The sequence below is a fragment of the Afifella sp. IM 167 genome (assembly GCF_020144925.1).
Classification (GTDB): domain Bacteria; phylum Pseudomonadota; class Alphaproteobacteria; order Rhizobiales; family Afifellaceae; genus Afifella.
Genome location: NZ_NSLC01000001.1, coordinates 388,807 through 501,669 on the forward strand (window position 1 = coordinate 388,807; position 112,863 = coordinate 501,669).

At 66.9% G+C, this 112,863-nt stretch carries 103 protein-coding genes and 2 pseudogenes (2 of these 105 cut by a window edge); 52 read left to right on the plus strand and 53 right to left on the minus strand.

The features are described from left to right. The 8 genes from phnC to phnG form a co-directional block, all read right to left on the minus strand. A protein-coding gene (phnC, locus tag CLD20_RS01930; protein ID WP_224404901.1) for a phosphonate ABC transporter ATP-binding protein crosses the window boundary here: on the minus strand, positions 1-400 show its 5' end (the start). Its footprint begins 446 nt before the window's first position; 400 of the gene's 846 nt are visible here — the first part of the coding sequence; its start codon is at positions 398-400; the stop codon falls past the left edge of the window. Positions 401-529: 129 nt separating this feature from the next. Continuing rightward, entirely contained in the window at positions 530-1,156 is a 627-nt protein-coding gene (locus CLD20_RS01935) for a DapH/DapD/GlmU-related protein (protein ID WP_224404902.1), read from the minus strand. Further along, entirely contained in the window at positions 1,153-1,860 is a 708-nt protein-coding gene (phnL, locus tag CLD20_RS01940) for a phosphonate C-P lyase system protein PhnL (RefSeq protein WP_224404903.1), read from the minus strand. Before phnL ends, CLD20_RS01935 begins: the two co-directional genes overlap by 4 nt. Positions 1,861-1,863: 3 nt before the next feature. Further along, positions 1,864-2,658, minus strand: a complete 795-nt coding sequence (gene phnK, locus CLD20_RS01945) for a phosphonate C-P lyase system protein PhnK (RefSeq protein ID WP_224404904.1) — start codon at positions 2,656-2,658, stop codon at positions 1,864-1,866. Further along, positions 2,655-3,563, minus strand: coding sequence for an alpha-D-ribose 1-methylphosphonate 5-phosphate C-P-lyase PhnJ (locus tag CLD20_RS01950; RefSeq protein WP_224404905.1), 909 nt, complete (start codon positions 3,561-3,563; stop codon positions 2,655-2,657). Before CLD20_RS01950 ends, phnK begins: the two co-directional genes overlap by 4 nt. Positions 3,564-3,792: 229 nt before the next feature. Further along, positions 3,793-4,890: a carbon-phosphorus lyase complex subunit PhnI gene (locus CLD20_RS01955; RefSeq protein WP_224404906.1), complete on the minus strand. Its 1,098-nt coding sequence runs from the start codon at positions 4,888-4,890 to the stop codon at positions 3,793-3,795. After that, a complete protein-coding gene (gene phnH, locus CLD20_RS01960) occupies positions 4,890-5,495 on the minus strand; it encodes a phosphonate C-P lyase system protein PhnH (protein ID WP_224404907.1) in 606 nt (201 codons plus the stop codon). Before phnH ends, CLD20_RS01955 begins: the two co-directional genes overlap by 1 nt. Then, the gene (phnG, locus tag CLD20_RS01965) at positions 5,492-5,995 is read right to left on the minus strand and encodes a phosphonate C-P lyase system protein PhnG (RefSeq protein ID WP_224404908.1); all 504 of its coding nucleotides are present in this window, start codon (positions 5,993-5,995) and stop codon (positions 5,492-5,494) included. The genes phnH and phnG overlap by 4 nt, the downstream gene beginning before the upstream one ends. Before the next feature lie 86 nt (positions 5,996-6,081). Here phnG and phnF point away from each other — a divergent pair, with 86 nt between their 5' ends. From phnF to galE, 6 genes are all read left to right on the plus strand, one after another. Beyond that, complete coding sequence (gene phnF / locus CLD20_RS01970; protein WP_224404909.1) at positions 6,082-6,873, plus strand: phosphonate metabolism transcriptional regulator PhnF; 792 nt, start codon at positions 6,082-6,084, stop codon at positions 6,871-6,873. 150 nt (positions 6,874-7,023) lie between these two features. Continuing rightward, positions 7,024-8,358 carry a sn-glycerol-3-phosphate ABC transporter substrate-binding protein UgpB gene (gene ugpB / locus CLD20_RS01975; RefSeq protein WP_224404910.1) on the plus strand — a complete coding sequence of 445 codons (1,335 nt, stop codon included), beginning with the start codon at positions 7,024-7,026 and terminating at the stop codon, positions 8,356-8,358. Between the two features lie 63 nt (positions 8,359-8,421). After that, entirely contained in the window at positions 8,422-9,306 is an 885-nt protein-coding gene (ugpA, locus tag CLD20_RS01980; protein ID WP_224404911.1) for a sn-glycerol-3-phosphate ABC transporter permease UgpA, read from the plus strand. A gap of 2 nt (positions 9,307-9,308) precedes the next feature. Next, positions 9,309-10,157, plus strand: coding sequence for a sn-glycerol-3-phosphate ABC transporter permease UgpE (ugpE, locus tag CLD20_RS01985; protein WP_224404912.1), 849 nt, complete (start codon positions 9,309-9,311; stop codon positions 10,155-10,157). A gap of 1 nt (position 10,158) precedes the next feature. After that, positions 10,159-11,238 carry a sn-glycerol-3-phosphate import ATP-binding protein UgpC gene (locus CLD20_RS01990; RefSeq protein ID WP_224404913.1) on the plus strand — a complete coding sequence of 360 codons (1,080 nt, stop codon included), beginning with the start codon at positions 10,159-10,161 and terminating at the stop codon, positions 11,236-11,238. A gap of 93 nt (positions 11,239-11,331) precedes the next feature. Beyond that, positions 11,332-12,369: a UDP-glucose 4-epimerase GalE gene (galE, locus tag CLD20_RS01995; protein ID WP_224404914.1), complete on the plus strand. Its 1,038-nt coding sequence runs from the start codon at positions 11,332-11,334 to the stop codon at positions 12,367-12,369. 22 nt (positions 12,370-12,391) lie between these two features. Here galE and CLD20_RS02000 read toward each other — a convergent pair whose 3' ends face one another. From CLD20_RS02000 to CLD20_RS02010, 3 genes are all read right to left on the minus strand, one after another. Next, on the minus strand, positions 12,392-13,294 hold the full coding sequence (locus CLD20_RS02000; RefSeq protein ID WP_224404915.1) for a CehA/McbA family metallohydrolase: 903 nt from the start codon (positions 13,292-13,294) through the stop codon (positions 12,392-12,394). Positions 13,295-13,393: 99 nt separating this feature from the next. After that, on the minus strand, positions 13,394-13,741 hold the full coding sequence (locus tag CLD20_RS02005) for a helix-turn-helix domain-containing protein (RefSeq protein ID WP_224404916.1): 348 nt from the start codon (positions 13,739-13,741) through the stop codon (positions 13,394-13,396). 165 nt (positions 13,742-13,906) lie between these two features. Continuing rightward, positions 13,907-14,794 (minus strand): LysR family transcriptional regulator, encoded by an 888-nt coding sequence (locus tag CLD20_RS02010; RefSeq protein ID WP_224404917.1) that lies wholly within the window; start codon positions 14,792-14,794, stop codon positions 13,907-13,909. A 101-nt stretch (positions 14,795-14,895) separates the two neighbouring features. On the opposite strand from CLD20_RS02010, the gene CLD20_RS02015 reads away from it, so the two are divergent. The 4 genes from CLD20_RS02015 to CLD20_RS02030 are packed head-to-tail and all read left to right on the plus strand — an operon-like array spanning position 14,896 to position 19,696. After that, positions 14,896-15,084 (plus strand): hypothetical protein, encoded by a 189-nt coding sequence (locus tag CLD20_RS02015; RefSeq protein ID WP_224404918.1) that lies wholly within the window; start codon positions 14,896-14,898, stop codon positions 15,082-15,084. 3 nt (positions 15,085-15,087) lie between these two features. Next, the gene (locus CLD20_RS02020; RefSeq protein WP_224404919.1) at positions 15,088-18,012 is read left to right on the plus strand and encodes a molybdopterin oxidoreductase family protein; all 2,925 of its coding nucleotides are present in this window, start codon (positions 15,088-15,090) and stop codon (positions 18,010-18,012) included. After that, positions 18,009-18,752 (plus strand): 4Fe-4S dicluster domain-containing protein, encoded by a 744-nt coding sequence (locus tag CLD20_RS02025; protein WP_224404920.1) that lies wholly within the window; start codon positions 18,009-18,011, stop codon positions 18,750-18,752. The genes CLD20_RS02020 and CLD20_RS02025 overlap by 4 nt, the downstream gene beginning before the upstream one ends. Positions 18,753-18,763: 11 nt before the next feature. Then, entirely contained in the window at positions 18,764-19,696 is a 933-nt protein-coding gene (locus tag CLD20_RS02030; protein WP_224404921.1) for a DmsC/YnfH family molybdoenzyme membrane anchor subunit, read from the plus strand. A 36-nt stretch (positions 19,697-19,732) separates the two neighbouring features. Here CLD20_RS02030 and CLD20_RS02035 read toward each other — a convergent pair whose 3' ends face one another. The 4 genes from CLD20_RS02035 to CLD20_RS02050 all read right to left on the minus strand — a co-directional run bounded on the left by CLD20_RS02035 (position 19,733) and on the right by CLD20_RS02050 (position 24,024). Next, complete coding sequence (locus tag CLD20_RS02035) at positions 19,733-20,851, minus strand: ABC transporter ATP-binding protein (RefSeq protein ID WP_224404922.1); 1,119 nt, start codon at positions 20,849-20,851, stop codon at positions 19,733-19,735. Positions 20,852-20,853: 2 nt separating this feature from the next. Next, the gene (locus CLD20_RS02040; RefSeq protein ID WP_224404923.1) at positions 20,854-21,738 is read right to left on the minus strand and encodes a carbohydrate ABC transporter permease; all 885 of its coding nucleotides are present in this window, start codon (positions 21,736-21,738) and stop codon (positions 20,854-20,856) included. Continuing rightward, on the minus strand, positions 21,735-22,640 hold the full coding sequence (locus tag CLD20_RS02045) for a carbohydrate ABC transporter permease (RefSeq protein WP_224405050.1): 906 nt from the start codon (positions 22,638-22,640) through the stop codon (positions 21,735-21,737). Before CLD20_RS02045 ends, CLD20_RS02040 begins: the two co-directional genes overlap by 4 nt. A gap of 121 nt (positions 22,641-22,761) precedes the next feature. Continuing rightward, entirely contained in the window at positions 22,762-24,024 is a 1,263-nt protein-coding gene (locus CLD20_RS02050; protein WP_224404924.1) for an ABC transporter substrate-binding protein, read from the minus strand. 212 nt (positions 24,025-24,236) lie between these two features. On the opposite strand from CLD20_RS02050, the gene CLD20_RS02055 reads away from it, so the two are divergent. Both CLD20_RS02055 and CLD20_RS02060 read left to right on the plus strand, forming a co-directional pair. After that, the gene (locus tag CLD20_RS02055; RefSeq protein WP_224404925.1) at positions 24,237-25,304 is read left to right on the plus strand and encodes a LacI family transcriptional regulator; all 1,068 of its coding nucleotides are present in this window, start codon (positions 24,237-24,239) and stop codon (positions 25,302-25,304) included. Positions 25,305-25,366: 62 nt separating this feature from the next. Further along, positions 25,367-26,077 carry a D-lyxose/D-mannose family sugar isomerase gene (locus CLD20_RS02060; protein ID WP_224404926.1) on the plus strand — a complete coding sequence of 237 codons (711 nt, stop codon included), beginning with the start codon at positions 25,367-25,369 and terminating at the stop codon, positions 26,075-26,077. Positions 26,078-26,092: 15 nt separating this feature from the next. Here CLD20_RS02060 and mgrA read toward each other — a convergent pair whose 3' ends face one another. Further along, a complete protein-coding gene (gene mgrA, locus CLD20_RS02065; RefSeq protein ID WP_224404927.1) occupies positions 26,093-27,127 on the minus strand; it encodes an L-glyceraldehyde 3-phosphate reductase in 1,035 nt (344 codons plus the stop codon). A 170-nt stretch (positions 27,128-27,297) separates the two neighbouring features. Here mgrA and CLD20_RS02070 point away from each other — a divergent pair, with 170 nt between their 5' ends. The 4 genes from CLD20_RS02070 (at position 27,298) to CLD20_RS02085 (ending at position 31,862) form a co-directional block, all read left to right on the plus strand. Then, positions 27,298-28,341, plus strand: coding sequence for a TRAP transporter substrate-binding protein (locus CLD20_RS02070; protein ID WP_224404928.1), 1,044 nt, complete (start codon positions 27,298-27,300; stop codon positions 28,339-28,341). Positions 28,342-28,369: 28 nt separating this feature from the next. Beyond that, positions 28,370-28,903 carry a TRAP transporter small permease gene (locus tag CLD20_RS02075; RefSeq protein ID WP_224404929.1) on the plus strand — a complete coding sequence of 178 codons (534 nt, stop codon included), beginning with the start codon at positions 28,370-28,372 and terminating at the stop codon, positions 28,901-28,903. After that, complete coding sequence (locus tag CLD20_RS02080) at positions 28,903-30,210, plus strand: TRAP transporter large permease (protein ID WP_224404930.1); 1,308 nt, start codon at positions 28,903-28,905, stop codon at positions 30,208-30,210. The genes CLD20_RS02075 and CLD20_RS02080 overlap by 1 nt, the downstream gene beginning before the upstream one ends. Positions 30,211-30,293: 83 nt before the next feature. Then, positions 30,294-31,862, plus strand: coding sequence for a bifunctional aminoglycoside phosphotransferase/ATP-binding protein (locus CLD20_RS02085; RefSeq protein WP_224404931.1), 1,569 nt, complete (start codon positions 30,294-30,296; stop codon positions 31,860-31,862). A 50-nt stretch (positions 31,863-31,912) separates the two neighbouring features. Here the strand turns inward: CLD20_RS02085 and CLD20_RS02090 are convergent, their stop codons facing one another. Further along, positions 31,913-32,920 carry a zinc-dependent alcohol dehydrogenase family protein gene (locus CLD20_RS02090; RefSeq protein WP_224405051.1) on the minus strand — a complete coding sequence of 336 codons (1,008 nt, stop codon included), beginning with the start codon at positions 32,918-32,920 and terminating at the stop codon, positions 31,913-31,915. Positions 32,921-33,126: 206 nt separating this feature from the next. Here CLD20_RS02090 and CLD20_RS02095 point away from each other — a divergent pair, with 206 nt between their 5' ends. Next, a complete protein-coding gene (locus tag CLD20_RS02095; RefSeq protein ID WP_224404932.1) occupies positions 33,127-35,865 on the plus strand; it encodes a bifunctional acetate--CoA ligase family protein/GNAT family N-acetyltransferase in 2,739 nt (912 codons plus the stop codon). 74 nt (positions 35,866-35,939) lie between these two features. Here the strand turns inward: CLD20_RS02095 and bchJ are convergent, their stop codons facing one another. The 3 genes from bchJ to CLD20_RS02110 form a co-directional block, all read right to left on the minus strand. After that, the gene (bchJ, locus tag CLD20_RS02100; protein ID WP_224404933.1) at positions 35,940-36,608 is read right to left on the minus strand and encodes a bacteriochlorophyll 4-vinyl reductase; all 669 of its coding nucleotides are present in this window, start codon (positions 36,606-36,608) and stop codon (positions 35,940-35,942) included. A 25-nt stretch (positions 36,609-36,633) separates the two neighbouring features. After that, the gene (gene bchE / locus CLD20_RS02105; RefSeq protein ID WP_224404934.1) at positions 36,634-38,313 is read right to left on the minus strand and encodes a magnesium-protoporphyrin IX monomethyl ester anaerobic oxidative cyclase; all 1,680 of its coding nucleotides are present in this window, start codon (positions 38,311-38,313) and stop codon (positions 36,634-36,636) included. A 224-nt stretch (positions 38,314-38,537) separates the two neighbouring features. After that, positions 38,538-39,254: a fumarylacetoacetate hydrolase family protein gene (locus CLD20_RS02110; RefSeq protein WP_224404935.1), complete on the minus strand. Its 717-nt coding sequence runs from the start codon at positions 39,252-39,254 to the stop codon at positions 38,538-38,540. A 177-nt stretch (positions 39,255-39,431) separates the two neighbouring features. Between CLD20_RS02110 and CLD20_RS02115 the strand changes: the two genes are divergently transcribed. The 4 genes from CLD20_RS02115 to CLD20_RS02130 are packed head-to-tail and all read left to right on the plus strand — an operon-like array spanning position 39,432 to position 44,828. Then, on the plus strand, positions 39,432-41,033 hold the full coding sequence (locus CLD20_RS02115) for a peptide ABC transporter substrate-binding protein (RefSeq protein ID WP_370636756.1): 1,602 nt from the start codon (positions 39,432-39,434) through the stop codon (positions 41,031-41,033). 57 nt (positions 41,034-41,090) lie between these two features. Beyond that, positions 41,091-42,014, plus strand: a complete 924-nt coding sequence (oppB, locus tag CLD20_RS02120; protein WP_224404936.1) for an oligopeptide ABC transporter permease OppB — start codon at positions 41,091-41,093, stop codon at positions 42,012-42,014. 8 nt (positions 42,015-42,022) lie between these two features. Next, entirely contained in the window at positions 42,023-43,156 is a 1,134-nt protein-coding gene (locus CLD20_RS02125) for an ABC transporter permease (protein WP_224404937.1), read from the plus strand. Between the two features lies 1 nt (position 43,157). Beyond that, the gene (locus tag CLD20_RS02130) at positions 43,158-44,828 is read left to right on the plus strand and encodes an ABC transporter ATP-binding protein (protein WP_224404938.1); all 1,671 of its coding nucleotides are present in this window, start codon (positions 43,158-43,160) and stop codon (positions 44,826-44,828) included. A 6-nt stretch (positions 44,829-44,834) separates the two neighbouring features. Here the strand turns inward: CLD20_RS02130 and CLD20_RS02135 are convergent, their stop codons facing one another. Further along, positions 44,835-45,506 carry a class II aldolase/adducin family protein gene (locus tag CLD20_RS02135; protein WP_224404939.1) on the minus strand — a complete coding sequence of 224 codons (672 nt, stop codon included), beginning with the start codon at positions 45,504-45,506 and terminating at the stop codon, positions 44,835-44,837. 254 nt (positions 45,507-45,760) lie between these two features. Between CLD20_RS02135 and mtnA the strand changes: the two genes are divergently transcribed. The 3 genes from mtnA (at position 45,761) to CLD20_RS02150 (ending at position 47,989) form a co-directional block, all read left to right on the plus strand. Next, complete coding sequence (gene mtnA, locus CLD20_RS02140; RefSeq protein WP_224404940.1) at positions 45,761-46,867, plus strand: S-methyl-5-thioribose-1-phosphate isomerase; 1,107 nt, start codon at positions 45,761-45,763, stop codon at positions 46,865-46,867. Between the two features lie 83 nt (positions 46,868-46,950). Continuing rightward, the gene (locus CLD20_RS02145; RefSeq protein ID WP_224404941.1) at positions 46,951-47,406 is read left to right on the plus strand and encodes a hypothetical protein; all 456 of its coding nucleotides are present in this window, start codon (positions 46,951-46,953) and stop codon (positions 47,404-47,406) included. Between the two features lies 1 nt (position 47,407). Then, complete coding sequence (locus tag CLD20_RS02150) at positions 47,408-47,989, plus strand: type II toxin-antitoxin system VapC family toxin (RefSeq protein ID WP_224404942.1); 582 nt, start codon at positions 47,408-47,410, stop codon at positions 47,987-47,989. Positions 47,990-48,056: 67 nt separating this feature from the next. On the opposite strand, the gene mtnK is transcribed toward CLD20_RS02150, so the two are convergent. The 12 genes and pseudogenes from mtnK to ccoN form a co-directional block, all read right to left on the minus strand. Then, positions 48,057-49,352, minus strand: a complete 1,296-nt coding sequence (gene mtnK / locus CLD20_RS02155) for an S-methyl-5-thioribose kinase (protein ID WP_224404943.1) — start codon at positions 49,350-49,352, stop codon at positions 48,057-48,059. Positions 49,353-49,458: 106 nt separating this feature from the next. After that, positions 49,459-50,202 carry an LssY C-terminal domain-containing protein gene (locus CLD20_RS02160; RefSeq protein WP_224404944.1) on the minus strand — a complete coding sequence of 248 codons (744 nt, stop codon included), beginning with the start codon at positions 50,200-50,202 and terminating at the stop codon, positions 49,459-49,461. Between the two features lie 136 nt (positions 50,203-50,338). Then, positions 50,339-51,028: a glutathione S-transferase N-terminal domain-containing protein gene (locus CLD20_RS02165; protein WP_224404945.1), complete on the minus strand. Its 690-nt coding sequence runs from the start codon at positions 51,026-51,028 to the stop codon at positions 50,339-50,341. Positions 51,029-51,113: 85 nt separating this feature from the next. Continuing rightward, on the minus strand, positions 51,114-51,542 hold the full coding sequence (locus tag CLD20_RS02170) for a hypothetical protein (protein WP_224404946.1): 429 nt from the start codon (positions 51,540-51,542) through the stop codon (positions 51,114-51,116). Between the two features lie 64 nt (positions 51,543-51,606). Next, positions 51,607-51,753 (minus strand): annotated as a pseudogene (ccoS, locus tag CLD20_RS02175) (cbb3-type cytochrome oxidase assembly protein CcoS); the annotation flags it as partial. Continuing rightward, positions 51,750-54,041: a heavy metal translocating P-type ATPase gene (locus tag CLD20_RS02180; protein WP_224404947.1), complete on the minus strand. Its 2,292-nt coding sequence runs from the start codon at positions 54,039-54,041 to the stop codon at positions 51,750-51,752. The pseudogene ccoS and the gene CLD20_RS02180, both read right to left, overlap by 4 nt. Continuing rightward, complete coding sequence (locus CLD20_RS02185) at positions 54,041-54,547, minus strand: FixH family protein (protein ID WP_224404948.1); 507 nt, start codon at positions 54,545-54,547, stop codon at positions 54,041-54,043. Before CLD20_RS02185 ends, CLD20_RS02180 begins: the two co-directional genes overlap by 1 nt. Further along, complete coding sequence (ccoG, locus tag CLD20_RS02190) at positions 54,544-56,073, minus strand: cytochrome c oxidase accessory protein CcoG (protein ID WP_224404949.1); 1,530 nt, start codon at positions 56,071-56,073, stop codon at positions 54,544-54,546. Before ccoG ends, CLD20_RS02185 begins: the two co-directional genes overlap by 4 nt. 325 nt (positions 56,074-56,398) lie before the next feature. Beyond that, on the minus strand, positions 56,399-57,340 hold the full coding sequence (gene ccoP, locus CLD20_RS02195; RefSeq protein WP_224404950.1) for a cytochrome-c oxidase, cbb3-type subunit III: 942 nt from the start codon (positions 57,338-57,340) through the stop codon (positions 56,399-56,401). Between the two features lie 59 nt (positions 57,341-57,399). Next, a pseudogene (locus CLD20_RS02200) lies at positions 57,400-57,549 on the minus strand (cbb3-type cytochrome c oxidase subunit 3); the annotation flags it as partial. 4 nt (positions 57,550-57,553) lie between these two features. After that, positions 57,554-58,282, minus strand: coding sequence for a cytochrome-c oxidase, cbb3-type subunit II (gene ccoO / locus CLD20_RS02205; RefSeq protein ID WP_255599455.1), 729 nt, complete (start codon positions 58,280-58,282; stop codon positions 57,554-57,556). A 40-nt stretch (positions 58,283-58,322) separates the two neighbouring features. Continuing rightward, positions 58,323-59,930: a cytochrome-c oxidase, cbb3-type subunit I gene (ccoN, locus tag CLD20_RS02210; RefSeq protein ID WP_224404952.1), complete on the minus strand. Its 1,608-nt coding sequence runs from the start codon at positions 59,928-59,930 to the stop codon at positions 58,323-58,325. A 174-nt stretch (positions 59,931-60,104) separates the two neighbouring features. Between ccoN and CLD20_RS02215 the strand changes: the two genes are divergently transcribed. Next, entirely contained in the window at positions 60,105-60,761 is a 657-nt protein-coding gene (locus CLD20_RS02215; RefSeq protein ID WP_224404953.1) for a hemerythrin domain-containing protein, read from the plus strand. A gap of 112 nt (positions 60,762-60,873) precedes the next feature. On the opposite strand, the gene CLD20_RS02220 is transcribed toward CLD20_RS02215, so the two are convergent. After that, positions 60,874-61,617, minus strand: a complete 744-nt coding sequence (locus tag CLD20_RS02220; RefSeq protein WP_224404954.1) for a Crp/Fnr family transcriptional regulator — start codon at positions 61,615-61,617, stop codon at positions 60,874-60,876. Positions 61,618-61,762: 145 nt separating this feature from the next. Here CLD20_RS02220 and CLD20_RS02225 point away from each other — a divergent pair, with 145 nt between their 5' ends. Next, on the plus strand, positions 61,763-62,602 hold the full coding sequence (locus CLD20_RS02225) for a universal stress protein (RefSeq protein WP_224404955.1): 840 nt from the start codon (positions 61,763-61,765) through the stop codon (positions 62,600-62,602). A 106-nt stretch (positions 62,603-62,708) separates the two neighbouring features. Here the strand turns inward: CLD20_RS02225 and CLD20_RS02230 are convergent, their stop codons facing one another. The 4 genes from CLD20_RS02230 to CLD20_RS02245 all read right to left on the minus strand — a co-directional run bounded on the left by CLD20_RS02230 (position 62,709) and on the right by CLD20_RS02245 (position 70,284). After that, positions 62,709-65,345: a heavy metal translocating P-type ATPase gene (locus CLD20_RS02230; protein WP_224404956.1), complete on the minus strand. Its 2,637-nt coding sequence runs from the start codon at positions 65,343-65,345 to the stop codon at positions 62,709-62,711. A 178-nt stretch (positions 65,346-65,523) separates the two neighbouring features. Next, positions 65,524-66,681: an osmoprotectant NAGGN system M42 family peptidase gene (locus tag CLD20_RS02235; RefSeq protein WP_224404957.1), complete on the minus strand. Its 1,158-nt coding sequence runs from the start codon at positions 66,679-66,681 to the stop codon at positions 65,524-65,526. Positions 66,682-66,700: 19 nt separating this feature from the next. Next, positions 66,701-68,500, minus strand: a complete 1,800-nt coding sequence (gene ngg, locus CLD20_RS02240; RefSeq protein WP_224404958.1) for an N-acetylglutaminylglutamine synthetase — start codon at positions 68,498-68,500, stop codon at positions 66,701-66,703. An 8-nt stretch (positions 68,501-68,508) separates the two neighbouring features. Beyond that, positions 68,509-70,284 (minus strand): N-acetylglutaminylglutamine amidotransferase, encoded by a 1,776-nt coding sequence (locus CLD20_RS02245; protein WP_224404959.1) that lies wholly within the window; start codon positions 70,282-70,284, stop codon positions 68,509-68,511. Between the two features lie 212 nt (positions 70,285-70,496). Between CLD20_RS02245 and CLD20_RS02250 the strand changes: the two genes are divergently transcribed. Both CLD20_RS02250 and CLD20_RS02255 read left to right on the plus strand, forming a co-directional pair. Beyond that, positions 70,497-71,669: a mandelate racemase/muconate lactonizing enzyme family protein gene (locus tag CLD20_RS02250; RefSeq protein WP_224404960.1), complete on the plus strand. Its 1,173-nt coding sequence runs from the start codon at positions 70,497-70,499 to the stop codon at positions 71,667-71,669. A gap of 118 nt (positions 71,670-71,787) precedes the next feature. Then, entirely contained in the window at positions 71,788-72,927 is a 1,140-nt protein-coding gene (locus tag CLD20_RS02255) for a PQQ-dependent sugar dehydrogenase (protein ID WP_224404961.1), read from the plus strand. A 16-nt stretch (positions 72,928-72,943) separates the two neighbouring features. Here the strand turns inward: CLD20_RS02255 and CLD20_RS02260 are convergent, their stop codons facing one another. Both CLD20_RS02260 and CLD20_RS02265 read right to left on the minus strand, forming a co-directional pair. Then, positions 72,944-73,273, minus strand: a complete 330-nt coding sequence (locus CLD20_RS02260; RefSeq protein WP_224404962.1) for a response regulator — start codon at positions 73,271-73,273, stop codon at positions 72,944-72,946. A gap of 193 nt (positions 73,274-73,466) precedes the next feature. Further along, on the minus strand, positions 73,467-75,695 hold the full coding sequence (locus tag CLD20_RS02265; RefSeq protein WP_224404963.1) for an HWE histidine kinase domain-containing protein: 2,229 nt from the start codon (positions 75,693-75,695) through the stop codon (positions 73,467-73,469). A 252-nt stretch (positions 75,696-75,947) separates the two neighbouring features. Here CLD20_RS02265 and CLD20_RS02270 point away from each other — a divergent pair, with 252 nt between their 5' ends. The 3 genes from CLD20_RS02270 to CLD20_RS02280 all read left to right on the plus strand — a co-directional run bounded on the left by CLD20_RS02270 (position 75,948) and on the right by CLD20_RS02280 (position 77,890). Beyond that, positions 75,948-76,700, plus strand: a complete 753-nt coding sequence (locus CLD20_RS02270) for a Crp/Fnr family transcriptional regulator (protein ID WP_224404964.1) — start codon at positions 75,948-75,950, stop codon at positions 76,698-76,700. A 9-nt stretch (positions 76,701-76,709) separates the two neighbouring features. Next, positions 76,710-77,273, plus strand: coding sequence for a MarR family winged helix-turn-helix transcriptional regulator (locus CLD20_RS02275; protein ID WP_224404965.1), 564 nt, complete (start codon positions 76,710-76,712; stop codon positions 77,271-77,273). A gap of 143 nt (positions 77,274-77,416) precedes the next feature. After that, entirely contained in the window at positions 77,417-77,890 is a 474-nt protein-coding gene (locus CLD20_RS02280; protein ID WP_224404966.1) for an Rrf2 family transcriptional regulator, read from the plus strand. A gap of 60 nt (positions 77,891-77,950) precedes the next feature. Here CLD20_RS02280 and CLD20_RS02285 read toward each other — a convergent pair whose 3' ends face one another. From CLD20_RS02285 to CLD20_RS02295, 3 genes are all read right to left on the minus strand, one after another. Next, positions 77,951-81,034, minus strand: a complete 3,084-nt coding sequence (locus CLD20_RS02285) for an efflux RND transporter permease subunit (protein ID WP_224404967.1) — start codon at positions 81,032-81,034, stop codon at positions 77,951-77,953. Continuing rightward, positions 81,031-82,134, minus strand: a complete 1,104-nt coding sequence (locus CLD20_RS02290; RefSeq protein ID WP_224404968.1) for an efflux RND transporter periplasmic adaptor subunit — start codon at positions 82,132-82,134, stop codon at positions 81,031-81,033. Before CLD20_RS02290 ends, CLD20_RS02285 begins: the two co-directional genes overlap by 4 nt. A gap of 122 nt (positions 82,135-82,256) precedes the next feature. Further along, positions 82,257-84,779 (minus strand): PAS domain S-box protein, encoded by a 2,523-nt coding sequence (locus CLD20_RS02295; protein WP_370636760.1) that lies wholly within the window; start codon positions 84,777-84,779, stop codon positions 82,257-82,259. 199 nt (positions 84,780-84,978) lie between these two features. On the opposite strand from CLD20_RS02295, the gene CLD20_RS02300 reads away from it, so the two are divergent. Next, positions 84,979-85,251: a DUF1289 domain-containing protein gene (locus CLD20_RS02300; RefSeq protein WP_224404970.1), complete on the plus strand. Its 273-nt coding sequence runs from the start codon at positions 84,979-84,981 to the stop codon at positions 85,249-85,251. A 131-nt stretch (positions 85,252-85,382) separates the two neighbouring features. Here CLD20_RS02300 and CLD20_RS02305 read toward each other — a convergent pair whose 3' ends face one another. The 3 genes from CLD20_RS02305 to CLD20_RS02315 all read right to left on the minus strand — a co-directional run bounded on the left by CLD20_RS02305 (position 85,383) and on the right by CLD20_RS02315 (position 87,224). Further along, positions 85,383-85,862 carry a Dps family protein gene (locus tag CLD20_RS02305; RefSeq protein WP_224404971.1) on the minus strand — a complete coding sequence of 160 codons (480 nt, stop codon included), beginning with the start codon at positions 85,860-85,862 and terminating at the stop codon, positions 85,383-85,385. Positions 85,863-85,919: 57 nt separating this feature from the next. Next, a complete protein-coding gene (locus CLD20_RS02310) occupies positions 85,920-86,477 on the minus strand; it encodes a hypothetical protein (RefSeq protein WP_224404972.1) in 558 nt (185 codons plus the stop codon). 186 nt (positions 86,478-86,663) lie between these two features. Beyond that, a complete protein-coding gene (locus tag CLD20_RS02315; protein WP_224404973.1) occupies positions 86,664-87,224 on the minus strand; it encodes a PilZ domain-containing protein in 561 nt (186 codons plus the stop codon). Positions 87,225-87,424: 200 nt separating this feature from the next. Between CLD20_RS02315 and CLD20_RS02320 the strand changes: the two genes are divergently transcribed. Then, positions 87,425-88,372 (plus strand): hypothetical protein, encoded by a 948-nt coding sequence (locus tag CLD20_RS02320; RefSeq protein WP_224404974.1) that lies wholly within the window; start codon positions 87,425-87,427, stop codon positions 88,370-88,372. 3 nt (positions 88,373-88,375) lie between these two features. After that, complete coding sequence (locus CLD20_RS02325; protein WP_224404975.1) at positions 88,376-90,406, plus strand: CocE/NonD family hydrolase; 2,031 nt, start codon at positions 88,376-88,378, stop codon at positions 90,404-90,406. Positions 90,407-90,410: 4 nt separating this feature from the next. Here CLD20_RS02325 and CLD20_RS02330 read toward each other — a convergent pair whose 3' ends face one another. Next, complete coding sequence (locus tag CLD20_RS02330) at positions 90,411-91,424, minus strand: hypothetical protein (RefSeq protein WP_224404976.1); 1,014 nt, start codon at positions 91,422-91,424, stop codon at positions 90,411-90,413. A gap of 120 nt (positions 91,425-91,544) precedes the next feature. Between CLD20_RS02330 and CLD20_RS02335 the strand changes: the two genes are divergently transcribed. Next, on the plus strand, positions 91,545-92,498 hold the full coding sequence (locus CLD20_RS02335) for a 2-hydroxyacid dehydrogenase (RefSeq protein WP_224404977.1): 954 nt from the start codon (positions 91,545-91,547) through the stop codon (positions 92,496-92,498). A 22-nt stretch (positions 92,499-92,520) separates the two neighbouring features. Here CLD20_RS02335 and CLD20_RS02340 read toward each other — a convergent pair whose 3' ends face one another. The 3 genes from CLD20_RS02340 to mnmA all read right to left on the minus strand — a co-directional run bounded on the left by CLD20_RS02340 (position 92,521) and on the right by mnmA (position 94,596). Continuing rightward, positions 92,521-92,952, minus strand: a complete 432-nt coding sequence (locus CLD20_RS02340) for a phage holin family protein (protein ID WP_224404978.1) — start codon at positions 92,950-92,952, stop codon at positions 92,521-92,523. Positions 92,953-92,959: 7 nt separating this feature from the next. Further along, complete coding sequence (locus tag CLD20_RS02345) at positions 92,960-93,328, minus strand: DUF883 C-terminal domain-containing protein (RefSeq protein ID WP_224404979.1); 369 nt, start codon at positions 93,326-93,328, stop codon at positions 92,960-92,962. A gap of 122 nt (positions 93,329-93,450) precedes the next feature. Further along, complete coding sequence (mnmA, locus tag CLD20_RS02350; RefSeq protein WP_224404980.1) at positions 93,451-94,596, minus strand: tRNA 2-thiouridine(34) synthase MnmA; 1,146 nt, start codon at positions 94,594-94,596, stop codon at positions 93,451-93,453. Positions 94,597-94,755: 159 nt separating this feature from the next. Between mnmA and CLD20_RS02355 the strand changes: the two genes are divergently transcribed. The 3 genes from CLD20_RS02355 (at position 94,756) to CLD20_RS02365 (ending at position 97,065) form a co-directional block, all read left to right on the plus strand. Beyond that, positions 94,756-95,031: a DUF1153 domain-containing protein gene (locus CLD20_RS02355; protein ID WP_224404981.1), complete on the plus strand. Its 276-nt coding sequence runs from the start codon at positions 94,756-94,758 to the stop codon at positions 95,029-95,031. A 120-nt stretch (positions 95,032-95,151) separates the two neighbouring features. Further along, on the plus strand, positions 95,152-96,078 hold the full coding sequence (locus tag CLD20_RS02360) for an aminotransferase class IV (RefSeq protein ID WP_224404982.1): 927 nt from the start codon (positions 95,152-95,154) through the stop codon (positions 96,076-96,078). Positions 96,079-96,297: 219 nt separating this feature from the next. Further along, positions 96,298-97,065 carry a sulfotransferase gene (locus CLD20_RS02365; protein WP_224404983.1) on the plus strand — a complete coding sequence of 256 codons (768 nt, stop codon included), beginning with the start codon at positions 96,298-96,300 and terminating at the stop codon, positions 97,063-97,065. 12 nt (positions 97,066-97,077) lie between these two features. On the opposite strand, the gene CLD20_RS02370 is transcribed toward CLD20_RS02365, so the two are convergent. Continuing rightward, positions 97,078-97,455: a flagellar export protein FliJ gene (locus CLD20_RS02370; RefSeq protein ID WP_224404984.1), complete on the minus strand. Its 378-nt coding sequence runs from the start codon at positions 97,453-97,455 to the stop codon at positions 97,078-97,080. A 397-nt stretch (positions 97,456-97,852) separates the two neighbouring features. Here CLD20_RS02370 and ctrA point away from each other — a divergent pair, with 397 nt between their 5' ends. Next, entirely contained in the window at positions 97,853-98,554 is a 702-nt protein-coding gene (ctrA, locus tag CLD20_RS02375; protein WP_224404985.1) for a response regulator transcription factor CtrA, read from the plus strand. A gap of 82 nt (positions 98,555-98,636) precedes the next feature. Here ctrA and chpT read toward each other — a convergent pair whose 3' ends face one another. Beyond that, complete coding sequence (gene chpT, locus CLD20_RS02380) at positions 98,637-99,281, minus strand: histidine phosphotransferase ChpT (protein WP_224404986.1); 645 nt, start codon at positions 99,279-99,281, stop codon at positions 98,637-98,639. Between the two features lie 211 nt (positions 99,282-99,492). Here chpT and CLD20_RS02385 point away from each other — a divergent pair, with 211 nt between their 5' ends. From CLD20_RS02385 to CLD20_RS02435, 11 genes are all read left to right on the plus strand, one after another. Then, positions 99,493-100,104 carry a DUF1134 domain-containing protein gene (locus CLD20_RS02385; RefSeq protein ID WP_224404987.1) on the plus strand — a complete coding sequence of 204 codons (612 nt, stop codon included), beginning with the start codon at positions 99,493-99,495 and terminating at the stop codon, positions 100,102-100,104. Between the two features lie 155 nt (positions 100,105-100,259). After that, the gene (locus CLD20_RS02390) at positions 100,260-101,240 is read left to right on the plus strand and encodes a hypothetical protein (protein ID WP_224404988.1); all 981 of its coding nucleotides are present in this window, start codon (positions 100,260-100,262) and stop codon (positions 101,238-101,240) included. Positions 101,241-101,380: 140 nt separating this feature from the next. Continuing rightward, the gene (locus tag CLD20_RS02395; RefSeq protein ID WP_224404989.1) at positions 101,381-102,496 is read left to right on the plus strand and encodes a 5-methyltetrahydropteroyltriglutamate--homocysteine S-methyltransferase; all 1,116 of its coding nucleotides are present in this window, start codon (positions 101,381-101,383) and stop codon (positions 102,494-102,496) included. A gap of 204 nt (positions 102,497-102,700) precedes the next feature. Beyond that, on the plus strand, positions 102,701-103,879 hold the full coding sequence (locus tag CLD20_RS02400; RefSeq protein ID WP_224404990.1) for an ABC transporter substrate-binding protein: 1,179 nt from the start codon (positions 102,701-102,703) through the stop codon (positions 103,877-103,879). A 50-nt stretch (positions 103,880-103,929) separates the two neighbouring features. Then, entirely contained in the window at positions 103,930-104,790 is an 861-nt protein-coding gene (locus tag CLD20_RS02405) for a branched-chain amino acid ABC transporter permease (protein ID WP_224404991.1), read from the plus strand. Next, complete coding sequence (locus tag CLD20_RS02410) at positions 104,787-105,836, plus strand: branched-chain amino acid ABC transporter permease (protein WP_224404992.1); 1,050 nt, start codon at positions 104,787-104,789, stop codon at positions 105,834-105,836. Before CLD20_RS02405 ends, CLD20_RS02410 begins: the two co-directional genes overlap by 4 nt. Continuing rightward, entirely contained in the window at positions 105,833-106,585 is a 753-nt protein-coding gene (locus CLD20_RS02415; protein ID WP_224404993.1) for an ABC transporter ATP-binding protein, read from the plus strand. The genes CLD20_RS02410 and CLD20_RS02415 overlap by 4 nt, the downstream gene beginning before the upstream one ends. Further along, positions 106,578-107,336, plus strand: coding sequence for an ABC transporter ATP-binding protein (locus CLD20_RS02420; protein ID WP_224404994.1), 759 nt, complete (start codon positions 106,578-106,580; stop codon positions 107,334-107,336). Before CLD20_RS02415 ends, CLD20_RS02420 begins: the two co-directional genes overlap by 8 nt. Positions 107,337-107,356: 20 nt before the next feature. After that, positions 107,357-108,064 carry a protocatechuate 3,4-dioxygenase subunit beta gene (gene pcaH, locus CLD20_RS02425; RefSeq protein WP_224404995.1) on the plus strand — a complete coding sequence of 236 codons (708 nt, stop codon included), beginning with the start codon at positions 107,357-107,359 and terminating at the stop codon, positions 108,062-108,064. Positions 108,065-108,074: 10 nt separating this feature from the next. Then, on the plus strand, positions 108,075-108,680 hold the full coding sequence (gene pcaG / locus CLD20_RS02430; RefSeq protein WP_224404996.1) for a protocatechuate 3,4-dioxygenase subunit alpha: 606 nt from the start codon (positions 108,075-108,077) through the stop codon (positions 108,678-108,680). Between the two features lie 141 nt (positions 108,681-108,821). Further along, positions 108,822-110,072, plus strand: a complete 1,251-nt coding sequence (locus tag CLD20_RS02435) for an NAD(P)/FAD-dependent oxidoreductase (protein WP_224404997.1) — start codon at positions 108,822-108,824, stop codon at positions 110,070-110,072. A 28-nt stretch (positions 110,073-110,100) separates the two neighbouring features. Here the strand turns inward: CLD20_RS02435 and CLD20_RS02440 are convergent, their stop codons facing one another. Then, a complete protein-coding gene (locus CLD20_RS02440; RefSeq protein ID WP_224404998.1) occupies positions 110,101-111,729 on the minus strand; it encodes a thiamine pyrophosphate-dependent enzyme in 1,629 nt (542 codons plus the stop codon). 189 nt (positions 111,730-111,918) lie between these two features. On the opposite strand from CLD20_RS02440, the gene CLD20_RS02445 reads away from it, so the two are divergent. Together CLD20_RS02445 and CLD20_RS02450 are read left to right on the plus strand one after the other, a co-directional pair. Then, positions 111,919-112,683, plus strand: coding sequence for an SDR family NAD(P)-dependent oxidoreductase (locus CLD20_RS02445; protein WP_224404999.1), 765 nt, complete (start codon positions 111,919-111,921; stop codon positions 112,681-112,683). Positions 112,684-112,703: 20 nt separating this feature from the next. After that, positions 112,704-112,863, plus strand: partial view of a dihydroxy-acid dehydratase gene (locus CLD20_RS02450; protein ID WP_370636768.1) — the start only. It continues 1,592 nt past the right edge of the window; only the first 160 of its 1,752 coding nucleotides appear in the window; it begins with the start codon at positions 112,704-112,706; the stop codon falls past the right edge of the window.

Genomic DNA, 112,863 nt, shown 5'->3' on the forward strand with positions numbered 1-112,863 from the left:
CGGCCATCGCCTTGTCCCGCTCGGCGCGCGGAAACAGCGAGAGCGTGCCCCGCCAGCCCGGCACATGACCGAGACAGCCGACGAGGACGTTGGTCAGCACCGACAGGCGCCCGACGAGATTGAACTGCTGGAAGATGACGCCGACGCTCTTGCGGATGTCGCGCGCGCCGGCGGCGAGCCTGCCGTTCTCCTGCGCCGGCCGGCCGAAGACCGTAATGCGGCAACCCTCGCCGGAGCCGCGCTCAAGCCCGGCGATATGGCGGATGAGGGTGGATTTGCCGGAGCCGGAAGCGCCGATCAGCGCCACCATCTCCCCGACCCCGATATCGAGGCTGACGCCCGAGAGAGCAGCCTTCTTGCCGTAGCGCTTCGACAGCTTTTCGACGGCGACTGCTGGCATCCGGCCTCACCTGCCCCGCATCCGGGCTTTCTGGTTGGCCGTTCCCTAACAGCGGGGTTTGTCGCTTCGATCTCGCTTTGGTGACACTTGCGATTCGCCCGCGTGACGGGCGCATGTCGCCGCAAATATCTATACGGGCGGCGCTTTCTCGTATCTGTCGAGAAATTCCGTAACGGAAAGCGCGCGGAAATCGGCAAGAGCCGCCGCAAGGGCCGCGTGCGGCCAGTCCCACCAGGCGAGCGCCGCGAGCCGGGCGGCGGTTTCCGGGTCAAAACGGCGCTTGATCACCCGCGCGGGAACGCCCGCCGCGACCTCGTAGGCGCCGACCGCGCGCGAGACGACGGCCCCCGCCGCGATCACCGCGCCGGTGCCGACGGTGACCCCCGGCAGGATGATGGCGCCATGCCCGATCCACACATCGTGGCCGATGGTGACGGCATTCTCCGCCCGCCAGGAAAACAGCGCCTCGTCCGCCTCCGCGCCTTCGAAATAATCGTCCGAGCGATAGGTGAAATGGTGCTGGCTCGCCCGCCAGACCGGATGGTTGGAGGCGTTGATGCGCACGTTCTGGGCGATGGAGCAGAACTTGCCGATGCTGGAGAGGGCGACGTTGCCGTCCTCGGTGATGTAGGAATAGTCGCCGAGGCTGGAGCGCAGGAACTGCGTGCGCTCGCCGATGGCGGTGTAGCGGCCGAGCTCGCTCTCCTCCACCCGCGCGCTCGGCGCGACGTGGGGCGCGACGCCGAGCTTCGTCATGCGGCGGCCTTTGGCGAAAAGGCCGTCACGTCGACCTCGCGCTCGGCGACGCGCCCGCGCGTCGGCGCATCGTGAAAAATGCCGAGAAAGCTCGTCCCCGCCGCCTTTCCCTCCGCGATCAGGGAGATGACGACGTCGCGGTTGGCTGCGTCCAGCGAGGCGGTCGGCTCGTCCAGCAGCAGGAGCGGATGGCCGGCGATGAAGCCCCGGGCGATGTTCACCCGCTGCTGCTCACCGCCGGAAAAGGTGGCGGGCGGCAGGTGCCAGAGCCGTTCCGGCAGGTTGAGGCGATGAAGGAGCGCATCGGCCTTGTCGAGCGCCTCCTCGCGCCCGGCCCCGCGTTCCACGAGCGGCTCGGCGACGAGGTCGCGGGCGGCGACACGCGGCACAACACGCAGGAACTGGCTGACATAGCCGAGGTCGCTGCGCCGGATGGAAAGCACCATGCGCGGATCGGCGATGGCGATGTCGACCGGGCCGCCTTCCTTGCGGGCGATCACGATGGAGCCGGCATCGGCGGCATAATTGCCGTAGACCATCTTCAGGATCGAGCTCTTGCCCGCGCCGGAGGGCCCGCCGAGGGCGACGCATTCGCCGGGATAGACCTCAAAGGAGGCCTCGGACAGGACCGGGATATGGATCCCGCCCCTCAGATGCATCGTGAAGCTTTTGGAAAGTCCGGAAACGGCGAGGCGCGGCTGCATCACTCACACCTGCAGGATGGAGGAGACGAGAAGCTGGGTGTAGGGCCGCTGCGGATCGTCGAGGACCCGGTCGGTCAGCCCCTCCTCCACGACACGCCCTTCCTTCATCACCATGATGCGGTGGGAGAGGAGGCGCGCCACGGCAAGGTCGTGGGTGACAACGAGAGCGGCCATGCGCAATTCGGCGACGAGGGCGCGAATGAGGTCGAGAAGCCGCGCCTGGACGGAGACGTCGAGCCCACCGGTCGGCTCGTCCATGAAGACGAGGCGCGGCGCCGTGACGAGGTTGCGGGCGATCTGCAGGCGCTGGCGCATGCCGCCCGAAAAGGCCCGCGGGCTGTCGTCGATGCGGTCGGTCGGCACCTCGACGCGGCTGAGCCAGTCATGCGCCGAGCCGCGGATCTCGCCGTAATTGCGCTCGCCGATCGCCATCAGCCGCTCGCCGACATTGGCGCCCGCCGAGACGTTCATCCTCAGCCCGTCGGCCGGATTCTGGTGCACGAAGCCCCAGTCGGTGCGCATCAGGAAACGCCGCTCCGCCTCGCCGAGCGCCGCAAGGTCGCGCATCTCGCCATCGCGCATGCGGTAGCGCACGGCGCCCGAGGAGAGCTTCATGCGCGCCGCCAGGCAATTGAGAAGCGTCGTCTTGCCGGAGCCGGATTCCCCGACGACGGCCAGGACCTCGCCGGGATAAAGGTCGAAGGAGACGTCGCGGCAGCCGAGCCGCTCGCCGTAAAAGCGGGTGAGACGCTCGACCGAAAGGAGCGGCGCTTCGCCGGGATCGATAGGAGCGCTCATTCGGCCGCCTCCGCGCCGGGCGCGCCCATCGCCCCGGCAAGATGGCCGCGATGGCCCGCCTCGCGCCGCCCTTCGCAATGGTCGGTGTCGGAGCACACGAACATCCGCCCGCCATGGTCGTCGAGGATCACCTCGTCGAGATAGACGCCCGACGCGCCGCACAGGCCGCAGGGCTCGGAAAATTCCTGCACCCGGAACGGATGGTCCTCGAAGTCGAGGCTTTCCACCCGCGTATAGGGCGGCAGGGCGTAGATACGCTTCTCGCGTCCCGCCCCGAAGAGCTGCAGCGCCGGCGAGTTGGTCAGTTTCGGATTGTCGAATTTCGGGATCGGCGAGGGGTCCATCACGTAACGGCCCTCCACCTTCACCGGATAGGCGTAGGTGGTGGCAATATGGCCGTGGCGGGCGATGTCCTCGTAGAGCTTCACATGCATGAGGCCGTATTCCTCCAGCGCATGCATGAGCCGCGTTTCCGTCTCGCGCGGCTCCAGGAAGCGCAGCGGCTCGGGGATCGGCACCTGGTAGACGAGGATCTGGTTCTCGCTGAGCGGCATCTCCGGCACGCGGTGGCGCGTCTGGATGAGGCTCGCCTCCTTCGTATGCGTCGTCGTCTTCACCCCGGCGACCTTGGCAAAGAAGGAGCGGATGGAAACGGCGTTGGTTGTGTCGTCGGCCCCCTGGTCGATGACCTTCAGAACATCGTCCGGCCCGATGAGAGAGGCCGTCACCTGCACCCCGCCCGTGCCCCAGCCATAGGGCATCGGCATTTCGCGGCTGGCGAAGGGCACCTGGTAGCCGGGGATCGCCACGGCCTTCAGGATGGCGCGGCGGATCATCCGCTTCGTCTGCTCGTCCAGATAGGCGAAGTTGTAGGGGGTCTCGGGCTTCTCTTGCGCCGTGCTCATCGCCAGGCCTCCGAGATCTCGCGACGAGCGAGCCCCGTGCGCCCACCTCCCCCTTGTGGGGAGGTCGACGCTGCGGCCTTAGCCGCAAGCGTCGGGTGGGGGTCTGAAGGCATCCATTTTTCCGCAAGGGCTCCAAACCACTCTACGGGCCCCCACCCCTGTCCCCTCCCCACAAGGGGGAGGGGGACGCAGCGAGCGGCCGCTCGAGAGCGGATATCGGGCAGCGCGCTCATTCCGCCGCCTCCCGCTCTTGCCCGCCCTCGCGGTCCTCGAACTCGGCCCTGAGGCGCCGGATCAGCTCCAGCTCGGCCTGGAAGTCGACGTAATGCGGCAGCTTCAGATGCTCCACGAAACCCGTCGCCTGCACGTTGTCGCAATGCGAGATGACGAATTCGCCGTCCTGCGCCGGGGCCGTCTCGTCCTCGCCGAGCTCGCGCGCCCGAAGCGCCCGGTCGCACAGCGCCATCGCCATCGCCTTGCGTTCCGCATGGCCGAAGACGAGGCCATAGCCGCGGGTGAATTGCGGCGGGGCGGCGGCCGAGCCCCTGAACTGGTTGACCATCTGGCACTCGGTCACCTTGAGGCGGCCGAGCGGCACGGAAAAATCCATCCCCGGCACCTCGATTTCAACCTCGACCTCGCCCATGCGGATCTCGGCGGCGAAGGGATGCGAGCGGGCAAAGCCGCGCTGGGTGGAATAGCCGAGGGCGAGCAGAAATCCCTCGTCGCCCCGGGCAAGCGCCTGCAGGCGAACCTCGCGCGGCGCCGGAAAGGAGAGCGGCTCGCGCGTCAGGTCGCCCGGCTCGCCGTCGCTTTCCGGGTCCGGCTCGATGAGGCCGGCCTCGCCGAGAAGGTCGGTGACGCGCGCCATGGCGCCTTCGCCGGGATCTTCTGCGGTGGCGGCCGGCTCCGGCTCCGCCTCGCCTTCAAGGTCCGGATCGAGAAGCCGGTGCGTGTAGTCGAAGGTCGGCCCGAGCACCTGGCCGCCCGGCAGGTCCTTGAACGTCGCCGAGATGCGCCGCTCCACCGCCATCTTGCCGGTATCGACGGGAAGGCTCGCCCCGAAGCGCGGCAGCGTCGTGCGGTAGGCGCGCACCAGGAAGATCGCTTCGACGAGGTCGCCCCGCGCCTGCTTGATGGCGAGCGCGGCGAGCCGCCGGTCGTAGAGCGAGCCCTCGCCCATCACCCGGTCGACGGCGAGCGAAAGCTGCTGAAGAATCTGGTCGACGGTGAGCGCCGGCACCGCGGGGTCGCCCCGGCGGCGTTCGGCCAGCAGCCGGTGCGCATTGGCGATGGCGGCCTCGCCGCCCTTGACGGCCACATACATCAGGCCGCCCCGTTCAGGATGCGGGTCGAGCGCGGCAGGCCGGCGATGGCGTGCCGGCTGGCGAAGACGATGTCGACGCCGCGCGGGAAGATGCGCCGGTTCTCCTCAAGCTGGCCGATCAGCCGCGCCGGCAGCGGATCGGGCGCCAGCGCGGAGGTCTCGGCGATGCCGGGGCCCTGCAGCGTCAGCGTCCGGCTTCCCTCGAACCCCGTCACCTGCAGGACGAGGGTGGTGGAGCGGTCCGGATATTCTTCCGTGCCGAGCCAGAAATCGGCGAGCGGCGGCATCTTTTCGGGGTCCGAGATGACGGCGAAGGTGGCGCGCCCCGCCAGCGAGACGATCGGCGCGCCGATGTGAAAGCCGATCCAGTCGCGCACCGCCTCGCTCTCCGCCAGCGGCCTGTCGAGGAAGATCGGTGTGTCGGCGTCGGCGAGGCATGCGATGACGGCCGCCGCCGCCGGATTGAGGGGTGTCGGCGGCCGGACCAGACCGGGGAGATTTTCGATCTCGCCCGGCCGCGACAGGGCACGGAGAAGCGCCCGGAAAACGGCCTGCGCGCCGAAAACCGGGTCGAAGAAGCCACCGCTGAGGGCGTCCGCCTTCATGTGTCCTCCCCGCGCACCATGGTGAAGAAGTTGACCTTCGTGGCCGCCGTCTCAGTGCGTTTCCTGGCCTCGCCCGCATCGAGGCGCGCGCGGATTTTTTCGACGATCCGCTCCACCGCCGGCCTGTACGGCCGGCTCTGCCAGAGCGCGTCGAGCGTGGCGACGAGAACGGCGCGCCGGCGGTCGCGCCCGAGGACATGGCCCTGCCCGACCTCGCCGGTGGGAAGGCGCAGCGCCGCGCGCGTCACCGTCACCTCGCCGAGATTGAAGGGCGCTCCGGAACCGCCGATCCGCCCGCGTGCCATGACGAGGCCGAATTCGGGCGCCCGCAGCGTTTCCATCTCGGGGCGGTCGGCGATCGATTCGAGCCCCGTGGCAAGCTCGTCGGCCTCGGCGCGCGCCAGGACGCGGAGCGCCGCCTGCCTGGCCTCCGCCTGCCTAGCCTCGGTTGCCTCCTGCCCGAATGCCCCCTGCCCGAATGTCTGCGTCGTCTGGTCCACCTGTGCCTGTCCGCCCGGTCGCTTTCCGTCTCATTTGTATAGTGATATAGACAAGTACACAATAACCCCTGGATGTTGACGCCACGATGACAGGCACGCGCCTTTCCCCCGGTCTTTCTCCCGCCTCTTCCGAAAAGCGGGTGAGCCGCCGCGGCGGGATTTCGCTTTGGCGCCAGATCGCCGACGTCCTGCGCGCCGAGGTGATCGGGGGAACCTGGAGCGCCGACATGCCGCTTCCCTCCGAAGCGGCGCTGGCGCAACGTTTCGGCGTCAACCGCCACACGCTCCGCCGCGCCCTCGCCGTGCTCGCCGATGAAGGGCTGGTGCGCTCCGACCAGGGACGCGGCACCTTCGTCACCGCCGAGCGGCTCTCCTATCCGATCGGCCGGCGCACCCGCTTTTCCGAGATCGTCTCGCGCCAGACCCGCGCCCCGGGTGGCCAGCTCGTCGCCAGCCGCATCGAGCCCGCGCCGGCCTGGATTGCCGAGCATCTTTCCCTCGCCGGCAAGGCGTCTCTCGTGCGGCTGGAGACGCTTTCGGTCGCCGACGGCGTGCCGATCTCCACCTCCGTCAGCTGGTTCTCGGCCGAGCGCTTTCCCGCCCTCGTCGCCGCCTATGCGGAGACGGGCTCCATCACCGCCGCCCTCGCCCGCCACGGCGTCTCCGACTATTTCCGCCGCTGGACCAAGGTGCGCGCGCGCCCGGCCGAGCCAGCGGAGATGGAGCGGCTCCTGTTGCCGCGCGGCGCGAGCGTGCTCGCCGCCGACGCCCTCAACGAGGACGGCGAGGGCGTGCCCGTGCACTTTTCGGAGACCACCTTCGCCGCCGACCGGATCGAGCTCTTCATCGAGCCGGAGAAGCCGGCCGCGAAACGGTAGCCGGCTTGCCTTCTCCCGCTTTGGCCGCGGCCGAAAGGGGCGTCACCGAAGCTTCACCCACCCGTCACCGATCCGTTGGATACCGCCTCTAGCAGACGCCGGAGGGGGGGCGCCGAAGGAGCGTCCCGAAGGCAGAAGGATGAGGTGCTCATGTCCACAATCGTCAATTGGATCGGCGGAGCGGCGACGATGGCGGCCGCCACGCTTCTTTCCTCGGCGGCCTTCGCCGCGACCGAGATCCAGTGGTGGCACGCCATGGGCGGCGAACTCGGCGCAAAGCTTGAGGAGATCGTCGCCGGCTACAACGCCTCGCAGGACGAATACAAGGTGGTGCCGGTCTACAAGGGCACCTATCCGGAGACCATGACCGCCGCCATCACCGCCTTCCGCGCGGGCGAGCAGCCGGCCATCGTCCAGGTCTTCGAGGTCGGCACCGGCACGATGATGGCCGCCAGGGGCGCCGTCTATCCGGTCTACCAGCTGATGAAGGATGCGGGCGCCGATTTCGACCAGAAGGCCTTCCTGCCGGCCGTCGTCGGCTACTACACCGACACTGACGGCAACATGCTGTCGATGCCGTTCAATTCGTCGACCCCCATCCTCTATTACAACAAGGACGTCTTCGAAAAAGCCGGCCTCGATCCGGAGAAGGCGCCGGAGACCTGGAGCGACGTGGAGGAATTCTCCAAGAAGATCATCGATTCCGGCGCGGCCAAATGCGGCTTCACCACCGGCTGGATCTCCTGGGTGCAGCTTGAAAACCTCTCCGCCTGGCACAACCAGTCGATCGGCACGCTGGAGAACGGCTTCGGCGGCCTCGACACCGAGCTCACCTTCGACGGCCCGGTGCAGGAGCGCCACTGGGAGAACCTGAAGAAGTGGCAGGATTCCGGCGTCTTCGAATATGGCGGCCCGGTCGGCGGCAACGACGCGGCGCCGAAGTTCTATTCGCAGGAATGCGCCATCTACATGAACTCCTCCGCCTCGCGCGCCGGCGTCATGGCCAACGCCAAGGGCTTCGAGGTCGGCTTCGGCATGCTGCCCTACTACGCCGACGTCGACGGCGCGCCGCAGAACTCCATCATCGGCGGCGCCACGCTCTGGGTGCTCAAGGGCCGTGAGGAGGCCGAGTACAAGGGCGTGGCCGAGTTCTTCTCCTACCTCTCCTCGCCCGAGGTGCAGGCCGACTGGCACCAGTTCTCCGGCTACCTGCCGATCACCGAGGCTGCCTACGAGCTCGGCAAGGAGCAGGGCTATTACGCCAAGAACCCGGGCACCGATGTCGGCATCAAGCAGATCACGCTCAACCCGCCGACGGCGAACTCCAAGGGCCTGCGCTTCGGCAATTACGTGCAGATCCGCAACATCATCGACGAGGAGTTCCAGGCGCTTCTTTCCGGCCAGAAGACGGCAAGGGAGGCTCTCCAGTCCCTCGACCAGCGCGGCAACGAGCTGATCCGCGAGTTCCAGGCCGCCAACAGCTAGGCGCCATCACGAACCGAGCCGAGCCCGCGCCCCCGCGCGGGCTCCTTTCGCCCGGCCCCGCCGATGCAGACCAAGCGCGCCATCTTCGCAAGCCGCGTGCTGCCCTACTGGCTGCTCGCCCCGCAGCTGGCGGTGACGCTGGTCTTCTTCCTCTGGCCGGCGGCGCAGGCGGTGCGCCAGTCCTTTTTGCGCGAGGACGCCTTCGGGCTGAAGACGAGCTTCGTCTGGCTGGAGAACTACACCCGCCTCTTCCACGACCCGAACTATCTCAATTCGCTGAAGGTGACGGTCGTCTTCGCCGCCTCCGTCACGCTCCTGTCGGTGGCGCTCGGGCTTCTCTTCGCCCTCGCCGTCGACCGGATGATCGCCAGCAGCCGGCTCTACACGACGCTTCTTGTCTGGCCCTACGCCGTCGCCCCGGCGGTGGCGGGCGTCCTGTGGTGGTTCATGTTCAACCCGACCCTGGGCGTCATTCCCTACGTGCTGGAGGGCCTCGGCTACGACTGGAACCACCTTTTGTCGCCGACCGATGCGATGATCCTCGTCGTCGCCGCCTCCACCTGGAAGCAGATCTCCTACAACTTCCTCTTCTTCGTCGCGGGCCTGCAGGCGATCCCGCGCGCGCTCGGCGAGGCGGCCGCCATCGACGGCGCCGGGCCGGTGAAGCGCTTCTTTTCGATCACCTTCCCGCTGCTGTCGCCGACGACCTTCTTCCTGATGGTGGTGAACACGGTCTACGCCATGTTCGACACCTTCCCGGTGATCCACGCCACCACCGAGGGCAACCCGGCGCAGTCGACCAACATCCTCGTCTACAAGGTCTATGTCGACGGCTTCCTCGGCCTCAATCTCGGCTCCTCGGCCGCCCAGTCGGTCGTCCTGATGGCCATCGTCATCGCCCTGACGGTGATCCAGTTCCGCTACATCGAGCGGCGGGTGGAATACTGACGATGGTCGAGAACCGCCCGCTCCTGACGCTCGCCGCCCATCTCGTCCTGATCGGCGGCCTCGTCCTCGTCGTCTTCCCCGTCTGGCTCGCCTTCGTCGCCTCCACCCACGGCCCCGCCGCCTTCATGGCGGCGCCGGTGCCGCTCCTGCCGGGGCCGGATCTGGTGAAGAACTACGGCGCGCTCATCGCCTCGGGCGTCTCCACCTCCGGGGCGCCGCCGATCGGGCTGATGCTGTGGAACTCGCTCGCGATGGCGCTGATGATCTCCATCGGCAAGATCGCCATCTCCGTCCCCTCCGCCTTTGCCATCGTCTATTTCCGCTTCCCCTTCCGCATGCTGGCCTTCTGGGCGATCTTCATCACGCTGATGCTGCCGGTGGAGGTCAGGATCGTGCCGACCTTCAAGGTGGTCGCCGATCTCGGCATGCTGAATTCCTATGCGGGGCTGGCGGTTCCGCTCATCGCCTCGGCGACGGCGACCTTCCTCTTCCGCCAGTTCTTCCTCACCGTGCCGGACGAATTGATGGAGGCGGCCCGTGTCGACGGAGCCGGGCCGATGAAGTTCTTCCGCGACATCCTCCTGCCGCTGTCGCGCACCAACATCGCCGCGCTCTTCGTCATCCTCTTCATCTACGGCTGGAACCAGTACATCTGGCCGCTGCTGATCACCACGGACCCCGGCTATTACACCATCGTCATGGGCATCAAGCGCATGGTCGACGTCGCCGATGCGCGCCCGCAATGGCACCTCGTCATGGCGACCGCCATCCTCGCCATGCTGCCGCCCGTCGTCGTGGTCGTCGCCATGCAGCGGCTCTTCGTGCGCGGCCTCGTTGAAACGGAGAAGTGAGATGGCTGAGGTCCTCCTCAAGGATGTCCGCAAGACCTATGGCGGCGACGTGGAGGCGGTGAAGGGCGTCTCGCTCGACATCGCCGACGGCGAGTTCCTCGTCCTCGTCGGCCCCTCCGGCTGCGGGAAGTCGACGCTCCTGCGCATGGTCGCGGGGCTGGAGACGATCACCTCCGGCACCGTCTCCATCGGCGGGCGGGTGGTGAACCGGCTGGAGCCGGCCGAGCGCGACATCGCCATGGTCTTCCAGAACTACGCCCTCTATCCGCATATGAGCGTGCGCCAGAACCTCGCCTACGGGCTGAAGAACCGCGGCACGCCGAGGGACGAGATCGCAAGGCGCGTTAAGAAGGCGGCCGGCATCCTCGACATCGCCTCCCTCCTCGATCGCAAGCCGCGCCAACTCTCCGGCGGCCAGCGCCAGCGCGTCGCCATGGGCCGCGCCATCGTGCGCGAGCCCGCGGCCTTCCTCTTCGACGAGCCGCTCTCCAATCTCGACGCCAAGCTCCGGGTGCAGATGCGGGCCGAAATCCGCCGCCTGCAGCGCGCGCTCGGCACGACCAGCCTCTACGTCACCCACGACCAGCTCGAAGCCATGACGCTCGCCGACCGCATCGTCGTCCTCAACGGGGGCGTGATCGAACAGGTCGGCTCGCCGATGGAGGTCTACGAGCGGCCCGCAAGCCTCTTCGTCGCCTCCTTCATCGGCTCGCCGGCGATGAACCTCATTCCGCTGGCGAGCGCCGGCGAGGGCGGCGCCATCAAGGGCTTCGCCAATGGCGCGGCGCCGGCCGGCCTCACGCCCGCTTCCGTCCTCGGAGTGCGTCCCGAGGACATGCGCCTTGCCGGAACGGAGCCGCAGGCCGATGGCGTGCGCTTCGCCTTCGCGGTCACCACCGTGGAGGCGGTCGGCGCGGAAAGCTACGTGCATGGCCGCCTTGCCGATGGCGGCGCCGACATCGCCGTGCGCGTGCCGGGCTATCACCGCGCCGAGCACGGCACCGAGCTCGTGGCCCTCGCCCCGCACGACAAGCTCCACTTCTTCGCCGGCGAGGGGGGCGTGCGCATCCCGCTGTCGTGACGGCGCGGCCGACGTAACTCTCTGCTGACGCAACTCTCTGCTAAAGTGTTGCTGCTAGCTATTTGCCGGACAGGGATATCGACGGAGACGGAAATGACCGCCACAGTCCTCGTTGCTGGCGGCAACGGCTATATCGGCAGCCACGTCGTGGTCGAGCTTGCCGCGGCGGGCTTTTATCCCGTCGTCATCGACAATCTTGCCAATTCCAATCCGGAAGCCACGCGGCGCGTCACCGGCATCGCCGGCCGCGACGTGCCCCTCCTCGTCGGCGACGTGCGTGACGGCGCCTTCCTCGACGAGGTCTTCCGCGCCTATCCCATCGATGTCGTCATCCATCTCGCCGGCCTGAAGGCGGTCGGGGAATCGGTGGCAAAGCCCCTCCTCTATTACGACGTCAATGTCGGCGGTGCCGTCGGCCTCTTCCAGGCGATGGACCGGCACGGGGCGAAGCGCATGGTCTTTTCCTCCTCCGCCACCGTCTACGGCGATCCGGTGACGGTGCCGATCACGGAGGATTTCGCCACCGGCGCGACCAATCCCTATGGCCGCACCAAGCTGATGATCGAGGAGGTCCTGAGCGACCTCGTCGCCTCCGATCCGGCCTGGCAGGCGATCAGCCTTCGCTACTTCAACCCGGTCGGCGCCCATGACAGCGCCCTGATCGGCGAGGATCCGAACGACATCCCGAACAACCTCTTTCCCTTCATCGCCCAGGTCGCGGTCGGCCGGCGCGAGAAGCTTTCCGTCTTCGGCAACGACTACGCCACGCCCGACGGCACGGGCGTGCGCGACTACATCCATGTGGTCGATCTCGCCCGCGCCCATGTCCGCGCCACCCAGGCCCTCTTGCAGGGCACCATCGCCGGCGGGGCCCACATGCCGATCAATCTCGGCACCGGCAACGGCGTCAGCGTGCTTGAGGCCGTGCATGCCTGGCGGCGGGCGACCAATCGCCCGATCCCTTATGAGGTGGTCGCGCGCCGGCCGGGCGACGTCGCCGCCTGCTATGCCAACTCAGAGCTTGCCGAAAAACTGCTCGACTGGCGCGCCGATTTCGACCTCGACGCCATGTGCCGCGACCACTGGCGCTGGCAGAGCCGCAATCCGCAGGGCTACGGCGAGCCCGGTTGAGGCAGCCAGCGCAAGGCCAGCCTCAGCTGCCGGCCCAGACCGGGTTCGTCCAGGCCATCCGCCCCGCCGCATCGGTGACGACGACGCGCAGCCAGTCGTCCCTGAAAGGCTCGAACGGCAAACGGACGCTTGCAAGACCCTCGCCGCGCTGGTTGCGGGCGCGCGTGCCGCGGCCGAGCACGGCGACGTTCTCCGCCTGCGAGCATTCCACCACCACCTCCTCGCCGTCGATGGCGAAATCGTGGATGAGCGGCCCCTGGCTCGAATAATAGAGCCCCGCCTTCAGCGCATCGACCAGCGCCTCCGGCTGGTTCTCCGGCGCCTTCACCATGGTCCAGGCACCGAAAGCGTCGGGAAAGTTGAAATGCGCGTCGTCCGCCGCATAGCCGCCGAGCCGGTAGCCCTCGTTGAGGAGCTGGTCGAGCATCACCGCCCCGTCGGGCCGCGCGCATTCGATATCGCAGGTGTAGTTGAAGATCTCCACCGCATGGGCGTGCGGCGCCATCGCCCGCCCGTCCTCTTCGCTGAGGCCCGACCATTGCGGATGGGCGATGCCGACGAAGGCGCCCGCCGCCCGGGCGCGGGCGGCAAGATCGACGCCGCTCTCCGTCTCGCCGGTCTCGGCGAAGTCTTCCGGCAGGCCGGCGGCGAGGATGTGCCAGAGCTCGCCCTGGCTGTTGGCCATGGCGTGCAGCTCCGCGCCGAGGATGGTGGTGAAGCGGTTGGTGCGGAAATCGCGCGTATCGGTGACGGGAAAGCCGTAGCGGGAAAGGAAATGGTCCGACAGGCAGAGGAAGTCGTAGCCGGCATCGCGGTAGCGCGCGCAGACCTCGTCAGGTGCGAGCGCGCCATCGGAACGGCTCGAATGCGTATGCAGATTGCCGCGCCAGAATCGGCCCGGTGCGGAGAAAGCGTTGATGCCCATGCTCGCCCTTTCGCTGTGCCGCCGCATAGGCGGCTTAGATGGCATCGCGATGACGGGCGAGCACGGAATATCGCCTGGAAGAAATGCGGCTGAAGCGCCTCAGGCCGCCTTGCAGGTGATGGACGGCATGTCCTCGCCGTCGTTGTCGTCCTGCGAACCGGCCCCGCCGGCCTGCAGCCGGGCCATTCCTTCGGCCGCCTGCCAGGTGCGTTTCTCCCGGTCGAAAGACGCGTAGCCCTCTTCGCCGAGGCTTCGCAGCAACCTGAGGGCGGTGCTCTTGTGGAGCCCGACCCGCCGGCTGAGCTCGGTGAGGCTCAGGGGCCCCTCAGCGGCTGCCAGCGCCTCCAGGACAATAATCGTGCGATGGATAAGCTCCATCGACGCATGGCTTTTCTTCTCTTCTTCGCCCGCCTCTGCCGGCCCCCCGGCGTGTTCGGGACCTGTCATCTGTTGGGGTTCCTATCTTCGTCACAACGACTGCGTAAATGGGGAGGGAAGCTGCCCTCTGGCTTGCGCGCGCCGGAGATTTGGAGCGCAGGGTTAACGCGCGCGAAACGATTCCGGCTCGATTGAAATAGCTCCGCCGCGCGCACCGGCAAGGGATACGCGCGTTCAGTTCGACAGGCTGGTGAGGTATCCGATCAGGGTGCGCGTCGCTGTGCCGGTATAGCGGTCGGGATGGCGCAGCAGCGCGAAGTCCCGCGGAGGCAGATCGATCGGCACCGATTGCAGCCGCCCCGCCGCGATCGCCGCCTGAACCACATGCTCGGAGATGATCGTCGCCCCGGCGCCGGCCTCCACCGCCTCGCGCACCGCCTCGTTGCCCGGCAGCGTCAGGAAGATGCGCAGTTCGTCGAGCGACAGGCCGTCGCTGCGGGCAAGATCTTCCAGCACGGCGCGCGTGCCCGAGCCCACCTCGCGCACCACCCAGGAAAGGGCGCGCAGGTCGATGCGTCCGGGGCCCGTCTCCGGCGGCAGCGGCTGATCGGCGCCGACGACGAGCACCAGCCGGTCGCTGTCGACCTGCCGGCGCGTGAGCTCGGCATGCTGGATCGGGCCTTCGACCAGGCCGAGATCGGCGCGCCCCTCGGCGACGGCGTTCTCCACCTGGCGCGTATTGCCGATCACCACATCGAGGCGCACGCCCGGAAAGGCGGCATGATAGGCCGTCAGCCGGCGCGGCAGCCAGTAATTGGCGATCGTCTGGCTGGCGGCGATGGAGACAGTGCCCCGGGCGGGATCGGCGATGTCCTCGAGCACACCCTGGGCGGTATTGACCCGCTCCAGGACGCGCCGGGCCTCCGGCAGGAAGCGCCGGCCGGTCTCCGTCAGCTCGATGCCACGCCCCACCCGGTCGAAAAGCTTCGCCCCGTAGCGTTTCTCCAGGGCGGCGATGGCGGCGGAGGCGGCCGACTGCGTCATGCCCAGCGCCGCGGCGGCCCGCGTGACGTGCCTCCGCTCCGCGACGGCCACGAAGATGCGCAGCTGATCAAGGGTCATGCGCCGAATGATCGATCGTATTAATGAAAATCACAAGAACAATTCGTTGGATTGATTGGAAGCGTTATTCCATATTTGAACCATTCCAAGGGGTTGGACCAATGCAGATGACTTCCGGTCACGCGCGTGAAAGCGTGATCACCCGGATCCTGAACAGCGTGTTCGGGCCCGTCGAGGGCCTGCTCCTGCGCATGCGCCGCGACCGCTACCGGCCGGAGAGGCATTACATGCGCGGCTCCGGGCCGAAATCCGGCCCCGACAACGGTCCCGGCCAGGACGGCGCCTCCTAAGACATGTCGAAACACCCTACGAACGGAGCGAACTCCGCTCCCTCGCAGCGGCCTCTTCGCGTCTCGAACGCTCCGGCGGAAGCCGACGGCGTCGACACCTCGCCGCGCGTCTCCGAAGAGGTCAAGCACTCGACCTGCTACATGTGCGCCTGCCGCTGCGGCATCGACGTGCATCTGGTCGGTGGCGAGGTCCGCTACATCCAGGGCAACCGCGACCACCCGGTCAACAAGGGTGTGCTCTGCGCCAAGGGCTCGGCCGGCATCATGCAGCACCTTTCCCCGGCGCGGCTGAGGAAGCCGCTGCTGCGGGTCGGCGAGCGCGGCGCCGGAGAGTTTCGCGAGATCGAATGGGAGGAGGCGCTCCAGATCGCCACCGACCGCCTGTCGCGCATTCGCTCCACCGATCCGAAGAAGCTCGCCTTCTTCACCGGCCGCGACCAGTCGCAGTCCCTCACCGGCTGGTGGGCGCAGCAGTTCGGCACCCCCAATTTCGCCGCCCATGGCGGCTTCTGCTCCGTCAACATGGCGGCGGCGGGTCTTTATACGGTCGGCGGCTCCTTCTGGGAGTTCGGCGAGCCGGACTGGGATAACGCCAAGTACTTCGTCCTTTTCGGCGTCGCCGAGGACCACGATTCCAATCCGATCAAGATCGGCCTGAAGAAGCTGAAGGAGCGCGGCGCCAAGGTTCTCGCCGTCAATCCCTGCCGCACCGGCTACAATGCCATTGCCGACGAATGGGTGGGCATCCGCCCGGGCACGGACGGCCTCTTCGTCCTCGCCCTCGTCCACGAGCTGATCCGCGCCGGCCGCGTCGATCTGGAATACCTCGTGCGCTACACCAACGCCCATTGCCTGGTGATCGACAATCTCGGCGGCGCCGATCACGGCCTCTTCGCCCGCGACGCGGATGGAAAGATCCTTGCCTGGGACAAGAAGAAGGGCGCGGCCGTCGATGCGCTCGGCGCCGAGCTCGAGCCCGCGCTTGCCGGCGCCGTCACGGTCGGCGGCAAGCGCTGTGTGCCGGTCTTCCAGCTGATCGCCGAGCGCTATTCCTCTCCCGAATACGCGCCGGAGGCCGTCGCCGAGCGCTGCGGCGTGCCGGCCGAGACGATCCGCCGGATCGCCGCCGAGCTCGCCCATGTCGCCTTCGAGGAAGCGATCGAACTGCCGATCGCCTGGACGGACTGGGCCGGCCGCCGCCACGAGACGATGAAGGGCCGCCCGGTCGCCATGCACGCCATGCGCGGCATCTCGGCCCATTCCAACGGCTTCCACACCTGCCGCTCGATCCACCTCCTGCAGGTGCTCCTCGGCACGGTGGAAGTGCCGGGCGGCTTCCGCTTCAAGGCGCCCTATCCCAAGCCCTGCCCGCCCGGGCTGAAGCCGGCAGGCAAGGACGGCGGCAAGCCGAACACGCCGCTTTCCGGCGCCCCGCTCGGGTTCGTGGAAGGCCCCGAAGACCTGCTGGTCGATGAGAATGGCGGCCCCATCCGCATCGACAAGGCCTATTCCTGGCAGGCGCCCGTCGCCGCCCACGGCCTCATGCACATGGTGATCGCCAACGCCTGGCGCGGCGATCCCTACCCGATCGACACGCTCTTCATGTACATGGCCAACATGGCCTGGAACTCGTCGATGAACACGACGGGCACCATCGCCATGCTCACCGACAGGGACGAGAAGGGCGACTACAAGATCCCCTTCATCATCTACTCGGACGCCTATTATTCCGAGACGGTCGCCTATGCCGACCTCGTCCTGCCGGACACCACCTATCTGGAGCGGCACGACTGCATCAGCCTGCTCGACCGTCCGATCAGCCATGCCGACGGCCCGGCCGACGCGATCCGCCATCCGGTGGTGCAGCCCGACCGCGACGTGCGTCCCTTCCAGACGGTGCTTCTCGACCTCGGCGCCCGGCTCGGCCTGCCGGGCATGGTGAACGAGGACGGCGGCGCCAAATACGCCGATTACGCCGACTACATCGTCAACCACGAGAGGACGCCCGGCATTGGCCCGCTCGCCGGCTGGCGCGGCGAGGACGGCGACACCTTCGGCCGCGGCGCCTCCAATCCGGACCAGCTGAAGCGCTACATCGACAATGGCGGCTTCTGGCAGCACGAGCTGCCGGAGGATGCGCGCTACTACAAGATGGCGAACCGCTCCTATCTCGATTTCGCCGTCCATATGGGCTTTTTGCCGAAGGCCGATCAGATCGTCTTCCAGCTCTATTCGGAGCCGCTGCAGCGCTTCCGCCTCGCCGCCGAGGGCCATGGCGACATCCTGCCGCCGCAGGAGGAGCGACCGCGCCTCATCGCCGCCTTCGATCCGCTGCCGATCTGGTACCGGCCCTTCGAGCAGGCGGCCGTCGACGGCGAGGCCTTCCCGCTGTCGGCGCTCACCCAGCGGCCGATGCACATGTACCATTCCTGGGGATCGCAGAATGCGTGGCTGCGCCAGATCACCAGCCAGAACCGCCTCTTCGTGCACAGGAAGACGGCCGCCGGCCTCGGCCTCGTCGATGACGACTGGGTGTGGATCGAAAGCCACCACGGCCGGGTGAAGGGCCAGATCCGCCTCGTCGACGGGGTGAACCCGGACACGGTCTGGACCTGGAACGCCATCGGCAAGCGCCGCGGCGCCTGGATGCTGAAGGACGGCGCCGGCGAGAGCGAGAAGGGCTTCCTCCTCAACCACGCCATCAGCGAGTTCCTGCCCGGCGACGACACCCATTCCAATTCCGACCCGGTGACGGGCCAGGCTGCCTGGTTCGACCTCAGGGTGCGCATCAAGAAGTGCGACCCGGCCGCGCTGCCGCGCACCGAGCCGCGCTATCCGCTCCTGGAGACGCCGCCGGGCATTCCCCCCGCCCCGAAAAAGCTTTCCTTCGGGGCGCAGTTCCGCCGCTGGCGGGAGACCGCGAAATGACCCAGCTGCCGACTTCGACCGAGAAGAGCCTCGGCCTCGTCATCGACCTCGACACCTGCGTCGGCTGCCAGGCCTGCGTGACGAGCTGCAAGGAATGGAACACCGGCGGCCACATGGCCCCGCTGACCGACTACAACCCCTATGAAGGCGGCGCCGACGGCGTCTGGTTCAACCGCGTCCACACCTACGAGCAGGAAGCGGCGAACGGCTGCGGCCATGACCGCACCGTGCATTTCCCGCGCTCCTGCCTGCATTGCGACGAGCCGGCCTGCGTCACGGTCTGCCCGACCGGCGCCTCCTACAAGCGCTCCTCCGACGGCATCGTCCTCGTCGACGAGGACAAGTGCATCGGCTGCAAGCTCTGCTCCTGGGCCTGCCCCTATGGCGCGCGCGAGATGGATATGGATGTCGGCGTGATGAAGAAGTGCACGCTGTGCATCGACCGCATCTACAACGAGAACCTGCCCGAGCGCGACCGCGTTCCGGCCTGCGTCGCCGCCTGCCCGGCGGGCGCGCGCCATTATGGCGACCTTGCCGACCCCGATTCGCCCGTCTCCCGCCTCGTCGCCGAGCGCGGCGGCGTCGATCTGATGCCGGAGATGGGCTACCGCCCGGTCAACAAGTACCTGCCGCCCCGCGACCGCGAGCGCACCGGCCCCGCCGTCACCGCCCCCGCCCTGGAAAGCGCCGATCCGCAGGGCGGCTTCCTCGGCTGGCTCGACGGCGTCCTTTCCCGCTGAACGGAAGAACGATGCATCCCGCCTTTTCCGTCATCTTCTTCACCACCGCCACCGGCGCAGGCTACGGCCTGCTGGCGCTGACCGGCATCTTCTTCGCCTTCGGCGCCGTGCCCGAGGACCGGCTCTTCGGCTTCTTCGCCCTCGCCATCGCGCTGGCCCTCGTCACCGGAGGCCTCTTCTCCTCCGTCTTCCATCTCGGCAGGCCGGAGCGCGCGCCGCGCGCCTTCAGCCAGTGGAAGACCTCCTGGCTGTCGCGCGAGGCGGTGGCGGCGACGGCGACCTATGTACCGGCCGCGATTCTCGGCATCGGCTGGGTGATCCTCGGGAGCGACAACGCCATCGTCGGCGGGGCGGGCATCCTCGCCGCCATCGGCGCGCTCGTCACCCTCGTCACCACCGGCATGATCTACGCCTCGCTGAAGCCGATCCCGCAATGGTCGAGCCCCTACACGGTGCCGGGCTACATCCTCTATGCGCTGATGACCGGCGCGACGCTGCTCAACGCCCTCGTGCTGCTGGCGGGCGCCGACCACAGCCCGGTCGCCTTCCTAGCCCCGCTGCTGGTCTTCGCCGGCTGGATCTTCAAGAACGCCGCCTGGCGCCACAACGACCAGCTGGCGATGCCGACGAGCGCCGCCTCCGCCACGGGCCTCAAGGGCACCGTGCGCTCCGTGGAATGGCCGCATACGGAAGAGAACTATCTGATGAAGGAGATGGGCTACCGGGTGGCGCGCAAGCACGCCGAAAAGCTCCGCCTCTTCGTCCATGCCGCAGCCTTCGCGGTCCCGCTCGCCCTGACGCTGCTTTCCGCCGTCACCGGCGGCACCTTCGCCGTCGCCGCGGCCTGCCTCGCCGCCCTCGTCCAAGTGCCGGGCATTTTGACCGAGCGCTGGCTCTTCTTCGCCGAGGCAAAGCACACCGTCTCGCTCTATTACGGGCGGTAGAACCGGGCTTTCAGGGCTTCGGCAAAACCTCGCCGATCAGGCGATCCGCGTGCCCTCTTTCGGATCGAAGAACACCGAGCGGCCCATGTTGAAGGCGAGCGTCACCGCCCCGTCTTCCTTGACGCGGCTGTTGGCCCTAAGGCGCGCGGTGAATTCCTTCCCGCCGAGATGGGTGACGATGTAGGTGTCGGCGCCCGTCGGCTCGACGAGGTCGGCCCTGCATTCGGCCTCCACCAGCCGCCCCGCCTTGTGGTCGGCCGCGTCCGGATCGGTCACGGCCTCCGGGCGGATGCCGAAGGTGACGGTCCGGCCGAGCCAGTCCTTGAGGGGCCCCGCCGCACGCGTCTCGGCCGGAAGGAAGAGGGCGCCGTTGGCGCGCTGCTTCAGCGCCACGCCGATCTCGCCCTCCTTTTCCACCACCTCCGCCGGCACGAGGTTCATCGCCGGCGAGCCCATGAAGTCGGCGACGAAGAGGTTGGCGGGATTGTCGTAGATGTCTTCCGGCGAGCCGAACTGCTGCAGGATGCCATCTTTCAGGAGCGCGATGCGGCTTGCCAGCGTCATCGCCTCGATCTGGTCGTGGGTGACGTAGACGATGGTGGTGCCGAGGCTGGCATGCAGGCGCTTGATCTCCATGCGCATGTCGACGCGCAGCTTGGCGTCGAGGTTGGAGAGCGGCTCGTCGAAGAGGAAGACCTGGGGTTTGCGCACCAGCGCCCGCCCCATCGCGACGCGCTGGCGCTGGCCGCCGGAAAGCTGGCCGGGCCGCCGTTTCAGAAGCTGGGAAATCTGCAGCATCTCGGCGACTTCCTGGATCGCCGTCTCGCGCTCGGCCTTGGGCACGCCGCGCATTTCCAGCCCGAAGCCGAGATTTTGCGCCACCGACATGCTCGGATAGAGCGCGTAGGACTGGAACACCATGGCGATGTCGCGTTCCGAGGGCCTGAGCTCGTTGACGCGCTCCCCGGCGATGCGGATCTCGCCCGCCGTCGGGTTTTCCAGCCCGGCGATGACGTTGAGCAGGGTGGACTTGCCGCAGCCGGAGGGGCCGACGAGGACGAGGAAGTCGCCCTCCTCTACGTCAAGGTCGATGCCCTTCAGGACCTCCGTCTGGCCGAAGCTCTTGGTAAGGCCCGAAATCTCCAGAAAACCCATGTTCAACCCTTCACGGCGCCGGCCATCAGGCCACGCACGAAATAGCGTCCCGAGACGATGTAGACGACGAGCGTCGGCAGCGCCGCCAGCACCGCACCGGCGAAATGCACGTTGTACTCCTTCACCCCCGTCGAGGACTGGACGAGGTTGTTGAGCGCCACCGTCATCGGCTGGGAATCGAAGTCGGCGAAGGAGGCGCCGAACAGAAAGTCGTTCCAGATGTTGGTGAACTGCCAGATGATCGAGACGACGATGATCGGCCCCGAGCTCGGCAGGAGGATGCGCCAGAAGATGCGGAAGAAGCCCGCCCCGTCGACCTGGGCGGAGCGGATGAGCTCCGTCGGGAAGGCCGCGTAATAATTGCGGAAGAACAGGGTCGTGAAGCCGATGCCGTAGACGACATGCACCATGACGAGGCCGGAGACGGTGCCGGCGAGGCCGATCGTGCCGAGCACCTTCGCCATCGGGATGAGGACGATCTGGAAGGGGATGAAGCAGGAAAACAGCATCATCCCGAAGACGATGGAATCGCCCTTGAAGCGCCATTTCGTCAGGATGTAGCCGTTGATCGCCCCGAGGGCGGCGGAGATCGCCACGGCCGGGAAGACCATCAGGAACGAGTTGATGAAATAGGGTTTCAGGCCCGTCGCCTGCACGCCGACCTGCGCCGTGCTCCATGCCGAGTGCCAGGGCTCGAAGGTCCACACCTTCGGCAGGGCGAGAAGGTTGCCGCCGCGGATCTCGCTGAGCGGCTTCACCGAGTTCAGCAGCATGATCACGAGCGGCAGCAGATAGTAGACCGCAAAGACGAGAAGCACGGCGTAGAGGACCGCCCGCCAGAAGGGCGAGCCCGCGCCGAGCCTGACGCCTTCGCCGCCCGCGCTCATTGCTGCCGCTCCGCCGAAAGCTCGCTGTAGAGATACGGCACGATGATGGAGGCGACCATCATCAGCATGATCACCGCCGAGGCCGCGCCGATCGCCATCTGGCTGCGCGTGAAGGTGTAGGAATACATGAAGGTCGCCGGCACTTCGGTGGCCCGCCCCGGCCCGCCATTGGTGAGCGCAATGACGAGGTCGTAGGACTTGATCGCCATATGGGCGAGAACGACGAAGGCGGAAAGGAAGGCCGGCCTCAGCATCGGGATGATGATGCGCCGGTAGAGCTGCCAGGGTCCCGCCCCGTCGATGGCGGCAGCCCGCATGATCTCCGTGTCGATGCCCCTGAGCCCGGCGAGGAACATCGCCATGACGAAGCCGGAGGATTGCCAAACGGCGGCGATGACGACCGTGTAGATCGCCATGTCGCGGTTCTTGATCCAGTCGAAATGGAAGCTCGCCCAGCCGAGCGCGTGCATCGTCTGGTCGAGGCCGATGCCGGGATCGAGGAACCACTTCCAGGCCGTGCCGGTGACGATGAAGGAAAGCGCCATCGGATAGAGATAGATCGGCCGCAGGATCCCCTCGCCGCGGATCTTCTGGTCGAGCAGGATGGCGAGGAAGAGGCCGAGGGCGCAGCAGATGCCGATGTAGAGCGAGCCGAAGATCGCCAGATTCTTCAGCGCGATCCACCAGTTCGGCAGCTTGAACAGCTTGACGTAGTTTTCAAGGCCGATGAAGTCGAAGCGCGGCAGGAGCGTCGAGCTCGTCATCGACAGATATGCCGTGAAGACGATGAAGCCGTAGACGAAGAGGATGATGACCGCGAAGCTCGGCGCGAGCACGATGCGCGGCAGCCAGTCCTGCAGGCCACGCCGCAAGGCGGTGGCGCCGGATGAACGGCGCAGCACGGGCTCTGTGGTGACGTTGCTGGTGGCGGTCAATTGTGTTGCCGTCTCGGGACGTTTCCTCGGCGGGATCTTCGCCCCGGCCTGGCGCGGAGCCTAGCCGGGACGAAGCTGTGCGAAAACCCTACTGGGCGGCGGAAACGGCCTCCACGAGCGCCTTCACGGCCTCATCGGAGGTGTATTCGCCGTTGAAGTGGGCGGTGACGACGTCGAAGACGGCGTTCTTCACCGCCGAGGGGGCGCCGTAGCCATGCGCCAGCGAGCCGAAGAGCTGGTTGCTCTCGTTGGCCGCCGCGAGCTCCTTCATCCCCTTCTGGCCGCAGGCGTCGAGTTCGTCGCCCGGCACGTCCGTGCGGGCCGGAACGGAGCCCTTCACCTTGTTGAAGGCGATCTGGAAGGTCGGCGACATCACGGCCGAGGCGAGCTTGATCTGGGCGTCGCGCTTGTCCTCGCCGACCTGGAACATGACGAACTGGTCGGAATTGAACAGCACCGTGCCCTGCGTGCCCGGGAAGCGCTGGCAGACGAAGTCCTCGCCCGGCTTGAGGTCGGCGCGCAGGAACTCGCCCTTGGCCCAGTCGCCCATGAACTGCACGGCGGCCTTGCCGTTGATCACCATCGCCGTGGCGAGGTTCCAGTCGCGGCCGGAGAAGTTCGGATCGACGTATTCGTGCAGCTTCGACATGCGGTCGAAGGCCGTCTTCATCGTGTCGGAGCCGAGGGCTTCCGGGTCGAAATCGTTGAGGGCCTTCTTGTAGAATTCCGGTCCGCCGGTCGAAAGCACCACCGCCTCGAAGACGGTCGCGTCCTGCCAGGGCTGGCCGCCATAGGCGATCGGGGTGTAGCCGGCTTCCTTGATCTTATCGAGGACGGCGATCAGCTCGTCCCAGTCCTTGACCTCGCCCTCGACGCCGACTTCGTCGAAGATTTTCTTGTTGGCCCACATCCAGTTGGTCGAATGGACGTTGACCGGCGCGGCGATCCACTGGCCGTCCGAGTTCTTGGCGAAGCGCTGCAGCGCCTTCGGGACGACGTCGTCCCACTTTTCCTTGGCGGCGAGATCGGAAAGATCGGCCAGAACGCCCTCGTTCGCCCAATCCTGGATGTCGTAGCCGAGCATCTGCACGGCCGTCGGCGCATTGCCGGAGGTGACGCGCGAGCGCAGCACCGTCATCGCCTGGACGCCCGAGCCACCGGCGACCGGCATGTCCTGCCAGGTGACGCCCTGCTCTTCCAGCTGGTCCTTGAGGACGTTGAGCGCCGCGGCTTCGCCGCCCGCCGTCCACCAATGCAGCACTTCGACGCTCTCTTCGGCGTGAGCGCCGCCTGCGAACAGCGCCGCACCGGCCGCAAGGCCTGCAAACGCCGAAAGAATCCTTTTGCCCATAAGAATGAAAACCTCCCGTGTTCATCCACCGTCATTGCGTTGGCCTCTTGCGAAGACCGTGGCGGTGCGCAATCTGTAACGTTACAGATCGTCGCGAGTCAAACGACGAAAGAGCGCGCACCGGCAAAAAAAGCTTGTCGGATGCGGCGCTTAAACGGGAGGCATGTCCAATGTCGCGGCACGAGGAGGGCGGAAACGAAATCCCCCCGCACATGCCCGATGCGAAGTCCGGTGCGAGGGGGGAGAAAAGGCTCGCGCGCCCGACTTTGCGCACCCTCGCCGACCTCACCGGCCTCGGCGTCACCACCGTCTCGCGCGCCCTCAAGGACGCGCCGGAACTGAGCGCGGAGACCAAGGCGCGGGTGCGGACTCTCGCCGCCGAGATCGGCTACCGGCCGGACCGGGCCGCGCTGCGCCTGAGGACCGGCAAGACGCTCGTCATCGCCCTCGTTCTCGACCAGAGCGACGCCATCGCCGAATTTGCCCGGCGGATGATCTTCGGCATCTCCAGGGCGCTGGAGGGCACCTCCTACCACCTCGTCGTCTTTCCCCAGTTCGACGGCGCCGATCCGCTGGAGCCGATCCGCTACATCGCCGACACGGCGGCGGCCGACGGCGTCATCTTCACCCATACCCGGCCGCAGGACCCGCGCGTGAAGCTCCTGCTTTCCCGCGATTTTCCCTTCGTCACGCATGGGCGGACGCATTTCGGCAACGCCCATCCCTTCCACGATTTCGACAACGGCGCCTTCGCGCGCCTTGCCGTGGAGCGGCTCGTCGCATGCGGCCGCAAGCGCCTCGCCCTCATCGCGCCGCGCGGCGAGTTCACCTATGGCGAATACATGCTCGGCGCCTTCGCCGAAGCGGCCGGCAAGGCCGGCGTGGCGCATGCGACGCTGGAGGGGATCGACCTCGATTCACCGGCGCGGGCCTTTCGCGCGGCCGCCCGCCGCACGGCCGGCCCCCCGGCGGGCTTCGACGGCTTCGTCTGCGCCAGCGAGACGCGCTCCATCGCCCTCATCGCCGGCCTGCAGGATGCCGGCTTCACCGTCGGCCGCGATGCCGACGTCATCGCCAAGGAGACCTCCGACCTCCTCGACAACATCTCCCCGCCGATCGATTCCTTCTGCGAGGACCTCGTCTTCGCCGGCTCGGAGCTGACACGCCTGCTGCTCGCCCGCATGCAGGGCGCGCCCGCCGCCGACCTCAACTCGCTCTCGCAGCCGGAATTTCGCCGACGCCGGTCATGCCCGGGCGAGAGCGCCGCTTCGCCCCGATAGGACCGCCCATCGCCTTCCAGCCCCGGCAAGCACCCAAACATCCAAGCACCCAGGAAAGAGCCATGAAACGCTCCGAGATCAACGAAATCATCCGTCAGGCCGACGCCTTCATCCGCTCCTTCGGCTTCCTCCTGCCGCCCTTCGCCTATTGGAGCCCTGATGAGATGCAGGCGCGCCGCGCCGAGATCGACGGCATCGTCTCCGCCAATCTCGGCTGGGACATCACCGATTACGGCGCCGGCAGGTTCGACGAGCTCGGCCTCTTCCTCTTCACGGTCCGCAACGGCAACCAGGAAGATCTCGGCCGCGGCCGCGGCATGCTCTACGCGGAAAAGATCATGATCTCGCGCGACAGACAGCTCTCGCCGATGCATCGCCACGTCATCAAGGCGGAGGACATCATCAACCGCGGCGGCGGCGAGCTCGTGCTGGAGCTCTTCGCCTCGAAGGAGGACGGCTCCATCGACGAAAACGCCGACGTCACCGTGCCGACGGACGGGGTGAAGCGCACCCTTCCCGCCGGCGCGCATCTGCGCCTCTCCCCCGGCGAGAGCGTGACGCTCGTGCCCGGCGTCTGGCACGCCTTCTGGGCCGAGGGCGGGCCGGCGCTCGTCGGCGAGGTCTCCACCGTCAACGACGACCGCACCGACAACATCTTTCGCGATTCCGTCAGCCGCTTTTCGACGATCGAGGAGGACGAGGCGCCGCTGCACCTGCTCGTCTCCGACTACGACAAATGGCTCGGCGCGCCGGCCGAGCGCCCCGCCGGCTGACAGACCTCCGATCCCTTACGATTCGGACGAGCGCGCCCACAGATTGACGCCGCCATCGACGGCGTGGCGGTCGATCACGGCGAGCTCTTCGGCCGAGAAGTCGCGCCTTCCGAGCGCCTTCACCAGTTCGGCGACCTGCGCCGGCCGGCTCGCGCCGATCAGCGCCGTCGTCACGCGCGGATCGCGCAGCACCCAGGAGATCGCCATCTGCGCAAGGCTCTGGCCGCGGGCCTCGGCGACGGTGTTGAGGGCGCGGATGCGGGCAAGGTTGTCCTCGCTGAGGAAGCCCTCGCGCAGCGACTTGCCCTGCGCGGCGCGGCTCTCTTCCGGCACCCCGCCGAGATACTTGCCGGTCAGCATGCCCTGGGCGAGCGGCGAGAAGACGATGGTGCCGATCCCCTCCCCTTCCAGCGTATCGAGCAGGCAGTCCTCCTCGATCCAGCGGTTGAGGAGCGAATAGCTCGGCTGGTGGATGAGGCAGGGCGTGCCCATTTCCTTCAGCATCGCCGCCGCCTGGCGGGTGCGGTCGGAATTGTAGGAGGAGATGCCGGCGTAAAGCGCCTTGCCCTGCTTCACTGCCGAGGCGAGCGCCCCCATCGTCTCCTCGAGCGGCGTGTTGGGGTCGACCCGGTGGGAATAGAAGATGTCGACATAGTCGATCCCCAGCCGTTTCAGGCTCTGGTCGAGGCTGGAGAGGAGATATTTGCGGCTTCCCCATTCGCCGTAGGGGCCGGGCCACATCCGGTAGCCGGCCTTCGTGGAGATGACGAGCTCGTCCCGGTAGCCGGAAAAGTCGCCCTTCAGCATCCGCCCGAAAAAAGTCTCGGCGGCGCCCGGCGGCGGGCCGTAATTGTTGGCAAGGTCGAAATGCGTGATCCCGGCATCGAAGGCCGTGCGGCAGATGTCGCGCGCATTGTCCTCGCGCGCATCCTCGCCGAAATTGTGCCAGAGCCCGAGCGACAGGGCCGGCAGGAGGAGCCCGCTCCGCCCGCAGCGATTGTAGGTCATCTCGTCGTAGCGCGCCGTCGCCGGCTGGTAGGGCTCGCTCATCTTCAGGCTCCTCCTTGCGGATCGTATTCGCCTCGCAAAAGGCAGGGCGGACATAGCGCGGCGGCAGGCCGCGAGAAACCCTCGCCCCTCGACCCGCCCGCGGCTTCGCGATATGCCGGACCGCAGCGATGGCCCCGGGCGTGAGGGGTCGGGGGGAAAGGGATCATGCCATGAAGCTCGCCACGACGCGCCGCCGCTTCCTTGCCGGCACGGCCGCCCTTGCCGGCGCGCTCGCCATGCCGATGGTCGCGCGCGCCGCGCCGGTCAAGCTCACCGTCAGCCACTTCGTCGCCCCGACCCACGGCCTGCAGACCGATGCCCTCATCCCGTGGCTGGAGCGCATCCGGGAAAAATCCGGCGGCGAGGCCGATTACGAGATCTTCGCCGTCAACAGCGCCTTCGGCAGGGCCGAGCGCCAGATCGACCAGGTGCGGGCCGGGATCGTCGATATCGGCTACGGCATCGCCGGCATTCCGCGCGGCCGCTTCCCCCATACCTCGGTGATGGAGCTCCCCTTCATGGTGGAGCGCGCGGAGGCCGGCACCCGGGCGCTCTGGGAGCTCTACCGCACCGGCCGGCTCGGCGGCGAATACGACGGGCTGAAGGTGCTCCTGCTGATGACCCATAATGGCGGGCTCTTCCACACCGTCGGCAAGCCGGTGAAGGAGCTCTCCGACCTCAAGGGCATGCGCATGCGCTCACCCGGCCCCGCCGTCTCGGCGATGCTCGACTATCTCGGCGCCAGCCCCATCGGCATGCCGCCGGTGCAGATCTACGAGAGCCTTGAAAAGCGCGCCCTCGACGGGCTCGCCACCACCTGGGACCTCGTTGCGGCGGTGAAGGCGAACGAGATCCTGAACTACCACACCGAGGCCGGCGCCTATGTCGCCGCCTTCCAGATCGTCATGAGCGAGGAGCGCTTCGCCGCCCTGCCGAAGGCTGTGCGGGATGCCATCGAGGAGACCTCCGGCGAGGCGCTGATCGAGGAGGTGCCGTCCTGGTGGGACAAATGGGACGCCGCCGGCAAGGCGGACGCTCTGGCGCGCGGCCACGAGATCATCGCCGTCGACGAGGCAACCCGCCAGGCCTGGCGCGAGGAACTCGCCCCGATGATCGCGGCCTATCTCGAAGGCCTGAAGAAGGAGGGCGTCAAGGACCCGCAGGCCCTTTACGAGACGGCGCGCGAGCTCGTTGCGAAATACGCCGCTGCCTGAGCCCGAAAAGGCCCCGGACCCGATGCCGATGCCCCTCCCCGCGCGCGGCCGCGCCGAAACGAGCCTAGCGGGGCGCGCCCTCGCGGCGGTGATCGACGGCTTCGCCTTTCTCGGCATCGCCGGGCTCGCCGTCGCGGTGGCCCTCACCTGCGCCGACATCCTTTGGCGGCGGATCGTCGGCGGCGCCTTCATCGACATCGTCGACGTCACCTCCCTCTGCCTCGTCGCCGCCGCCTCCTGGACGATCCCTTACGCCTTCCTCCACGGCCACCATGTCAGCGTGGAGCTTCTCGCCGACCGGCTGCCGCGCCGTGTGCGGGCGGGGCTCGCCGTCCTCGCCGCCCTCCTCGGCGCGGCGCTTCTCGCCTTCCTTTTCTGGCTCGGCGCGGGCAGCGCCCGCCAGGCCTTCGCCTATGGCGATACCACGCTCAATCTCGCCATCCCGATGATCGTCCCCTGGGCGATCTTCCTCTGGGGCCTTGCCCTCTCCGCCCTCGCCAATCTCAGCCTCGCCGTCACGGGGGCCCTGCCGGCGCGGGCGCGGCCGGCGGAAAGCTCCTGATGCAGGGTGGCCCGGCGGCCCTTGCCGGCTTTGCCGCCGTCCTTCTCCTCGGCGCGCTGCGCGTGCCGATCGGCATCGCCATGGCCCTCGTCGGCGCCGCCGGCGCGCTTCTCCTCGGCGGCTGGAGCCAGGCGAGCTACATCCTTGCCAACCTGCCCTTCGAGGCCGTCGCCACGCCCGGCATGGAGATCGTGCCGCTTTTCATCTTCATGGGCGTCTTCGCCTCCGTCTCGGGCCTTTCGCACAATCTCTATGCCGCCGTTTCGGCCGCGCTCGGCCATTTCCGCGGCGGCATCGCCATGGCGACGGTGGGCGCCTCGGCGGCCTTCGGGGCGATCTGCGGCTCCTCGCTGGCGACGGCGGCAACCATCGGGCGGGCGGCCATGCCGGAGATGCGTGCGCGCGGCTATGCCGACAGCCTCTCGGCGGCCTCCATCGCCGCGGGCGGCACGCTCGGCGTCCTCATTCCGCCCTCGATCCTCATCGTCCTCTACGCCATCCTGACCGGCCAATCGATCGGCGCGCTCTTTGCCGCCGCGCTGGTGCCCGGCCTCATCGCCACCCTTCTATACATGGGCGCGATCGCGCTGCAGGTGCGGCTGAAGCCGGATCTCGCCCCGCCCTCGCCTCCAATCGGACGGCGCGAAAGGCTGGCCGCCTTCGCCCGCATATGGGACGCCGCCCTCCTGATCTTCGTCGTCATCGGCGGGCTTTACGGGCGCGTCTTCTCGCCGACCGAGGCGGCCTCCGTCGGCGCGGCGGGCGCGCTCCTCATCACCGCGGCGCGCGGCCGGCTGACGCGCAAGGCGCTCGTTTCCGGCATCGCCGAAACGGCCGGCATGACGGGCATGGTCTTCCTCATCCTGATCGGCGCGAGCCTCTTCAACTACTTCATCGAGCTGACGCGGGTGACGGGCGAGATCACGGCGATGATCGAGGCCTCGTCCCTGCCGCCGCTCGCCGTCATCTTCCTGATCGTCGTCTTCTACGTGGCGCTCGGCTGCTTCATGGATTCCCTTTCCATGGTGCTCCTGACCGTGGTGCCCGCCTATCAGCTCGTCACCGGCCTCGGCTACGATCCGGTCTGGTTCGGCGTCCTCGTCGTCATGGTGGCCGAGATCGGCCTCATCACCCCGCCGATCGGCATGAACCTTTTCGTCATCCAGGGCGTGACGCCGGGCCTCAGGCTCGGCACCATCATCGCCGGCATCCTTCCCTTCATCGGCGTCGACCTCATGCGCATCGCGCTCGTCGCGCTCTTTCCCGCGCTGGCGCTCGCCCTGCCACGCCTGCTCGGGCTGATGTGACGCCCGGCCGACCGGTGACGGCCGGCCCCGCCCGCGATAAGACCCTTCTTGCCGTCGGATACGGGCAAACAGCGGGGAGCGGCATGACGAAGGCAGGCCCGGCGCATGTGGTGGAGGATCAGGGCGAGGTCTTCGCCTTCCTCGCCGATCCGCGGACCCACGGAATTGCGGACGTCACCCGCATCGACACGCACGGCGCGGCGGTCTTCCTCGCCGGGCGCGACGTCTACAAGGCCAAGCGCGCCGTCAAATTCCCCTTCATGGATTATTCGACGCTGGAAAAGCGTCAGAAGGCCTGCGAGGCGGAGATTGCCGTCAACCGCGACAACGCGCCGGAGACCTATCTCGGCACGATGCCGGTCACCCGGCGACAGGACGGCCGGCTCCACCTCGGCGGCGACGGCGAGCCGGTCGAGTGGCTCGTCCATATGCGCCGCTTCGACGAGAGCCTGACACTCGACCATGTTGCCGAAAGCGGCGGGCTGACGCCGGAGCTTCTGGCAAGGCTGGTGACGGCGATCCTCGCCTCGCACGATCGTGCGCCGCTGCGCGAGGCGGGCCCGGCGATCGCCTCGCTGCGAAAATATCTGGACCAGAACGCCGAGGCCTATGCCGAGAGCCCGGATCTTTATCCGGCCGAGCGGGCCGAAAGGCTCACCGCGCTGGCCCGCGAACGGCTGGAGCGCGTTGTCCCGATCCTGGAAAGACGCGGCGCCGAGGGCTTCGTGCGCCGCTGTCACGGCGACCTGCACCTCAGGAACCTCGTCCTCGTCGACGGCAAGCCGACGCTCTTCGACGCCGTCGAGTTCGACGACGCCATCGCCACCGGCGACGTCCTCTACGACCTCGCCTTCCTCCTGATGGATCTGTGGGAGCGCGGCCTGGAGCGGGAGGCGAACACCGTCCTCAACCGCTATCTCTGGGGCACGCCGGAGGCAAAAAGCCTTGTCCAGATCGAGGGCCTTGCCGCCCTGCCGGTCTTCATGTCGATCCGCGCCTCCATCCGCTCCAAGGTGACGGCCGCCTCGCTGGCGCATCTCGAAGGCGCCGAGCGCGAGGAAAAGGCGGGGGAAGTGCGCCAGTATTTCGCCGCGGCGGAGAATTTTCTGGAAGAGATGCCGCCCCGCCTCATCGCGGTCGGCGGCCTTTCCGGCTCCGGCAAGACGACCATCGCCGGCGCGCTTGCCCCGAAGATCGGCGCCCCGCCGGGCTGCCTGCATCTGAGGAGCGACATCGAGCGCAAGCGCCTTGCCGGCGTCGCCGAGACCGAGCGCCTGCCGGCGGAGGCCTATTCGCCCGAGGCGACCGAGCGGGTCTACGCGGCGCTCCGCCAGAAGGCGGCGCAGGCGCTCGCCGCCGGCCAGAGCGTCGTCGTCGATGCCGTCCATGCCACGACCGAGGAGCGCGAAGGCATCGCCGCCGTGGCAAAGGGCGCGGGGGTCCCCTTCGCCGGGCTGTGGCTGGAAGCCCCTATCGAAACGCTGGTGGAGCGCGTTGCGGCACGCCGCCACGACGCTTCCGACGCGACGCCGGGGATCGTCCGCCGCCAGGCGCGCTACCAGACCGGCGAGATCGCCTGGCCGCGCATGCGCGAGGAAGGCGACATTGAGGAATGCGCGGCAAAGGCCCTCGCTGCCCTGCGCTTTGCCTAGATCGCGGATCGCGGCCTGGAGCTCTTTCACAGCATCGCTTGGGCTACCCTTTAAGGCACCAGCACCGCCGCGCCGGTGAGCGCGCCGGAACGCAGGTCGGAGAGAGCCTCGTTCGCCGCTTCCAGCGGATAGGCGCGCGTATGCGTCGTCACCGGCACCTTCGGCGCCAGCGCCAGAAATTCCTCGCCGTCGGCGCGCGTCAGGTTGGCGACGGAACGCACCACCCGCTCGCCCCAGAGGATCGAATAGGCAAAGCCCGGTATGTCGCTCATATGGATGCCGGCCGCGACGACGGTGCCGCCCTTGCGCACCGCCCTGAGCGCTGCCGGCACCAGCGCGCCGACGGGCGCAAAGAGGATCGCCGCGTCGAGCTCTTCGGGCGGCGGTTCGTCCGAAGAGCCCGCCCAGGCAGCGCCGAGACCGAGCGCGAAGGCCTGCGCGGCATGATCGCCCGGGCGTGTGAAGGCATGGACGGTGCGTCCCTGGTGGACGGCGACCTGCGCCACGATATGCGCCGCCGCCCCGAAGCCGTAGAGGCCGAGCACCTTCGCCTCGCCCGCCATGCGCAGCGCGCGATAGCCGATGAGCCCGGCGCAGAGGAGCGGCGCCGCCGCCTCGTCGGCGCCCTGCCCTTCCTGCCCGCCCTTCCCGGCCTCGCCGAGCGGGAAGACGTAGCGCGCATCGGCGACGCAGTATTCGGCATAGCCGCCGTCGATCGTATAGCCGGTGAAGCCCGGCTGGTCGCAGAGGTTCTCCCGGCCCTCGCGGCAGTAGCGGCATTCCCCGCAGGTGTGCCCGAGCCAGGGCACGCCGATGCGCTCGCCGGGCGCCATGCCGGCAACGCCGGGACCCGTTTTCGCGACCGTGCCGACGATCTCGTGACCCGGAACGAGGGGCAGCTTGGGCTCCGGCAACTCGCCGTCGACGACGTGAAGGTCGGTCCGGCAGACGCCGCAGGCCGAGACTTTTACCAGCACCTCGCCGTCGCCCGGTTCGGGGACCGGCAGCCGCGCCGGGCGCAACGGCACGCCGGCCCGTTCCAGAATCATGGCGCGCATCGTCTCTGCCATTGCCCAATCTCCGCCCGATTGCGCTACAAGGTTCTGGCACCCCGATTTGCCGCACTGCAGCAAGGCGCTTCAGGGTGTATGCCGCAGGCGCACAATCGGTTCACACTGTTAATCGATCCGCCCTTGACCGGTATCAACGCAGCAGCTTCCTGGACGCCTAAGAAACGGCTCGAACCTTCCGACCGGAGCCCCAAATGACCATCCTCAACCTCGAAAAGGCCCTCGCTCCCACTTCGGTGGCGCTGATCGGTGCAACGCCGAAGCCCGGATCGCTGGGCGCCAAGGTGCTCGCCAATCTCCGCGAGAGCAGCTTCAAGGGGCCGATCTGGCTGGTCAATCCGAAATACGGCGAGATCGACGGCCTCACCTGCCATTCCTCCGTTGCCGACCTGCCGGAAGCGCCGGACCTCGCGGTGATCGCCACGCCCCCGCAGATCGTCCCGTCTCTCATCGGCGAGCTCGGCGAGAGGGGCACGCGCGCCGCCGTCGTGCTGACCGCCGGCATCGACGAGGACAACGGCCTGCGCCAGGCGATGCTCGACGCCGCGCGCCCGCACACATTGCGCATCGTCGGGCCGAACTGCTTCGGCCTCTTCGCCCCGCATATCGGTCTCAACGCCTCCTTCTCCCATCTCGCCCCGAAGCCCGGCCGGCTGGCGCTGCTGTCGCAGTCTGGCGCCATCATCGCCTCGATCATCGACTGGGCCGGCGACCGCTCCATCGGCTTTTCCTCCATCGTCTCGCTCGGCAACATGGCCGATGTCGATGTCGGCGACTGCCTCAACTACCTCGCCACCGACCGGCACACCTCCGCCATCCTGATGTATCTGGAGACCGTTCCGCACGGCGAGAAATTCATGGCGGCCGCCCGCGCCGCCTCGCGCGCCAAGCCGATCGTCGTCGTCAAGGCCGGCCGCCACGAGGCCGCCGCCAAGGCGGCCGCCACCCATACCGGCGCGCTCGCCGGGGCCGACGCCGTCGCCGAGGCCGCCTTCCGCCGGGCCGGCCTGCTGCGCGTCACGGCGCTGGAAGAGTTCTTCGACGCCGCCGAGACGCTGACGCGCCTGAAGCCGATCAAGAGCGGCCGGGTCGCCGTCATCACCAATGGCGGCGGCGCGGGCGTGCTCGCCGTCGACCAGTTGATGGACGAAGGCGGCAAGCTCGCCGAGCTCTCGCCGGAGACCATCGAGCGGCTCGACGCGGTGATGCCCGCCACCTGGTCGCGCACCAACCCGGTCGACATGATCGGCGACGCCCCGCCGGAGCGCTATACCGCGGCGCTGGAGGCGGCCTTCGCCGACCGCAATGTCGATGCCCTCCTCGTCCTTTCCTGCCCGACGGCGCTCGCTTCCGCCGACGGCGCCGCCGATGCGCTGATTTCCGCCGTGAAGGCCGAGCGTGCCCGCCATCCCTATTCCAAGCCGGTACTGACCTGCTGGCTCGGCGGCGCGACGGTGGGCGATGCGCGCGACCGCATGCGCCAGGCGGGCGTCGCCACCTTCGACACGCCCTCCGACGCCACGCGCAGCCTCGGCTACCTGACCGACTGGCACAAGGCGCAGGCCCTCCTCCTGCGCACCCCGCCGAGCCTGCCGGAGGACTTCACCTGGGACGTGGAAGCCGCGCGCGAGATCATCGCCAAGGCCGCAGCGGAAGGCCGCACCGTGCTGACCGAGCCGGAGGCCAAGGAGGCGCTCGCCGCCTTCGGCATCCCGATCGTCAGGACGCTGATCGCCGAGGACGCCGACGCGGTGGAGGAGAAGGCGCGCGAGCTCCTGAAGACGAGCGCCAATGTCGTCGTGAAGCTCCTGTCGCGCGACATCACCCACAAATCCGATGTCGGCGGCGTGGCGCTCAATCTCGCCAGCCCGGAAGAAGCCGTCGCCGCGGCGCGCAAGATGGTTCAGCTTGCCGGCCGCAGCCATCCCGAGGCGCGCCTCGACGGCTTCACCGTGCAGCCGATGATCCGCCTCAAGGGCTCGCACGAACTCATCGTCGGCATCGGCGAGGATCCGCTCTTCGGCCCGACCATCGTCTTCGGCGCCGGCGGCACGGCGGTCGAGGTCATCGCCGACAGCGCCATCGGCCTGCCCCCGCTCGACCGCAACCTTGCTCGCGACCTCATCGACCAGACCCGCATCTCGCGGCTGCTGGAAGGCTACCGCGACATCAAGGCGGCCGATATGGCCGCGCTCGAACTCGTCCTGGTGCGCCTTTCGCAGATGGCGGTCGACTGCCCCTGCATCACCGCGCTCGACATCAACCCGCTGCTCGCCTCCGCCGACGGCGTCCTGGCGCTGGATGCCCGCATCGCCTTCGACCCGGCGCGCATCGCCGAGAAGGGCCCCAACCGGCGCATGGCGATCCGCCCCTATCCGAGCGGCTGGGAGACGACGACCACGCTGCCCGACGGCTCGGAGGTGCTCCTGCGCCCGCTCATGCCGACGGACGTGCATCTTTATCCCGATTTCGTCTCGCGCCAGTCGGCCGAGGATCTGCGCATGCGCTTCCTCGCCCCGATGAAGACGCTGACGGAGGAGATGATCGCCCGCCTGACGCAGCTTGATTATGCGCGCGACATGGCCTTCCTGGCGATCGACCCGAAGACCGGCGAGATGCTCGGCGTCTCCCGCTTTTCCGCCGATCCGGACCATATCGAGGCCGAATACGCCGTCACCGTCCGGACCGATATGCAGGGCCGCGGCATCGGCTGGGCGCTGATGCGCCAGCTCATCCAGTATTCGGCGGCCGACGGGCTGGAGCGGCTCTACGGCATCGTCCTGCCGGACAACCACACCATGCTGTCCATGTGCCGCGAACTCGGCTTCGTCGCCGTCTCCAGCCCCGAGGCGGACGGCCTGCGCCATGTCGTCATCCACCTGAAGCAGGGTTCCGTCGACGACGCGCCCTCGCCCCGGCGCGCTGCCGGCTGAGGCCGCAACGCACGGAAAGACAAGCGAACGCCCCGGCTACGGCCGGGGCGTTTTCGCCTGGCCGTCCCGAAAAGCTATTTCCAGCGCAGCTCGAAGGAGAGCGTCGGCTCCGTGCGCGTTGCCTCCGAGCGCGCCTCGGCCCGCGTGCGCCGATTGACCAGCCGGCGGAAGAGCTGCTCGAAGCAGCCCGAATAGAAGGCGCCGAGCACCATGTCGGTCGCCTCGCCGAGGACCGGCCCGCCGCCGATCGTCACCACCACCGGATGGCTCGGCACGAAATGCAGCTTGCCGCTGCCGACGAAGGTCCAGGCATGCCGGCGGATGGCGGCGAGGAAGAGCTTGGCGCGCCATTCGGCCGGCAGCGGCTTCAAAAGAAGCTGGAAGGGCTGCGGGATGCGGTATTCCAGGAGATAGGTCGCCGTCAGCTCGCCGGCGTAATGAGCCGCCTCGGCCGCCTGCTCCGGCCCCAGAAGGCCGAGCGCCGCCTCGTGCAGGGCGACCACCTCGCCCTCGCGGACCATCTCGGAAGGATGCGCCTTCAGATAATGCGACAGGCCGGCGGCGTGGAACACCTCCTCGGCCTTTTCCGCGCCGGCGATGGCGCGCATCGCCTCGTCCATGCGGATGATGGCGTTGGGGCCGATGCGCCCCGCCAACGGAGACGGGACGCGGGCAACGGCTTGCGCCGTACCCGCGTCCCGCTCACGCCCCCCGACTCGCGTCGGATTCTGGACCTCGGACATGTCCGGGCCTCTATGGCTCAAAGTCTCAGTTCAGCGTCGCGCGCTCTTTTTCCTCCATGGCGGCCGCCGTGGCGGAAGCGCTGATCGCTTCGTCGAACTCATCGGCCTCGTCCGGCAGGCCCTTCGGCGCGCCGCAGGCCGAGGCCGCCTTCGCCTCGGCGCGGGCCTTTTCCTTGCGGCCGAGCTTGCGCACCGGCGGCGCGTTCTTCAGGTCCGCCAGCTGGCGCCGGTCGAGCGTGCGGGTCTCGTCGAAGGCGAAGTCCACCTTGTCCTTCGACTGCGGCCCCCAGTAGTTGACGCGCCCGAGATCGTAGAATTCGCGCCGCATGCCGGAGCGCATGAAGGCCTTGAGACAGCCCAGCATGTAGCGCCGGAGCGTCCTGTCGCGGATCCACGGATAGTGGAAGAAGGTCTTGCGCATGTAGAAGCGGCGATAATTGTGCATGACGCGGTCGAGCAGCGTCGCCCGGTCCATCGCCGCCGGCTTCACGATCGGTGTGACGAAATTGTATTTTTCGTAGTCGAAGATCTCGACCTTGTCGCCGAGCTCCTGGAAGAGGTCGGCGAAGGGCCACGGCGTGTACATGGACCAGTTGGCCATCTCCGCGCCCCAGTCGATCACCATGCGGTAGGTCTCTTCCAGCGTCTCCGGCGTCTCGTTGTCGAGGCCGACGATGAACTGCGCCTCGGCCATGATGCCGTTCTGCTTCAGGAGCTGCACGGCGCGCTTGTTCTGCGCCACCGTCGTTTCCTTGTTGAACAGGTCGAGCTTGAGCTGCGCGGCCGCTTCCGTGCCGAGCGAGACGTGGATGAGGCCGGCCTTGCGATAGAGCGGCAGGAGATGCTCGTCGCGGATGATGTCGGTGACGCGCGTGTTGATGCCCCACAGCACCGGCAGCTTGCGGGCGGCGAGTTCCTCGCAGAACTGGATGAACTTCTTGCGGTGGATCGTCGGCTCCTCGTCGGCGAGGATGAAGAAGCCCACCTTGTGGTCGCGCACCAGCGTCTCGATCTCGTCGACGACCTTCTTCGGGTCACGCACGCGGTAGTTGCGCCAGAACTTCCACTGCGAACAGAAGGAGCAGGTGAACGGGCAGCCGCGGGCGAAGTTCGGCACCGCGACGCGCGTATTGAGGGGGATGTAGATATACTTCTCCCACTCCAGCACGCTCCAGTCCGGATTGATGGAATCGACGTCGGCGATCGGCGGCTCGGCCGGCGTCGCGACGATCTGCCCGTCCTCGGCGAAGGCAAGCCCGGCCACCTCGCCGCGCACATCTTCCCAGTCGCCTTCCGAAAGCGCCTTGGCGAGGTTGACCATGATCGCCTCGCCCTCGCCGCGCGCGATGGCGTCGATCCACGGCGCTTCGGTGAGAACCTGGCGGTACATGAAGGTGCCGTGCACGCCGCCGAGCAGCGTCACCGCCTCGGGATGCTCTTCCTTGGCGATCTGCAGCGTGCGTTCCGCCTTGTAGATGGCGGGTGTGATGGCGGTGGTGCCGACAATGTCCGGCTTTTCCTCGCGCAGGATGCGGCGAAGCTCGTCATCGTCGATATGGTCCGTCATCGCGTCGACGAAGCGGAAATCCGTAAAGCCCGCGCCCTTCAGCGCGCCGGCGAGATAGGCGACCCATGCAGGCGGCCAGTTGCCGGCGATCTCCGCCCCGCCGGAATGGTAGTTCGGATGGATCATGAGAATGCGCATGGGGCGGGCTCCGGACAGGTCTCTTGACAGCGGCCATTGTAAAGAGAGCGTGACACTTCACTTTGACATCGATCAACCGTCCGGGCCGGCTTCCATTGCGGCAGGGACCGGGCGCAGGCCACGTGAATTGCTGCCGCAAAGCACCTGCCCGCGCGGGCAGGCGCGGCGCGTGTCAGCCTTCGAACAAGGAATCCTAGCGTGAAATGCGGGCTCTTGGGCTGCGTCTATTCCGCCGCGCCGATGGCGATTTCCAGCCGTTCCAGCCCGTCGATCTCCACCCGCAGCGTATCGCCCGGCGAAACCGCGCCGACGCCCGCCGGCGTGCCCGTATAGAGAAGGTCGCCCGGCTGCAGGTGATAGTAGCGCGACAGATGCGCGATGAGCTCCGGCACGCTCCAGATGAAATCGGAAAGCCGGGCATCCTGGCGAATCTCGCCGTTTTGTTTCAGCACGATGCGCTGGTCGCCCACAGGGCCGAAAGCCGCCGCCGGCGTGATCGTGCCGAGCATCGCCGCATTCTCGAAGGTCTTGCCGAGATCCCAGGGCCGGCCCTTCTCCTTGGCCGCGCTCTGCAGGTCGCGGCGCGTCAGGTCGATGCCGGCGGCATAGCCGTAGACGATCTCGCCCGCCTTCTCGGCGGGAATGCGGAACGCCGGCGCGCCGATCGCGACGACGAACTCGCCCTCGTAATGGCAATCCTCCGTGCCCGGCGGATAGGGAATCATCGCGCCGGAGAAGACGACGGAATCGGTGAGCTTGAGGAAATAGAACGGCGTCTGGCGGTCGACCTCGTGCCCCAGTTCCCGGGCGTGCTCGGCATAGTTGCGGCCGACGCAGAAGATGCGGCGGATGGGAAAGAGTTTCGGCGTGCCCGCGATCGCCGCGCTGGGCAGGCGGACCGCCGGAAAGACGAGATTTTCTGAGATGTTATCGCTCGGCAAGGGGGCGTTCCTCTCCGGCCCGTGCGGCCGCTTGCCGCCGGATTAGTCCGCCTTTCGCGCCGAGGCAAGTTGAGGAAGAACGCCCCACCTTCCTTAGCGTGAGCGTTGCCTCCGCCCGCATTCGGCATACTCTGGGCGCCTCAGCTGCCGGCGCCGCCGGCCTGGAAAGGATGCACCATGATGCGCAGCAAGCTCCTGTCATACGCCGCCGGCATCGGCCTTGCGGCTTTCCTGGTCTCGGCCCTCGCATCGGCCGCCAGCGCCGAGACGACCTATACGCGCGGCAACGATTCCGACCCGGAAACGCTCGACCAGCACAAGACCTCGACCATCTCGGAAAGGAACATCCTGACCGATCTCTACGAAGGCCTCGTCGTCTACGGCGCCCGCGCGAAGGTGGTGCCGGGCGTGGCCGAGAGTTGGGAGACCTCCGATGACGGCCTCACCTGGACCTTCCATCTGCGCGACGATGCGAAATGGTCGAATGGCGAGCCAGTGACGGCGGAAGACTTCGTCTTCTCCTACCGGCGCATCCTCGATCCGCAGACCGGCGCCAAATACGCCAACATCCTTTACCCGATCAAGAATGCGGAGGCGGCGAGCGAGGGCAAGCTGCCGCCGCAGGAGGTCGGCGTGACGGCGCCCGACGCGCACACGCTCCAGATCACGCTGGAGAACGCCACGCCCTATTTCCTGGAGCTTCTGACCCACCAGACGAGCATGCCGGTCTATCCGCCGGCCGTGGAGAAATACGGCACCGACTTCGTCCAGCCGGAGAACATGGTGACCAACGGCGCCTATACGCTGGCCGAGTTCACGCCCAATTCGCGCATCGTTCTCGTCAAGAACGAGAATTTCCACGACGCCGCCAACGTGAAGATCGACAAGGTCGTCTACATACCCTTCGAGGACCGCTCAGCCTGCCTCCGCCGCTTCGAGGCCGGCGAGGTGCAGTCCTGCTCCGACATCCCGACCGAGCAGATGAAATACGTGAAGGAGACGCTGGGCGATCAGGTGCGCATCGCGCCCTATCTCGGCACCTACTATTACGCGGTGAAGGCTGACAAGGAGAAGTTCGCCGACGTGCGCGTGCGCCAGGCGCTGTCGATGGCGATCGACCGGGAATTCATCGCCGACGAGATCTGGGCTGGCGCCATGCTGCCGGCCTGGTCCTTCGTGCCTCCGGGCATCGGCAATTACGGCGAGCCCGCCTATGCCGAGTACAAGGACATGGATCCGCTCGACCGCGAGGACAGGGCGAAGGAACTTCTTGAGGAGGCCGGCTACGGCGAGGGCAAGCCGCTCAAGGTGGAGATCCGCTACAACACGGGCGAGAACCACCAGAACACGGCGACGGCGATCGCCGATATGTGGAAGAACATCGGCGTGGCGACGACCTTCGTGAATGTCGACGGCGCCACCCACTACGCCTATCTGCGCGACAAGGGCGATTTCGACATCGCCCGCGCCGGCTGGATCGGCGACTATTCCGACCCGCAGAACTTCCTCTTCCTGGTGGAGAGCGACAATCCCGGCTTCAACTACGCCAACTATTCCAATCCCGAATACGACGCGCTGATGGAAAAGGCGGAGAAGACGACGGACCTTGAGGCGCGGGCCAAGATCCTGAAAGAGGCGGAAGCGATCTTCATGCGCGACCTGCCCTATATCCCGATCCTCTACTACTCCTCCTTGAGCCTCGTCTCCGACAAGCTGAAGGGATGGGAGGACAACCTCGTCAACGTCCACGCCAGCCGCTGGATGTCGGTCGAAGAGTGATGCGGCAGAGGGAGGCCTGCCGGCCTCCTTCTCCGCCCAGGATCGAGACCTGACGCGATGCTTCGCTATGTCCTGAAACGGATGGCCGCGGCCATCCCGACCCTCTTCCTCATCGTCACCATCTCCTTCTTCCTGATGCGCGTCGCACCGGGCGGGCCGTTCAATCTGGAGCGGCCGCTGGAAGCCAAGGTGATGGAGAACCTCAACCGCATCTATCACCTCGACGAGCCGCTCTGGCGGCAATACCTTCTCTACCTCTCCAACCTTCTTCACGGCGATCTCGGCCCGAGCTTCGTCTACCGCGACTTTTCCGTCGGCGACCTCTTCGCCGCGGGCCTGCCGGTCTCCATCCAGCTCGGCGCCTCGGCGATGACGCTGGCGCTCTTCCTCGGCACCATCCTCGGCTCGATCGCGGCGCTGAAGCAGAATTCGGCGATCGACTATCTCGTCGTCGGCGTCGCCACTTTCGGCATCACCATTCCGCCCTTCGTCGTCGCGCCGGTCCTGTCGCTGATCTTCGGCGTCTCGCTCGGCTGGCTGCCCGCCGGCGGCTGGGGCAACGGTGCCTTCGCCAACAAGATCCTGCCGGTCATCACGCTCGCCCTGCCGCAGATCGCCATCGTCGCCCGCCTCATCCGCGGCGCCATGATCGAGGCCCTCCGCTCCGACCATGTGCGCACCGCGAGAGCCTATGGCCTGCCGACGCGCATCGTCGTCATGGTGCATGCGCTGAGGGCCGCCATCCTGCCCGTCGTTTCCTATCTCGGCCCGGCCGCGGCGGCGCTGCTGACGGGCTCCATCGTGGTGGAGACGATCTTCGGCATCCCGGGCATCGGCCGCTATTTCGTCCAGGCGGCGCTCAGCCGCGACTACACGCTCGTCATGGGCACGGTCGTCGTCGTCTCCATCTTCGTCGTCGTCTTCAACACGATCGTCGACCTTCTCTACGCGTGGCTCGATCCGCGCGTGCGCTACGACTGAGCCGCGCCATGTCGATTGCCGAAGAGCCCGTCACACTCCAGGAGCCGGCCGCCTCCGGCCGCTCGCTCTGGCAGGACGCGCTGCGGCGCCTGAGGCGCAACAAGGCCGCCATGACCAGCCTCGTCGTGCTTTGCGTCATGGCGCTCGCCTCGATCGTCGGGCCGGCCTTCTGGCCGCATCCCTATGACCGCGTCTATTCCGAATATGTGCGCGTGCCGGCGAGCCTTGAGGCCTATCCGAAGGAAGACCGGATCGTGCCGGAGATGGAGCGCTCGCTGAAACGGGCGCGCGTCGCGATCGGCGAGATCTCGCTGAAGGGCGACACCGTCCACGCCACCATCTCCGACGAGGAGGAGATCGACCCGCGCATCACCCGCTATGTCGACCGCTCCGACCTCTTCTCCAATGCCCGGCTCGCCGAGAAGACGGCCGACGGGAAAGGCGCGGTGATGGTGGCGGACGTGGCGCGCCTGCGCTTCATCGCCGGCACGGACGGCAACGGCCGCGACCTCTTCGCCCGCATCCTGATGGCGATCCGCATCTCGCTCGCCATCGGCCTCCTCGCCACTTTCGTCGCCCTCGTCATCGGCGTCGCCTACGGCGCGACGGCCGGCTATCTCGGCGGGCGCGCCGACAACGTCATGATGCGCGTCGTCGACATCCTCTATTCTCTGCCCTTCATCTTCTTCGTCATCCTGCTCGTCGTCTTCTTCGGGCGGAACTTCGTCCTGATGTTCATCGCCGTTGGCGCCATCGAATGGCTCGACATGGCGCGCATCGTGCGCGGCCAGACGCTGACGCTCAAACGCCGCGAATTCGTGGAGGCCGCCGAAGCGCTCGGCGTCTCCGATGCGGGCATCGTGCGCCGTCACATCATCCCCAACGTGCTCGGCCCCGTCGCCGTCTACATGACGCTCCTGGTGCCGAAGGTCATCCTGCTGGAAAGCTTCCTCTCCTTCCTCGGCCTCGGCGTGCAGGCGCCCCTGACGAGCCTCGGCGTCCTCATCTCCGAAGGCGCCAAGAACATGCAGGGCGCGAGCTGGCTTCTCATCTACCCCTCCATCGCGCTGGCGCTCATCCTCTTCTCGCTGAACTTCATCGGCGACGGGCTGCGCGACGCGCTCGATCCGAAGGACCGCTAGGATGGAAAGGGCCGCCAGGAACGAGACCCCGACGGGAGACGGCGACATCGACCCCGCCGGCACGGTCCTTTCCGTCCGCGACCTGAAGGTGAGCTTCGCCCTCGCCGACGGGACGGTAGAGGCGGTGCGCGGCGTCGATTTTTCCGTCGCCTCCGGCGAGACGGTCGCCATCGTCGGCGAATCCGGTTCCGGCAAGAGCCAGACGGTGATGGCGCTGATGGGGCTCCTCGCCTCGAACGGCCGGGCGAGCGGCGAGGCGCTCTACCGCGGCGAGGATCTCCTGCGCCTCTCGCCGCGAAAGCTGAACAGGATCCGCGGCGACAAGATCACCATGATCTTCCAGGAGCCGATGTCCTCGCTCGACCCGCTCTACCGCATCGGCAGGCAGATCGCCGAGCCGATGATCTTTCATCGCGGCGTCAGCGCCAGGGCCGCCCGCGCCCGCGTCCTGGAGCTGTTGAAGCTCGTGCAGATCCCCGATGCCGAGCGGCGCATCGACGCCTATCCGCACGAGCTCTCCGGCGGCCAGCGCCAGCGCGTCATGATCGCCATGGCGCTCGCCAACGACCCCGATATCCTCATCGCCGACGAGCCGACGACGGCGCTCGACGTCACCATCCAGGCCGAGATGCTGCGGCTCCTGAAGGAGCTGCAGGAACGGCTCGGCATGGCCGTCGTCTTCATCACCCACGATCTCGGCATCGTCCGCCGCTTCGCCGACCGCGTCTATGTCATGCAGGCCGGCAAGGTGGTCGAGGAGGGCCGCGTCGATGCGATCTTCGCCGCGCCGAAGGACGCCTACACGAAGATGCTGCTCGCCGCCGAGCCGGAAGGCACGAAGCCGCCCGTGCCGGCGAGCGCGCCCGTGGTGCTGGAAGGGCGCGGCGTTTCCGTCTCCTTCCATATCGGCGGCGGGCTCTTTTCCGGCGACCCGTTTGAGCTGAAGGCCGTCGACCGGATCACGCTCAGGGTGCGGCAGGGCCAGACGGTCGGCATCGTCGGCGAATCCGGCTCCGGCAAATCGACCCTCGGCAGGGCGCTGCTGCGCCTCATCCCGAGCCGCGGCGAGATCGCCTTCGAGGGGCGCGACATCGCAGGTCTCGACCTGCGGCGCGAGCGCCCGCTCCGCCGCCAGATGCAGATCGTCTTCCAGGATCCCTACGGCTCGCTCTCGCCGCGCCTCACCGTCGGCCAGATCGTCACCGAGGGCCTTCTCGTCCACGAGCCGCAGCTGGGGCGCCGCGAGCGCGAACGGCGCGCCGCCGAGGCGCTGAGGGAGGTGCAGCTCGATCCGGCGATGCAGAGCCGCTACCCGCACGAATTCTCCGGCGGCCAGCGCCAGCGCATTGCCATCGCCCGCGCCATGATCCTCAAGCCCCGCCTCGTCGTCCTCGACGAGCCGACCTCCGCCCTCGACCGCTCGGTGCAGAAGGAGATCATCGAGCTCCTGCGGAAGCTGCAGCGCGACAACGACCTCACCTACCTCTTCATCAGCCACGACCTTGCGGTCGTGCGCGCCCTTTCCGACTGGGTGATGGTGATGAAGGACGGCAAGGTGGTGGAGGAAGGCCCGACCGAGGAGGTCTTCGCCGAACCGGCGCAGGAATATACGAGGCGCCTGATGGCCGCCGCCTTCCTTACCCAGCGCGAGGGAGAGGCCCCGGCCGGCTGACGCGCCCTATTCCCCGGCCGTGCCCTCTGCCGCCGGCCCGTAGCCGGCCATCGCCTCCGCCGCCTCGGCGATCTCGGCCTCTGAGAGAAGCACCGGCCCGCCGATGAGGAGCGTGTGGAAATACTGCTTCGCCAGCGTCTCCAGCTCCACGGCGAGCCACATCGCCTTTTCAAGATCCGCGCCGATGGCGATCATGCCGTGATTGGCGAGGAGACATCCCCGCCTGCCGGCAAGCGCCGCCACCGCGCTCTCCGACAGCTCCTTGGAGCCGAAGCGGGCATAGGTGCCGCAGCGGATATCGGCCCCGCCGAAGGCCGTCACCATGTAGTGGCAGGCCGGGATCGCGCGCCGGGCGATGGAAAGCACTGTCGCGAAGGTCGAATGGGTATGGACGATCGCCCCGATCTCCGGCCGCGCCCGGGCGATGTCGAGATGGAAGCGCCATTCGGAGGAAGGCTTCTTCGGCCCCTCATAGCTGCCGTATTCGCCCTCGATCGGCAGCGCGGCGATCATCTCCGGCTCCATCGCCTCATAGGGGATGCCGCTTGGCGTGATCAGCAGCCGGTCATGATAGCGCGCCGAGATGTTGCCGGAAGTGCCCTGGTTGAGGCCCGACGCATTCATCTCGCGGCACGCCGCGATGATGGCCTGCCTCAGTGCTTTCTCGGCCTTTTTCATGGCGCGTTCCTCCCGCTTCGCCGCTACCACGAAGCGCGTTCCTCCGCCATGTGGCACGTCCCGCCTCCGCCGGGGCTTTGGCAGTCGGCAGAGGCGGAACGGAGTGATGCGCGGCAGATGGTGGTCCCCCTCCCCCTTGTGGGGAGGGGACAGGGGTGGGGGTCATCAGAGCAATGAGCGCCTTGCAGCACCCCGTCTCATTGACAGGGCCGGACCCCGCCGCAACCATGCCGGCACAGGGAGGACCGGAAAAAATGCAGGTCGACGGCAAGGCTTTCCGCACCATCTGGCTCGGCGCCGACGGCGAGAGCGTCGAAATCATCGACCAGACGAAGCTGCCGCACCGCTTCGAGATCGTGACGCTTGAGAACCTCGACGACGCGGCCCGCGCCATCGCCGACATGCTGGTGCGCGGCGCGCCGCTGATCGGCGCCACCGCCGCCTACGGCATGGCGCTCGCCGCCCGCGCCGAGGCTTCCGATCAGGCGCTCTCCGCCGCCTATGAAAAACTGCACGCCACGCGCCCGACGGCGATCAACCTCAGATGGGCGCTCGACGAGATCATGCGGGTGCTCGGCCCCCTTCCCGTCTCCGAGCGCCGCGCCCGCGCCTATTCCCGCGCCGCCGAGATCGCCGACGAGGATGTGGAGATCAACCGCGGCATCGGCCGCGCCGGGCTTCCCATCATCGAGGCGATCTGCGCCGGCAAGCGGCCCGGCGAGACGGTCAACATCCTCACCCATTGCAATGCCGGCTGGCTCGCCACCGTCGACTGGGGCACGGCAACGGCGCCGATCTACATGGCGCATGAGGCGGGCATCCCGGTCCATGTCTGGGTCGACGAGACGCGGCCGCGCAACCAGGGCGCCTCGCTGACGGCCTGGGAGCTCGGCCATCACGGCGTGCCCCACACCGTCATCGCCGACAATACCGGCGGCCACCTGATGCAGCACGGCATGGTCGACATGGTGATCGTCGGCACCGACCGCACCACGGCTTCGGGCGACGTGTGCAACAAGATCGGCACCTATCTGAAGGCGCTCGCCGCGCGCGACAACGGCGTTCCCTTCTATGTCGGCCTGCCCTCGCCCACGATCGATTTCCGGGTGCATGACGGGGTGAAGGAAATCCCGATCGAAGAACGCTCAGGCGACGAGGTGGCGAAGATCACCGGGCGCACGGCGGCGGGCGAGATCGAAACCGTCACGATCGTCCCGGACGGCTCGCCGGTCGCGAATTACGCCTTCGACGTGACGCCCGCCCGGCTGGTGACGGGCCTCATTACCGAGCGCGGGGTTCTGGCCGCGAACCGCGAAGCCATCGCGGCGGCGTTTCCCGAAAGGGTGCAGGCGGCGGCGTAGGCGTTGGGCGGCGCATATTGAGAATCCAGCAGTAATCGTTATGTTGAACAAAAGAGGCTTATGTTGAACATTGAGAGGGCGGCATGGCAAAGAGTCACCGCAAGCCCGGTTCCAGCGGACCCACCGTCACCGGCTCCAAGAAGCGCGGTCGTAACGCCCAGACCGGACAGCTCCTCACGACGACCAGGAAGCGCAGTCGTGGGAGCACGACGGTCAAAGAGGGCCGCAATACGAAAAACCTCAGCAGACAGGCTGTTGGCAGCGAAAGTATCGCTGCGAACACCGAAGCGGGCAGCGAGCGGGTCGAATCCGTCATGCGCGGCGCTGCCGATCAGGGGCTGACGCGCGCCAAGGACGCGCGCATCGCAGGTCGGGTCAGCAGCGAACTGATCGCGAAGGCAAAGGCTCGGACCGGTCTTCATTCCGACACGGAACTCGTCGAGTTCGCGCTGGCGAACCTGGCACTCGAGGACAGGTTCGCAGAGGCCTTCCGCGAGGCGAAGGGGTCCGTCGACCTCGACCTCGACCTCCGATTCTGACTTGGCCTTCGACGTCGACGCCGCCGAGCGCGTCCTCAGACACGATCCTGGCAGGACGCTCGGCCGCCGACCGGACGACCAGTTGCCCTATCTTGGCGATGCGGCGATCGCAGGCGGTCCCCTCTTGCTCGACAGCTGCGTCTATATCGACCAGATGCAAGGGACCGCGCCCGACGTCGTCGAACGGCTGATGGACATCCGCATCGTGAACCATTCCATGGTTGCGGTGCAGGAGCTGATGTTCGCGGTCGGTGCTTTGAACGATGACGACCCGCGCAGCCCGGCCGCCAGGGCGGCAATCGAAAGGATCGTCCGTGCAATGCCTCCTCACCGCCAGTTCGCGCCGGACTCCGACGTCCTGGGGCGGGCCGCCGTCTATGCCGGGATGCTTGCGCGGAGGCAGGGGTACGCCAAGGACGACAGGATGAGGACGCTGCACGACTGCGTCCTCTTCCTGCAGGCGGAGAAGCTCGGGCTTACCCTCCTGTCGGCCAACGTCGCTGAGTTCGACATTCTCCTTCAGATGCGACCGACCGGAAGGGTGCTGCTCTATCGTTCCGTGCCGTCGACGCGAAGCTCGTAGAAGCGCGATCGGGAAAGCAGCTCCTCTCCTCCTTCAGAAGCATGTGAAAGCCAAGCGGACGGATCTCCTACCCCCCGAGCTTCGGCTCCCACGCATTCAGCCGCTCCGCCTGCGCCGTGACGGCCTCGATCGAGGGATACGCCGCGGTATTCACCATCATGTCGCGCGCCAGCTTCAGCGCCCGCGCCTCGGCGCTCGCCCGCACCCGCTCGTCGGCGATCTTTTCCAGGTCGATATTGTGGGCAAGGCCCAAAATCCGGCGGACCATCTTCGCCCCCGCAAAGCCCAGCGTGTCGGCAAAGAGCCGCAGCATCCAGGCCTGCCGCTCGCCCGCCAGCCGCAGCCGGCCCTCCGGCGAGGCAAAGAGCGGCGCGGGGTAGGCGTCGCCCGTCGCCTCCTTCTCCCAGAGCTTCAGGAACTTGGCGGAAAAGCCGTTCCAGAAGCCGGCGGTCGCCTCCAGCACCCAGCGCCGGTAGGCGTCGCGCTCGCCGGGCCCGTCCTCGTGGCCGGCCTGCGAGAAATAATTGATGAGGAGGTTGGCGATCACCGCCCCGGTGTCGAAGCCCATCGGCCCCATGAAGGCGAATTCCGGGTCGATGACGCGCGTATCCTCCACCGTCAGCATGATGGAGCCGGTATGCAGGTCCCCGTGCAGCATCGCCTCCGCCAAGCCCATAAACTTCGCCTTCAGGCGACTCACCGCCACCTTGAGGTCGCCATCCTCGCGGATCGCCTCGGCATGCGGGTCGAGGAAGGGGCTCGTCCAGCGGTTCCTCTCCGCCACCATGTAGGGCTCGGTGAAGATGAGGTCCTCGGTGATCTTGCACAGCTCGGTATTGCCGGCGAAGGCGGCGATCATCGCCTTCTTTTCCGCCGCGCTCAGCGCGAGGTCCGAGGTGAAGAAGAGCGTGCGCGCCGCGAAGGTCGAAAGGTCCTCGGCGAATTTCGGATAGACCGTGCCGGCGATCATGCCGTGCCGCATGATGATGTGCGGCTCCAGGAGCTCCATGGCGATCAGCGCCAGCGTGGCGTCGTAATGGTAGATTTCCGGCGTCAGGCCGGGCGCGTGGCGCGCTTCGTGGGTCAGCGCCATATGCTCGTAATGCGCCCGCTCCAGGGGCAGCGGCCAGCCCTCGCCGACGAGCCGCAGATAGGGCAGCGCCTGCTTGACGGCGGCGCCGGCCTTTGGCCCGCGCACCTTGAAGACGAGGTTGAGGTTGCCGTCGCCGACCTCCTCGATCCTCCAGGCGGCGGGGTCTCCGCCGAGGCGTTCGGCCACCGCCGGCACGCCGGCGAGATAGACGCGAAGGCTTTCCGGATCGTGGGCCCGGTAGCCGGGCGGGACTTTCAGCAGCGCGGTCATTCTCTCCTCCCGTTCCGGCTCCTGCGAGCCGGCCGTTTTGCCGAAGGAAACAGGCTCCGGGGCCATCGGGCAAGCTGCGCTTTGCCTCAGAGGCGCCATGCCCCGCTCACGGCAGGCCGGACGCGAGCACCCCGACGGCAAGGTCGCCCTCGGTGAACCACGGATCGCCCCCGCCATTCGTGCCCTCCAGCACCTTGTGGAAGCCGGAGACCTTGTAGACGTCGGAGAGTTTGCCGGTCGCTTCGAGTTCGGCCATCAGCCGGTCGCGCTCGGTATCGACATCGGGCGCGATGTGATGCGTCACCTGGCCGGTCGTATGGCTGAAGCCGACACGCGCATCGTAGGAGGCCGCACCGATCCAGACCGGCCGGCCGCCATCCTCCGCGCCCGTGCGCCACAGGCGCACATGGTTGCGCCGGCGCGGATTTTCGCCGACCGGCTTTTCGAAGGCGAGGTCTTCCTTGCGGTCGAAGAGATAGAGGTTGCTCATCGGCGCGTTGTCGTCGGGACGGCCGAGGATCGTGTCGGCGGCGATCTCCAGGTCGCTGACGATGCCGAGCGGGCGCGCATCCAGCCATTTCGCCGCCTTCATGACGAAGAAGATCTCCGCCTCCGTTCCGATCAGTCCGACATTGAGCGGATCGCCGGGATGCCCGTCGGACGTGCGCGTCAGCCGCGGATTGTCGTCGAAGGAGGGATGGCCGCTCGCATAGCGCTCCCAGGCGAGCGGGATCAGAAGGTAGGCGGCGAGAAGGTAGAGGGCGAGGACCACGATCACGGTACGCCCGACGCGCACCGGATAGGAGCGCCTTCCGCGCCCAGGCCCTGTCCGACCGAGCTTGCCCGACAACGCTCTCTCCCTTCGCGCCGATGCTACACGCGCCGCATGGGCCGCGGGAGAGGTTTTCGCGCGGGTTCTATCCTGGGCTGTGAAGCCTTCCCGGCGAGAGCCCCGTGGCAGGACGATTCCGACGCGGGATGACGCTCTACGCCGCGACGCGGGCGCGGCGCGCGAGACCCTCGTTGAGGTCGAGGCAGCGCGAAAACCAGCTTGCGACCGGATCCTCCGGCGGCAGCGGCATGTGGCCGTGGATCACCGTCATCCACATCAGCGTCCCGAAGGGGATGTAGTCGATGAAGCCCGGCGTCTCGCCGCCCAGCCAGGCATGATATTCCAGCGTCCGGCGCATCGGCGCGAGCGCCTGGGAGATGCCCTCGATGGCCGTCCCCGTTTCGGCCCGCACCTCCTCCAGCGTCTTGCCGAAACGCGCTTCCCGGCTGCGGCGGAAATATTCCTGGTCCGGATCGTCGAGCTGGTCGTGGATGTCGACCACGATGAGCCGCATGATCGGCGGGTTGAGCGAGATGGCGGCCCAGCTTTCCATGAAGCGCGCCGCTGCGAGCCCGCCATCGGCCGCAAAGAGCGGCAGCCGGTCGGGATAGGCGTGCTCCAGATGCATGGCGATGTCGAAGGAATCGCGCACCCTGACGCCATGGTCGTCGAGGACCGGCACGGTGCGCACCACGTTGGGCTCGATGGCGGCAACGCCGAGGAAGGGCGTCGGCACGGTTTCGAAATCGAGCCCCTTATGGGCGAGCGCCATCTTGGCGCGCCAGCAGTACGGGCTGAATCGCAGTTCCGGGTCGCGTCCGCACAGGTCGTAAAGTCGTCGCATCGTTCTTCCCCCTTGTCGGGGAAGCATTAATGCGCTTCGCGCACGGACGGAAGCGCCGAGCGGCGCCACCGCCCGCCGCTGCGCGTCAACGCGGCGTGAAGGAGATCACTGCCAGGCAGATCGCCAAGAGGGCGCACAGCCACACGATCGAGACGTAGCGCTCGATCTTGCGCCTTCCCTCGATGCTGAGGCCGCCGATCCGCCGCGAGGTGATGCGCTGCATGATATGGGCGCCGGTGAGAGCCACGACGAAGGCGATCTTGACGTAGAACCAGGCGCTGACCTCTCTTCCGGCGGCCGCATACTGGCTCCAGAAAAGCGTCACGCCCGTCAGCCAGACGAAGGCGACGACCATGGTGGAGAAATCGCCGAGCGTGCGGCGGGCGAGCGCCAGGGCCTTGCCGCTTTCGCCTTCCCGCCCGGCGCTGGCGCGCAGGAGGATGTAGTGCGAGACGGCCATGCCCGTCATCATCGCGATCATGATGAGATGCGCCATGCGCAGGATTTCATGCACGGCGTTTCGCCTCCACGTTTTTGGTCTTTTCGCGCGGCACGCCACGTTTTGGCGGGTCGCGTCTTGGCTTGTCGTCGTCTTCCAGCAGGATGCGCTGGGCCGCCCCGTCGAGATCGTCGTACTGGCCGCTCTTCAGCGACCACAGAAAGGCGCCGAGGCCGAGGACGCCGAGCGTCAGCGCGACGGGAATGAGATAGATGAGCGCGCTCATGCCGCCGCTTCCTGCAGGCCCGGCGCGGCGCGTTCGGCGGCCGGCTTCGGCGCCCCGCCGAGCGAAAGGCGCAGCGCATTGGCGGTGACGAGGATCGACGAGCTCGACATGGCGATGGCGGCGATCAGCGGCGTCGCCAGCCCCGCCACCGCCACCGGCACGGCGATCGAGTTGTAGGCGAGCGCGATCGCGAAATTCTGTAGGATGATGCGCTTTGCCCGCCGCGCCGTCTGCAGCGCGTCCGCCACCGGCAGGAGTTCGCCGGAGGAAAGCACGAAATCGGCCGCGACCTGGGTGATGTCGGAACCGGAGGCGGGCGACATGGAGACGGCGGCGGTGGCGAGCGCCGGCGCGTCGTTGATGCCGTCGCCAACCATCAGGGGCGTCCGGCCCGCTTCCTTGAGGCGCTGAAGCTCGGCGACCTTGCCGGCCGGGCTCATGGCGCCCTGCCAGTCCTCGATGCCGAGCTGGCGCGCCGCCGCCGCGACGGCATCCTTGCGGTCGCCCGAAAGGAGCATGACGCCGACGCCCATCTCCTTCAGGCGATGCACGAGGGCCGCCGCGTCGGGCCGCAGCCGGTCGACGAAGCGGAAGGCGACGGGCGCCCTGCCCTGATGCGCCAGCCAGATTTCCGAATAGGCGCCGCCCTCGCCCGTCCCGGCGCCTTCGGCCACCCATTCGCGCCGCCCGAGGCGGATACGCGCCTCGCCGGCATGGCCTTCCATGCCCGAGCCCGGCTCTTCGCGCGCATCGTCGAGCTCCGCCCGCACGATGCCGCGCGAAACGGCGGCGCGGGCGAGCGCCCGGGCAAGCGGATGCCGGCTCTTGGCGGCAAGCGCGGCGGCGAAGCGCCAGTCGGCGGCATCCGCCTCGGGTTCGCCCGCCATCACCGGCTCGCCGGAAGTCAGCGTGCCGGTCTTGTCGAAGACCACGGTGTCGATCTGCGAAAGCCGTTCCAGTGCCCCGCCATCCTTGACGATGACGCCGCGGCGCAGGAGCCGCCCGCTCGCCACGATCTGCGTCGCCGGCACGGCGAGCCCGAGCGCGCAGGGGCAGGTGATGATGAGGACGGCGACGGCGATCATCACCGAATCGTGCCAGCCGAGGCCGAAGAACAGCCAGAAGAGGAAGGTGCCGGCGGCCAGCAGATGCACGGCCGGCGCATAGAGCGCGGCGGCCCGATCGGCGAGGCCGACGAAGCGGCCCCTGCCGGCCTCCGCCTGCTCCATCAGCCGGATGATGTCGGCGAGAAGGCTGTCGGCGGCCGCCTTCTCCACCTTCACCCGCATCGGGCCGGTGAGGTTGAGCGTGCCGGCGTAGACGGACGAGCCCTCCGCCGCACGCTCCGGCAGCGGCTCGCCGGTGAGCGGCGACTTGTCGACGTCGCTGCTGCCGGAAAGGACAATGCCGTCGAGCGGGAAGCGCTCGCCCGCGGCGACCTCCACCACGTCCCCGGGCCGCACGGTGCCGGTACGCACCAGCCGCGACGTGCCGTCCTCGCCGAGAAGACGCGCGCTGTCGGCCGAGAGCGACAGGAGCCGCGTCGCGGCGGCGCGCGCGACCCCGCGCATGCGAAAGTCGAGGACGCGCCCGATCAGGAGAAAGAAGAGGAGGCTGATGGAGGCGTCGAACCAGGCATGCGGCGCGCCCGACATCGTCTCGTAAAGGCTCATCGCCGCGGCGAGGATCACCGCCAGCGAGATCGGCACGTCCATGTTGAGGCTCGCGGCCGAGACGGCGCGCCAGGCCGAGCGGAAGAACGGCCGTCCCGCATAGGCGATCGCCGGCAGCGCGATCATCGCCGAAATCCAGTGGAAGAGGTTGCGCGTCGCCTCGTCCGCCCCCGACCAGACGGAGACGGAAAGCAGCATGACGTTGCCGGCCGCAAAGCCGGCGACGGCGAGCGAGCGGATGAGCTCCTTGCCGGTCTCGTCCTCGGCCGTATCGGTAAAGACGGCCGGATCGACCGGCCGCGCCGCATAGCCGGCGGCCCGCACCGTGGCGAGAAGAAGGTCCGGCTCGGCCGTCTCCGGCTCGTAGCCCACGAGCACCTTGTGGGCGGTGAGGTTGGCGCGGGCGCGCACCACGCCCGCAACGGCGGAGAGCGAGCGCTCCACCTTGGAGATGCAGCCGGCGCAATGCATGTCCGGCACGATGAGGGTGAGCTCGGTCAGCCCGTCCTTGGCGACACGCAGGAAGGCCGGATCGACCCCCTCATCGGCATGCTGCGCCGCCTGGCGGGCGATTTCCGCTGCCGAGATCGATGGGCCCGTGCCGCAGCAGCTCATCAGCCTGCCCTGGGCGCGACCGTCACTGCCCGCCGGACGCGGTAGAGGAGCTGGTCGCCGGACTTGGCCTTGAGCTCCACCATCCACAGGCCGGGGGTCAGCTCGCCGGGGGCGCGCCAAACGCCGTCCTCGGGGGAAAGCGGCACCACGCGGTCCTGCTCGTCCGTCGAGGCCCTGCCGATGATGGCGGAAAGGTCAATGCCGGTGATCGGCGTCCCGCTCCGGTCGGTGAGGTTGACTTTCAGCCGGCCGTCGCGCGCGTCGAGATCGGCGCGCCAGCCGCGCTCGTCCTGGGCTCGCGCCTCCTTCAGCCAGGTATTGTAGTTCTGGCTGGCGACGTAGCTGTTTTCCACGATCAGGCCCGGAAAGGTGCCGGTCGCCAGCGCCGCCATGGTGACGTTGACGACGATGACGACGACGAAGAAGGCGACGATGATGGCCAGCGCATGCGCGCCCGTCAGGGGATGGTTCTCGCCGATACGGAAGAAGCGCGTGACCCGGTTCATGATTGTGGCCCGTGGAACTGTGCCTCGGCACTGTCGCTCTCGCCGGTCTGCTGGTCGGTGATGACGAAGTCGAAATCCTCCGAGGCCTTCACCCCGTCCTTAATGACGAAGACGCGCAGTTCGCGCACCCGGTCCGGCTGGACGGCGGCCTCGAAGCTCGGGCCGCGCTGCTCCTCGCCGCCCTGGAACCACATCGTGGCGCCCGGCAGGCCTTCCAGCGAGACGGTGAAGGTCTTCAGCTGCGGCTGCATGTTGAGCAGCTTAACCGTATAGGTGTTGCGGATCGAGCCGTCGGAGAGCGTGACGAACAACGGATTGCGCTCGTGCAGCACGTTGATGTCGAGCCGGTCGCGCATGGCGAGGGTCACGATCATGGCGATGCCGATGAAGGACCACAGCACCGTGTAGATGATCGTGCGCGGCCGCAGGATATGCGCCATGGAGAAGTGGCGCTGCTCGTCCTTGGCGGCCTCCCGCCCGGCCTTGGCGGCCGTCGCGGCATGCACCTCGTAATCCTTCAGCGTCGTGTAGGCGATCAGGCCGCGCGGCTTGTCCACCTTGTCCATGATGTTGTTGCAGGCATCGATGCACAGCGCGCAGGTGATGCATTCCAGCTGCTGACCGTCGCGGATGTCGATGCCCATCGGGCAGACCGCCACGCAGGCGTTGCAGTCGACGCAGTCGCCGACATCGAGGCCTTCCTGGACCGCCCGCTTCTGGTGGCGCGAGCGCGGCTCGCCGCGCCAGTCGTTATAGGTGACGATGAGGCTGTCCTCATCGAGCATGGCGCCCTGGATGCGCGGCCAGGGGCACATATAGGTGCAGACCTGCTCGCGCATGAAGCCAGCGAAGACGTAGGTGGTGAAGGTGAGGATGGCGACCGTCACATAGGCCGCCGAGGGCGCCTCAAGGAGCACGAAGTCGCGCGCCAGGCTCGGCGCGTCGGCGAAATAGAAGATCCAGGCGCCGCCGGTCGCCACCGCGATCAGGATCCAGATGGCGTGCACCGTCGCCAGTTTGCGGATCTTGGAGAACCCCCAGGGCTCCTTGTCGAGGCGCATCTGGGCGTTGCGGTCGCCGATCACCCGCCGCTCGACCGCCATGTAGAGGTCGGTCCAGACCGTCTGCGGACAGGTGTAGCCGCACCAGGCGCGCCCCACCACCGAGGTGATCAGGAAGAGGCCGATGCCGGCCATGATCAGGAGGCCGGCGACGTAGTAGAATTCCTGCGGCCAGATCTCGATCGAGAAGAAATAGAAGCGCCGGTTGGCGAGGTCGACGAGCACCGCCTGGTCGGGCGCGTTGGGACCGCGGTCCCAGCGGATCCAGGGCGTCAGCCAGTAGATGCCGAGCGTGACCGCCATGATGATCCACTTCAGGCGCCGGAAGGCGCCCGTGACCCTGGCGGGGAAGATCTTGACGCGCGCCTCGTAGAGCGAGCGTTCGGTGCGGCTATTGACCGGATCGGCCTCGATCTGGTCGACAACCCCGCCCCCCGCGTAGCTGTCCTGATCCATTTTGGCCATGTCGAATCCCACCGCGCTGAAGGGCGGCGAATGCTTCGTCCTTAGCTTTGAACTGATCTAAGGCGTTTGACTCATATCAAAAGCCGTATGCAAGCAATGCCCACCGCCGGCGGGTGCGACATATCGGCGGGCTAGTCTGCGCCCGATCCCCGGAGAATGCAAAAAGCCGAAATGTGCCAGATGCTTCGCCGAAGAAGGCAGGCCCGCTGCGGGCCACGGCTACGCCTCGCCGACCGACCGGACGCGCTCCGATGAGGCGCTTCAAAAAAGCGAAGCGCCGCTCCCCGCCGGGAGAGCGGCGCCCTGTTTCTTGCCTGCCGGCGCCTCAGTTGGCGGAAACCTGCTCCGCCGCCACGCCGCCGCCGAGGCCGTGCACATAGATCGTCAGCTGCTTGATCGTGCCCTCGTCGAGACGCCCCGCCCAGGCCGGCATGACGCCGTGCTTGGGATTGTTGATCTGCGAGGCGATCTGCTTGGGATCGGCGCTGTAGAGCCAGACGGCGTCGTTCAGCGTCGGCGCGCCCAGCATCTGCTGGCCCTCGCCGTTCTCGCCATGGCAGACGGCGCAGTTCTCGGCGAAGAGCGGGCTGCCCGCCTCCGCCTCGGCCGCGTCGTGCGGCAGGCCCGAAAGCGACAGCACGTACTGCGTCACCTGGGCGATCTGGGTCTGGTCGAGCAGTCCGTCGCGGCCGAAGGCCGGCATTTCCGAAATGCGCGTTTCCGGATCCTGGTCGTAGCGGATGCCGTGCTGGATGGTGGTGTGGATATCCTCCAGCGTGCCGCCCCAGATCCAGTCGTCGTCATTGAGGTTGGCGTAGCCGAAGCCGCCCTCGGCGCCGGAGCCGTGGCATTGCACGCAGTTCACTTTGAAGGCCGACTGCCCGGCCCGGAAGGCCGTGTCGGAAAGGTCCGGATCGGCGGCGATCTCTTCCAGCGGCATGGTGCGGATCTTCTCCATCACGCCGGCGCGCGCCGCCTCCACCTCGGAGAGCTCGCGGGCGACGGCCGAGCGCGAATGCCAGCCGAGCAGGCCCGTCGTGCCGGTCTTGATGAGCGGGATCGCCGGGTACAGCACCACATAGACAAGCGCGTAGATGGTGCAGGCGTAGAACACCCACAGCCACCAGCGCGGCAGCGGCGTGTTCAGCTCCTTGATGCCGTCCCATTCATGCCCGGTCGTCGACTGGCCGGTCGCCTTGTCGATCTCGGGGCCGGAATGGCGGGGGCCGCCGGCCCCCTGAGCGTTCTTGCCTTCGTTCGTGGCCATCGTCAGTCTCCACGTACCGGCGTCTTGTCTGCCCGCTTTGCTGTCGGGGCCGGCCGGTCTTCATGTTTGAAGGGAATGTCTGCCTGCTCGCTGTAGGAAGTTCGCGCGCCGGGCCTGAGAACCCACACCACCACCGCCAGGAAGATGAGGAGCATGAACAGCAGTCCCCAGCTGTCGGCGAAGTGGCGAAGCGTGTCGTAGGTGCTCATGTCCTCACCTGAGGTTCTCTTCGGAAAGAGGCTCGTAGGTGGTGAAATCGACCAGCGTGCCGAGCATCTGCAGATAGGCGACGAGCGCGTCCATCTCCGTGATGCGGCTCGAATCGCCGTCGAAGTTGCGCACCTGCGCCTTCGGGTAGCGTTCCTCCAGCCCCGACGTATCGCCGTCCGGATCGACCTGGGCAACGAGATCCGCCTTGGCGTTGACGATCATGTCCTCGCTGTAGGGCACGCCGACCAGGGCATTGGCCTTCAGATGGTCGCCGATATCGTCGACCGAGAGCTCGTTGTTCGCCAGGAAGCCGTATTTCGGCATGATCGATTCCGGCACCACGGAGCGGGGATCGGTCAGATGCTCCACATGCCAGGTGTCGGAATAGCGTCCGCCGACGCGGGCAAGGTCCGGGCCGGTGCGCTTGGAGCCCCACTGGAACGGATGGTCGTACATCGATTCAGCGGCAAGCGAGTAATGGCCGTAGCGTTCCACCTCGTCGCGCATCGGACGGATCATCTGCGAATGGCAGACGTAGCAGCCCTCGCGGATGTAGACGTTGCGCCCTGCGAGCTCCAGCGGGGTGTAGGGGCGCATCCCCTCCACCTTCTCGATGGTGTTCTGCACGTAGAAGAGCGGGACGATTTCCACGAGACCGCCGATGGAGACCACCAGGAAGGCGAGCACGAGGAGGACGGTAACGTTCCTTTCCACCTTGTCGTGGTGGCGCAGAACGAATTTGGTGAGCGGATCGAGCACCTTGGTCTCCTTGTCACTCGGCCGGTTCGACGGCAGCGCCCATCGGCTTTTCCTGCCGGAGATCGCCGCGGATCGTCTTGTAGATGTTGAAGGCCATGATCAGGGCGCCGGTCAGGTACATGACGCCGCCAAGGCCGCGGATGATGTAGTAGGGATGCATCGCTGCCACGGTCTCCACGAAGGAATAGACCAGGAAGCCCTCGGCATTGTACTCGCGCCACATCAGCCCCTGCATGATGCCGGAGACCCACATCGACGCCGCGTAGAGGACGATGCCGATGGTGGCGAGCCAGAAGTGCCAGGAGACGAGGCGCACCGAATAGAGCCTCGGCCTCATCCACAGCCGCGGCACCAGGTAGTAGACCGCGCCGAAGGAGATCATGCCGACCCATCCGAGCGCGCCCGAATGCACGTGGCCGATGGTCCAGTCGGTGTAGTGCGACAGCGAGTTGACCGCCTTGATGGACATCATCGGGCCCTCGAAGGTCGACATGCCGTAGAAGGCGACGGCGATCACCATCATGCGGATGATCGGGTCGGTTCTCAGCTTGTCCCAGGCGCCCGAGAGCGTCATCAGGCCGTTGATCATGCCGCCCCAGGACGGCATCCACAGCATCACCGAGAACACCATGCCGAGCGTCTGCGCCCAGTCCGGCAGCGCCGTGTAGTGCAGATGGTGCGGGCCGGCCCAGATGTAGAGGAAGATCAGCGACCAGAAATGCACGATGGACAGCCGGTAGGAATAGACCGGGCGCTCCGCCTGCTTCGGGATGAAGTAGTACATCATTCCCAGGAAGCCCGCCGTCAGGAAGAAGCCGACGGCGTTATGGCCGTACCACCACTGCGTCAGGGCGTCCTGCACGCCGGCGAAGGCGGAGTAGGATTTCGAGCCGAGGAAGGAGACGGGCACGGCGAGGTTGTTGACGACGTGCAGCATCGCGATCGTGACGATGAAGGAGAGGTAGAACCAGTTCGCCACGTAGATGTGCGGTTCCTTCCTCTTCACCAGCGTGCCGAGGAAGACGATGAGATAGGCGACCCAGACCACCGTGAGCCACAGGTCGATGTACCATTCCGGCTCGGCGTATTCCTTCGACTGCGTCACGCCGAGGAGGTAGCCGGTCGCCGCCAGCACGATGAAGATCTGGTAGCCCCAGAAGACGAACCAGGGCAGGCCGCCGCCGAAGAGGCGCGCGCCCGTCGTCCTCTGCACCACGTAGAAGGAGGTGCAGATGAGCGCGTTGCCGCCGAAGGCGAAGATCACCGCCGAGGTATGCAGCGGGCGCAGCCGGGAGAAGTTGAGGTAAGGCTCGACGTTGAGGTGCGGAAAGGCCAGCTGGAAGGCGATGAGGACGCCGACGGTAAGGCCGATCACGGCCCAGAACATCGTCGCGATCGCCCCCGCCCGCACGACGTCGTCCATGTAATGGGCTTCGCGATCCTGGAGGGCGGTCTTCTTGACCGACACGTCCATGGTCTTCAGCCGCCAGCCTGCCGCGGCCAGCGCTATGATGGCGACGAGCGCCATATGCACCGCAAATTGCGTATCGTGTGCCTTGACCGATCCCATCAGCGCCAGAAGCGCTATCAGGAACAGGCCGCCGACTTGCGCCATCGCCATGGCCGCTTCTCCTTGTCCTCGCCCCCCGTGCCCCAATGTCGCGTGGAAGGCTTCTAACCTAGCTATGGCCGGAAGCCGGACCACAACCCTTGACGCAGATCAAGTTACCCGGGGCGGACTTCCGGCACGATGCTCAGACCGACAAAAAGCTTCGTTCGGGAAGGAATTTCCCACATGCCACCGCAGCACAAGCATCTGGAAGCGCTCATCGCATGCGCGGCCAAGGCGCCGAATGCGGAGGCTATCCGTCTGGATCCGTTCCAGCTTATCGCGTTCGAACACGCCCTCCAGGAGCGGCTCTGCGACCTGCTGGAGGCGATCGCGGACGCCCTTCCCAATCAGGTCACGCGCGAATCGGCCGAAGCGGCTGCGACAACATTGCGCACCTATTTCCCCGCCCATCTGAGGCTGGAGAACGAAATCCTCTTCCCGGCGCTGGCGGCCCCGTGCCGCGCCGACCGTTCCGTGCGCGAGGCGATCAACCTGTCGCGCGCCGAGCACGACGCCGACGAGGCGAGTGCGCTGGAACTGGCGGAAGCGCTGGCCAATCGCGACGAGGAAGGCCGCTACCGGGCGGCCGAGGCGCTCGGCTATCTCCTGCGTTCCTTCTTCGAATCGCAGCGCCGCCATATCGCCTGGGAGGAGACGGTGGTCTTTCCGATGGCGCGCTCCTGCTTCACCCCTGCGGCAAAGGCGGACCTTGCATCGGCGCTCCTGCGCCACCGCATGCGCTGCGAATGCCTGCCGCTCGTTTCGCTGCTGACGCCGAAGAAGCCCTGCGACGGCAAATGCGCCGAATGCGCGGACAAGCCCGCCAGCGCCATCGCGTAAGGCGCGGGCGCGGCCACGAGCCAACGGTCAGGGAGCATCGCGCAAAGCGCGGCGGCCCTCGCGTTTCATTATCTCTCAGGAGTAAAATCCGGGCGCTGCGGCGCCCGCCGCCTCAATCGCCCGTTTCGGCTTCCAGAAGCTCGAGGTCCGGCACGCAGATGCGCCGGTTCGCTTCCACCCGGATGACGCCAGAGCCCTTCAGCTTGGTGAGCTGGCGGCTGACCGTCTCGATGGTGAGGCCGAGGAAATCGGCGATTTCCGCGCGCGTCAGGGGCAGCTCGAAATCCGTCGACCCTTGTGGCTCGCCCGTCCCTTCCGCCTTCGGCGTGTGGCGGGCGATCATCAGGAGGAAGGTGGCGACGCGCTCGCGCGCTGTCTTGCGTCCCAGCGTCAGCAGGAGGTCGCGCGCATCGTCGAGCTCGGCGAGCGCCTGAAGGTAGAGGTTGTGCTCCAGGCCGGCCGAATCGGCGATCATCCGCTCCAGCACGTTGCGCGGGAATGTGCACAGCACCGTGGAGGTGACCGCCTCGGCCTTCAGCGCGCTCTCCTGCGAGAACGGGCGGCCGACGAAATCGGGGGCGAATTGCAGCCCGACGATCTGCTGGCGCCCGTCTGGCAGCATCTTGGAAAGCTTCACCACCCCGGCGAGGATGTTGGAATAGGCGCTGGTCGGCTCTTCGGCATCCATGAGCGTCTTGCCGGGCTCCACCACCTGCTTGTGGGAGCGGCGATTGAGCTCGGCCAGCTGCTGGGCGTCGAGAGCCCCGCAGATTCCACGATGCCTGGCCTTGCAAGCCCTGCACAGATCGGGCAGGGGATCGTTTTCGAGGGGAACGGACGTCGCGGACTTCGTCATGACCCCACTCTTATCGACGAAGCCGTTGCAATTCCAGAGGTTCCTTGATCCTGATCAACGCGGCAATTCGGCACCGGAACCTACACTCTGAGCCTGGCCGAATTCCGTCCCCGCTCTCCCCGACAGAGACGAAAGGAAAAGAGCTGTGAGCAGCCGGTATCCCCTAGGGACGATCATGGTCCACCTGCCTTCGGTGGACGCGATCCCGCGCCTGATGAGCGTCGCAACGCCGCTCGCCAAATCCCATTCCGCCCATGTCGTGGGCCTGCATCTCATCCCGCGCATCCCGCCCGACGTCGTCGATCCGCTCGGCGGCGAATGGCTGTCGATGCAGATGGACCGCGACAACCAGATCGCCACCGAGGTCGGCACCCGTTTCGAGCATGTCGCCAAGGGCGAGGACCTCGCCTATTCCTGGCTGCAGCTCGACGCGCGCGACGTCAACGCCACGCAGCTCGCCATCCGCACCTGCCGCAACGCCGATCTCGTCGTCGCCTCGCAGGCGAGCGAGGAGCTGCCCTCCTACTACCGCCCGGAGGATCTCGTCCTCGGCGCCGGCCGCCCCGTCCTCGTCGTGCCGACGGCCGGCCATTACGGCGAGCTTGGCAACAACGTGCTGATCGCCTGGAACGGCAGCCGCGAGGCGGCCCGCGCCGCCTTCGACGCCCTGCCCCTCATCCAGAAGGGCGCGCGCGTGCAGATCCTTTCCGTCAATGCCGGCCACAAGGAGCCGGGCCACGGCCTGGTGCCGGGCGACGCCCTCGCCCGCACGCTCGCCCGCCACGGCCTCAACGTCGAGGCGATGACCTCCCGGCCCGACCGCACATCGGTCGGCGGCGAGATCCTCAACCGCGCCTCCGATCTCGGCTCCGATCTCATCGTCATGGGCTGCTACGGCCATTCGCGCCTGCGCGAGACGGTGTTCGGCGGCGCCACCCAGTCGATCGTCGACCAGATGACGGTCCCGATCCTGATGTCGCACTAGCTTCGCGGTGAGGGCGAACCCGCCTCCACGAGGCGGGAAAAACGGGCGGCTGGCGAAAGAACCGGCCGCCCTTCTTCTTTCTCCCCCTGCCTGAGAGGACGGCCCCTCAGAGCTTCACCTGCCTGAGGCGCAGCGCATTGCCGACCACCGACACGGAGGAAAGGCTCATCGCCGCCGCCGCGATCACCGGCGAAAGCAGCACCCCGAAGACCGGATAGAGGATGCCCGCCGCGACCGGCACGCCGAGCGTGTTGTAGCCGAAGGCGAAGACGAGGTTCTGCCGGATATTGCCGAGCGTCGCCTTCGCCAGCCTGCGGGCCCTGACGACGCCGTTGAGGTCGCCGCTCATCAGCGTCATGCCGGCGCTCTCCACCGCCACATCCGCGCCCGCGCCCATGGCGATGCCGACATCGGCCGCCGCCAGCGCCGGCGCGTCGTTGACGCCGTCTCCGGCCATGGCGACCTTGGCGCCCTTCTCCTTCAGCTCGTCGACGATCCGCTGCTTGTCCTGCGGCAGCACCTCGGCCCGCACCTCGTCGATGCCGAGCCTTTTCGCCACCGCCTCGGCGGTCGCCCGGTTGTCGCCGGTCGCCATGACGATCCTCAGCCCCTCGTCATGCAGGGCACGGATCGCCTTCTCGCTCGTCTCCTTCACCGGGTCGGCGACGGCGATGATGCCGAGGAGCTTTCCGTCCGCGGCGGCGAACATCACCGTCTCGCCCTCGCGCCGGCGCGTTTCGGCCGCCTGCGCCAGAGCGGCGATGTCAACGCCCATCTCGCCCATCAGCGCCTCGTTGCCGAGCGCCACGGCGCGGCCCTCCACCTTGCCGGTGACGCCCTTGCCGGTAACGGCGTCGAACGCCTCGGCCTTCGCCGGATCGATGCCCTTTTCCTCCGCACCCCGCACGATCGCCTCGGCCAGCGGATGCTCGCTCGCCGCCTCCAGCGAGGCCGCAAGGCGCAGGAGGTCGGCCTCCGCGCCCTCCCCGGCCGTCTCGATGGCGACGAGCCGCGGCTTGCCTTCGGTCAAGGTGCCGGTCTTGTCGACGACGAGGGTGTCGATATGCGCCATGCGCTCCAGAGCCTCGGCGTTCTTGATGAGGATGCCGGCCTGCGCCCCGCGCCCGGTCGCCACCATCACCGAGATCGGCGTGGCGAGCCCCAGCGCGCAGGGACAGGCGATGATGAGGACGCTGACGGCCGCCACCAGCGCATAGGCGAGCTGCGGCGACGGGCCGAAGACGAGCCAGGCGAGGAAAGCGATGACGGCAACCGCCACCACCGTCGGCACGAAATAGCCGGCGACCCGGTCGGCAAGGCCCTGAATCGGCGCGCGCGAGCGCTGCGCCTCCGCCACCATGGTGACGACCTGCGAGAGCGTCGTCTCCGCGCCGGTGCGGTCGACCTTGAAGTCGAAGCTTCCGCGCGTGTTGGAGGTGCCGCCCGTGACGCGCTCGCCCTCCGATTTTTCCACCGGCACCGCTTCGCCCGTCAGCATGGATTCATCAACGGCGCTGCGGCCGGAAAGGACGACGCCATCGATCGGCACCGTGTCGCCCGGGCGCACCCGCAGCACGTCGCCCTTGGCGACGGCGGAAAGCTCCACCTCCTCCGTGCCGCCGTCCTTCTTCACCCTCAGCGCCTTCTTCGGGGCAAGGTCCATCAGGGCGCGGATGGCGCTGCCGGTGCGCTCGCGCGCCTTCAGTTCCAGCACCTGGCCGAAGAGGACGAGGACGACGATCACCGCCGAAGCCTCGAAATAGACCGGCACGGCGCCCTCATGCAGCATCGCGGGCGGGAAGAGGCCCGGCGCGGCGAGCGCCACGAGCGAATAGAGGAAGGCCGCGCCCGTGCCGATGGCGATCAGGGTGAACATGTTGAGGTGGCCGGAGACGATGGAGCGCCAGCCGCGCTCGAAGAAGGGCAGGCCGCAATAAAGGACGACGGGCGCGGCGAGCGCGAGCTGCAGCCATTGCTCCGCGCGCGCCGACATGAAGGGCAGGACGTCGATGCCGAGAAGATGGGCGCCCATTTCGACGACGAGAAGCACCGCCGCGAGCGGCGCCCCGATGAACAGCCGGCGCTTGAAATCGACGAGTTCCGGGTTCGGCCCGTCGGCCGGCAGGCCCATCGGCTCCAGCGCCATGCCGCAGATCGGGCAGGTGCCCGGCCCTTCCTGCACGATCTCCGGATCCATCGGGCAGGTGTAGAGCGTTCCTGCAGGCGCCTCCTCCTCCTGCTTCTTGCCGGAAAGATACTGCTCCGGGTCCGCCACGAACTTCTCGCGGCAGCCCTCGCGGCAGAAATGGTAGGTCTTGCCGCCATGCTCGGCGGTCGGCTTGCCGGCGTCCAGCGCCACCTTCATGCCGCAGACCGGATCGATCGCCTTGCCCTCTTCGGTGAAGAAGTAGCGCTCCGGATCGTCGAGAAACTTCTTCCGACAGCCATCGCAGCAGAAATGGAAGGTGACGCCCCCAAGCTCGGCCGAGGGCTTGCCGGCACTGGTGTCGACCTTCATGCCGCAAACCGGGTCGGTGGCCCGTTCGCCGGCCGCGTCTTTCGCCCCCGCCGCGGCCTCGCCGTGATCATGGTGGCCGCCGCAGCATGAATGGCTTTCGGCCTTTTCGTGCTTGCCGCCGCAGCAGGCATGTTCCGACGCCTTCGCCTCGCCCTGCTCGGTCTTGCCGTGGCAGCAGGAATGATCTTCCTGCGCCGGCCCGTCGGTCCGGTTCGTCCTGTCCATCTCGGCCGCCCTTTCGTATCCAGGCGCCCGATATGGGGCTTCCAGCCACTGGAAGGTCAAGGGCGCATGCTCCGCCCCGCGGCGACAGGACGTCTCATTGGCCCGGCTACCAGGGCCCGGCTGCCAGGGCAGCGCTTCAGGGCCGAGCTGTCAGGCCCCGGATGTCAGGCCCCCGATATCAGGGAAGAAAGACCGGGTCCTCGCGGGCCTCCTCCGCCTCCTCGTCCTCGGTCGGCTGGCGTGTGAAACCCTTGAGGGAGCCGAATTCCTTGGAATCGCGCTGAATCTCGACCGGGCTGGTGATGTAGGCGGTGGCAAGCTCGGCGAGCGAGCGCAGCGCGTGCATGTGGATGCGCTCATAACCGTGGCTGGCATCAACGCCGAAGGTGATGAGCGCGGTGCGGACATCGGCGCCCGATTCCAGCGCCGAGGCGGAATCGGAGCGGTAATGCCGAAAAACGTCCTTCTGGAAGCGGATCTCGTTTTCCGTGCACAGCCGGGCGAGCTTGCGCGTCAGGTGATAGTCGAAAGGCCCTGTCTGGTCGGCCATGGCGATGGTGACGCCGAATTCGGAGGAGTTCTGGCCCGGCGCCGTGGTGCCGTTGTCGATGGCGACCATCGAGGCGACATCGTGCGAGAGGATCGCCGAGGCGCCGACGCCGACCTCTTCCGCGATCGTCAGGAGGAAGTGGATGTCGACGGGCGTCACCGCATGCTCGCGCACCATCGCCTCGAGCGCCGCGAACATCACCGCCACGCCCGCCTTGTTGTCGAGATGGCGCGAGACGATGAAGCCGTTTTCGACGAATTCCGGCTGCGGATCGATGGCGACCATGTCGCCGACTTCCACGCCCAGCTTTTCCAGCGAGAGCTTGTCGGTCGCCGGCGCGTCGATCCTGAGCTCCACATATTCCCAGCCGATCGGCAGCGTGTCGACCTCGTCGGCGAAGGTGTGGCCGGAGGCCTTCATCGGCAGGATAGTGCCGCGAAACGAGCCGTGATCGGTGAAGATCGTCGCGCGCGCCCCTTCGGCGAAGCGGGCCGACCAGTGGCCGACGGGAACGAGTTCCAGCCGGCCGTTCTCCTTCAGCCCCTTCACCTGTGCGCCGAGCGTGTCGACATGCACGACGATGGCGCGGGCGGCCTTGCGCCGCGAACCCTGATAGATGGCGCGGATGGCGCCGCGGCGGGTCAGCTCGTAGGCGACGCCGAGCCGCTCCAGTTCCCGGCAGCAATCGCGCACGATCGTGTCCGTGAAGCCCGTCGGGCTCGGGATGGAGAGCAGATGCGCCAGCCGCTCGGCAAGGTAGTCGGTGTCGATCGCAAGGCGCGGCATTGTTTCCTCCCGTTTATTGTCAGGCCTCCACCTTTCTTTCCTGGGCGAGGCGCGCGGAAGCCGGCATGGAGAGCGGGAAGAGAAGGTCGACGAAGCGCTGCGCCGTCGGTTGCGGCTCGTGGTTCGCAAGCCCTGGCCGCTCATTGGCTTCGATGAAGACATAATCCGCCAGATGCGGCGCCGTCACCATCAGATCGATCCCTACCACAGGAATGTCGATCGCGCGCGCTGCCGAAATCGCCGCATCCACCAGCGTCGGGTGCACCTCCGACGTCACGTCGTGGATCGTCCCGCCGGTATGCAGGTTTGCCGATTTGCGCACCTGCAGGCGCTCGCCCTCCGGCAGGATGGAGCTCATTTCGTAGCCGTGCCGCTTCACGCACCGTTCCGTCTCGCCGTCGAGCGGAATCGTCGATTCGCCGCCCGTCGCGGCTGCCCGTCGCCGGCTCTGCTTGGCGATCAGGCTCTCCACGGTGCTCTTGCCGTCGCCGACCACCTGCGCCGGCACGCGGATCGCCGCCGCGACCAGGCGGAAATTGATCACGATGAGCCTGAGATCGGTCCCGTCGAAATAGGATTCCAGGATCACCCGGTCGGAGGATTTCTTCGCTTCCGCGATCGCCGCGGTCACGTCCTCCAGCGTATCGAGATCGACGGCAACGCCCCTGCCCTGCTCGCCGCGCGCCGGCTTCACGACGACGCTGCCATGCTCGGCGAGGAACGCCTTGATCTCCTCCTCGCTGCCCGCCTCCTTCTGGGCGGGCACCTTCACCCCGGACCGCTCCACGATGCGCCGCGTTGCCGCCTTGTCGTCGCACAGCGACATGGCGACCGCGCTGGTCAGCTCCGAGAGGCTCTCGCGGCAGCGCACCGAGCGCCCGCCCGACGAAAGACGGAAGAAACCGGCTGCCGTGTCGATGATCTCCACGCCGATGCCGCGCCGTCGCGCCTCGTCGACGATGATGCGGGCATAGGGGTTGAGGGCGGCGGCCGGGTCCGGGCCGGAAAAGAGCTTCTCGTTGATCGGGTTCTTGCGCTTGACCGCGAAGATCGGGATGCGGCGGAAGCCGAGCTTCTCGTAGAGGGCGATGGCGCGGTCGTTATCGTGCAGGACCGACAGATCCATATAGGCCGCGCCGCGCGCCTGGTAGTGTTCGGCGAGCCGGCGCACCATGGCTTCCCCGACGCCGGCATGCCGGGACTGCGGATCGGCCGCCAGGCACCAGAGCGAGGAACCGCGCTCCGGATCGTTGAAGGCGCGGCCGTGGTCGACGCCGGTGACGGTGGCGATCACCTCGCCCGTCGTCTCGTCCTCAGCCACGAAATAGGTGAGCGCCCGGCTGTCGCGCTTCGACCAGAAGAATTCCGGGTTCACCTGCACCATGTTGCGGCTGGCATAGATGCGGTTCACCGCTTCCGCGTCGGCGAGCGAGGTCAGACGCCGCACGAAGAAGCCGGGCAGCTTTCGCCACTTCGCCCGGTAGGTGGTGAGGTCGAGGCGGTAAGTGTGCGAGGGATCGAGGAAGAGCTCGTTCGGCGCGGCGGCCAGAAGCACATGCGGATCGCGCACGTAGAAGGCTATGTCGCGCTGCTCCAGGCCCTCGGCCCGGAGCTTGTGGATGATGGCCTCCGAATTCTCGAAGGTCTGGGTGAACAGGATGCGGCCCCAGCCGCAATCGATCACCGCCTCCTCGACCATGTCGGCCGCCTCCACGTCCTCGCGCGAGGGGCGCGCGCCCTGCTCGCGCAGTCGCATCAACCGCTGGCCGAGGGCGCCGGCACGCTTCGTCGGGCGATTCTGTTCTGCTCGGCGCGTCATGATGGCACCTATAGTTCGTGGTTCTGCAGCCAGAGCTCCAGAAGGCCGACCTGCCACAGTTCGGAGCCGCGCAGCGGCGTGATGTGGGCGGAGGGCTCTGTGAAGAGTGCTTCCAGATAGTCGCCGCGGAAGAGGCCCCGCTCGCGCGCCGGCTGGCTGGTCAGCGCGTCGCGGACCATGTCGAGCGTGTCGCCGGAGATGTATTTGAGCGCCGGCACGGGGAAGTAGCCCTTCTCGCGGTCGACCACTTCCTTCGGCACGACCTGGCGCGCGACGTCCTTCAGGACGCCCTTGCCGCCATCGGCGAGCTTGTGCTCCGGCGGGATGCGGGCGGCGAGCTCGGCGAGTTCGTGGTCGAGGAACGGAACGCGCGCTTCCAGCCCCCAGGCCATGGTCATGTTGTCGACCCGCTTCACCGGGTCGTCGACGAGCATGATGGTGGAATCGAGCCTCAGCGCCTTGTCGACGGGGTCTTCCGCGCCGGGATGGCCGAACTGGTCCTCCAGGAAGGCGCGCGCCTCGTCCTTCGCCGCCATCCATTCGGGCGAAAGGTGGCGCCCGAGCTTGTCGTGGTCGCGGTCGAAGAAGACCTTGGCGTAGTCGGCGGCCGGATTGTTGGAGGAGGCGAGCGGCGGATACCAGTGATAGCCGCCGAAGACCTCGTCGGCGCCCTGGCCCGACTGCACGACCTTGATGTGCTTCGCCACCTCGCGGGAGAGGAGATAGAAGCCGATATTGTCGTAGGAGACCATCGGCTCCGACATCGCCGAGATCGCGCCCGGCAGCTCCTTCAGGAGATCCGAGGACGGCACGAACAGCTTGTGGTGGTCGGTGCCGAAATGCTTGGCGATGATGTCGGAATAGACGAATTCGTCGCCCTTCTCGCCATGCGCCTCCTCAAAGCCGATGGAGAAGGTCATCAGCCCCTTCTGGCCGGCCTCGGCGAGAAGCCCGACGATGAGCGAGGAATCGACCCCGCCGGACAGGAGCACGCCGACGGGAACGTCGGCCACCATGCGCCGGTCGACGGCGGTCCTGAGCGAGGCGAGCACCATGTCGCGCCATTCGGCGAAAGGCCGCTCGATATCCTCCACGCTGCGCTCGTATATCGGCTCCCAATAGACCTTCTGGCGGCTCGTCCCGTCCGCCTCGATCACCCGCACGGTGGCCGGCGGCAGCTTTCTGACGCCCTTCAGGATCGTGTAGGGCGCCGGCACGACGGCGTGGAAGGACATGTAGAACTGCAGCGCCACCGGATCGATGGTGGTATCGACGCCGCCCGCGGCGACGAGCGCCGGCAGCGAGGAGGCAAAGCGCAGCTTCTTGCCGCTCTCCGACAGGTAGAGCGGCTTGATGCCGAAGCGGTCGCGCGCCATCACCACGCGCCCGCTCTCGCGCTCGTGGATGACGAAGGCGAACATGCCGTGGAAGCGCTTCACGCAATCCTCGCCCCAGGCATGGTAGGCCTTCAGGATCACTTCCGTGTCGCCGGAGGAGAAGAAGCGGTAGCCCTTGGCCTCCAGCTCCGTCTTCAGCTCCTGATAGTTGTAGATGCAGCCGTTGAAGACGATGGTGAGCCCGAGATCGGGATCGACGAGGGGCTGCTCGGAACGGGACGACAGATCGATGATCTTCAGCCGCCGGTGACCGAGCGCCACGCGCCCGCGCACAACGGCGCCGGCGTCGTCCGGGCCCCGGCGCGCGAGGCAGTCGAGCATGCGCCCTAGGGAAGATGGATCGGCCGGCGAGCCGTCGAAGCTCACTTCGCCGCAAATACCGCACATATGGAAATGTCTCTGCTGGTTCGGGTGTCGCGTATGACGGGTGCCCCGCCTTTTTAGGGATAGCCCCGCCTTTTTAGGGATAAAGGCGCAAAGGTCAAAAAAGCTCCCGCCCGAGCGGCCGCGCCGCTTCATTTCGGCATCTCTTGCCGCGCTGGCCAGCGGGCGTCGTCATCCTCTAGAACGATTCTTCCCGGCAAGCCGAAGGACCGTCCGTGCGCATCACCGATATTCGCGAGGCCGTCGTGCCGATCGCCTCGCCGATCCAGAACGCCTACATCGATTTTTCCAGGATGACGGCGAGCGTGGTGGCGATCGTCACCGACATCGTCAGAGACGGGAAACCGGTCATCGGCTACGGCTTCAATTCAAACGGCCGCTATGGTGCGAGCGGGCTGCTGAGGGAGCGGTTCATGCCGCGCCTCGCCGAGGCCGAAACCGCCGCGCTGCTCGACGATGCCGGCGAGAATTTCTCGCCCGAGCGCATCTGGGCGACGCTGATGACCAACGAGAAGCCGGGCGGACACGGCGAGCGCTCGGTCGCCGTCGGAGTGATCGACATGGCGGTCTGGGACGCGGTGGCGAAGATCGCGGAAAAACCGCTCTACCGCCACCTCGCCGACAGCTACGGCGACGGCACGGCCGACAACAGCGTCTTCGTCTACGCCGCCGGCGGATACTACTATCCCGGCAAGGGCATCGAGGCGCTCCAGGAGGAGATGCGGCGCTACCGAGGCATGGGCTACGAAGTGGTGAAGATGAAGATCGGCGCCACCTCGCTCGAGGATGACATCAGGCGCGTCGAAGCGGTGCTGGAGGTGGTTGGCGAGGGAAAGTACCTCGCCGTCGACGCCAATGGGCGCTTCGACCTTGCGACCGCCATCGCCTATGCCAAAGCGCTGAAGCCCTACGGCCTCTTCTGGTACGAGGAGGCCGGAGACCCGCTCGACTACGCGCTGCAGGCCGAACTCGCCGAACACTACGAGGGACCGATGGCGACGGGCGAAAACCTCTTTTCCCACCAGGATGCGCGCAACCTCCTGCGCTACGGCGGCATGCGCCCCGACCGCGACTTCCTGCAGTTCGACTGCGCCCTCTCCTACGGGCTGGTGGAATACATGCGCACCCTTGCCCTGTTGCCGGAATACGGGTTTTCCGGCCGCAACGTCGTCCCGCATGGCGGGCACCAGCTCTCGCTCAACATCGCGGCGGGACTGAAGCTCGGCGGCAACGAATCCTATCCGGAGGTCTTCGCCCCCTTCGGAGGCTTTGCCGACGAGATGGCGGTCGAGGCGGGCCGCGTCGGCCTGCCGGACGCCCCGGGCATCGGCTTCGAAGAGAAGGCGAACCTCATCGCAACGCTGCGCGAGGCGACCGGTACGCGGTAGGCATCAAGAGAACGTTATTGCGACGTGGCGTTTGGCGAGGAACCCCGGCGCCCTCTTCGCCTTGCTCCCACGGGCTCATCGGCGCGCAAGCGCCAGGCCGTAAAGAGGAGCATCCGACATGCGCATCACGCCACTTGCCGCCGCATCCCTCGCCGCCATCCTTGCAGCCGGCGCCGCCGGCGCACAGGAGACGGTTGGAACCGAGGGACCCGAGATCACCGTCACCAAGGTCGCGGACGGGCTTTCCCATCCCTGGGGCCTCGCCTTCCTGCCGGACGGGTCGATGCTGGTGACGGAGCGCCCGGGCCGCCTGCATCACGTAAGCACAAAGGGCGAGATTTCCGAACCGATCTCCGGCCTGCCGGAGGTCGATAATCGCCGCCAGGGCGGGCTGCTCGACGTCGCCATCGATCCGGACTTTGCCGACAACCGCCTCGTTTACTGGAGCTATGCCGAGCCGGGAGAGGGCGGCACCACTTCCACGGCCGTCGCACGTGGCAAGCTTTCCGACGACGTGAGCGCGGTGGAAGACGTCGAGGTAATCTTCTCGCAGAAACCGAAAGTCCAAAGCACCGCGCATTACGGCTCGCGCCTCGCTTTCGACGGCGACGGCCATCTCTATGTGACGCTCGGCGAGCGCTTTTCGGAGACCTTCCGCGTCCAGGCGCAGGATCTCGATTCCCATCTCGGCAAGATCGTCCGCATCGACCCGGACGGCTCCGTGCCCGAAGACAATCCCTTCGTCGACAAGGAAGGTGCGCTGCCGGAGATCTGGTCCTACGGCCACCGCAACGTGCAGGCGGCGGCGATCAATCCGCAGAGCGGCAAGCTCTGGTCGATCGAGCACGGACCGCGCGGCGGCGACGAGCTCAACGTGCCGGAGGCGGGCAAGAACTATGGCTGGCCGGTCGTCTCATATGGGGTGAACTACGACGGAAGCCCGGTCGGCACCGGCAAGCAGCACGCGGAAGGCATGCTCGACCCGATCTACCAGTGGACGCCGGTGATCGCGCCTTCCGGCATGATCTTCTACGAGGGCGGGATGTTTCCGGACTGGCGGGGAGATCTCTTCGTGGGCGGCCTCGCTTCCAAGGCCCTCGTGCGTCTCGAACTCGACGGAGAGAAGGTCGTGCACGAGGAACGGCTTCTGCAAGATCTGGGCGTGCGTTTCCGCGATGTCGCGCAGGGGCCCGACGGCGCCATCTGGCTCATCACGGACGAAGACAACGGAGCGATCCTGAAGGTAAGCGCGCCATAGACGCGGCCCGGATATCCTAGCAGAGGAGCTTCTGCAGCTCCTTCACGAGCTGGCGCCCGAGAACGGGCTTGGCGAGGACGGGCGCCTCGGGAAAGCGGGGCGTCAGTTCCTCGCGCCTTCCGTGGCCGGTGCAAAAGAGAAAGGGTACGCCGTTTTCTGCAAGAATCTCGGCAGCCGGATAGACCTCTTCGCCGCGCAGATTGATGTCGAGCACGGCGGCCGAATGGTGCGGCTCGATCTCGGCTATCGCGAGGGCCTCCGCCAACGTGGTGGCGAACGTCACGGCCGCCCCCGCCTTTTCCAGCTCGTAGGCGAGATCGATTGCGACCAGGGCCTCGTCTTCCACAAGCAGGATATGTCGGTTTCGAAGAGGTGCCGTACCCTCTCCGCCATTCAAAGCAAGCATTCGGGCAATCTCACTCCTGTCCGGGACCACGCGCCGGAAAACTGCAAACGGCACAGACCAGCCCGGTGAGAACGCCCACCGCTAAAATACGTTCCAAAAATTTCTGATTTTTTTCAGGTGCCGGCAAATCGCCTCATGAGGCGGCCACAGGGGCAGGCGAGACCTGAACCCCTTCATACGCATTTTCAGCCGGCGGCGCCACCTCTACTTCCAGACGGAAAGTCATTCCTTCCTCCGCATACACCACATGGGTGCGCGCATGGAGCTGGACCTTGAGGACTTCCGCCAGCAGGCGCGAGCCGAATCCCTTGCGCTGCGGCGGCGAGACAGGCGGCCCGCCCCGCTCCTGCCATTCAAACACCAGCGTCTGAGGTTTTCCCTCCTCGGCGGGGGCATTGAGGTGCCAACGGACGGTCAGACGCCCATCCGGCGTGGAAAGCGCTCCGTATTTCGCCGCGTTGGTGGCAAGTTCATGCACCGCCATGCCGATCGGCACGGCCTGCGTGGCTGTCAGCTCCAGCTCCGGGCCCTCCAGCGTGTAGTCGCTGGCATAGGGCTCGAGCTGCGCCTGCAGGAGGCCCCTCAACGGCGCCCTCTCCCACGACCATTCCGTCAGCAGCGTATGGGTCGAGGCGAGCGAGGCGAGACGGCCGGAGAAGGCAGCGTTGAAGGCGTCGACGCCCTCGACCGAGCGCGCCGTCAGCCCGGCGATCGCCTGGACGATGGCGAGCGTGTTCTTGACCCGGTGGTGCAGCTCCCGGATGAGAAGCTCCTGGCGAGCCTGCGTCGCACGTCGGGCGGCGATCTCCTCCTGCGCTTCCGAAAAGAGACGCGCATTGTCCATGGCGATCGCGGCCTGCGCGGCAAGGCCGGCGCTCAGCTTCTCGGCCCTTTCGGAAAAGGCGTCTGGCTCGCTGTCGGCGAAGACAAGGCCGCCGAGAACATTGCCGGAGCGCGAGACGACAGGAACGGCAAGGACCGAGCGCACCGTCTCCCGGCCCTCCTGCGCTTCCCCCGCCGCCTCCCCCGCGAGTTCCTCCGCGAAGAAATCGCCCCGGCGCAGGATGCCGTTGCGTGAGACGATCCGCGTATTCCATGCCTTGAGGAAGCCGAGGAAACCCTCGCGGGAAAGGCCGGGGCGAACATAAAGGCCCTGCGGCTCGGGATCGACGAGAACGCTGCCGTCCTGTGCCGGTGCGGCACCGAGAAAGGCGGCGTATTGCGCACCCGTGAGGACGACGCCGGCATCGACCACCGCCCGCACCGTCCGGTCGGGATCGAGTTCGGCGGAAAGAACCCGGCTTGCCCCGTTGAGGGCTTCCAGCGCTCGCGTCTCGCCTTCGAGAGCCGCGGTACGGCGCGCCACCTCCTCCTTCAGGAAGTCGCGGTTCGCCTCGTCGCGGCGCGCCTCGTGTCGCGCATAGGCCGTCAGGCCGATAAGGGAGAGGGCGGCGGCGAGCGCGAAGATGACGTAGGCAATGGCATCGCGCATCCACAGTGAGACGAGCGCCCTCTTGGGCACGCTGACCCGCACATAGACCGGCAGCGTGCCGACCTCGTGATAGGAGCCGAAGCGCGTATCGTCGTTCTGGGCGAGCTGCGTGAAGCTGCCTTCCACCGGGTCGGCTTCCATCAGCGCGTCGAGCGCCTCGTTGAAGACGGGCGGAGCGTTGTCTTTTGGCGCCGGATAGCGCGCCAGCACCTTCTGGTCCTCCCGCCGGAAGAGCGTCACGGTCGCATCGGGCGGCAGGGGAATGTGTTTCCAGAAGGACGTGAAATAGTCGAGATCGAGCGTCGCCAGCGCCACGCCGCGGAAGGGCTCGTCGGCCCGCCCGAGCCGGCGGCTGACGAGGAAGGTTGCGCGGGCGGAGACGCGTCCGACGATGGGACTGCCCACGTAAAGTTCGTTCCTAGGCGTCAGCTGCGCATGAAATGCGTCACGATCGCTCGCATTGGACGGGGGCGTGGGAAAGGCGAAGGTTGTGAGACGCAGGTCGCCCGTCTTGTCGTTGAGCCAGAGATCGTCCACATAGGGAAGATCCGCTCGCACAGCGGTGAGCTCTTCGAAGAGCGCCCGGGAATTCTGGATCTCGTCCCAGCTCTTTCCGTCGACGAGGGCGATTGCCTTCTCGAGGGCAAGGTCGGAAACCTCGAAGAGCCGGGCCGCATGGTCGGCGAGGAAGAAGGCGGCGCTCTGGGTGGCTTCTCCCGTCTTCTGCGTCAGTTCCCGCCATTGCTCCCAGGCAAGGAGCGAGGCAGCCCCCACGATCGCGACCGCGCCGAAGAGCCCGACAAGGGCGGCAAGGCGGGCGACCGAGGGAGCGAGGGGAGACAGGAAGGCGGCGCGCGGCCGAATCGCCATGATGCCGACCGCCCTAGAAGGCACGCTGGCGGAACACGGAGGCCCGCATCGCGCCATTCGTCAACATGTCCGCCGCCATCCGCAGGGTGCTTTCGAATCTGGCATGGGCTTGATCTAGAGCATGGCTTGGCATCTTTGAAGCGCCTCGATTGAAAGGGGCAACCAAGTCTGGGCCGCATCCGCTCAGCACGATCTCGGCTCGGGACAGCGGCGGCGCGCCAGCCGCGTTTCGTCAATGGAATGGGAAATGACATGGCCGGCGAGAACCAGAGTTGTCTGATCCGCAAGATCTCGTACTACCTCGACCTGACGGACGACGAAAAAAAGCTCCTCTCACGGCTTGAGGAGACAGGCCGGGACCTCAAGCGCGATGAGATACTGGTCGAAGAGGCCGGCCCTCTGAAGGACATGTATATCGTCGGTCGGGGCTGGCTTTACACATATACCCACACGATGGACGGCCGCCGGCAGATCTTCGAGGTTCATTTTCCCGGAGATATCGTCGGTGCGAGCCAGGCCCCCTTCGAGCGCAGCGCCTACGGCGTCGCCGCGGCAACGGACGCCCATGTCTGTCCCTTTCCGAAAAGCAGTCTCAACGAGATTTTCGTGCGCTCGGCCGGCCTGACGGCGCTTTTCTACACATTCGCCGTGCTCGACCACGCAACGATCATGGATCGTCTGCGCGCGACGGGCCGCATGGGCGCTGCCGAGCGGGTGCTCCTCGTTCTCCTGCAATGCCTGGCGCGCCTGAGAATCACCAACCCGGACATGCAGGACGGACTGGAGATGCCGCTCCGGCAGGAGCTGATCGGCGACATGGTCGGCCTCAGCAACATCTCCGTCAGTCATGCGGTGAAGGAACTGAGCGAGACGGGCCTGATCGAACGCGACGGGCGCTACATCAGCTTTCCCAATCTCGATCGGGCGAGATCCCTCACAGATTTTTCCGACCGCTTTTATTCGATCGACACGGCCTGGTTTCCGCGCCGCTGGCAGGCACCTTAAGCTACTTTAATGCATCTCGGCCGCAGACGCCGCATCGAAGAACGGAAACTTCGAAGACGTATGCGGTGGGAGGTGGCTCTGTTGGAGATGAAAGATCGGGAGAAGGAGCAGGCTCCTCTTCCGCGGAGCGCCACGGCAGCCGATTGCGCGGCAGCTGTCCAGTCGCTCACCCGCGCGGCAAAGCTGTGCCGCGCATGGCTCGGCATCGAGCTCTCCCATATCGGGCTGCATCCGGGGCAGGACGGACTCCTGCGAGAACTGCGAGACACGCCGAGCACGCCGGGGCAGCTTGCCGCCTCTTTGCAGGTGCGCCCGCCGACCATCAGCAAGATGATCGAGCGACTGGAAAGCACCGGTTTCGTCGCGCGTGAACACGACCGCACCGACCACCGGCGCAGCAGCATCCGTCTGACGGAAAAAGGCGAGCAGGCTCTCAGCGCCATCGATTCGGCTTGGGAAAGGCTCGCCTCCATCGCGGGGCGAGCCCTTTCCACCGACGAGATCGCCAGCACGACCTCGGCGCTTTCCGCCATCGAGGACAATCTCGCGCGCGCCCTCAGCCGCATTCGCTAGGACCCCGAAGAAAATCAAGCCGACCGATGCAACGTAAGGTCGCAGGTATTTGACCCGCATCCCGTTGACGGTTTCCTCTTGCGGGGCATATTGCTGTGCTGGCTCGCTGTCTCAGCTGCGGGCCAGGGAAAACCGGGAAACGCATGCGCCTCACCAAACAGACAAGCCAGGCCCTGCGGATTCTCCTGCATTGCGCTCGCGTCCGGCGGCTGACCAATGCGGGCGAGATATCGCGCACGACACTGATCACCGAGCACAACGTCGCCAAGCTGGTAGCGCTTCTCGTGCAGGGTGGTTTCCTCAAGACCATGCGCGGCCGCACCGGCGGCGTGCGTCTGGCGCACGCGCCGGAAGAAATCCGACTCGGCGATGTCGTTCGTCTGACCGAATCGACCTCCATGGAGGCCGATTGCTTCGGTGAGCCGATCGACTGCTCGATCCGCCCGCTTTCCCCGGTCAACCGCATCTTCAGCCAGGCGCTGACGGCCTTCACCGAAGTCCTCGACCAGCACACGCTCGCCGACCTGATGGTGCGCCATCCGGCCCAGGCAGGCGAGAGCTCGATGGAAGCCGTGCTGGGCCTCACCGAGCCGGAGCTGGCCGACCGCCAGGCCTGAGACTGCCCGGCCATCATCTGAGAAGATCAGGAGCTTGAAGGGCGCGCCTTGCGCGCCCCCTCAGGACCGCGAGGGAAGTTCGGCCTCGAGGCGCTTCTCGACCGCGCCGCGCGGTTCGGTGAAGCGGGCGAGAAGGTCGTAGAGCACCGGCGTCACCACCAGCGTCAGCAGCGAGGCGAGCGCCAGCCCCCCGATGATGACGACGCCGATGGCACTGCGCGATTCCGCCCCCGCGCCGGAGGCGAGCACCAGCGGCACGGCGCCGAGGATGGTGGAGATCACCGTCATGATGATCGGCCGGAAACGCAGGATCGAGGCCTCGATCACCGCCTCGCGCACTTCCTTGCCCTCGTCGCGCAGCTGGTTGGCGAATTCCACGATCAGGATGCCGTTCTTCGCCATCAGCCCGACGAGCAGGATGATGCCGATCTGGCTGTAGATGTTGAGCGAAAGGCCGGCGAAATAGAGTGAGTAGATCGCACCGGCGAAGGCGAGCGGCACCGACAGCATGATGACGAGCGGGTGCACGAAGCTCTCGAACTGGGCGGCCAGCACCAGAAAGACGATGAGGATGGCGAGACCGAAAGTGACGGCCACGCCGCCGGAGGTCTCCAGATATTGCTGCGACTGGCCGGAGAAGGCGATGCTCGCTTCCGGCGGCAGCGTCTCGGCCGCCGCCTCGCGGATGTAATCGATCGCCGAGCCGAGGTCGTAGCCATCCGACAGCGCCGCCTGCAGGGTGATGGAGGGCAGCCGGTCGTAGCGGTTAAGTTCAGGTGCGGCGGCTCTTTCCGACAGGCGCGTCAGCGCCACGAGCGGCACCAGCGTCTGCCCGTCGCCCGAGCGCACGAAGATGTTGCCGATGTCGGAAGGCTGGCTCCGGTCGCTCGCCTGCGCCTGGACGATCACCGGATATTCGCGGCCGCGGTCGACATAGGTCGAGACCTCGCGAGAGGCGAGCATGGTCTGCAGCGTGGAGGCGACCGTCTCCACCGAGATGTCGAGATCGTCGAGCTTTTCACGGTCCAGGCGGATATCGACCTGCGGCTGGTTCTCCTCAAAATCGACCTCCGGGTTGCGCAGGCCCGGATTTTCCTTCGCCTTCTCCAGGAGCGCGTTCGCCCATTCCTTCACGCTGTCGAAATCCGGACCGCCGATGACGACGGAGAGCGGCGTGCGGTTGCCGCGAAGCCCGAGGCCAGAGGGCGTCACCGGAAAGCCGCGCGCGCCGATCACCTTGCCGACGGCGGGGATGATGGCGCGCTGCACCTCGGTTTGGCTACGGCTGCGCTCCTCCCAGGGAGCGAGGCGGACGATCACGAAGGCCCGGTACGGGCGCCCGCCGGATCCGACGATCGAGTAGATCGTGTCGGCGTCGCCGCTTTCCAGAAGCGGCTGCAGCTCCTTTTCCAGGATGCGCACTTCCGAATCCGTATAGCCGGTGGTGGAGCCCTGCGGCGTCGTCAGCGGGATGAAGACGATGCCCCGGTCTTCGCTCGGCGTCAGCTCGCGCGGCAACTCCTGGTAGAGAGCGATGCCGCCACCGGCGATGACGAGCGCGACGAAGAGGACGACGAGCGGCATGTCGAGAGAGCGCCGCAGGAGGGCGCCGTAGGCTTCGCGGAAGCGCGAGCGCCGCGCCGGCTTGCCGTCTTCGCCGGTGCCGCGATGGCGTTTGAGGAGCCGCGAGGCGAGCACCGGACACAAGGTCAGCGCCACGAAGGTGGAGATGGCGACGGCGCTCGCCATGACGAAGCCGAATTCGGTGAAGAGCCGCCCGGCCTGCCCCTTCAGAAACGAGATCGGCACGAAGACGGCGATCAGCGTCAGGGAGGTGGCGAGCACCGCAAACGTCACCTGCCGCGATCCCAGGAAGCTCGCCACCATGGGCGATTCCCCCTCGTCGATGCGCCGCTGGATGTTCTCCAGAACGACGATCGCATCGTCGACGACGAGGCCGATGGCGAGGATGAGGGCGAGCAGCGTCAGGACGTTGATGGAAAAGCCCAGCGCCGAGATGAGAATGAAGCAGCCGATGAGGGAGACGGGAATGGTGACGGCCGGCACCAGCGTCGCGCGGATGGAAAGGAGGAAGAGAAGGATGACGAGGACGACGAGAACGAGCGAGATGCCGAGCGCGATCAGCACCTCGCGGATGGAGGCGCCGATGAAGACGGCATCGTCCGAGCCGACGGTGATCTGCATGCCTTCCGGCAGCGTCGGACGGATGCGTTCCAGCTCCGCCTGAACGGCGCGCGAGATGGCGATCGTATTCGCCTGCGACTGGCGCGAAATGCCGAGGCCGACCGCCTCGGCCCCGTTGGAGCGCACCAGCGTGTTGTCGTCCGCCACCCCGAGCGCGACCTGCGCCACGTCCCTGAGACGTACCGGATACCCGGCGACGCGATCGACGACCATGTTGGAGAAGGCGTCGACATTGGTCAGCCGGCTGTCGATCCGCACCGCGAGAAGTCGGTTGCGCGATTCCACGTCGCCGGCCGGCAGCTCCAGATTGTTGCGCTTGATGGCGCTTTCGACATCGGCGACGGTGAGGTTGCGGGCCGCCAGGGCCTCGCGGTCGAGCCAGATGCGGATCGCATAGCGCCGCTCGCCGAAGATCTCGACATTGGCGACGCCGTCGAGCGTTGCCAGCCGGTCGACGAGAAAGCGATCCAGATAGTCGGTGATCTGCGCCCCGCTCATGCGCGAGGAGGTGACGGCGAGGCGGATCACCGGATCGGCGTCGGCGTCGTTCTTGACCACCTGCGGTTCGTCGACGTCATCCGGCAGCTGCCCGCGCACGCGCGCGACGGCGCTCCGGACATCGTTTGCCGCCTCGTCGATATTGCGGCCGATGACGAACTCGATGGTGGTGCGGCTGCGCCCGCGCCGGCTTTGAGAGCTGATCGACTTGACGCCCGAGATGCCGGCAACGGCACCCTCGATCGTCTCGGTGATATCGGTGTCGACGATCTCCGGCGCCGCACCGGCATAGGTCGTCGTCACGGTGACGACGGCCGTGTCGACATCCGGCAGCTCCCGGACGGGAATGCCCAAGAGCGCGGCAAGGCCGAAGACGACGATCAGGATGGAGGCGACCGCCGCGAGCACCGGCCGCTTGATCGAGATGTCGGAAAGGATCATCCGAGGCCGCCCGAGCCGTCCTCCGGCTCGGCCGCATCCTTGATCGGCCGGATCTGCGAGCCGTCCCGCAGCTGCTGGATGCCGCGGGTGACGACCTTCTCTCCATCGGAAAGGCCTTCGGCGACTTCCACCATGCCCGAACGCCGCTGCCCGATCTCCACCAAGCGACGGCGTGCCGTCTCGCCGTCGGCCACGAAGAGGAAGGAGCCTTCGCCCTCCGCCATCACGGCCTCTTCCGGCACCAGGACGACGACGCGCTTTTCCAGAACGACGGCGAGGTTCATGAACATGCCCGCCGGCAGGGCAAGATCGGAGTTCGGGATGGCTGCGCGGACCTTGAAGGATCGCGAAGTGCCGTCGACCCGGCTGTCGATGGCGACGATCTTCCCGCTGAAATCGCGGCCGGGAAAGGCGACGCTTTCGGCACGCACCGGCAGGCCGGTCTTCACCTCGCCGAAGACCGTTTCGGGCAGGGCGAACTCCACCTCCACGGAAGAAAGATCGTCGAGAGTGGTCACCACCGTCTGATCGTCGACCCGCGCGCCGAGATCGACGCGCTTGAGGCCGGTGATGCCGCCGAAGGGAGCGCGCACGGTGCGGTCGTCGAGGCGCCGCTGCGCACGGGCGAGCTCGGCCTCGGCGGTAACGCTCGCGGCCGTCAGGGTCTCCAGCGTGGCGGCGGTGACGGTTTTTGACTCGCGCAGCGATGCGGCACGCTCCAGGGCCCGCGCCGCCTCAAGCCGCTTTGCTTCCGCTTCCTTGAGATTGGCCGCCTCGATATCGTCGTCCAGGTGAAGCAGCGCCTCGCCCTTCTCCACCTTTTCGCCGGACTCGAAGCTCAGTTCCGTCACCCGGCCGGAGGCGAGAGGCACGATCTCGACCGATCGCTGCGCCCGCGTGGTGCCGACCGCCTCCAGCGTGCGCTCCATCGGCGAGGCCCTTGCAACGGCGAGTTCGACGGGAATGGCCGAGGGCCCGCGCGCCGCGCGCGCGTCGCGCGCCGGGCTGTCCGGCTCGAGCCAGTCATCGACCAGTTGGTAGCCGCCGAAAATCACGACGGCGGCAATCGCGATGCCGACCACCTGCTTCAGGAAGGTCAAAGAGCGGTACCCCGCACGCAAGACAAGGAAAACGCGCCACGCCTGCCGAGATCGGGCGCGTCAGAATCCCATTCTAGATGCCTGGGGCAAAAGGACGAACTTAAATTTCCGTCAGATGCCGATCAGGCTCCGCCGACGCCGAGTTCATTCAGCACCGAGGCAAGGCCGCGTCCGTCATATGGCTTGCCGAGCACCTTCACACGCGGATCGTGGTCGTATTGCGCCTCAAGCTCGGCGACCGAATGTCCGGTGGCGAATATGATCGGCACGGATGGCGCAATCGCTCTGAGCTCGACCGCCAGCTCCTTGCCGTCGCGGTCCGGCAGGCCGAGATCGACCATGATCGCGCCGAACCGGTCGGGCTGCTCCACAAAAGTGCGGATGGCATCCTCTGCATTGGCCGCCGTCTCGGCTTCGTGGCCGAGCTCCTCCAAAAGGTCGACCGCAAGGATGGAGATGAGGACCTCGTCCTCCACCACCAGGATGGTCCGGGCGGTGCTTGCCTCCTTCGCCTTGCCACGGCTGGCATCGCGGCTCCGCAGGAGAATTTCGCTGACGCGCTGGGCCAGCACCGCGTTCTGGAACGGCTTGCGCAGGATCTCCGCATCCGGATGCATGCCCTCGTCGTCGCCGAAGACGTCATGGGCATAAGCGGTGGCGAACAGGACGCCGAGTTCGGGCCTCAGCTCCTTGGCGGCCTCGGCAAGCTCGCGCCCGTTGAGGCCGCCCGGCAGCCCGACATCGGTGAACAGGAGATCGACGGGCGTGCCGGCCCGCAGAACGGAGAGCGCCTCCGCACCGTTTCCGCAGCTGATGACCACATAGCCGAGCTCTTCCAGCAGCGAGGTCGAATAGCGGCGCACATCCTCGTCGTCCTCCACGACCAGAATGGTCTGCACGCGGGCTGCATCAGCCATCGGCGCGGTCGGCACCGGCTCGATCTTCGCCTCTTCCGGCATCGCTGCGGAGCGGCGCAGGAAGAGGCAGACCTCCGTTCCCTGTCCCACCTTCGAATTGAGCGTGATGCCACCTTCCGACTGCTTCAGAAAACCGTAGACCTGAGAGAGGCCGAGGCCGGTCCCCGCACCAACCTCCTTGGTGGTGAAGAAGGGGTCGAAGGCGTGCTGCAGCGTATCCTCGCTCATGCCCGAACCGGTATCCGCGACGCAGATGCAGACGTAGTCGCCTCCCTCCATGTCCGGATCGAGGTCGCTCGCCCGCGGCTCCGAAACCGAACGGTTGACCGTCTGGATGGTGAGCACGCCCCCTTCCGGCATGGCGTCGCGCGCATTCACCGCGAGGTTGAGGATCGCGCTTTCCAGATGATTGACGTCGGCGAGGATCGGCCAGGCGTCTTCGGCAAGTTCGGTCTTCAATTCGATGGTTTCGCCCAGGGTGCGGCGCAGCAGATCGACCATCTCCGTCACCAGTCGGTTCGGATCGACGGGCTTGGGTGCGAGCGGTTGCCGGCGGGCGAAAGCGAGCAGACGTTCCGTCAGCGTCGCCGCGCGCTGCGCGCCGCGCATGGCGTTTTCGGCCGCGCTCTTGATCCGCGAAAAGTCGATCTCGTCCTTGTCGAGGCGCCGCAGGAGCGCCTCCAGGTTACCGGAGATGACGGTCAGCAGGTTGTTGAAGTCGTGCGCGACGCCACCCGTGAGCTGGCCGACGGCCTCCATCTTCTGGGCTTGCCGGAGCGCTTCCTCGGCCTGCTCGCGCTCGGCGATCTCCTTCAGGAGCTTCTCGTTCGCCGCCTGCAGTTCCGCCGTGCGCTCCCCGACGACCTGCTCCAGCTCCTCCTGGCTGCGTGCCAGGGCCTGGCGGGCCGCGATCTGATCCTCAATGTCGGTGCAGGTGCCAAACCAGCGAACGATTTCGCCATTGCCGTCTTCATAGACGGGAAGTGCGCGCGCAAGGACCCATTGATAGTCGCCGTCGCGCCGGCGCAGGCGGAATTCGTACTCGTAGGGCTCGCCGGTCTTCAGCGCCTCCTGCCAGGCGAGATGCGCCTTCGGCCAATCCTGCGGATGGACGATGGAGCGCCAGTCCCGGGCATTTTCCCATTCCGAATGGCCGGTGAATTCAAACCAGCGCTGGTTGAAATAATCGTGGCGCCCGTCGGGCAGGCTGGACCAGACGATCTGCGGCATGGATTCGGCGATCGTACGGAACTTCGCCTCCGAACGGCGCAGCTCCTCCTCTGCCAGCCTGCCTTCCGAGATATCGATGTTGAGGCCGGTGTAGCCGAGGAAAGTCCCACCCGTGTCGAACCGGGGAGCGCCCTCGCACCGGTACCAGCGGATCGCTCCGTCCTTGTCGATGAAACGCACTTCGGTCCTGAAGGGCTGATGCGTGGCGAAGGCCGTCATGAAAGCGGCATAGAAGCTGGGAAGATCTCCCGGGACCATCACCCGCTGCCAGCCGTCTCCCAGCATCTCGGTCGCGGTCACGCCGAAAACGGTCTCGTAGTGGCGGTTGGCGAAGATGATTCGACCTTCCGCGTCGCTCACCCAAATGAGCGCCGGCGCACTGTCTGCGATCCTGCGGAAACGCGACTCGCTCTCTGCAATGACCACTTCTGGTTCCGACTTCCGTTCCCTGCAGCCTGCTGCCGCCTTCGCCCCGCCTTTTCGCTTGGCGTGTCCCACAAACCCTGTCAACAGCGGGCGCGACGATGACAACTTTGCCGGCAAAGTCGGTTAACGCACGGAGGCCGCTTCGGCTCCCTGGCCGCGGGACGCTTGACGTGGCGCAAGGAACGACAAATCTGTCAGGCTAGAATGCCAAGGTCGGCTGGTTGCGGACCGCGCGGCAATTCCGATTTCCCCTCACCGCTTACGGATCGTCATGAGCAAGACCTGGAAAGAAGCGCCCTCGCCCTGCATCGATGTGTGCAAGTACAAACGCAAGGGGCGCTGCATCGGCTGCTCGATGACGAAGGAGGAGAAGTCGCTTTTCAAGCGGCTCGACCAGAAGGCAGACAAGAAGGCCTTCTTCCGCGAAATCGTTGCACGGCTGGAGGAGCAGCGCGGCCTGGGTTTCTGGGCCGTCGCCTATCGCAAGAAGTGCGAAAAGCGCGGCGTTCCCTGCCCGCTCGACAAGTTGACGGTCGAGGCCTGACAGCGGCGGAAGTCGCCCGCTCTCATCCCACCTCTCTTGCAGGCAGCATGCATAAAGGGCCGGCGCTTTCGCACCGGCCCTCGCCGAATTCCAGAGCCGCGGCGACCGGAGCCGCGCGGCGGAAAGCCTCGTTACGCCGTCTTGCCGAGATGGGCGCGCAGCATCCAGGCGAACTTGTCGTGCACGGCCACGCGCTCGGTGGCGAGGTCGTTGGTCGCCCAGTCGCCATGCTTGTCGGCCACGGAGCAGAGCGCCGAAAGCGTCGAAGAGAGCGTCTCCTGATCGGCGAGCATCGCGGCGACCATGTCGTTGTCGGAGGCATGCCCATCATGCTCGTCGACGGTGCTGCGCTCCAGATACTTGGAATACCGGCCCTCGGCATGCGCATCGAGCGCCTTGATCCGCTCGGCGAGGTCGTCCATCGCCTCGAAATGGTCCTCGTAGATCTTCTGGAAGAGGTCGTGCAGCGGCCCGAAAGCCATGCCCGTGACGTTCCAGTGGAAATTCTGCGCCTTGCTCATGACGACCGCCGTCTCGGCGACCGCCTGCGTGAGGCCCTCGACGATATCCTGCTTCGCACCCGGTTCAATTTTCGCTGCAACCAGACCCATTTCGCCCTCCATTTTTCCGTTCGGCATCGGCCAGTGACTAATTAGAATATCTCTAAACTAGCGCTTCGCATCGGCGTCTTCAAGACCTTGAAGCGGCAGAGCGAGCGCGAGACCACGCGACAAAAAGCGCAGCCAGCGGTGCCCTTCAGGGCGCACCCGCCAGGCAATTAACGCACGAGCCCCGGCTTCATCTCCATCGCGCCATGCACAAATAAGTCGCGCCAGCCAGATCTCGTCCTCCGAGAAGGCGGCGGCGCCCGGCCGGTAGAAGGTGAGAGGCCGCCTTGCCTTGCTTGCAAGCGCGCGGAAGAAGGCGATGGCGAATCGCTCAAGCGATACATCCTCCTCGCCGGCGAGCAGGAAGCAGGCGCGTTCGATATCCGTCTGCGAGGACAGGAGGCTCTTGAGCACGAACCAGCGGATGCGCTCCATCTCCTCGGCCTCGGCGGGCGAGAATTTCGGCGCATGATCCGTAAGTGGGCCGAAGCTCTGGCAGGCGGGAAACGGCAGGACGTTGGTCTCGCCCGCATGGCTCTCGGCCGCGGCACGCCGGGCGGCGCCCATCCTCAAATGCGGTCCTTCGAAGCCCATGCGCCCCCTTGCGGTGGTCGCCATCGCCGCGGCGACAGCCTCACCCTGAACTTCTTCTAAGTTAGAGAAGCCGCCGGCCTTTTCAAATGCCGCAAGGCCGCATCGACGGCCCGCGCGCGCACCACCCCACAACAGGACAATCCGGGAGGAAGATCGGAATGAAGAGCGGCGGAGCTTGCCCCCGCTTTCGTGAGCAGAGCGCGCCCGGGACTAGAGGTGCAGCAGCTCTTCGATCTGTGCACTGGTCATGCGCCCTCGGTGGAACTGCACGCCCATCCGTGTACCGCGCCGCCAGGCGATCTCGCAGGTGATGGCGATGTTCGCCTTCGGCACGGCGAGGACCACCTCACCCCCCAGTGCCATCGCCTCCTCGCATTCGAGCTGCGCCCCGTTGGTCGAAAGGTCACGGATGATGCAACGGCGCACTTCGCGATCCTGCGCCACGATGAAGGCGTCTATGGCTGTCGACAGACGCACCGCGCCGCGCCGCCGCTCGATGAGCGAAAGGCCGGGTTTGGGCGCGCCTGCCGCGTCGCGACGGCCGCCGGCCGGAAATTTCGCGATGTTCGTCCCCGGATTCTTGTGAAGGAGAAAAGGTGGCGGCGTGTGCGGCGCGGGCTCGGCCTGCGCATCCGTTCCCGGCAGCCATTCTACGGCCGCCGCGTTTGCCGAAGCAGCCGTTTCCGCTGGCTTGTCCCCGCCGAAAGATGTCGTCCCGCCTGTCAGCGGTTTTGCACTGTACATGCGTTTCCTCGTCGCTTGCTTGTGCAAGATACGTCGCCTGCACGCTAGCGCCGGAAGATGAGGAGATTCTTACCGGCAAGCACGGATTGCGAAGCGTCGGACAGAGAATCGCAGAATGCTTTCCGTTTCCTTCCGTGAAACGAATAAACTCGGCTCGGGGCCGTGGCATTTCGCCCGGCAGCGCGTTAATCCCGAGCATCGAGGGGCCCGTGCACCCGGAGGAACGAATGCCGATCTGTGAAGCGGATCCGTGGCGCCTGCAGTATTTCGAGGGCATTCCGTGTCCCGAGGATGTGAACGTGCCGACCGAGGACGGGGATGCCTGGTCCTGGTTCCCGCAGCACAAATGGCTCTACAACAAGCTCGCCGTCGCCGAGAGCCAGGGCATGCTGTGCGGCCCGCACGGTCTGGAGCCCCCGGCCTTCCCCGTCTTCTCCAAGCCCGTCTTCAACATGCGCGGCATGGGCACCGGCAGTCGGGTCTTTCGCACGGCGAAGGAATACAAGGCCTTCCAGCGCCCGGGTCATATCTGGATGCCGCTGCTTTCCGGCGAGCATGTCTCCACCGACATCGCGGTGGTGAACGGCGAGCCCGTCTGGTGGCGCCACACCACCGGCGCGCCGCTCGAGGGCGGCATGTTCGACTACTGGACGGTGCTGGCCGAGGACCGGCCCGAGATCGAGGAATACGTCGCGGCCTGGCTGCGAAAGAACCTCGCCACCTACACCGGCATGGTCAATGTGGAGACGATCGGCGCCAAAATCATCGAGGCGCATCTGCGATTTGCCGATCAGTGGCCCGACCTTTACGGCGGCCGCCCCTGGGTCGAGGCGCTTGTGCGCCTTTATGCCGAGGGGCGCTGGGACTTTGACGATTCCGGCCGGCGGGAGGGATATTCCGTCGTCCTGTTCGGCGGCCACGGACTGCAATACCGCCACCCGCCCGCCTCGGTGCTGGAGGAAATCCGCGCCGAGCCGGAGGTGACGAGCGTGCAGGTGACGTTTCACGAGGATCGCCCGCCTTCCTGGCATTCCATGCCGCCCGGCGGCTTCCGGCTTGCCATCGTCAACACCTGGGACCTGGAGGCCGGCCGCCGCGCCCGCGAGAAGCTGGCGCTGAGCTTCTGGTCGACGCAGCAGCTCCTGCCCAAGCGCGGCCGGCGCAGCGGGAGCTGAGGCATGGCCCCCTGCCTCGACGAGACGGGCCTGGCCGCGATCGAGGAGATCGAGAACGTCTTCATCGCCATGCCGGACGGCGCGCGCATCGCCGCCCGCCTGTGGCTGCCGAAAGACGCGCCGGCAAAGCCGGTGCCGGCGATCGTGGAGATGATCCCCTACCGCAAGCGCGACTTCATGCGCTCGCGCGACGAGCCGATGCACCGCTATTTCGCCCTCTGCGGCTATGCGAGCGTGCGGATCGACCTGCGCGGCTCCGGCGATTCCGACGGCTTCCTCGACGACGAATACTCGGCCCAGGAACACGCCGACGCGCTCGCCGTGATCGAATGGATCGCCGCGCAGGAATGGTGCTCCGGCGCAGTCGGCATGACAGGCATCTCCTGGGGCGGCTTCAACGCCCTGCAGGTGGCGGCACTACGTCCTCCGGCGCTGAAGGCGATCATCACGCTGTGCGCCTCCGACGACCGCTACGCCGACGACGCGCATTACAAGGGCGGCTGCCTGCTGAACGAGAACATGCAGTGGGGCTCGATCCTCACCTTCTATAATGCGCTGCCGCCGGACCCGCAGATCAGCGGACCGGGCTGGCGCGACACCTGGCGCCACCGCATCGAGCAGGTTCTCCCCTACCCCGCCGTGTGGCTGCGCCGGCAATGGCGCGACGCCTACTGGAAGCATGGCTCGGTCTGCGAGGATTATTCGGCGATCGAATGCCCGGTCTACGCCATCGGCGGCTGGGCCGACGGCTACACCAACGCCGTGCCGCGCCTCCTGGAAGGTCTTTCATGCCCCTGCAAGGGGCTGATCGGCCCATGGGCGCACACATTCCCCCATAACGGCATTCCGGGCCCCGCCATCGGCTACCTGCAGGAGGCGGTCCGCTGGTGGGACCACTGGCTGAAGGGCATCGACGCCGGCATCATGGACGAGCCCGTGATGCGCGCCTGGCTGCAGGATTCGATCCCGCCGCAGCCGCAATACACCGTTCGCCCCGGCCGATGGATCGCCGAGAGCGAATGGCCGAGCCCCCGCATGACGGCGAAAAAACTCTTCCTCAACTGGGGCTATCTCGCGCCGCAGGCGGGCGAGGTCCACGAGGTCCCCTTCTCCTCGCCGCAGACGCTGGGCGTGCGCGCCGGCGAATGGTGCGGCTTCGGTTCCGACGGCGAGGCGCCGCGCGACCAGCGTCCGGACGATGGCGGCTCGCTCGTCTTCGACAGCGACGCCCTGGAGGAACCGCTCGATCTGTTCGGCGCACCCGAACTGGAGCTCGACGTGAGGTCGGACCAGCCGGTTGCCCTCCTCGTCGCGCGGCTCTGCGACGTCGACGAGACCGGCGCCTCCTCGCGCATCTCCTACGGCGTGCTCAATCTCGCCCACCGCGACAGCCACGAATTTCCCGAGGCTCTGACCCCGGGAACCTGGTACCGCGTCCGCATCAAGCTCGACGACCTCGGCCAGCGCCTGCCGGCAGGCCATCGTCTTCGCCTCGGCCTTTCCACCGCCTACTGGCCGCTCGTCTGGCCGAGCCCGCAGAAGGCCGCGCTGACGGTGCGCACCGGCACCGGCACGCTCTCGCTTCCCGTCCGCCCGCCGCGGCCGGAAGACGCCGATCTGCGTCCATTCGAGGCGCCGGAAGAGGCCCCCGGCACGCATCACCAGAAGCTCCGCCATCTCGATATGAGGCGCGTCCTGGAGATCGACCTTGCAACCAACGAGATGATCTACACGCTGAAGGGCGGCGAGTTCGACGCCTCCATGGCACGCATCAACGAGATCGACCTCGATCTCGGCTACACGCTCTTCAAGCGCTACCGCATCGCCGAGGACGACCCGAATTCCGCCCAGACGGATCTGCAGCAGAGCGCCATCCTGAAGCGCGGCGACTGGTCGGTGCGGGTGGAACTGAAGACGAGCCTTTCGGCGACCCCGGCCTTCTTCATGTTTTCCGGAGACCTCGAAGCCTTCGAGGGCGACATGCCCTTCGCCTCGCGCCACTGGGCGCTGTCGATCCCCCGCAAGCTCGTCTGAGCGCTCAGGCCCCGCCCCCGATCCGCGCCTCGGCAGCCTCCACGATCATCTCCAGCATGCGCGGATAGGCGATCCCGGCAAAGGAGGCCATGAAGGCGAGCTTGCCGTCATTGGCCCAGGCAGGGTTCGGATTGGTTTCCAGGAGCTTCGGCCGCCCGTCCGCGGCGCAGCGGAAATCGAAGCGGCCATAGTCGCGCAAACCGAAGCGGTGAAAGAGGCGCTTGGCCCAGCCCTCCAGCCTCTCGCGCACCTCATCCTCGATCTCGGCCCGCCGGAACCTGATTTCCGTCCAGTAAGGCGAGCTTGGATCGGCCTTCGATTCGAAGGAAAGGATCGGGTTGAGCCCCTCCGGCAGGCGCGAGAAGTCGACCTCCAGCGGCGGCAGGGCGCAAAGCTCCGTTTCCGGATTGCCGATCAGCCCCATCCCGTATTCGGGGCCGGGCAGGTATTCCTGCCACAGCACGTCCGCCCCGGGCAGGATTTCGGCGAGAAAAGCGAGATAGGCCCGGGCCTCCGCCGCATCCCGCACCACCGAATGCTGGGTGATGCCGACGGAGCCGTCCGCCTGGTTCGGCTTCAGCAGCGCCGGGAAGATGTCGGGAATCTCGCCCATTCCGCCCGGCAGGAACGCCTCGCGCGGCACCTCCACGCCGAGCGCCTCGGCGATGAGGCGCACCGCCTGCTTGTCGAAGGCCGTCACCATCGCCTGGGGCGGCGCCCCCGTATAGGCGATGCCGTGAACCTCCAGGAATGCCGGCAGGTGCAGCTCGAAGCGCGGCCGGTTGAAGAGCCCCGTGTCGCAGAAATTGACGACGAGATCGGGCCTGGCGGCCAGAAGCTTCTCCAAAAGCCCGTCATGGGCATTGAAGACGGTGATCTCGAAGCGCCCGAGCGATGAGAAAGCCTCCACCATCGCGGAGTGCGCGGCGAAATCCTCCGCGCCATAGGCATGGCCGAGTTTGGTTGGATCGGGCGCATGGTGGTCGCCGGTGACGATGGCAAGCCGTTTTACAGCCAAGCTTTTCCTCCCTGCCAGCGACGCAATCCGTCTCGCCTGCCCGCGCCGTCCACCTTGCTTCGCGGGCGAGCCGCGTCAATGATGCCGCACCCACCGTCCTGCAATCCATCAAGAGGCGTCATGAAGCCCGATATTCTCGTCGTGAACCCGCATATGCCCCACGTCCTTGCCGCGTTGGAGGAGGCCTTCACCCTCCACAACCTTCACGGCGCCGAGGACCGGGCGGAACGGATGAAGGAGCTCGCGCCGAAGATCCGCGGACTTGCCTCGACCGCCTTTTCGGCCTGCGACCGGGAGCTGATCGATGCCCTGCCGAACCTTGAGATCATCTCCCATCTCGGCGTCGGCTACGACACCGTCGATGTCGGCCATGCCCTCTCGCGCAACATCACCGTCACCCACACCCCGGACGTGCTCAACGACGAGGTCGCGAACACGGCGATCCTGCTTCTTCTCTCCGCCGCGCGCCGCTTCGTGGAATACGACCGCTATGTGCGCGATGGGCTCTGGGAAAAGGAGGGCAACCCGCCGCTGACGCACGGCATCGCCGGACGCAAGATCGGCATCGTCGGCTTCGGCCGGATCGGCAAGACGATCGCGGAAAAGCTGAACGCCTTCGGCTGCGAGGCCGTCTACCACGGCAGGCACGAGCAGACCGACCAGCCCAACCGGTACTATGCCGATCTCGCCGAGATGGCGCGCGATTGCTACGCCCTCATCGTCGTCACGCCGGGCGGGGCGGAGACGCACCACCTCATCTCCCGCGAGGTGATCGAGGCGATCGGGCCGGATGGCGCTCTCGTCAATATTGCGCGCGGCCCCGTCGTCGACGAGAAGGCCCTCATCGCCTGCCTTCAGGACGGCAGCCTCGGATACGCCGCCCTCGACGTCTTCGAGGACGAGCCGCATGTGCCGGAAAGCCTGAGGAAGATGGACAATGTCGTCCTCCAGCCGCACCAGGGCAGCGCCACGGTGGAAACGCGGCGTGCCATGGGCGACCTGGTGGTCGACAATCTGAAAGCCTTCTTCTCCGGCAAGGGGCCCCTCACGCCTGTGCCCGAAATGGGGCGCTGAGGCAGAGCGAGCCCGCTCGCTCCTACCGGCGCCTTCCAAGAAGCACGCCGATGATGAGCGCGACGCCGGCCGCCTGCACCACCGGATTGGCGAGCGGCGAGCCGCTCTCCGTCAGCGAGCGCTGCACCCGGCGATAGGCATGCTCGGCCCCGGCCGAAACTTCCCGCATCGGCTTTTCCACCGCGCGCGACTGCTCCCGCCGCGGCCTGAGCGCCAGGATGAGCACGATGAGCCCGATGACGAGCAAGGCCCCCGCGATCGCACCGGCGGAGATGAGCGGCGTCCAAAGACCCGACAGGAAGATGTGGAGCGCCGCCAGCCCGTAGCCGATAGCGAAGAGAAGGATGACGAGGGCGATGGCCGCCAGCACCGCCTGCATGACGAGCATGCGGATGCGGCGGCGCAGATTGGCGACCCCGTAGGCGAGGCTGATCGATGACAGCAATCGGAACATGGGCGCCTCAGCGGCGCGAGATGGCGCCGATCAGGAAACCCAGCCCCACCGCGATAAGCACCGCCGTCAGGGGATTACGGCTGATGGACTGGGAGAAATCGTCGGTGAGCGCCTGTGCCTCGGCCAGCGCGGCATCGGCCTGTCGCTTGCCCTCGCGGCGATAATGATCGGCACGCTCGCTGAAGACTTCTTTGCCTTCGCGCGCGCCGGTGCGCAGCAGGTCGCTGATGCGGGTGGAAAGTTCCGCCACGTCGGCCTTCAGCGTCTCGAACTCGCGGTTGAGATCGCTGCCGAGCGCGTCGGCCTTCTTCTCGGTCTCGGTCTTGCCCTTGCCGCCGACTGCGGCGCCGGTGGCGGGTGCGGAATTGTCTGCCATGGAATGCTTCCGTTCGTTTGGTTGAGTGCGTGCTCAGGTAACGTGGCGATCCAGGCGGAGTTCCAGGGATTGCAAGCTTTGCCGCGAGCCCGGCTCAACACAGGGAGTTGACGCTGCGGTACTCACGCCGCGCGGGCGCGCTCGCCTTCTTTCGCGGCAGCAATGACACCGCCGCCGAGGACGCGGGCCTCCCCATCGGCGCTGTCATAAAGGACACAGGCTTGCCCGGGTGCGACGCCTATCTCGCTGTCGGCGAGCACCACGGAAGCCTCCCCGGCTTCCATGAAGAGCTGCGCCTCGACCGGCGGACGCGTGGAGCGCACCCGCGCCCAGACGCGCCTGCCCTTTTCGTCGGGAGCGGTCGTATCCAGCCAGTTGAGACTGCGCAGATGGAAGCGCTGCGTCGCCAGCGCCTCACGCGGGCCGACGACGACGCGGGACCGGGTGGCGTCGAGGCGCACGACGAAGAGCGGCTCGGGGGCGGCGATGCCAAGCCCGCGCCGCTGGCCGACCGTGTAGTGCATGACGCCCTTGTGGCGGCCGAGGACGCGCCCGTCGACATGGACGATGTCGCCCTCCTCGACGGCGTTGGGCTTCAGCTTCTCGATGACTTCGCTGTAGCGGCCGGTCGGCACGAAGCAGATGTCCTGGCTGTCCGCCTTGTCTGCGACGGCAAGGCCCATCTCGGCCGCGATCTCCCGCACCTCGGCCTTGGAAAGGTCGCCGAGCGGAAAGCGCAGGAAATCGAGCTGCTCCTGCGTCGTCGCATAAAGAAAGTAGCTCTGGTCGCGCTCCGCATCCGCCGGACGGAAGAGTGCCCGCCGTCCCTCGGCCGCCCGCGAGCGCACGTAATGTCCGGTGGCCATCGCCGCGGCGCCGAGCTGTCGGGCCGTGCCGAGGAGGTCGGCGAACTTCACAGTCTGATTGCACGCAATGCACGGGATCGGCGTTTCGCCGGAAAGGTAGCTCTCGGCGAAGGGCTCGATCACCGCCTCGCGGAAGCGGTTCTCGTAGTCGAGCACATAATGGGGAATGCCGAGCGCGGCGGCGACACGTTGCGCATCCTGGATATCCTGGCCGGCGCAGCAGGCGCCGGAGCGGTGGGTGGCTGCGCCATGGTCGTAAAGCTGCAGCGTCACGCCGATCGTATCGTAGCCGGCCGCCTTGACGAGCGCCGCCACGACCGAAGAATCAACCCCGCCGGACATGGCAACCAGTACGCGGTTACCGCTCCGAGGGCCGGGCAGGTCGAGGTCCAGATCCAGCATGGCCTTTGGTTGCAGCGACCGGAAGCGGCTGTCAAGCTGTTGTTGTTTCTCCATAAAACCTGCCGATCTCTTTAAGATTTTCGAAACAGACACTTAGGCGCTTGTTAAGCCGGACAACCTATAAGCGGGATTGTTGGTGAGTTAGTGCAAGAGTCTGCCATGCCCGAGCATGTTCGACCACGGGTGAAATATGTGATCGGCCCGGACGGAAGTCCGCTGACTATCGCCGATCTGCCTCCGCCCAATACGAAGCGTTGGGTCATCCGCCGCAAGGCCGAGGTCGTCGCCGCAGTCCGTGGCGGTCTTCTCAGCCTCGACGAGGCCTGTTCCCGCTATACGCTGACGGTGGAGGAATTCCTCTCCTGGCAGATGTCGATCGAATCCCACGGCCTTGCTGGCCTGCGCACCACGCGCATCCAGCAATATCGCCACTGAAACTTGCGGCGCCTCGACAGGCGCCGCCGGGGCGATACCGCCCCGCCTTCCCGCCCGGCTTGACATGAGGCCCGGCCTGCCGCTCTGACGGCATGTCCAATCCAGCCTGCGGCGAACCTCATGAGCACCGGCACCCACGAATACGCCGACGATCCGCGCAACGCCGAGATCCTGATTTCCGTCAACGGCGCGCTGAAGAAGCGCGCCGAAGCGGTCGTCTCGGTGTTCGATTCCGGCTTCATCCTCGGCGACGGCGTCTGGGAGGGCCTGAGGCTTTCCGACGGCGCCATCGCCTTCCTCGACGGCCACCTCGACCGGCTCTTCGAGGGCGCCGCCGCACTCGACCTTGATATCGGCCTCTCCCGCCAGGAGCTGACGGCCCGCATCGCCGCCTGTCTCCAGGCGAACGGCATGCGCGACGGCGTGCATATCCGCCTGATGGTGACACGCGGCATCAAGGCGACGCCTTACCAGGATCCGCGGGTGACGATCAGCGACGCCACCATCGTCATCATCCCCGAATACAAGGCGCCCAAGCCGGAAATCGCCGAAAAGGGCATTTCCCTCTTCACCGTGCATGTGCGGCGCACCGGCCCGGCCGAGCAGGACCAGAAGATCAACTCCCATTCCAAGCTCAACTGCATCCTCGCCTGCATCCAGGCGACCAAGGCGGGAGCCGACGAGGGATTGATGCTCGATCCCGACGGCTTCGTCGCGACCTGCAATTCCACCCATTTCTTCATCGTCCGGCGCGGCGAGCTCTGGACCTCGACGGGCGATTACTGCCTCGGCGGCATCACCCGCGGCGAGATCATCAACGCGGCGCGCGAAGCCGGCATCGCCGTGCGCGAAAAGCGCTTCTCGCTGACCGACGTCTACGGTGCCGACGAGGCATTCGTGACCGGCACTTTCGCCGGGCTTGTCCCCGTGCGCGAAGTGGATGGAAGGCAGATCGGCGCTGTCCGCCCCGGCTTCACGCCGATCGTTCCCCGGCTGCGCGAACTCTACAAGGAGCGCGTGAAGGCGCACGCCAAGCCGCTCGTCTGATGGAGATGGCCGGCGGGTTAACCCAAACTTAGCCCCGCCCTTCTATCACGCGAGCGTGAGCTTAGGCTCGCACATGGCCTGATGGGGGAACGGCTACCCGTTGGTGGTGCAACGCCAAATATCTGCGGTTCAAGTCCGCGGTCAGGCCTCCAAAACTCTTGCCTTCCGCAGCCCTGCCGGGGCACAGCCGGTCTCGACCGGATGAAGAAGGCAGCCTCCATGAGCGAGATCGCGACAGACCGGGCCGGCGGGCACGAGCCCGTGCGCATCGCCATGTGGTCGGGCCCGCGCAACATCTCCACCGCGATGATGCGGGCCTTCGAGAACCGCGACGATTGCGCGGTCTGGGACGAGCCCTTCTATGCCGCCTGGCTGGAGCGCACCGGCATCGATCATCCGATGCGCGAGGAAATCCTCGCCGCCCACGAGACCGACTGGCGAAAGGTCGCCGAGCGCGCCGCGGCTCCCGCGCCGGATGGCAGCCCCATCTTCTATCAGAAGCACATGACCCACCACATGGTGGAAGGGATCGGCCGCGACTGGATGGGCGCCTGCCGGCATGCCTTCCTCATCCGCCACCCGGCGCGCGTCCTCGCCTCCTATGCCAGGAAGCGTGCCGACCCGGTTCTGGCCGATATCGGCTTCGTCGAGCAGGCGGAACTCTTCGAGATGGCGAGCGAGCTTTGCGGCAGGCGGCCGCCGGTCGTCGATGCGGATGACCTTCTCGCTGATCCGCGAGGGATTTTGACGGCGCTATGCGCGGCGCTGGAGATTCCGTTTTCGGAAAGGATGCTCGCCTGGCCGGCGGGCCGGCGCGAGAGCGACGGGGTCTGGGCGGAGCACTGGTACGACGCGGTATGGCGGTCCACCGGCTTCCAGCCGGCGCAGCCCGCGCCCGTTCTTGGCGAACCGCGCCTCAGGCAGGTGGAAGCTGCGGCCCTGCCGATTTACGAAAGGCTGGCCGCCGAAAGGCTCCGTGCCATCTAGGCCGAGAAACCTTCAGCTTGCCAGGCGACCCGGACGCGGGGCCACGGCGGGACCGGAGCCGGTTTCGCGGCCGTGACGGCCCTCCTCGCGCTCCAGGTCGGCGACGGCCGCCTCGAGCGCGGCGTTCGCCGCCTCGCGCTGACTCTCAAGGTCACGCACGGATACGAGAAGGTTGTCGCGGCGCTGCCCGGCAGCACGCGCAAAGGTCGAATAGGCGAAGTGCTTTTCGTCCTCGATCCCGGTACGACGCTTCTCTGCGGCGATCTCATGTTCCAGGTCGGACGCCATCCGGCTGAACTCCTCGATCATGGTATCGATCTGGCCCAGCCGGCGCTTGCAATCCTCGACGACGAAACGCTTTTGACGAATGGCGGCATCCCGCGACTTCATACTCAATACTCCCCAGCCCCGAGGGCCGCACGGCGCGCGTGCATGACCCGCCACCGCACGGCGGTAACCGTTCGTTTACGACTGGCGTTAATGATAGGGAGCAGGACTTAAGGCACGGTAAACCCGAAATGGTGGATCGGTCCTTTGTCCACCGGCCCGACGCCGGGGAGCATCCACGTCCCGGGGGTCGGTATCGAACCGTTTCTAATCGCAGGTGACTCTACGGAATCGGAATGGAATCAATCTCCTACAGAAATTTGCTGAGCCTTCACCCTTGCCGGCCGCGCAAAGAGTCTGTTAACCATTCCGACGTAAATGTGGTCGCAGTTTCACCTGCTCGACCAGGGCATCCAATGCGTAACGGCGGACGACGCAGAAGGGGCTAAGGGGGATTGGCATGCGTGTTCTTCTAATCGAGGACGACAGCGCCACAGCGCAATCGATTGAGTTGATGCTGAAGTCTGAAAGCTTCAACGTCTACACGACCGATCTGGGTGAAGAAGGCGTCGACCTCGGCAAGTTATACGACTACGACATTATTCTTCTCGATCTCAATCTGCCGGACATGACCGGCTACGATGTCCTGAAGCAGCTTCGTGTCGCCAAGGTAAAAACACCGATCCTGATCCTCTCCGGTCTCGGGGGCATCGAGGACAAGGTGCGCGGCCTCGGCTTCGGCGCCGATGATTACATGACCAAGCCGTTCCACAAGGACGAGCTGGTCGCGCGCATCAACGCCGTCGTGCGCCGCTCCAAGGGCCACGCGGAATCGGTGATCCAGACCGGCAACCTGCGGGTGAATCTCGACACCAAGACCGTCGAGGTGAGCGGCCAGCGGGTGCATCTGACCGGCAAGGAATACCAGATGCTGGAGCTGCTCTCGCTGAGGAAGGGCACCACGCTGACCAAGGAGATGTTCCTCAATCATCTCTATGGGGGCATGGACGAGCCGGAACTGAAGATCATCGACGTCTTCATCTGCAAGCTCCGCAAGAAGCTCGCTTCCGCCACCGAGGGCGAGAACTACATCGAGACGGTCTGGGGCCGCGGCTACGTGCTGCGCGAGCCCGACCACGAGGAATTCCGCGAAAGCGCCTGAGGCTCGTCTGCTCCGGACGAAAAAACGGCCCGGCACCTCTTATAGGGTGCGGGGCCGTTTTTCTTTTGCGCGCTTTCCCGCGTCAGACGCGGGGGGCGGCGGAAAGGACGATGCGTCCCTCCTCCTCCGCGATGGAGAAGGTGAGCCCCGCCTCCTCGGCCAGAAGCACGGCGTAAAGCGGCTGCACGGAATGGGCGTCGAGCGGATCCGGCACGCTGGCGCCCGTCAGAACGTCGCGCACATGCTCCGGCAGCCGCGCCCGGTCGCCTTCCGCGACGATGCGCATGGCCACCACGCCCCCCTCCTCGGCCGCTTCGACGGTCAGGACACCGCCGCGAGCGATCGTATTGGCGGCGAGCAGCAGGAGGTTGAGGAGGATCTTCGCCTCCGCCTTCGGCAGAAGCGAGGAGGCGACATTCCATTTGAGCTCCACCTTCTCGCGCGACAGGAGTTCGGTCGCGATGCGCCCGGCATCCTGCATGTCGATATGCGAACCCGCCCCGCCCGAGGCACCGAAGGCGAGCCGCGAGAACTGCAGCTTCGCGGAGGCCTGGCGCGCGCTCTTGCGGATGAGGTCCATGGCGAAATCGCGCATGGAGGGATCGGATTCCTCGTCGAGCACCTCCAGCCCGTTATTGATGGCGCCGACGGGACTGATCACGTCGTGACACACACGGCTGGCGATCAGGGCGGCAAGCTCGACGGGGGCGATGGTGGAAGAAGTCATATGGGAAGGGCTCCGGAGAACGCGGGGCGCGGGCGAATCATCGCCGTTGGTCGCTTCAGCCTAGAGGCTTTCATGGCAAGGCTCTAGCGGCGGACGCCGCGCCAGACCGGGCTCGGCAGCCCAATTCGAGCGACCTTTACTCAACCTTTACCATTCCGGCGCCAATTTCAGGCTGCAACGGAAGATCGGTCCAGCTGCAGCAGGAGTGACCATGCGCCTTGCCCAGATCATCGCCGCCAGCATTTTTGCCGCTTCGCTCGCCGCAGCGCCGGCCCTCGCCGCGCCGGTCGCCACCGCGCCGCAATCGGCGCAGCAGCAGAATGCCGGCTCCTATACCGCGGCCGAAGTCGTCGCCGCGGGACACGAATTCTTCGGCGCCACCTCCGGCGGCCTCGCCACGATGGTGGAAAAGCTCGTTTCGCAATACGGGCTGCCGAACGGCTACGTCATCGGCCAGGAAGGCTCGGGCGCCATCTTCGGCGGCCTGCGCTACGGCGAGGGCGCGATCTACACCAAGACCGCGCCGCCGCGGCACATCTTCTGGCAGGGTCCCTCGATCGGCTGGGACATCGGCGGCGACGGCAACCGCACGATGATGCTGGTCTACAATCTGCCCGCCACGGATTCGATCTATCGCCGCTTCGCCGGCGTCAACGGCTCCGCCTATCTCATCGGCGGCCTCGGCATGACCGTTCTGGCGAACGACAACGGCAGCGGCCAGATGATCTACGTCGTGCCCATCCGTTCCGGCGTCGGGGCGCGGCTCGGCGTCAACATCGGCTATCTGAAGTTCACCACCCAGCCGACCTGGAATCCGTTCTGATCGCATCGCCTTCGGCCGCGAGCCCCTGACGGGCCGCAAGCCAAAGTGACATTTTTGCGATAGTTTCACCGGTTAACCGGGCGACAGACCATGCTCTGTTGCCGACAAGGCGTCGCACCTATATTTTCGCGATCCTGCCGCGAACGGAGCCGGTGATGATTCAAGCGGCTATGCTGTTCGCCCTCGGCGCGTTCGCGAGCGCACTCGTATGCCTTGCGTTCTTTACGGTCCTCGCCCGGCGCATCAGGCGCGTGACCGAACAGCGTCTGAAGGCGAGCCTGGCTACGAAAAGGGCTGATTTCGATACCGAGCGCGATGAAATGCGCGCTCGCAGCGCCATCGAGATCAGCCGTCTGGAACGCGAAACCGGCGCCCTGCGCGACCGGGTGACCGCGCATCGGCTCGATGCCGACCTCAAGGCACAGGAAATCGCCGCCTTCAGGGCCGACCTTGCCGCCGGCGAGGACGAGATCGCCGAATTGAAGGAACGTCAGGCCGAGCTGCAGGAATCGCTGGTGGAAGCCAAGCGGCGGCTTGCCGAGACCGGCACGGCCCTGCGCGCCGGCCACCATGCGCTGGAAGCGGAGATGCAGCGCCGCCTTGCCATGCAGGACGAGATATCGCGGCTCCGCCAGACGGCGGAGGACCGGCGCGTCGAACTCGTCGGCCGGCAGGCCGAGATCGAATATCTGCGCTCCCTGCTCAGCGCCGAAGAGAGCGGCGAGGCGCGCGAGGAAAAGGCCGAGCGCGCCGCCGAGACGGCCGATGCGGCCCGCCAGGAGGCACGCCGTCCTGGCGAGTCCGGCACGGCCAACGGCCACCGGCCGGACTATGCCGCCGACCGCTTTGACGACGACGGGCCGGGCGTTCAGGAGATCGCCCGCATTGCCGAGGACATCAAGCGCATGGCCAACGACAAGGACCTTGCGGCCTTTGTCGGAGACGCCGGCAGGCCGCGTGAGGAGCGCGCCCAGGCGAACGGAGAGCGCCTGCGCGGGAGCGACGGCGCGGATGCCGGCGATCCTCCGGCCGGCCAGCGCCGCGCCGGCAAGCTCGGCGCCGCCGAGGCGCGCTTCTTCAAGGCGCTGGACGAGATCCGCTCTCTGAAGGACGAGACCAAGACCCCCGCCGAATAGGCCGCTCCGCCCGAAACTTGCGCCTCAAGCGCAAGGCGGCCCCCGGCCCGCTCTGCCCGCACCGGACGCTCATCTCCCTTGCACCCCCGCCGGCTCGCGCTACAAATCCGGCAAGGTTAAAAAACAGAGGGGGAAGCGAAATGGCGTCGAAGCCACCGTTCAAGGCCGATCACGTCGGGAGCTTTTTGAGGCCGCAGCGTCTGGTGGAGGCGCGCAAGAAGCACGCCGCCGGCGAGCTCTCCGATGAGGCGCTTCGAGAAGTCGAGGACGAGTGCATCCTCGAGGTCGTGCGCAAGCAGGAGGAAGTGGGCCTCAGGGGCATCACCGACGGCGAGTTCCGCCGCACCTTCTTCCATGTCGATTTCCTGGAAAAGCTCTCCGGCGTCTCCGTCACCTACGGCGATTTCTCCGCGAAATTCCGCAAGGATGACGGCAGCGAGGTCGGCTTCCGGCCGCCCGTCATCCATGTGGACGGCAAGATCTCCCATGCCCGGCCGATCCAGGGCGAGGATTTCGAATACCTGCAGTCGGTCGCCGAGCACACCGCCAAGGTCTGCATTCCCGCCCCCTCCATGCTGCATTTCCGCGGAGGCCGGAAAACCATCAGCGAGGAGATCTATCCGGACCTCGAAGCGTTCTACCGGGACCTGACAGCCGCCTACCGCGCCGAGGTGCAGGATCTCGCCGCCCGCGGCTGCCGATACCTGCAGATGGACGACACCAACCTCGCCTATCTCTGCGACCCGACCATTCGCGAGACCACCAGGTCGCGCGGCGACGATCCGGACGATCTCACCCGCCTCTATTGCCGGCTCGTCAACGACGCCATCGAAGGTCGGCCGGACGACATGGTGATCTCCGTGCATTTGTGCCGCGGAAACTTCAAGAGCGCCTGGGTGGCGCAGGGCGGCTATGAGCCGGTCGCCGAAATCCTCTTCAACGAGATGAATATCGACGGCTTCTTCCTCGAATACGACGACGAGCGTTCCGGCGATTTTGCCCCGCTGCGCTTCATGCCGGCCGGCAAGACCGTCGTGCTCGGCCTGATGAGCTCCAAGAAGGCGGAGGTCGAACCGGCGGATGCCGTCAAGAAGCGGATCGACGAGGCGGCGCAATATGTCCCGCTGGAACAGTGCGCCCTCAGCCATCAGTGCGGCTTCTCCTCGACGGCCCACGGCAACGACATCACCGAGGACGACCAGTGGAAGAAGCTCCACCGCTGCGTGGAAGTCGCCCACGACGTCTGGGGCTATTGACGATAGCCGGGCGCAAGGCCGGATCTTCGGGTTTTGCGTCCGCCTTGATGGGACCCTAAGAAGAGATGGGCCTCTAGGAAGAAGGGACCGATACGGCGTGCCGTGCGTGCACGCCGCCGAGCGCCGGCCGGCAAGGCCGTTCCCGGCAGCAAGTGGCCGCCAGAGCCGCGACACCAGCAAGAACAGCTTGGGAGGGACAGCATCATGATGGACAGAAGGCGATTTCTCACCGTGGGCGCCATCGCCCTTGCCGCCGGCCTCGGGCTCTCCGCGCCCGCGGCCGCCCAGGAGAGCGTCAAGATCGGCCTCATCCTGCCGATGACGGGGCCCTTCGCCTCGACGGGCCGTCAGGTGGAGGCCGGAGCCCGGCTCTACATGTCCAAGCACGGCGATACCGTTGCCGGCCGGAAGATCGAGCTTCTCCTCAAGGACGACGCTGGCACACCCGACCAGACCAAGCGCACCGCGCAGGAAATGGTGGTGAACGACAAGGTGAGCTTCCTGGCCGGCTTCGGCCTCACCCCGCTCGCCTTCGCCACGGCCCCGATCTCCACCCAGGCCAAGGTGCCGACCATCGTCATGGCCGCGGCGACCTCCTCCATCACCGAGAAGTCACCCTTCATCGCACGCACCTCCTTCACCCTGCCCCAGGCATCGGTGATCATCGGCGAATGGGCGGCTGAGAACGGCATCAAGAAGGTCGTCACCCTCGTCTCGGACTACGCGCCGGGCGCCGACGCGCAGAAATGGTTCGCCTCCGCCTTCACCGAAAACGGCGGCGAGATCGTCGAGGAGATCCAGGTCCCCTTGCGCAATCCGGACTTCGCGCCGTTTCTGCAGCGCGTGAAGGACGCCTCCCCCGACGCCGTCTTCGTCTTTGTGCCGTCGGGCGCCGGCGCCGCCTTCATGAAGCAGTTCCGCGACCGCGGCCTCGGCGAGGCGGGCATTAGGCTGATCGGCACCGGCGACGTCGTCGACGACGACATCCTCAACGACATGGGCGAGGCGGCACTCGGCACCGTCACCGCGCACCACTATTCCGTCGCCCACGATTCGCCCGAAAACGACGCCTTCGTGAAGGCCTTCAAGGCGGCCAATGACGGCATGCGGCCGAACTTCATGGGCGTTGCCGGCTACGACGGCATGGCGCTCATCTATCAGGCGCTGGAGAAGACCGGGGGCGACACGGACGGCGAGAAGGTGATGGAGGCGATCAAGGGCCTCGCCTGGACAAGCCCGCGCGGCCCGATCTCCATCGATCCGAAGACCCGCGACATCGTCCAGAACATGTACATCCGCGAAGTGAAGAGCGTCGACGGCGAACTCTACAACGTCGAGCAGGAGACGTTCGAGGCCGTCAAGGATCCGGCCAAGGAAGGCTGACCGGAAGAGGAGCGCCGGGCCGCCCGGCGCTCCCTGACGAGGCAGGCCCCGTGCTCACAATCCTTTTCGACGGCTTCGCCTACGGGATGCTTCTCTTCATCCTGGCCTGCGGGCTCGCCGTCACCCTCGGGCTGATGAACTTCATCAACCTTGCCCATGGCGCCTTCGCCATGGCCGGGGGCTATCTGACCGTCGTGCTGATGAACCGCTACGGCGTCTCTTTCTACCTCTGCCTGCCGGCCGCCTTCCTCGTCACGGCGCTTGCCGGCGCGGTGCTGGAGCGGACGCTCTACGTCCATCTCTACGACCGCAACCACCTCGATCAGGTGCTGTTTTCCATCGGCCTCGTCTTCATGGCGGTGGCGGCGATCGATTTCGTCGCCGGCTCGCAGCAGCAGATCATCCAGCTTCCCGCCTCGCTCCGCGGCCGCTTCGAATTCTTCGGCGTGAGCGTCGGCGTCTACCGCCTCTTCATCATCGTCATCTGCGGGCTGCTCACGCTGGCGCTGCAACTGGTCTCCTCCAGAACGCGCTTCGGCAGCCAGCTGAGGGCCGCCGTCGACGACCCGTCCGTGGCGCGCGGGCTCGGAATCCGCGTCAGCGCCATCTTCGCCGTCACCTTCGCCGTCGGCTCCGGCCTTGCCGGCCTCGGCGGCGCGCTGGGCGCGGAGATCCTCGGCCTCGATCCGACCTTTCCGCTGAAGTTCATGATCTACTTCCTGATCGTCGTCGCCGTCGGCGGAACGACGACGATCACCGGCCCCTTCATCGCCTCCATCATCCTCGGCGTCGCGGACGTTGCCGGCAAATACTACCTCCCCGATTTCGGGGCCTTCGTCATCTACACGCTGATGGTGGCGATCCTGATCGTGCGGCCGGAAGGCCTTTTTGCCCGCTCGGCGGCCAGATGAGCGGAGAGGCAAAGCCCTCGACGCTGGAAGCGGCGCGCGCCAGTCTCATGCGCTCCGCCGCGCTGAAGCCCTTCGAATACCTCGTCTGGCTTCCCCTGCCCCTTCTGATCTTCCTGTTTCCCTCCAAAGCCTTCCTCCTCAACGAGATCGCCATCCTCGCCCTCTTCGCGGTCTCGCTCGATCTCATTTTGGGCTTTGCCGGCATCGTCTCGCTCGGCCATGCCGCCTTCTTCGGGGCCGGCGCCTATACGGCCGGCATCCTCGCCGCCAACGGCTTCGGGGCGCCGCTCCTCGGCCTTGCGGCCGGCGGCGCGGCCGCTGCCTTGCTCGGTTTCGCCACGAGCTTCTTCATCCTGCGCGGCTCCGACCTTACCCGCCTGATGATCACCCTCGGCCTGCAGCTCATTCTGCTGGAGCTCGCCAACCGCTTTTCCGGCCTCACCGGCGGCACGGACGGCCTCTACGGCATGACGGTCGATCCGATAGCCGGCCTCTTTTCCTTCGATCTCACCGGCCAGACCGCCTGGTTCTATTCGCTGACGGTGCTTTTCGCCGCCTTCCTCTTTGCCCGGCGCCTCGTGCATTCGCCTTTCGGCAGATCGCTGAAGGCGGTGAAGGGCAATCGCCGCCGCGCCGCCTTCCTCGGCATCGACACCAACCGGCGCCTCGTCGCCATCTATACGGTCTCGGCCGGCCTAGCGGGCCTTGCGGGCGTGCTGCTTGCCCAGACGACGCAATTCGTCTCCCTCGACGTTCTCGATTTCCACCGCTCCGCCGAGGTTCTCCTCGTCCTCGTCATCGGCGGCACCGGCTATCTCTATGGGGGCATTTTCGGCGCGGTGATCTTCAAGCTCATGCAGGACTGGCTTTCCGGCATGACGCCGCAATACTGGCAGTTCTGGATCGGCCTTCTGCTCGTTGCCATCGTCCTCGTCGGCCGCGAGCGCATGACCGGCGGGCTCGGCCGGCTCGCCGCCTTCCTGCCCGGCCGCCCGGCAAGGCGCGCCGCAAAGGCGCCCGCCGCCGGCGGGGAGGACGCGCCATGACGCCGGTGCTCGAAACGATCGATCTGTCGCGCCGCTTCGGCGGCCTGACGGCAACCGACCATGTGAGCTTTTCCCTGGAGCGCGGGGCACGCCATGCCCTGATCGGCCCGAACGGCGCCGGCAAGACGACCTTCATCAACCTCCTGACGGGCGCGCTCCGCCCGAGCGGCGGGCAGATCCGCCTTGCCGGCGAGGACGTCACCCGCCTCGCCCCCGACCGGCGGGTGAAGCGCGGCCTCTCGCGCACCTTCCAGATCAACCAGCTTTTTCCCGAAATGACGCCGCTGCAGGCGCTGGCGCTCGCCGCCGCCGAGGCGCGGGGTACGGGCGCGGCCTGGTTCTCCTCCATCGCCGCCGACGAGCCGGCGCTCGCCCGCGCGGCCGAGCTTCTCGACCGTTTCGGCCTTGCCGAGTTCATGGACGAACCCACCTCGCGCCTGCCCTATGGCCGCCAGCGGCTCCTGGAGATCGCCCTCTCCCTCGCCGGCCATCCGGAGGTGCTGCTGCTCGACGAGCCTGCGGCGGGCGTTCCGGAGGAGGAGCGGGCCGACATCCTCAAGATCGTCGCGGCCCTCCCCGAAGAGGTGACGATCCTTCTGATCGAGCACGACATGGACCTCGTCTTTTCCTTCGCCGAAAGGATCACGGTGATGGTCAACGGGGCGATCTTCGCCGCCGGCACGCCGGCCGAGATCGAGGCCGACAGGCGGGTGCGAGAGGTCTATCTCGGCGAGGGCGGCGATGAGTGAGCTTCTCTCTGTCTCCGATCTTTCCGCCGGCTACGGCAACGCCGTCGTCCTCTCCGGCGTCGAATTCTCCCTCATCGAGGGCGGCTCGCTCGCCCTGCTCGGCCGCAACGGCGTCGGCAAGACGACCCTGATCAACACCCTCGTCGGCCTCACCACCATGAAGGCCGGGACGATCCGTCTGGCCAGCGAGGACATTACCGGCAAATCGCCCGAGGCACGTGCTGCCGCCGGCATCGGCTGGGTGCCGCAGGAGCGCAACATCTTCGTCTCGCTGACGGTGGAGGAAAACCTCACCGCCATCGCCCGCCCAGGCCCGTGGGACGTGAAGCGCATCTACGCGCTCTTCCCGCGCCTCAAGGAGCGGCGCCGCAACCTCGGCAGCCAACTCTCCGGCGGCGAGCAGCAGATGCTGGCGGTCGGCCGCGCCCTCGCCCTCAATCCGAAGCTCATCCTCCTCGACGAACCGCTGGAGGGGCTGGCGCCGGTGATCGTCGACGAACTGCTGGCCGCCTTGCGCCGGATCATCGCCGAGGAAGGCCTTTCGGCGATCATCGTGGAGCAGAAGGCGCGAAAGATCCTTCCCTTCACGCACGAGGCGTTGATCATGGCGCGCGGCGCCATCGTGCACCGGGCGATGAGCGCCGATCTCCTCGCCGATGCCGATGCGCTGCACGCCCATCTCGGCGTTGCGGAAAGGCGTATGCGGCAGGACGCCGCACATTCCGCCTCCGCCACCGAGGATAGGATTTGAACAACTCGAAGGTGATGCCGATGACCGATCAAGCCACCACCCGCGACTGGCAGAGCCACCCGCCCTACCTCTACCCGGAATATCGCTCGACGCCGCTGCGCGCGCCGACGCGCCCGCTCATCCCGATCCGCCATCGCCTCTCGGAAACGACCGGCCCGGTCTACGGCCACGAGGCGGTCGGCCCGCTCGATGCGGACCTCACGAAAAACGCGCGCCGCAATGGCGAGCCGCTCGGCGAGCGCATTGTCGTCACCGGCCGCCTTCTCGACGAGGAAGGCAGACCGCTGCGCAATACGCTGGTCGAGGTCTGGCAGGCCAATGCCGCCGGCCGCTATGTCCATCTCGTCGACCAGCACGATGCGCCGCTCGATCCGAACTTTCTCGGCGCGGGCCGCTGCGTCACCGACGAAGAGGGCCGCTACCGCTTCTATACGATCAAGCCCGGCGCCTATCCCTGGGGCAACCACCCGAACGCCTGGCGTCCGCTGCACATCCATTTTTCGCTGCTGGGCCCGACGATCGCCTCGCGCCTCGTCACGCAGATGTATTTTCCGGGCGATCCGCTCCTCGATTTCGATCCGATCTACCAGGGCACGCCGGAAAATGCCCGCGAGCGGCTCATCTCCCGCTTCGAGCTCGGCGTGACGGAACCGGATTTCGCCCTCGGCTACGTTTTCGACATCGTGCTGCGCGGCCGCGGCGAGACGCCCTTCGAGAACCGCAGCTGAGGGACACACGATGAGCGAGCTTCTAAAGCAGACCCCGTCGCAGACCGTCGGCCCCTATTTCGCCTACGGCCTGACCGCCGAGCAGTACCGCTACCCCTTCACCCAGATCGCCTCCGGCAAGGTCGCCGACGATACCGTGCCCGGCACGCATATCCGCATCGTCGGGCGCATCTTCGACGGCGAGGGCAAGCCGGTCCCGGACGCCATGGTGGAGATCTGGCAGGCTGACGGCGAAGGCCGCTACGCCCATCCCGCCGATAGCTCGGAAGGGGCCCGCGGCTCCAACACCGGCTTCAAGGGCTTCGGCCGGCAGGGCACGGGCGTCGATCCCGAAAACCGCTTCCACTTCGAGACGGTGAAGCCGGGATCCGTCGGCGAGGGCGAGGCGCCCCATATCACCGTCATCGTCTTCATGCGCGGCCTCCTCACGCACGCCTATACGCGCATCTATTTCGCCGACGAGGCGGAGAGGAACGCCGCCGATCCGGTCCTTCAAAGCGTGCCGGAAGAGCGCCGCGCGACGCTTCTCGCCGAGCCCGATCCGGACACTCACGGCCTCTACCGCTTCGACATCCACATGCAGGGCGAGAAGGAAACCGTCTTCTTCAACGTCTAGAGCCGCTTCCCGGCAAGCCCCGACAGAAAGGCCCCGACAGGGGCCTTTTCGCTGCCGGTTCCGAACGGATCTCCGCCTGTGTCGAAGAGCCCTCGTCTCGCTTGTTGCGCAAGGCATCGGCCGGCAATAGGAAAGGGCGCCATGTCAGACGAGACCCACATCATCATCGGCACCGGGCATGCTGGCGTTCAGCTCGCCGCCTCGCTGCGCGAGCAAGGCTTCGACGGGCGCATCGTCCTCGTCGGCGAGGAACCGGACCTTCCCTATCAGCGTCCGCCGCTTTCCAAGGGTTACCTGACCGGCGCCGTCACCGCCGAGGGCCTCCTCCTGCGCGGCGTCAAGTTCTACGACGACCGCGACATCGAGCTTCTTCTCGGCGAGCCGGTAACGGCGATCGACCGGGCCGCAAAGGAAATCGAGCTGCGATCGGGTCGCCGCCTCACCTACGACCACCTGACCCTGGCGCTCGGCGTGCGCAATCGGCCCCTGCCGGTGCCCGGCAGCGAGCTCGACGGCGTCTTCGGCGTGCGCTCCCTCGCCGATTCCAACCGCCTCAAGCAGCGCATGGGCGACGCGAAGAACATCGTCGTCATCGGCGGCGGCTTCATCGGCCTGGAGCTTGCCGGCGGCGCCGCCAAGCTCGGCAAGAAGGTGACGGTGATCGAGCTCGCCCCGCGCGTCATGGCCCGCGCCGTGACCTCGAGCCTTTCGGCCTTCTTCGAGAACGCCCACCGCCAGCGCGGCGTGGAGGTGCTGACGAGCACCGAGGTTGCCCGCCTCATCGGCGAGAACGACCACGTCACCGGCGTCGAGCTGACCAGCGGCCGCACGATCGCGGCCGACATCGTGCTCTTCGGCATCGGCGTCCTCGTCAACAGCGAGCTCGCCGAGGCGGCGGGGCTCGAGGTGAAGGACGGCATCGTCGTCGACGAATACCTGCGCACCTCCGATCCGGCGATCTCGGCGATCGGCGACTGCGCCAACCATCCGAACGTGCACGCCGGCGCCGCCATCCGCCTGGAATCGGTGCAGAACGCCGTCGATCAGGCGCGCTGCGTCGCCGCCCGTGTGATGGGCAAGCCGGTCGTCTACGCCGACGTGCCGTGGTTCTGGAGCGACCAGTCGGATCTGAAGCTGCAGATGGTCGGCCTGCCCTTCGGCGCCGACCGGACGGTCATCCGGGGCGACAGGGAGGGCGAGGATTTCTCCATCTTCGTCTTCCGCAAGGGCAAGCTGATTGCCGTGGAATCGGTGAACCGCCCCGCCGACCACATGGCCGTGCGCGCGCTGATGAAGCTCGGGGTCGAGGTCACCGAGGCGGAGATCGACGACCCCCAGTTCGACCTGCGCGCCTTCGCGCAGGCCAGGCGCAGGGCCGCCGCCAGCGCCTGAGCCGGCGGTCTCCAGCCCCCGCCGCTCCCTACTTGCCGGGCGCCTGCCGGTGAATGAACCGCCAGGGGACCGATTCTTCCCGCAGCTCCAGCGGAATCTCGATGAGACCCGGCCTGCCGGAAGCGAGCATCCGCTCCAGCACCGGCTTCAGCTCGGCCGGGCTCGTCACCCGTGCCCCGTCGACGCCGAAGGCGTCGGCGAGCTTCAGGAAGTCCGGATTCTTCAGCTCCGAAGCCAGCACCCGCCCCTCAAACAGGGTCTCCTGGTCGCGCCGCACATTGCCGAAAGCGGAGTTGTTGAAGACCAGCGTGACGACGCCGATCCCGTATTGCGCCGCGGTCGAAAGCTCCTGCACGGCGAACATGAAGCCGCCATCGCCGGTGATCGCCACGACCGGCTTGTCGGGATGTGCGACCTTGCAGCCGAGGGCCGTCGGAAAGCCGGAGCCGAGCGTGCCCTGGTAGCCGGAGGAGACGAAGCTCCGCGGCCGGTAGACCGGATAGGCGTACCAGGACGCAAAGCCCGCCTGGCAGAGCTCGTCGGTGACGATGCCGTCCTCCGGCATCACCTCGCGCAGCACGGCAAGATACTGCGCATGCGGGCGGATCTCGGTGATCTCGCCTTCCGCCTTCGCCTTGGCCGCGGCGATCTTCTCCCCACGCCCGCTGCGGGAAAGGCCGAGACGCTCCACCTCGGCCAGAAGCGCGGCAGCCCCCGGGCGTGACCTTGCATGGATGTCGGCGTCGCGGCGCGAGCGGCGCAGTTCGGCGATATCGATATCGATGCGGATGACCTTGAGACCCTCGGGACGCCACGACCAGCGCCAGCCCGGCACCTCCAGTCGCGTGCCGATGCCGATGACGAGATCGGTCTCCGCCCACAGCTCGTAGGCATGGGCGATGTTGAAGCCGAGCGGCTCGGCTTCGGAAACGATGCCGCGACCTGAGCGAAAGCCGAGCACCGGCGCCTCGAGCCTCTCGGCGAGCGCTTTTGCTTCTTCCGCGGCCTCGATCGCACCCGAGCCGACGAAGATCATCGGCGCCTTCGCCTCGCCGATCAGCTTCGCCGCGGCCGCGATCTGCGCCTCGTCGACGGGCGGATCGGGCAGACACGGCAGCGGCTCGAAGAGCTCGACCTCTCCCCTTGCGGTGAACTGGTCCCACGGCATTTCGAGCGCCGCCGGCCCGCTGCGTCCGGATGTCATCTCCTGGAAGGCACGGGCGACCCGGTAGGGCGCCATGGCGGGCGTGTCGATGCGGTCGGCGAACTTGGTGATGGAGCGCATCGTGGCGAGCTGGTCGGGCATTTCGTGCAGGTGCCCGTAGCCGCGGTCGAGGAACTGGGTCGGAACCTGGCCGGTGAGGCACAGAACCGGCTCGTTGCCGCCGAGCGCCGTCAGGAGCGCCGCGCCGGCGTTCAGCATCCCCGGCCCCGGCACCACCGAAAAGACCGCCGGCCGGCCCGTCGAACGGGCATAGCCGAAGGCCATGTAGCCGCAAGCCTGTTCGTGGCGCGCGCCCACGGTGCGGATGCTGTTGGAGCGCGCCAGCGCATCGAAGAGGCCGTAAGTCTGGACCCCGGGAAGGCCGAAGACCGTGTCGATCTCGTGCTTTTCCAGTTGGCGGACGATGGCTTCGCCGCCGCTCATCACCGTCATGGATCCTCCCGCCTTCCTGTCTCTGGTTTTGGCCGGTACTCTAGCACGTCCGATCTATAACATGTTAAGTAAACGCCGGCCCCTCCGCCCTGGCAAGGCGAAAGGCGGCCAGCAAAGCGCCCGGCCGCACGCCGGGACACGGGCGCCGGGATAACATCGAACGCCCCGCCGGGCGAGGGAGGTGAGACGATGCCGAGGGCAGCGATTGTCACAGGCGCCGGCTCCGGCATCGGCGCGGCCACAGCGCTCCGCCTGGTCCGTGCCGGCTGGAACGTGGCCGCCGGCTATTTCGACACCGCCGAGCACGAAATGATCGCCGAAGTGGCGGAGGCTGCGGAAAAAGCGGGGGCCGGCCTCTTCTATCAGCACCTCGACGTGACCAGGCAGGAGAGCTGCACCGCCATGGTCGAGGCCGCTGTCGCGCGCTTCGGCGGCCTCGCGGGCCTCGTCAATGCCGCGGGGATCTCCAAGATCGTGCCGCTCGCTGATCTCGACGATCTCTCCCCCGACGATTTCCAGGCCATCTACGCCGTCAACACGGTCGGCCCCTTCCTCATGGCGCGCGCCGCCGCCCCGCATCTGAAGGCCTCGGGCAACGGCGCCATCGTCAATATCGCGTCCTACGCGGCCTTCACGGGCGGCGGATCCTCGATCGCCTATGCGGCCTCCAAGGGAGCCCTCAACACGCTGACCTACTCGCTCGCCCGCGTGCTCGGCCCCGAGGTGCGGGTCAACGCCATTTGCCCGGCCCTCGTCGAGGACGGCTTCCTTCAGCGCCTCGCGCCGCAGCGCTTCGAGGACCGCCGGAAGGTGCAGATCGAAAAGACGCCGCTCGCCAGGATCGGCAAGCCGGACGATGTCGCCGAGACCATAGAATGGCTGCTGGGCGGCGCGCCGCTTGTCACCGGGGAGATCCTGCGGCTCGATTGCGGGCTGCATCTGGAAGCCGACTGAGCCAGGACCGGGAGGAAGACGTGCAGCACAAGCCGGCCAGGACGCCGCCGAGGGAGCGCCGTTCGCCGCGCCGCTCCCCCACCATCTACGAAGGGCTGATCCGCGCCACCACGCGCTCGTTTCTCTACGGCATCGGCCAGGACGACGAGGAGATCGAGCGCCCGCACCTTGCCGTCATCC

Bases quoted from the DNA above. Each gene is read 5' to 3' on its own strand.
- CLD20_RS01935 (WP_224404902.1), bottom strand. From the start codon at position 1,156: ATGACGAAGCTCGGCGTCGCGCCCCACGTCGCGCCGAGCGCGCGGGTG.
- phnL (WP_224404903.1), bottom strand. From the start codon at position 1,860: ATGCAGCCGCGCCTCGCCGTTTCCGGACTTTCCAAAAGCTTCACGATG.
- phnK (WP_224404904.1), bottom strand. From the start codon at position 2,658: ATGAGCGCTCCTATCGATCCCGGCGAAGCGCCGCTCCTTTCGGTCGAG.
- CLD20_RS01950 (WP_224404905.1), bottom strand. From the start codon at position 3,563: ATGAGCACGGCGCAAGAGAAGCCCGAGACCCCCTACAACTTCGCCTAT.
- CLD20_RS01955 (WP_224404906.1), bottom strand. From the start codon at position 4,890: ATGTATGTGGCCGTCAAGGGCGGCGAGGCCGCCATCGCCAATGCGCAC.
- phnH (WP_224404907.1), bottom strand. From the start codon at position 5,495: ATGAAGGCGGACGCCCTCAGCGGTGGCTTCTTCGACCCGGTTTTCGGC.
- phnF (WP_224404909.1), top strand. From the start codon at position 6,082: ATGACAGGCACGCGCCTTTCCCCCGGTCTTTCTCCCGCCTCTTCCGAA.
- ugpB (WP_224404910.1), top strand. From the start codon at position 7,024: ATGTCCACAATCGTCAATTGGATCGGCGGAGCGGCGACGATGGCGGCC.
- ugpA (WP_224404911.1), top strand. From the start codon at position 8,422: ATGCAGACCAAGCGCGCCATCTTCGCAAGCCGCGTGCTGCCCTACTGG.
- ugpE (WP_224404912.1), top strand. From the start codon at position 9,309: ATGGTCGAGAACCGCCCGCTCCTGACGCTCGCCGCCCATCTCGTCCTG.
- CLD20_RS01990 (WP_224404913.1), top strand. From the start codon at position 10,159: ATGGCTGAGGTCCTCCTCAAGGATGTCCGCAAGACCTATGGCGGCGAC.
- galE (WP_224404914.1), top strand. From the start codon at position 11,332: ATGACCGCCACAGTCCTCGTTGCTGGCGGCAACGGCTATATCGGCAGC.
- CLD20_RS02000 (WP_224404915.1), bottom strand. From the start codon at position 13,294: ATGGGCATCAACGCTTTCTCCGCACCGGGCCGATTCTGGCGCGGCAAT.
- CLD20_RS02005 (WP_224404916.1), bottom strand. From the start codon at position 13,741: ATGACAGGTCCCGAACACGCCGGGGGGCCGGCAGAGGCGGGCGAAGAA.
- CLD20_RS02010 (WP_224404917.1), bottom strand. From the start codon at position 14,794: ATGACCCTTGATCAGCTGCGCATCTTCGTGGCCGTCGCGGAGCGGAGG.
- CLD20_RS02015 (WP_224404918.1), top strand. From the start codon at position 14,896: ATGCAGATGACTTCCGGTCACGCGCGTGAAAGCGTGATCACCCGGATC.
- CLD20_RS02020 (WP_224404919.1), top strand. From the start codon at position 15,088: ATGTCGAAACACCCTACGAACGGAGCGAACTCCGCTCCCTCGCAGCGG.
- CLD20_RS02025 (WP_224404920.1), top strand. From the start codon at position 18,009: ATGACCCAGCTGCCGACTTCGACCGAGAAGAGCCTCGGCCTCGTCATC.
- CLD20_RS02030 (WP_224404921.1), top strand. From the start codon at position 18,764: ATGCATCCCGCCTTTTCCGTCATCTTCTTCACCACCGCCACCGGCGCA.
- CLD20_RS02035 (WP_224404922.1), bottom strand. From the start codon at position 20,851: ATGGGTTTTCTGGAGATTTCGGGCCTTACCAAGAGCTTCGGCCAGACG.
- CLD20_RS02040 (WP_224404923.1), bottom strand. From the start codon at position 21,738: ATGAGCGCGGGCGGCGAAGGCGTCAGGCTCGGCGCGGGCTCGCCCTTC.
- CLD20_RS02050 (WP_224404924.1), bottom strand. From the start codon at position 24,024: ATGGGCAAAAGGATTCTTTCGGCGTTTGCAGGCCTTGCGGCCGGTGCG.
- CLD20_RS02055 (WP_224404925.1), top strand. From the start codon at position 24,237: ATGCCCGATGCGAAGTCCGGTGCGAGGGGGGAGAAAAGGCTCGCGCGC.
- CLD20_RS02060 (WP_224404926.1), top strand. From the start codon at position 25,367: ATGAAACGCTCCGAGATCAACGAAATCATCCGTCAGGCCGACGCCTTC.
- mgrA (WP_224404927.1), bottom strand. From the start codon at position 27,127: ATGAGCGAGCCCTACCAGCCGGCGACGGCGCGCTACGACGAGATGACC.
- CLD20_RS02070 (WP_224404928.1), top strand. From the start codon at position 27,298: ATGAAGCTCGCCACGACGCGCCGCCGCTTCCTTGCCGGCACGGCCGCC.
- CLD20_RS02075 (WP_224404929.1), top strand. From the start codon at position 28,370: ATGCCCCTCCCCGCGCGCGGCCGCGCCGAAACGAGCCTAGCGGGGCGC.
- CLD20_RS02080 (WP_224404930.1), top strand. From the start codon at position 28,903: ATGCAGGGTGGCCCGGCGGCCCTTGCCGGCTTTGCCGCCGTCCTTCTC.
- CLD20_RS02085 (WP_224404931.1), top strand. From the start codon at position 30,294: ATGACGAAGGCAGGCCCGGCGCATGTGGTGGAGGATCAGGGCGAGGTC.
- CLD20_RS02090 (WP_224405051.1), bottom strand. From the start codon at position 32,920: ATGCGCGCCATGATTCTGGAACGGGCCGGCGTGCCGTTGCGCCCGGCG.
- CLD20_RS02095 (WP_224404932.1), top strand. From the start codon at position 33,127: ATGACCATCCTCAACCTCGAAAAGGCCCTCGCTCCCACTTCGGTGGCG.
- bchJ (WP_224404933.1), bottom strand. From the start codon at position 36,608: ATGTCCGAGGTCCAGAATCCGACGCGAGTCGGGGGGCGTGAGCGGGAC.
- bchE (WP_224404934.1), bottom strand. From the start codon at position 38,313: ATGCGCATTCTCATGATCCATCCGAACTACCATTCCGGCGGGGCGGAG.
- CLD20_RS02115 (WP_370636756.1), top strand. From the start codon at position 39,432: ATGATGCGCAGCAAGCTCCTGTCATACGCCGCCGGCATCGGCCTTGCG.
- oppB (WP_224404936.1), top strand. From the start codon at position 41,091: ATGCTTCGCTATGTCCTGAAACGGATGGCCGCGGCCATCCCGACCCTC.
- CLD20_RS02125 (WP_224404937.1), top strand. From the start codon at position 42,023: ATGTCGATTGCCGAAGAGCCCGTCACACTCCAGGAGCCGGCCGCCTCC.
- CLD20_RS02130 (WP_224404938.1), top strand. From the start codon at position 43,158: ATGGAAAGGGCCGCCAGGAACGAGACCCCGACGGGAGACGGCGACATC.
- CLD20_RS02135 (WP_224404939.1), bottom strand. From the start codon at position 45,506: ATGAAAAAGGCCGAGAAAGCACTGAGGCAGGCCATCATCGCGGCGTGC.
- mtnA (WP_224404940.1), top strand. From the start codon at position 45,761: ATGCAGGTCGACGGCAAGGCTTTCCGCACCATCTGGCTCGGCGCCGAC.
- CLD20_RS02145 (WP_224404941.1), top strand. From the start codon at position 46,951: ATGGCAAAGAGTCACCGCAAGCCCGGTTCCAGCGGACCCACCGTCACC.
- mtnK (WP_224404943.1), bottom strand. From the start codon at position 49,352: ATGACCGCGCTGCTGAAAGTCCCGCCCGGCTACCGGGCCCACGATCCG.
- CLD20_RS02165 (WP_224404945.1), bottom strand. From the start codon at position 51,028: ATGCGACGACTTTACGACCTGTGCGGACGCGACCCGGAACTGCGATTC.
- CLD20_RS02180 (WP_224404947.1), bottom strand. From the start codon at position 54,041: ATGAGCTGCTGCGGCACGGGCCCATCGATCTCGGCAGCGGAAATCGCC.
- CLD20_RS02185 (WP_224404948.1), bottom strand. From the start codon at position 54,547: ATGAACCGGGTCACGCGCTTCTTCCGTATCGGCGAGAACCATCCCCTG.
- ccoG (WP_224404949.1), bottom strand. From the start codon at position 56,073: ATGGCCAAAATGGATCAGGACAGCTACGCGGGGGGCGGGGTTGTCGAC.
- ccoP (WP_224404950.1), bottom strand. From the start codon at position 57,340: ATGGCCACGAACGAAGGCAAGAACGCTCAGGGGGCCGGCGGCCCCCGC.
- ccoN (WP_224404952.1), bottom strand. From the start codon at position 59,930: ATGGCGATGGCGCAAGTCGGCGGCCTGTTCCTGATAGCGCTTCTGGCG.
- CLD20_RS02215 (WP_224404953.1), top strand. From the start codon at position 60,105: ATGCCACCGCAGCACAAGCATCTGGAAGCGCTCATCGCATGCGCGGCC.
- CLD20_RS02220 (WP_224404954.1), bottom strand. From the start codon at position 61,617: ATGACGAAGTCCGCGACGTCCGTTCCCCTCGAAAACGATCCCCTGCCC.
- CLD20_RS02230 (WP_224404956.1), bottom strand. From the start codon at position 65,345: ATGGACAGGACGAACCGGACCGACGGGCCGGCGCAGGAAGATCATTCC.
- CLD20_RS02235 (WP_224404957.1), bottom strand. From the start codon at position 66,681: ATGCCGCGCCTTGCGATCGACACCGACTACCTTGCCGAGCGGCTGGCG.
- ngg (WP_224404958.1), bottom strand. From the start codon at position 68,500: ATGACGCGCCGAGCAGAACAGAATCGCCCGACGAAGCGTGCCGGCGCC.
- CLD20_RS02245 (WP_224404959.1), bottom strand. From the start codon at position 70,284: ATGTGCGGTATTTGCGGCGAAGTGAGCTTCGACGGCTCGCCGGCCGAT.
- CLD20_RS02255 (WP_224404961.1), top strand. From the start codon at position 71,788: ATGCGCATCACGCCACTTGCCGCCGCATCCCTCGCCGCCATCCTTGCA.
- CLD20_RS02265 (WP_224404963.1), bottom strand. From the start codon at position 75,695: ATGGCGATTCGGCCGCGCGCCGCCTTCCTGTCTCCCCTCGCTCCCTCG.
- CLD20_RS02270 (WP_224404964.1), top strand. From the start codon at position 75,948: ATGGCCGGCGAGAACCAGAGTTGTCTGATCCGCAAGATCTCGTACTAC.
- CLD20_RS02275 (WP_224404965.1), top strand. From the start codon at position 76,710: ATGCATCTCGGCCGCAGACGCCGCATCGAAGAACGGAAACTTCGAAGA.
- CLD20_RS02280 (WP_224404966.1), top strand. From the start codon at position 77,417: ATGCGCCTCACCAAACAGACAAGCCAGGCCCTGCGGATTCTCCTGCAT.
- CLD20_RS02285 (WP_224404967.1), bottom strand. From the start codon at position 81,034: ATGATCCTTTCCGACATCTCGATCAAGCGGCCGGTGCTCGCGGCGGTC.
- CLD20_RS02300 (WP_224404970.1), top strand. From the start codon at position 84,979: ATGAGCAAGACCTGGAAAGAAGCGCCCTCGCCCTGCATCGATGTGTGC.
- CLD20_RS02305 (WP_224404971.1), bottom strand. From the start codon at position 85,862: ATGGGTCTGGTTGCAGCGAAAATTGAACCGGGTGCGAAGCAGGATATC.
- CLD20_RS02310 (WP_224404972.1), bottom strand. From the start codon at position 86,477: ATGGCGACCACCGCAAGGGGGCGCATGGGCTTCGAAGGACCGCATTTG.
- CLD20_RS02320 (WP_224404974.1), top strand. From the start codon at position 87,425: ATGCCGATCTGTGAAGCGGATCCGTGGCGCCTGCAGTATTTCGAGGGC.
- CLD20_RS02325 (WP_224404975.1), top strand. From the start codon at position 88,376: ATGGCCCCCTGCCTCGACGAGACGGGCCTGGCCGCGATCGAGGAGATC.
- CLD20_RS02335 (WP_224404977.1), top strand. From the start codon at position 91,545: ATGAAGCCCGATATTCTCGTCGTGAACCCGCATATGCCCCACGTCCTT.
- CLD20_RS02340 (WP_224404978.1), bottom strand. From the start codon at position 92,952: ATGTTCCGATTGCTGTCATCGATCAGCCTCGCCTACGGGGTCGCCAAT.
- CLD20_RS02345 (WP_224404979.1), bottom strand. From the start codon at position 93,328: ATGGCAGACAATTCCGCACCCGCCACCGGCGCCGCAGTCGGCGGCAAG.
- mnmA (WP_224404980.1), bottom strand. From the start codon at position 94,596: ATGCTGGATCTGGACCTCGACCTGCCCGGCCCTCGGAGCGGTAACCGC.
- CLD20_RS02355 (WP_224404981.1), top strand. From the start codon at position 94,756: ATGCCCGAGCATGTTCGACCACGGGTGAAATATGTGATCGGCCCGGAC.
- CLD20_RS02360 (WP_224404982.1), top strand. From the start codon at position 95,152: ATGAGCACCGGCACCCACGAATACGCCGACGATCCGCGCAACGCCGAG.
- CLD20_RS02365 (WP_224404983.1), top strand. From the start codon at position 96,298: ATGAGCGAGATCGCGACAGACCGGGCCGGCGGGCACGAGCCCGTGCGC.
- CLD20_RS02370 (WP_224404984.1), bottom strand. From the start codon at position 97,455: ATGAAGTCGCGGGATGCCGCCATTCGTCAAAAGCGTTTCGTCGTCGAG.
- ctrA (WP_224404985.1), top strand. From the start codon at position 97,853: ATGCGTGTTCTTCTAATCGAGGACGACAGCGCCACAGCGCAATCGATT.
- chpT (WP_224404986.1), bottom strand. From the start codon at position 99,281: ATGACTTCTTCCACCATCGCCCCCGTCGAGCTTGCCGCCCTGATCGCC.
- CLD20_RS02385 (WP_224404987.1), top strand. From the start codon at position 99,493: ATGCGCCTTGCCCAGATCATCGCCGCCAGCATTTTTGCCGCTTCGCTC.
- CLD20_RS02390 (WP_224404988.1), top strand. From the start codon at position 100,260: ATGATTCAAGCGGCTATGCTGTTCGCCCTCGGCGCGTTCGCGAGCGCA.
- CLD20_RS02395 (WP_224404989.1), top strand. From the start codon at position 101,381: ATGGCGTCGAAGCCACCGTTCAAGGCCGATCACGTCGGGAGCTTTTTG.
- CLD20_RS02400 (WP_224404990.1), top strand. From the start codon at position 102,701: ATGATGGACAGAAGGCGATTTCTCACCGTGGGCGCCATCGCCCTTGCC.
- CLD20_RS02410 (WP_224404992.1), top strand. From the start codon at position 104,787: ATGAGCGGAGAGGCAAAGCCCTCGACGCTGGAAGCGGCGCGCGCCAGT.
- CLD20_RS02415 (WP_224404993.1), top strand. From the start codon at position 105,833: ATGACGCCGGTGCTCGAAACGATCGATCTGTCGCGCCGCTTCGGCGGC.
- CLD20_RS02420 (WP_224404994.1), top strand. From the start codon at position 106,578: ATGAGTGAGCTTCTCTCTGTCTCCGATCTTTCCGCCGGCTACGGCAAC.
- pcaH (WP_224404995.1), top strand. From the start codon at position 107,357: ATGACCGATCAAGCCACCACCCGCGACTGGCAGAGCCACCCGCCCTAC.
- pcaG (WP_224404996.1), top strand. From the start codon at position 108,075: ATGAGCGAGCTTCTAAAGCAGACCCCGTCGCAGACCGTCGGCCCCTAT.
- CLD20_RS02435 (WP_224404997.1), top strand. From the start codon at position 108,822: ATGTCAGACGAGACCCACATCATCATCGGCACCGGGCATGCTGGCGTT.
- CLD20_RS02440 (WP_224404998.1), bottom strand. From the start codon at position 111,729: ATGACGGTGATGAGCGGCGGCGAAGCCATCGTCCGCCAACTGGAAAAG.
- CLD20_RS02445 (WP_224404999.1), top strand. From the start codon at position 111,919: ATGCCGAGGGCAGCGATTGTCACAGGCGCCGGCTCCGGCATCGGCGCG.